Source organism: Corynebacterium sp. KPL1818, from assembly GCF_000478135.1.
GTDB lineage: Bacteria > Actinomycetota > Actinomycetes > Mycobacteriales > Mycobacteriaceae > Corynebacterium > Corynebacterium accolens.
Genome location: NZ_KI515758.1, coordinates 399,722 through 509,055, shown reverse-complemented (window position 1 = coordinate 509,055; position 109,334 = coordinate 399,722). Strand labels below are relative to the sequence as shown.

Annotated in this window: 119 protein-coding genes (2 of these 119 running past the window's edge); 26 read left to right on the top strand and 93 right to left on the bottom strand. The window is 59.2% G+C overall.

Translation table 11 applies throughout. The annotated features are described in order from the left end of the window. The 56 genes from HMPREF1261_RS02300 to HMPREF1261_RS02015 form a co-directional block, all read right to left on the bottom strand. Positions 1-1,365: the 5' portion of a hypothetical protein gene (locus HMPREF1261_RS02300; RefSeq protein WP_023029835.1), read on the bottom strand. The gene continues 1,239 nt to the left of window position 1, outside the view; 1,365 of the gene's 2,604 nt are visible here — the first part of the coding sequence; its start codon is at positions 1,363-1,365; its stop codon lies off the left edge, out of view. Beyond that, a complete protein-coding gene (locus tag HMPREF1261_RS02295) occupies positions 1,359-2,177 on the bottom strand; it encodes a hypothetical protein (protein WP_023029834.1) in 819 nt (272 codons plus the stop codon). The genes HMPREF1261_RS02300 and HMPREF1261_RS02295 overlap by 7 nt, the downstream gene beginning before the upstream one ends. 15 nt (positions 2,178-2,192) lie before the next feature. Continuing rightward, positions 2,193-8,957 carry a tape measure protein gene (locus HMPREF1261_RS02290; protein ID WP_023029833.1) on the bottom strand — a complete coding sequence of 2,255 codons (6,765 nt, stop codon included), beginning with the start codon at positions 8,955-8,957 and terminating at the stop codon, positions 2,193-2,195. A gap of 441 nt (positions 8,958-9,398) precedes the next feature. Beyond that, positions 9,399-9,809, bottom strand: a complete 411-nt coding sequence (locus HMPREF1261_RS02285) for a hypothetical protein (RefSeq protein ID WP_023029832.1) — start codon at positions 9,807-9,809, stop codon at positions 9,399-9,401. 162 nt (positions 9,810-9,971) lie between these two features. After that, positions 9,972-10,652, bottom strand: a complete 681-nt coding sequence (locus tag HMPREF1261_RS02280) for a phage tail tube protein (RefSeq protein ID WP_023029831.1) — start codon at positions 10,650-10,652, stop codon at positions 9,972-9,974. 12 nt (positions 10,653-10,664) lie between these two features. Then, positions 10,665-11,138 carry a minor capsid protein gene (locus HMPREF1261_RS02275; RefSeq protein WP_023029830.1) on the bottom strand — a complete coding sequence of 158 codons (474 nt, stop codon included), beginning with the start codon at positions 11,136-11,138 and terminating at the stop codon, positions 10,665-10,667. Between the two features lie 5 nt (positions 11,139-11,143). Next, the gene (locus HMPREF1261_RS02270; protein ID WP_023029829.1) at positions 11,144-11,494 is read right to left on the bottom strand and encodes a hypothetical protein; all 351 of its coding nucleotides are present in this window, start codon (positions 11,492-11,494) and stop codon (positions 11,144-11,146) included. Continuing rightward, positions 11,491-11,844, bottom strand: a complete 354-nt coding sequence (locus HMPREF1261_RS02265; RefSeq protein WP_232207971.1) for a hypothetical protein — start codon at positions 11,842-11,844, stop codon at positions 11,491-11,493. Before HMPREF1261_RS02265 ends, HMPREF1261_RS02270 begins: the two co-directional genes overlap by 4 nt. 2 nt (positions 11,845-11,846) lie before the next feature. Continuing rightward, entirely contained in the window at positions 11,847-12,284 is a 438-nt protein-coding gene (locus tag HMPREF1261_RS02260; RefSeq protein ID WP_232207970.1) for a hypothetical protein, read from the bottom strand. A gap of 240 nt (positions 12,285-12,524) precedes the next feature. Further along, positions 12,525-13,442: a phage capsid protein gene (locus HMPREF1261_RS02255; RefSeq protein WP_023029826.1), complete on the bottom strand. Its 918-nt coding sequence runs from the start codon at positions 13,440-13,442 to the stop codon at positions 12,525-12,527. 12 nt (positions 13,443-13,454) lie between these two features. Next, positions 13,455-14,186 carry a hypothetical protein gene (locus HMPREF1261_RS02250; protein WP_023029825.1) on the bottom strand — a complete coding sequence of 244 codons (732 nt, stop codon included), beginning with the start codon at positions 14,184-14,186 and terminating at the stop codon, positions 13,455-13,457. A gap of 94 nt (positions 14,187-14,280) precedes the next feature. After that, entirely contained in the window at positions 14,281-15,378 is a 1,098-nt protein-coding gene (locus HMPREF1261_RS02245; RefSeq protein WP_023029824.1) for a phage minor capsid protein, read from the bottom strand. After that, complete coding sequence (locus HMPREF1261_RS02240; protein ID WP_023029823.1) at positions 15,359-16,948, bottom strand: phage portal protein; 1,590 nt, start codon at positions 16,946-16,948, stop codon at positions 15,359-15,361. The genes HMPREF1261_RS02245 and HMPREF1261_RS02240 overlap by 20 nt, the downstream gene beginning before the upstream one ends. A gap of 481 nt (positions 16,949-17,429) precedes the next feature. Next, the gene (locus HMPREF1261_RS02235) at positions 17,430-18,713 is read right to left on the bottom strand and encodes a PBSX family phage terminase large subunit (RefSeq protein WP_023029822.1); all 1,284 of its coding nucleotides are present in this window, start codon (positions 18,711-18,713) and stop codon (positions 17,430-17,432) included. Then, positions 18,691-19,131 carry a hypothetical protein gene (locus HMPREF1261_RS02230; protein ID WP_023029821.1) on the bottom strand — a complete coding sequence of 147 codons (441 nt, stop codon included), beginning with the start codon at positions 19,129-19,131 and terminating at the stop codon, positions 18,691-18,693. The genes HMPREF1261_RS02235 and HMPREF1261_RS02230 overlap by 23 nt, the downstream gene beginning before the upstream one ends. A gap of 54 nt (positions 19,132-19,185) precedes the next feature. After that, positions 19,186-19,512 carry a hypothetical protein gene (locus tag HMPREF1261_RS02225; protein WP_023029820.1) on the bottom strand — a complete coding sequence of 109 codons (327 nt, stop codon included), beginning with the start codon at positions 19,510-19,512 and terminating at the stop codon, positions 19,186-19,188. A gap of 42 nt (positions 19,513-19,554) precedes the next feature. Continuing rightward, positions 19,555-20,511 carry a phosphoadenosine phosphosulfate reductase family protein gene (locus HMPREF1261_RS02220; protein WP_023029819.1) on the bottom strand — a complete coding sequence of 319 codons (957 nt, stop codon included), beginning with the start codon at positions 20,509-20,511 and terminating at the stop codon, positions 19,555-19,557. After that, positions 20,505-21,302 (bottom strand): DNA adenine methylase, encoded by a 798-nt coding sequence (locus tag HMPREF1261_RS02215; RefSeq protein WP_023029818.1) that lies wholly within the window; start codon positions 21,300-21,302, stop codon positions 20,505-20,507. The genes HMPREF1261_RS02220 and HMPREF1261_RS02215 overlap by 7 nt, the downstream gene beginning before the upstream one ends. Continuing rightward, on the bottom strand, positions 21,293-21,886 hold the full coding sequence (locus tag HMPREF1261_RS02210; RefSeq protein ID WP_023029817.1) for a CRISPR type aferr-associated protein csf3: 594 nt from the start codon (positions 21,884-21,886) through the stop codon (positions 21,293-21,295). Before HMPREF1261_RS02210 ends, HMPREF1261_RS02215 begins: the two co-directional genes overlap by 10 nt. Before the next feature lie 2 nt (positions 21,887-21,888). Further along, the gene (locus HMPREF1261_RS02205; RefSeq protein ID WP_023029816.1) at positions 21,889-22,746 is read right to left on the bottom strand and encodes a hypothetical protein; all 858 of its coding nucleotides are present in this window, start codon (positions 22,744-22,746) and stop codon (positions 21,889-21,891) included. Further along, positions 22,746-23,120 carry a hypothetical protein gene (locus tag HMPREF1261_RS02200; protein WP_023029815.1) on the bottom strand — a complete coding sequence of 125 codons (375 nt, stop codon included), beginning with the start codon at positions 23,118-23,120 and terminating at the stop codon, positions 22,746-22,748. Before HMPREF1261_RS02200 ends, HMPREF1261_RS02205 begins: the two co-directional genes overlap by 1 nt. Continuing rightward, on the bottom strand, positions 23,101-23,844 hold the full coding sequence (locus HMPREF1261_RS02195; protein WP_023029814.1) for a hypothetical protein: 744 nt from the start codon (positions 23,842-23,844) through the stop codon (positions 23,101-23,103). The genes HMPREF1261_RS02200 and HMPREF1261_RS02195 overlap by 20 nt, the downstream gene beginning before the upstream one ends. Then, the gene (locus tag HMPREF1261_RS02190) at positions 23,841-24,524 is read right to left on the bottom strand and encodes a type I-E CRISPR-associated protein Cas6/Cse3/CasE (RefSeq protein ID WP_023029813.1); all 684 of its coding nucleotides are present in this window, start codon (positions 24,522-24,524) and stop codon (positions 23,841-23,843) included. The genes HMPREF1261_RS02195 and HMPREF1261_RS02190 overlap by 4 nt, the downstream gene beginning before the upstream one ends. 28 nt (positions 24,525-24,552) lie before the next feature. Further along, on the bottom strand, positions 24,553-25,182 hold the full coding sequence (locus tag HMPREF1261_RS02185; protein WP_023029812.1) for a ParB N-terminal domain-containing protein: 630 nt from the start codon (positions 25,180-25,182) through the stop codon (positions 24,553-24,555). Between the two features lie 42 nt (positions 25,183-25,224). Further along, positions 25,225-26,742 carry a ParB N-terminal domain-containing protein gene (locus tag HMPREF1261_RS12940; protein ID WP_023029811.1) on the bottom strand — a complete coding sequence of 506 codons (1,518 nt, stop codon included), beginning with the start codon at positions 26,740-26,742 and terminating at the stop codon, positions 25,225-25,227. A gap of 32 nt (positions 26,743-26,774) precedes the next feature. Then, positions 26,775-27,206 carry a hypothetical protein gene (locus HMPREF1261_RS02170; RefSeq protein ID WP_023029810.1) on the bottom strand — a complete coding sequence of 144 codons (432 nt, stop codon included), beginning with the start codon at positions 27,204-27,206 and terminating at the stop codon, positions 26,775-26,777. A gap of 140 nt (positions 27,207-27,346) precedes the next feature. Then, positions 27,347-27,589: a hypothetical protein gene (locus HMPREF1261_RS02165; protein WP_023029809.1), complete on the bottom strand. Its 243-nt coding sequence runs from the start codon at positions 27,587-27,589 to the stop codon at positions 27,347-27,349. Beyond that, on the bottom strand, positions 27,586-27,849 hold the full coding sequence (locus HMPREF1261_RS02160) for a hypothetical protein (RefSeq protein ID WP_023029808.1): 264 nt from the start codon (positions 27,847-27,849) through the stop codon (positions 27,586-27,588). The genes HMPREF1261_RS02165 and HMPREF1261_RS02160 overlap by 4 nt, the downstream gene beginning before the upstream one ends. Positions 27,850-27,943: 94 nt before the next feature. Then, positions 27,944-28,123 carry a hypothetical protein gene (locus HMPREF1261_RS02155; RefSeq protein ID WP_023029807.1) on the bottom strand — a complete coding sequence of 60 codons (180 nt, stop codon included), beginning with the start codon at positions 28,121-28,123 and terminating at the stop codon, positions 27,944-27,946. Positions 28,124-28,153: 30 nt separating this feature from the next. After that, entirely contained in the window at positions 28,154-28,333 is a 180-nt protein-coding gene (locus HMPREF1261_RS02150) for a hypothetical protein (protein WP_023029806.1), read from the bottom strand. A gap of 93 nt (positions 28,334-28,426) precedes the next feature. Further along, positions 28,427-28,864: a dUTP diphosphatase gene (locus tag HMPREF1261_RS02145; protein ID WP_023029805.1), complete on the bottom strand. Its 438-nt coding sequence runs from the start codon at positions 28,862-28,864 to the stop codon at positions 28,427-28,429. Between the two features lie 35 nt (positions 28,865-28,899). Further along, positions 28,900-29,229 (bottom strand): WhiB family transcriptional regulator, encoded by a 330-nt coding sequence (locus HMPREF1261_RS13205; RefSeq protein ID WP_023029804.1) that lies wholly within the window; start codon positions 29,227-29,229, stop codon positions 28,900-28,902. A 243-nt stretch (positions 29,230-29,472) separates the two neighbouring features. Beyond that, on the bottom strand, positions 29,473-29,796 hold the full coding sequence (locus HMPREF1261_RS02135; protein ID WP_023029803.1) for a hypothetical protein: 324 nt from the start codon (positions 29,794-29,796) through the stop codon (positions 29,473-29,475). Between the two features lie 53 nt (positions 29,797-29,849). Further along, complete coding sequence (locus HMPREF1261_RS02130) at positions 29,850-30,032, bottom strand: hypothetical protein (RefSeq protein ID WP_023029802.1); 183 nt, start codon at positions 30,030-30,032, stop codon at positions 29,850-29,852. Between the two features lie 83 nt (positions 30,033-30,115). Beyond that, positions 30,116-30,592, bottom strand: a complete 477-nt coding sequence (locus HMPREF1261_RS02125; protein WP_023029801.1) for a hypothetical protein — start codon at positions 30,590-30,592, stop codon at positions 30,116-30,118. Between the two features lie 3 nt (positions 30,593-30,595). Further along, positions 30,596-31,156 carry a WhiB family transcriptional regulator gene (locus HMPREF1261_RS02120; protein ID WP_023029800.1) on the bottom strand — a complete coding sequence of 187 codons (561 nt, stop codon included), beginning with the start codon at positions 31,154-31,156 and terminating at the stop codon, positions 30,596-30,598. A 128-nt stretch (positions 31,157-31,284) separates the two neighbouring features. Beyond that, positions 31,285-31,464 (bottom strand): hypothetical protein, encoded by a 180-nt coding sequence (locus HMPREF1261_RS02115; RefSeq protein ID WP_023029799.1) that lies wholly within the window; start codon positions 31,462-31,464, stop codon positions 31,285-31,287. A 99-nt stretch (positions 31,465-31,563) separates the two neighbouring features. Next, a complete protein-coding gene (locus HMPREF1261_RS02110; protein WP_023029798.1) occupies positions 31,564-32,040 on the bottom strand; it encodes a single-stranded DNA-binding protein in 477 nt (158 codons plus the stop codon). Positions 32,041-32,114: 74 nt separating this feature from the next. Further along, positions 32,115-32,339, bottom strand: a complete 225-nt coding sequence (locus tag HMPREF1261_RS02105) for a hypothetical protein (RefSeq protein WP_232207968.1) — start codon at positions 32,337-32,339, stop codon at positions 32,115-32,117. Between the two features lie 50 nt (positions 32,340-32,389). Continuing rightward, positions 32,390-32,791, bottom strand: a complete 402-nt coding sequence (locus HMPREF1261_RS12935) for a hypothetical protein (RefSeq protein ID WP_023029796.1) — start codon at positions 32,789-32,791, stop codon at positions 32,390-32,392. Next, on the bottom strand, positions 32,788-32,922 hold the full coding sequence (locus HMPREF1261_RS13150; RefSeq protein WP_255342612.1) for a hypothetical protein: 135 nt from the start codon (positions 32,920-32,922) through the stop codon (positions 32,788-32,790). Before HMPREF1261_RS13150 ends, HMPREF1261_RS12935 begins: the two co-directional genes overlap by 4 nt. Before the next feature lie 95 nt (positions 32,923-33,017). Beyond that, positions 33,018-33,374, bottom strand: coding sequence for a hypothetical protein (locus tag HMPREF1261_RS02090; RefSeq protein ID WP_023029794.1), 357 nt, complete (start codon positions 33,372-33,374; stop codon positions 33,018-33,020). Continuing rightward, complete coding sequence (locus HMPREF1261_RS02085) at positions 33,367-33,648, bottom strand: hypothetical protein (protein WP_023029793.1); 282 nt, start codon at positions 33,646-33,648, stop codon at positions 33,367-33,369. Before HMPREF1261_RS02085 ends, HMPREF1261_RS02090 begins: the two co-directional genes overlap by 8 nt. 70 nt (positions 33,649-33,718) lie before the next feature. Continuing rightward, entirely contained in the window at positions 33,719-34,042 is a 324-nt protein-coding gene (locus tag HMPREF1261_RS02080; RefSeq protein WP_023029792.1) for a hypothetical protein, read from the bottom strand. After that, on the bottom strand, positions 34,042-34,431 hold the full coding sequence (locus tag HMPREF1261_RS02075; protein WP_023029399.1) for a hypothetical protein: 390 nt from the start codon (positions 34,429-34,431) through the stop codon (positions 34,042-34,044). Before HMPREF1261_RS02075 ends, HMPREF1261_RS02080 begins: the two co-directional genes overlap by 1 nt. Next, entirely contained in the window at positions 34,424-34,777 is a 354-nt protein-coding gene (locus HMPREF1261_RS02070; RefSeq protein ID WP_023029791.1) for a hypothetical protein, read from the bottom strand. Before HMPREF1261_RS02070 ends, HMPREF1261_RS02075 begins: the two co-directional genes overlap by 8 nt. 180 nt (positions 34,778-34,957) lie before the next feature. Further along, positions 34,958-35,344 (bottom strand): hypothetical protein, encoded by a 387-nt coding sequence (locus HMPREF1261_RS02065; RefSeq protein ID WP_023029790.1) that lies wholly within the window; start codon positions 35,342-35,344, stop codon positions 34,958-34,960. Between the two features lie 179 nt (positions 35,345-35,523). Further along, positions 35,524-35,778 (bottom strand): hypothetical protein, encoded by a 255-nt coding sequence (locus tag HMPREF1261_RS02060; protein ID WP_023029789.1) that lies wholly within the window; start codon positions 35,776-35,778, stop codon positions 35,524-35,526. Between the two features lie 96 nt (positions 35,779-35,874). Beyond that, positions 35,875-36,762 carry a DNA cytosine methyltransferase gene (locus tag HMPREF1261_RS12825; RefSeq protein WP_023029788.1) on the bottom strand — a complete coding sequence of 296 codons (888 nt, stop codon included), beginning with the start codon at positions 36,760-36,762 and terminating at the stop codon, positions 35,875-35,877. 11 nt (positions 36,763-36,773) lie between these two features. Beyond that, complete coding sequence (locus HMPREF1261_RS02050) at positions 36,774-37,058, bottom strand: hypothetical protein (protein WP_023029787.1); 285 nt, start codon at positions 37,056-37,058, stop codon at positions 36,774-36,776. A 132-nt stretch (positions 37,059-37,190) separates the two neighbouring features. Beyond that, complete coding sequence (locus tag HMPREF1261_RS02045; protein ID WP_023029786.1) at positions 37,191-37,454, bottom strand: hypothetical protein; 264 nt, start codon at positions 37,452-37,454, stop codon at positions 37,191-37,193. Between the two features lie 49 nt (positions 37,455-37,503). Continuing rightward, entirely contained in the window at positions 37,504-37,800 is a 297-nt protein-coding gene (locus tag HMPREF1261_RS02040) for a hypothetical protein (protein WP_023029785.1), read from the bottom strand. A 537-nt stretch (positions 37,801-38,337) separates the two neighbouring features. Further along, positions 38,338-39,234, bottom strand: coding sequence for a helix-turn-helix domain-containing protein (locus HMPREF1261_RS02030; RefSeq protein WP_023029783.1), 897 nt, complete (start codon positions 39,232-39,234; stop codon positions 38,338-38,340). Positions 39,235-39,722: 488 nt separating this feature from the next. Beyond that, complete coding sequence (locus tag HMPREF1261_RS02025) at positions 39,723-40,799, bottom strand: AAA family ATPase (protein WP_023029781.1); 1,077 nt, start codon at positions 40,797-40,799, stop codon at positions 39,723-39,725. Next, entirely contained in the window at positions 40,799-41,386 is a 588-nt protein-coding gene (locus tag HMPREF1261_RS02020) for a hypothetical protein (protein ID WP_051142507.1), read from the bottom strand. The genes HMPREF1261_RS02025 and HMPREF1261_RS02020 overlap by 1 nt, the downstream gene beginning before the upstream one ends. A 79-nt stretch (positions 41,387-41,465) precedes the next feature. Further along, on the bottom strand, positions 41,466-41,690 hold the full coding sequence (locus HMPREF1261_RS02015) for a helix-turn-helix domain-containing protein (RefSeq protein WP_023029779.1): 225 nt from the start codon (positions 41,688-41,690) through the stop codon (positions 41,466-41,468). 137 nt (positions 41,691-41,827) lie between these two features. On the opposite strand from HMPREF1261_RS02015, the gene HMPREF1261_RS02010 reads away from it, so the two are divergent. Next, complete coding sequence (locus HMPREF1261_RS02010; RefSeq protein WP_023029778.1) at positions 41,828-42,211, top strand: helix-turn-helix transcriptional regulator; 384 nt, start codon at positions 41,828-41,830, stop codon at positions 42,209-42,211. Here HMPREF1261_RS02010 and HMPREF1261_RS02005 read toward each other — a convergent pair. Next, positions 42,176-43,411, bottom strand: a complete 1,236-nt coding sequence (locus tag HMPREF1261_RS02005) for a tyrosine-type recombinase/integrase (protein ID WP_023029777.1) — start codon at positions 43,409-43,411, stop codon at positions 42,176-42,178. The genes HMPREF1261_RS02010 and HMPREF1261_RS02005 overlap by 36 nt on opposite strands. Before the next feature lie 165 nt (positions 43,412-43,576). Between HMPREF1261_RS02005 and HMPREF1261_RS02000 the strand changes: the two genes are divergently transcribed. Then, positions 43,577-44,014, top strand: a complete 438-nt coding sequence (locus HMPREF1261_RS02000) for a hypothetical protein (RefSeq protein ID WP_023029776.1) — start codon at positions 43,577-43,579, stop codon at positions 44,012-44,014. Between the two features lie 60 nt (positions 44,015-44,074). Next, positions 44,075-45,574, top strand: a complete 1,500-nt coding sequence (locus tag HMPREF1261_RS01995; protein ID WP_023029775.1) for an MFS transporter — start codon at positions 44,075-44,077, stop codon at positions 45,572-45,574. Between the two features lie 96 nt (positions 45,575-45,670). On the opposite strand, the gene gyrB is transcribed toward HMPREF1261_RS01995, so the two are convergent. From gyrB to dnaA, 5 genes are all read right to left on the bottom strand, one after another. Then, the gene (gene gyrB / locus HMPREF1261_RS01990) at positions 45,671-47,740 is read right to left on the bottom strand and encodes a DNA topoisomerase (ATP-hydrolyzing) subunit B (RefSeq protein WP_023029774.1); all 2,070 of its coding nucleotides are present in this window, start codon (positions 47,738-47,740) and stop codon (positions 45,671-45,673) included. A 168-nt stretch (positions 47,741-47,908) separates the two neighbouring features. Further along, complete coding sequence (locus HMPREF1261_RS01985) at positions 47,909-48,478, bottom strand: DciA family protein (RefSeq protein WP_023029773.1); 570 nt, start codon at positions 48,476-48,478, stop codon at positions 47,909-47,911. Continuing rightward, positions 48,475-49,665, bottom strand: a complete 1,191-nt coding sequence (gene recF, locus HMPREF1261_RS01980; RefSeq protein ID WP_023029772.1) for a DNA replication/repair protein RecF — start codon at positions 49,663-49,665, stop codon at positions 48,475-48,477. The genes HMPREF1261_RS01985 and recF overlap by 4 nt, the downstream gene beginning before the upstream one ends. Continuing rightward, the gene (gene dnaN, locus HMPREF1261_RS01975; RefSeq protein ID WP_023016404.1) at positions 49,665-50,846 is read right to left on the bottom strand and encodes a DNA polymerase III subunit beta; all 1,182 of its coding nucleotides are present in this window, start codon (positions 50,844-50,846) and stop codon (positions 49,665-49,667) included. The genes recF and dnaN overlap by 1 nt, the downstream gene beginning before the upstream one ends. Before the next feature lie 618 nt (positions 50,847-51,464). Beyond that, positions 51,465-53,165, bottom strand: a complete 1,701-nt coding sequence (gene dnaA / locus HMPREF1261_RS01970; RefSeq protein ID WP_023029771.1) for a chromosomal replication initiator protein DnaA — start codon at positions 53,163-53,165, stop codon at positions 51,465-51,467. Positions 53,166-53,545: 380 nt separating this feature from the next. Here dnaA and HMPREF1261_RS12660 point away from each other — a divergent pair, with 380 nt between their 5' ends. From HMPREF1261_RS12660 to HMPREF1261_RS01940, 8 genes are read left to right on the top strand one after another with little or no spacing between them, the layout of a single operon-like run. After that, positions 53,546-53,836, top strand: a complete 291-nt coding sequence (locus HMPREF1261_RS12660; protein ID WP_156907267.1) for a hypothetical protein — start codon at positions 53,546-53,548, stop codon at positions 53,834-53,836. A 1-nt stretch (position 53,837) separates the two neighbouring features. After that, a complete protein-coding gene (rpmH, locus tag HMPREF1261_RS01965) occupies positions 53,838-53,981 on the top strand; it encodes a 50S ribosomal protein L34 (protein ID WP_005275994.1) in 144 nt (47 codons plus the stop codon). A 3-nt stretch (positions 53,982-53,984) separates the two neighbouring features. After that, positions 53,985-54,365: a ribonuclease P protein component gene (gene rnpA / locus HMPREF1261_RS01960; protein WP_023029770.1), complete on the top strand. Its 381-nt coding sequence runs from the start codon at positions 53,985-53,987 to the stop codon at positions 54,363-54,365. Further along, complete coding sequence (gene yidD, locus HMPREF1261_RS12265; protein WP_172596733.1) at positions 54,353-54,634, top strand: membrane protein insertion efficiency factor YidD; 282 nt, start codon at positions 54,353-54,355, stop codon at positions 54,632-54,634. The genes rnpA and yidD overlap by 13 nt, the downstream gene beginning before the upstream one ends. Before the next feature lie 13 nt (positions 54,635-54,647). Beyond that, on the top strand, positions 54,648-55,631 hold the full coding sequence (gene yidC / locus HMPREF1261_RS01955; protein ID WP_023028030.1) for a membrane protein insertase YidC: 984 nt from the start codon (positions 54,648-54,650) through the stop codon (positions 55,629-55,631). 33 nt (positions 55,632-55,664) lie between these two features. Beyond that, positions 55,665-56,264: a 16S rRNA (guanine(527)-N(7))-methyltransferase RsmG gene (gene rsmG / locus HMPREF1261_RS01950; RefSeq protein WP_034657987.1), complete on the top strand. Its 600-nt coding sequence runs from the start codon at positions 55,665-55,667 to the stop codon at positions 56,262-56,264. Between the two features lie 10 nt (positions 56,265-56,274). Then, positions 56,275-57,123: a ParA family protein gene (locus HMPREF1261_RS01945; protein WP_005275982.1), complete on the top strand. Its 849-nt coding sequence runs from the start codon at positions 56,275-56,277 to the stop codon at positions 57,121-57,123. 6 nt (positions 57,124-57,129) lie between these two features. After that, positions 57,130-58,170, top strand: a complete 1,041-nt coding sequence (locus HMPREF1261_RS01940) for a ParB/RepB/Spo0J family partition protein (RefSeq protein ID WP_005275978.1) — start codon at positions 57,130-57,132, stop codon at positions 58,168-58,170. A gap of 75 nt (positions 58,171-58,245) precedes the next feature. Here HMPREF1261_RS01940 and HMPREF1261_RS01935 read toward each other — a convergent pair whose 3' ends face one another. The 11 genes from HMPREF1261_RS01935 to HMPREF1261_RS01885 form a co-directional block, all read right to left on the bottom strand. Then, positions 58,246-59,607: an MFS transporter gene (locus HMPREF1261_RS01935; RefSeq protein WP_023029768.1), complete on the bottom strand. Its 1,362-nt coding sequence runs from the start codon at positions 59,605-59,607 to the stop codon at positions 58,246-58,248. Between the two features lie 101 nt (positions 59,608-59,708). After that, the gene (locus tag HMPREF1261_RS01930) at positions 59,709-60,890 is read right to left on the bottom strand and encodes an N-acetylmuramoyl-L-alanine amidase (RefSeq protein WP_034657826.1); all 1,182 of its coding nucleotides are present in this window, start codon (positions 60,888-60,890) and stop codon (positions 59,709-59,711) included. A gap of 82 nt (positions 60,891-60,972) precedes the next feature. Next, a complete protein-coding gene (trxA, locus tag HMPREF1261_RS01925) occupies positions 60,973-61,296 on the bottom strand; it encodes a thioredoxin (RefSeq protein WP_023029766.1) in 324 nt (107 codons plus the stop codon). 7 nt (positions 61,297-61,303) lie between these two features. After that, positions 61,304-62,230 carry a thioredoxin-disulfide reductase gene (trxB, locus tag HMPREF1261_RS01920; protein WP_005275966.1) on the bottom strand — a complete coding sequence of 309 codons (927 nt, stop codon included), beginning with the start codon at positions 62,228-62,230 and terminating at the stop codon, positions 61,304-61,306. A 132-nt stretch (positions 62,231-62,362) separates the two neighbouring features. Beyond that, entirely contained in the window at positions 62,363-62,911 is a 549-nt protein-coding gene (locus HMPREF1261_RS01915; protein WP_005275963.1) for an RNA polymerase sigma factor, read from the bottom strand. Between the two features lie 94 nt (positions 62,912-63,005). Next, positions 63,006-65,525, bottom strand: a complete 2,520-nt coding sequence (pepN, locus tag HMPREF1261_RS01910) for an aminopeptidase N (RefSeq protein WP_023029765.1) — start codon at positions 65,523-65,525, stop codon at positions 63,006-63,008. A gap of 84 nt (positions 65,526-65,609) precedes the next feature. Further along, positions 65,610-66,071 (bottom strand): hypothetical protein, encoded by a 462-nt coding sequence (locus HMPREF1261_RS01905; RefSeq protein ID WP_023029764.1) that lies wholly within the window; start codon positions 66,069-66,071, stop codon positions 65,610-65,612. Positions 66,072-66,264: 193 nt separating this feature from the next. Then, entirely contained in the window at positions 66,265-66,798 is a 534-nt protein-coding gene (locus HMPREF1261_RS01900; RefSeq protein ID WP_023029763.1) for a YceI family protein, read from the bottom strand. A gap of 111 nt (positions 66,799-66,909) precedes the next feature. Further along, the gene (murJ, locus tag HMPREF1261_RS01895; RefSeq protein ID WP_023029762.1) at positions 66,910-70,347 is read right to left on the bottom strand and encodes a murein biosynthesis integral membrane protein MurJ; all 3,438 of its coding nucleotides are present in this window, start codon (positions 70,345-70,347) and stop codon (positions 66,910-66,912) included. A 20-nt stretch (positions 70,348-70,367) separates the two neighbouring features. After that, positions 70,368-72,599: a DUF6049 family protein gene (locus HMPREF1261_RS01890; RefSeq protein WP_023029761.1), complete on the bottom strand. Its 2,232-nt coding sequence runs from the start codon at positions 72,597-72,599 to the stop codon at positions 70,368-70,370. Further along, entirely contained in the window at positions 72,599-73,264 is a 666-nt protein-coding gene (locus tag HMPREF1261_RS01885; protein WP_023029760.1) for an NUDIX hydrolase, read from the bottom strand. The genes HMPREF1261_RS01890 and HMPREF1261_RS01885 overlap by 1 nt, the downstream gene beginning before the upstream one ends. A gap of 28 nt (positions 73,265-73,292) precedes the next feature. On the opposite strand from HMPREF1261_RS01885, the gene HMPREF1261_RS01880 reads away from it, so the two are divergent. Genes HMPREF1261_RS01880 through HMPREF1261_RS01865 form a run of 4 tightly spaced genes read left to right on the top strand, consistent with a single transcriptional unit; the run spans position 73,293 to position 76,429 of the window. Then, the gene (locus HMPREF1261_RS01880) at positions 73,293-74,729 is read left to right on the top strand and encodes a CCA tRNA nucleotidyltransferase (protein WP_023029759.1); all 1,437 of its coding nucleotides are present in this window, start codon (positions 73,293-73,295) and stop codon (positions 74,727-74,729) included. After that, on the top strand, positions 74,729-75,325 hold the full coding sequence (locus HMPREF1261_RS01875; protein WP_005275922.1) for a YqgE/AlgH family protein: 597 nt from the start codon (positions 74,729-74,731) through the stop codon (positions 75,323-75,325). The genes HMPREF1261_RS01880 and HMPREF1261_RS01875 overlap by 1 nt, the downstream gene beginning before the upstream one ends. Positions 75,326-75,364: 39 nt before the next feature. After that, on the top strand, positions 75,365-76,096 hold the full coding sequence (locus HMPREF1261_RS01870; protein WP_023029758.1) for an AzlC family ABC transporter permease: 732 nt from the start codon (positions 75,365-75,367) through the stop codon (positions 76,094-76,096). After that, positions 76,097-76,429 carry a branched-chain amino acid transporter permease gene (locus HMPREF1261_RS01865; protein WP_023028019.1) on the top strand — a complete coding sequence of 111 codons (333 nt, stop codon included), beginning with the start codon at positions 76,097-76,099 and terminating at the stop codon, positions 76,427-76,429. Between the two features lie 7 nt (positions 76,430-76,436). Here HMPREF1261_RS01865 and HMPREF1261_RS01860 read toward each other — a convergent pair whose 3' ends face one another. The 5 genes from HMPREF1261_RS01860 to HMPREF1261_RS01840 all read right to left on the bottom strand — a co-directional run bounded on the left by HMPREF1261_RS01860 (position 76,437) and on the right by HMPREF1261_RS01840 (position 79,345). Then, the gene (locus HMPREF1261_RS01860) at positions 76,437-76,748 is read right to left on the bottom strand and encodes a hypothetical protein (RefSeq protein ID WP_023029757.1); all 312 of its coding nucleotides are present in this window, start codon (positions 76,746-76,748) and stop codon (positions 76,437-76,439) included. Positions 76,749-76,754: 6 nt separating this feature from the next. Next, positions 76,755-77,729, bottom strand: coding sequence for a bile acid:sodium symporter family protein (locus tag HMPREF1261_RS01855; RefSeq protein ID WP_023029756.1), 975 nt, complete (start codon positions 77,727-77,729; stop codon positions 76,755-76,757). 131 nt (positions 77,730-77,860) lie between these two features. Beyond that, on the bottom strand, positions 77,861-78,226 hold the full coding sequence (locus HMPREF1261_RS01850; protein ID WP_023028016.1) for a Rieske 2Fe-2S domain-containing protein: 366 nt from the start codon (positions 78,224-78,226) through the stop codon (positions 77,861-77,863). Between the two features lie 119 nt (positions 78,227-78,345). After that, complete coding sequence (locus tag HMPREF1261_RS01845; protein ID WP_232207966.1) at positions 78,346-78,561, bottom strand: catechol 1,2-dioxygenase; 216 nt, start codon at positions 78,559-78,561, stop codon at positions 78,346-78,348. 307 nt (positions 78,562-78,868) lie between these two features. Continuing rightward, on the bottom strand, positions 78,869-79,345 hold the full coding sequence (locus tag HMPREF1261_RS01840) for an SdpI family protein (protein WP_034657984.1): 477 nt from the start codon (positions 79,343-79,345) through the stop codon (positions 78,869-78,871). 206 nt (positions 79,346-79,551) lie between these two features. Here HMPREF1261_RS01840 and HMPREF1261_RS01835 point away from each other — a divergent pair, with 206 nt between their 5' ends. Beyond that, positions 79,552-80,763: a dicarboxylate/amino acid:cation symporter gene (locus HMPREF1261_RS01835; RefSeq protein ID WP_023029753.1), complete on the top strand. Its 1,212-nt coding sequence runs from the start codon at positions 79,552-79,554 to the stop codon at positions 80,761-80,763. Positions 80,764-80,855: 92 nt separating this feature from the next. Here the strand turns inward: HMPREF1261_RS01835 and trpA are convergent, their stop codons facing one another. Genes trpA through HMPREF1261_RS01805 form a run of 6 tightly spaced genes read right to left on the bottom strand, consistent with a single transcriptional unit; the run spans position 80,856 to position 87,546 of the window. Further along, on the bottom strand, positions 80,856-81,698 hold the full coding sequence (gene trpA / locus HMPREF1261_RS01830; protein WP_023029752.1) for a tryptophan synthase subunit alpha: 843 nt from the start codon (positions 81,696-81,698) through the stop codon (positions 80,856-80,858). Between the two features lie 2 nt (positions 81,699-81,700). Next, positions 81,701-82,903, bottom strand: coding sequence for a tryptophan synthase subunit beta (gene trpB / locus HMPREF1261_RS01825; protein ID WP_023029751.1), 1,203 nt, complete (start codon positions 82,901-82,903; stop codon positions 81,701-81,703). A 2-nt stretch (positions 82,904-82,905) separates the two neighbouring features. Then, on the bottom strand, positions 82,906-84,333 hold the full coding sequence (gene trpCF, locus HMPREF1261_RS01820; RefSeq protein WP_023029750.1) for a bifunctional indole-3-glycerol-phosphate synthase TrpC/phosphoribosylanthranilate isomerase TrpF: 1,428 nt from the start codon (positions 84,331-84,333) through the stop codon (positions 82,906-82,908). A 23-nt stretch (positions 84,334-84,356) separates the two neighbouring features. Further along, positions 84,357-85,376 (bottom strand): anthranilate phosphoribosyltransferase, encoded by a 1,020-nt coding sequence (gene trpD / locus HMPREF1261_RS01815; protein WP_023029749.1) that lies wholly within the window; start codon positions 85,374-85,376, stop codon positions 84,357-84,359. Further along, the gene (locus HMPREF1261_RS01810; protein WP_023029748.1) at positions 85,376-86,023 is read right to left on the bottom strand and encodes an anthranilate synthase component II; all 648 of its coding nucleotides are present in this window, start codon (positions 86,021-86,023) and stop codon (positions 85,376-85,378) included. Before HMPREF1261_RS01810 ends, trpD begins: the two co-directional genes overlap by 1 nt. After that, on the bottom strand, positions 86,020-87,546 hold the full coding sequence (locus tag HMPREF1261_RS01805; protein ID WP_023029747.1) for an anthranilate synthase component 1: 1,527 nt from the start codon (positions 87,544-87,546) through the stop codon (positions 86,020-86,022). Before HMPREF1261_RS01805 ends, HMPREF1261_RS01810 begins: the two co-directional genes overlap by 4 nt. A gap of 360 nt (positions 87,547-87,906) precedes the next feature. On the opposite strand from HMPREF1261_RS01805, the gene HMPREF1261_RS01800 reads away from it, so the two are divergent. Next, complete coding sequence (locus HMPREF1261_RS01800; RefSeq protein WP_023029746.1) at positions 87,907-89,382, top strand: NAD-dependent succinate-semialdehyde dehydrogenase; 1,476 nt, start codon at positions 87,907-87,909, stop codon at positions 89,380-89,382. A gap of 214 nt (positions 89,383-89,596) precedes the next feature. Then, the gene (locus HMPREF1261_RS01795; protein ID WP_232207990.1) at positions 89,597-90,781 is read left to right on the top strand and encodes an MFS transporter; all 1,185 of its coding nucleotides are present in this window, start codon (positions 89,597-89,599) and stop codon (positions 90,779-90,781) included. Positions 90,782-90,807: 26 nt separating this feature from the next. On the opposite strand, the gene HMPREF1261_RS01790 is transcribed toward HMPREF1261_RS01795, so the two are convergent. From HMPREF1261_RS01790 to HMPREF1261_RS01780, 3 genes are all read right to left on the bottom strand, one after another. After that, positions 90,808-91,440: an MOSC domain-containing protein gene (locus HMPREF1261_RS01790; RefSeq protein WP_023029744.1), complete on the bottom strand. Its 633-nt coding sequence runs from the start codon at positions 91,438-91,440 to the stop codon at positions 90,808-90,810. Between the two features lies 1 nt (position 91,441). Next, positions 91,442-94,027, bottom strand: a complete 2,586-nt coding sequence (locus HMPREF1261_RS01785; protein ID WP_023029743.1) for a hypothetical protein — start codon at positions 94,025-94,027, stop codon at positions 91,442-91,444. Between the two features lie 112 nt (positions 94,028-94,139). Beyond that, positions 94,140-95,723 carry an alkaline phosphatase gene (locus HMPREF1261_RS01780; protein WP_023016376.1) on the bottom strand — a complete coding sequence of 528 codons (1,584 nt, stop codon included), beginning with the start codon at positions 95,721-95,723 and terminating at the stop codon, positions 94,140-94,142. A gap of 297 nt (positions 95,724-96,020) precedes the next feature. Here HMPREF1261_RS01780 and leuS point away from each other — a divergent pair, with 297 nt between their 5' ends. From leuS to HMPREF1261_RS01755, 5 genes are all read left to right on the top strand, one after another. Further along, positions 96,021-98,867: a leucine--tRNA ligase gene (leuS, locus tag HMPREF1261_RS01775; protein WP_023029742.1), complete on the top strand. Its 2,847-nt coding sequence runs from the start codon at positions 96,021-96,023 to the stop codon at positions 98,865-98,867. 3 nt (positions 98,868-98,870) lie between these two features. Continuing rightward, positions 98,871-99,605, top strand: a complete 735-nt coding sequence (locus tag HMPREF1261_RS01770; protein ID WP_023029741.1) for a metal-dependent transcriptional regulator — start codon at positions 98,871-98,873, stop codon at positions 99,603-99,605. A gap of 144 nt (positions 99,606-99,749) precedes the next feature. Then, entirely contained in the window at positions 99,750-100,223 is a 474-nt protein-coding gene (nrdI, locus tag HMPREF1261_RS01765) for a class Ib ribonucleoside-diphosphate reductase assembly flavoprotein NrdI (protein WP_023016373.1), read from the top strand. A gap of 39 nt (positions 100,224-100,262) precedes the next feature. Then, complete coding sequence (gene nrdF, locus HMPREF1261_RS01760) at positions 100,263-101,276, top strand: class 1b ribonucleoside-diphosphate reductase subunit beta (RefSeq protein ID WP_023016372.1); 1,014 nt, start codon at positions 100,263-100,265, stop codon at positions 101,274-101,276. Positions 101,277-101,310: 34 nt separating this feature from the next. Continuing rightward, positions 101,311-101,877, top strand: coding sequence for an NADPH-dependent FMN reductase (locus HMPREF1261_RS01755; RefSeq protein ID WP_023029740.1), 567 nt, complete (start codon positions 101,311-101,313; stop codon positions 101,875-101,877). Between the two features lie 28 nt (positions 101,878-101,905). Here the strand turns inward: HMPREF1261_RS01755 and HMPREF1261_RS01750 are convergent, their stop codons facing one another. Further along, a complete protein-coding gene (locus HMPREF1261_RS01750; RefSeq protein ID WP_232207965.1) occupies positions 101,906-102,544 on the bottom strand; it encodes a hypothetical protein in 639 nt (212 codons plus the stop codon). A 314-nt stretch (positions 102,545-102,858) separates the two neighbouring features. Between HMPREF1261_RS01750 and HMPREF1261_RS01745 the strand changes: the two genes are divergently transcribed. Continuing rightward, entirely contained in the window at positions 102,859-103,305 is a 447-nt protein-coding gene (locus tag HMPREF1261_RS01745; protein ID WP_034657824.1) for a MarR family winged helix-turn-helix transcriptional regulator, read from the top strand. Positions 103,306-103,388: 83 nt separating this feature from the next. Here the strand turns inward: HMPREF1261_RS01745 and HMPREF1261_RS01740 are convergent, their stop codons facing one another. From HMPREF1261_RS01740 to HMPREF1261_RS01725, 4 genes are read right to left on the bottom strand one after another with little or no spacing between them, the layout of a single operon-like run. Further along, positions 103,389-104,363 (bottom strand): MDR family oxidoreductase, encoded by a 975-nt coding sequence (locus HMPREF1261_RS01740; RefSeq protein WP_005275849.1) that lies wholly within the window; start codon positions 104,361-104,363, stop codon positions 103,389-103,391. A 35-nt stretch (positions 104,364-104,398) separates the two neighbouring features. After that, positions 104,399-105,382, bottom strand: coding sequence for an NAD(P)-binding domain-containing protein (locus HMPREF1261_RS01735; RefSeq protein WP_023029737.1), 984 nt, complete (start codon positions 105,380-105,382; stop codon positions 104,399-104,401). Then, the gene (locus tag HMPREF1261_RS01730; protein ID WP_023029736.1) at positions 105,382-105,999 is read right to left on the bottom strand and encodes a response regulator transcription factor; all 618 of its coding nucleotides are present in this window, start codon (positions 105,997-105,999) and stop codon (positions 105,382-105,384) included. The genes HMPREF1261_RS01735 and HMPREF1261_RS01730 overlap by 1 nt, the downstream gene beginning before the upstream one ends. Next, positions 105,992-107,089: a sensor histidine kinase gene (locus tag HMPREF1261_RS01725; protein WP_023029735.1), complete on the bottom strand. Its 1,098-nt coding sequence runs from the start codon at positions 107,087-107,089 to the stop codon at positions 105,992-105,994. The genes HMPREF1261_RS01730 and HMPREF1261_RS01725 overlap by 8 nt, the downstream gene beginning before the upstream one ends. A 153-nt stretch (positions 107,090-107,242) precedes the next feature. Between HMPREF1261_RS01725 and HMPREF1261_RS01720 the strand changes: the two genes are divergently transcribed. Further along, entirely contained in the window at positions 107,243-108,226 is a 984-nt protein-coding gene (locus HMPREF1261_RS01720) for an ABC transporter permease (RefSeq protein ID WP_023029734.1), read from the top strand. Further along, a complete protein-coding gene (locus HMPREF1261_RS01715) occupies positions 108,227-108,862 on the top strand; it encodes an ABC transporter ATP-binding protein (RefSeq protein WP_023029733.1) in 636 nt (211 codons plus the stop codon). Positions 108,863-108,909: 47 nt separating this feature from the next. Here HMPREF1261_RS01715 and HMPREF1261_RS01710 read toward each other — a convergent pair whose 3' ends face one another. Beyond that, positions 108,910-109,334, bottom strand: the final stretch of a protein-coding gene (locus HMPREF1261_RS01710; protein WP_023029732.1) for a bifunctional ADP-dependent NAD(P)H-hydrate dehydratase/NAD(P)H-hydrate epimerase. Its footprint extends 1,168 nt past the window's final position; 425 of the gene's 1,593 nt are visible here — the last part of the coding sequence; the start codon falls outside the window, past its right edge — the gene reads right to left on this strand; the stop codon is at positions 108,910-108,912.

The window sequence follows — 109,334 nt, the reverse complement described above, 5'->3', positions numbered from 1 at the left end:
CTCTAGGGCGGCGATAGTCTGCGCATCCAGCTGCCCACCACCGATGAGCATGGCCCCATCCGGCCCCGTCTCCGTCGTCGACCACTTTCTTAGCCCACCGCCGGGGGCGGATGAGAATACGACACCCCGCCGGTCACGGCCTTGATGCTGCCATACGAGCGTGCCAGGAACCTGCCGCTGCTGGTCTCCCTCGGCCCGGTAGTGGGCATTATCAGCCTCGAAAGCGACTGGGGTAGCTAGTACCCACTCCACGCCTTCTTTCCATGCGTAGGCCTCACCCTCGTTGATGTAGGCGTATGCGGCTGCGGTGGATTGGAGCTTCTCCCCCTCCGGGGTGCGTAGCAATCCTGCCTCGGCACACGCCTCCAGCTTGCCCACACGCCCATCCTCAAAAGTGCCCTTCCCCCAGTGGGTTACGAAGTGCGGGCGGTGAGCACGGGCACCCGGCCCGCCACGCACCTCCTCACGACTGGTGACGAATACTTCCGCCGGGTCGAGCTTGTCGTAATACCCGATAGGGCGCTCTACTAAGGTTTCAAACGGCAGCCAGCAAATACCCGACTTTGGTTCCCCTAATACGGCGCCATCCTGTAGTTGCCCCTCACCATGCCAGGAGTTATCCGGCATTGACGGGGATTCCATCTCTAGCTCCGCGCCGACGATACGCGGCCCCGCCGTAGCGTTAGGCCACATCCCCCGCGTCAATTGCTTCTGCGCCCAACGGCGCTCCATCACACCCGTGTAGAATTTCGCCACCCCACGGCCTGGGACTTCCTGCCCCGGTAGGAGCTTCCGCACCTCCACAAACGAATCCGACCCCGATAGTGGATTATCCAGCACGTCGGCTACGTAATCCTCGGTGCGCACCTCCACCTCAACCGGGTCACCCTCCGACTCCACCAGCACGTAGGTTGGGAGGCCGGTACGAACCGCCCCGCTCGACACCAGCCGATGTGTGAGCTCACCAATGTGAGTGTTCACCGTATCCGCCGAGGAGTCCGCCGCCGACGTCACCGTCGAGCGCGCCAACATGCGGTGGAAGTGCTTGTGCTCCGACCATAGATTCACCTGCGCGTACTGCGTACCATCGTCATTCTGCCCAGTCTCTACCGACTCCACATACCCATCCCAGTGAACACCGTTGATGGTGAATGTGATTGGTACGGGAATGTGCCGACAGCGGCGGAGTAAACCAAGCTGCGGGTGATCCGCCCCGAGCGTCACCCGCCCCGTATCCACAGTCCAGTCCGCCCGCGCCTGCAGGCTCACCTCCCGCCACGGGGCAAGCGGCCACCACCTCGACATAAACGGATCCCACACGCGGGAATCAATCTGCTCATGACGAGGGGTGTGCTTCACTACCATGCTCGACTAAACTCCGGTATCCACTCGATGGTCAGCTTAAAATCATCACCGGGGCGGGTCGCCTGCACCTCCACCTCCCCTACGTGATTCCGGTTCTCTACCGGCATCGGCCAGAATGGCACGACCATACTAAAGTCTGGTTTGCCAGATCGGTCGGTGACGTGACGGCGTTGGGGGTGCGAGTCAATGGCCCAGCCCTCGGCGGTATGAGGTAATTCTTGCCATTCATCGGCAGCGGTCAGGCGGAGCTTCACGCCCTCATGCTGGCCGGTGATGGTGAATTTCGGACACACATCCTGGTCGCCGTCGATGCGGAATGAGACCTTGCCGAACTCACTATTGGAGTCGAGTTCTATCCGGTCGGTGAACCGGCGGCTGGTGTTCCCTACTAGCTCCAGCTGCACCGCGACCTTAGCGAACCGCGCACCGCCGGGGGATTGAAACCACTTCACCCTTGAGACATCCGACGGTCGCACCCGTAGCCATCGGTAGCCATGTTCCGCCGAGGTGACCGAGAGGCCGAGGGGCTTCGACCCGTCACCCAAGCTTGTGAGGAACCGGTCGAGCGTACCGCGCACATCACGGGACTTCACCAGCACATCCAGCTTGATACTGTTCGTATCCGTCCGCATGCCCCGCCATACACCGGCGGCATCATCCCAAATATGGTTCTTCCCGAACCCGGACAGGCCCTCCGGCACATCCTCTAAGAAGATGCCCTCACGCCTCCGCCCCGGGCGGGATAGCGCCACCGGCTCACCATCCACACCCCACAAGGTGAGGCGAAATTTCTTATCCCATACGCGGCTCATAAATAAGCTCCTTATTTAACGTTGTTTAACCATGCTCGACAGCCCGGCCATGACCTTGTCCTCCAGCTGGGCATTGACCGTCACCGCACCTGTGAACTGCGTGTCGATATTGGTGGTGTCGCCACCGCCCATGCTTTCGAACACGCGGTTGGCCGCATCACGATAGGCGGCCTGGCGGCGGGCCTCCTCGCTCGCCATGCTGGAGCGCTGCGCCGCATTCAGCGCACCCGGCACCACATCCGAGCCACCAAGCTGCTTGGCGTAGAGGCCATCCGCGACAGTCTCCGGCAGGCCCTCAATAAGGCCACGCCCAGCCGCTGCCGCGTCCGCCGCCGTATCGGCCATACTGTCCACAATCGGGCGCATGAGGGCGTTAGCGTTCCACCCGTTCTCAACATTGAGTGACGACCATGCCCCAACGTCCTCGCGGCTAATCTCACCGAAGCCGCGCTCACGCTGCGAAAGCATCATGCCTTCCGAGGAATCAGCGCCCCAACCGGAACCGCCAATGGACATGAGCACCGACTTGTTGCCACGGTCGAGCTTGTCATTCACCCCTGCGAGCTGCTTATTCTCCTGCTGCAACTCATCCAGCTGGCGTTGTAGGGTATCGCGCATCTCCGCGAGCATGTCGGCCTGCGGGTTGGTTTCCTGCTTGAGGTCGAACTGCTTCCGCGCCCGCTCAATCTCGGCCTTCCGCTGCTGCCGGTCGAGTTCCGCCTTGGCCTTAGCCGTCATTAACTCCGCCGCCTCGGCACCGTACTTGTTCTCCATCTGTTTCTTGTACAGCGGGAGATTAAACGCGCCGGAGGTGGCGTCGAACATGTTGCCGACATCCTCCATCGTGCCGCCAGCCATGCCCACGGCACCGCCAGCCAAAGCACCCGCCACGAGACCACCGCGGGCGGCATCAACGCGACGCTTATCATCCGGGGAGAGCTTGTTGTACTCCTCCCGCGCCTGATCCTTGTAGGCCTTCTCCTGCGCACGGCCCTCGGCCACACTGGTACTACCCTCAACCAGCGCCTTGAAGCCAGCGATACCCAGCCCCATGGCGGCAGGGAGTGCAGCCCCGCCCGTGGCGGCGGCCATAGCACCAGCACCAGCAAGCTGTGCCAAACCACCAATAATTCCAGCCGCACCCTTAGCCTGCTTTTGCTTACCCTGCTGCTCCCGAGCCAAAGCGGAGGCGGACACGCCCAGCATATTCGCGGCTTCTGCTGCGGCGTTCGCCATCTCCTGCGTCGCCACCTTAAGACGCTCATTCTGGATGCGGGCCATCTCCTGCTGGTAATTCAGCTCAAAGGTGGCCTCCTCCATCTGGATGCGGCGCTTCCATTCATTCTGCGCCGCCTCGGCACGCGTCAGCTCCAGTTGCTTCTCTGCCACCGCCACGCTCGATGCGGAGAGCATCGCCAGCCGGTCAGTATCCAGCGCCCGCTGGGACACGTCGAGGATGCCCTTAGTGCGGATATCAGCAAGATTCACCTCAAGGTCTGCGTACTCCGCATTATGGTCATGCCGGGCCATGGCGAGGTCGAACTCGGCCTGCTGCTGCGCCAGCACCTCCGCATGGCGGGCATTAGCACCCTCCCGCTCCAGCTCACGTAATGCTTGGGCCGCATCCATCGCGGATTTCTGTGCGTTGATGTTATCCAGTTCGGACTGCTGGCGGGCGTCCGCAACCGCGTTTGCCCGATCCATGTTCTCGGCCATGAGGCCGAGGGTGTCCGCGACGGTGCCTAAACCGTCGGCGATGTGGTCAGTGAGGGAGGCGACGGCCTTAATCGGTGCCATCACCAGCGCAGTATTGTATTTAATCTGCGCTTGTTCCAGCTCACGGATGGCCTTCTCTTCCGCCTCGCGGGCTTCGGTTAGCTCCTGCTCGGCCTCCGCAATCTGCTGCGCCGCCTTAACCTCATTATCAGAACTCTTCTCCTTGAGTTCGCGGATCTTCTTCTCCGCCTTCTCAATATCCTCATTCTTCCGCTCCTGCGTGTAGGAACGGGAGATGTCCTTCTCCTTGGCCTTATCGAGGTTCTTGTAGGCCTCGGCGAGCTTATCCGTTGCTTCCTCGTCGGACTCTACGGCGCGCTTACGGAGGTCGGCGAGTTTCTCCTCCGCCTCCGTGATATCCATCGATGCGTTCTTACGGTCGGCCTGCGCCTCCCCCAGCTGGTTGAACGCATCAATAGTTTCATCATTGACGCGCAACCACACGTCCCAGTTCGGGGTTTTGACATCAAGCGCGGCGGCCACCTGGGCTTCAATACCGCCCTGCCCAATGGCATCCTCTAGCTGCTTCGCGACGGAGAGGATCTGCTGTGCCGCTGGCTCCCCCATCGTGTCACGGTAGGAGTTCTGCCCCACGAATGGATTGGCGAAGTTCAGGGCATTATCCACCTGCCACTTAGGGATGCCTGCCTGCTCGGCGAGGGCGTACGCCTGGTTCTTTTGAGCCGCCGGTACACCGCTACCGATGGTTGCGCCGGGTCGGTTGGATGCCAGGCCGGGCGCGTCGAACATGCTCCCCGCCGTTGGGGCGGAGATGTTGGAGTGGGAGGCGCGCTTAGCCCCACCACCACCGCCGGAGGCCCCGCCACCGAAGTCACCGATATCCAAATCGGTGCCGTTACCGTTGATGGTGACGCCACCGTCTCCCGTGGGGCCTGCCTCCTCATCACCGGAGTTAGGCAGGTACATGAAGTTTGTGAAGCCGCGCCCATCGAGTGGGCCTGCGGCACCACCAATGGTGAAGCCTTGGCCAGTGTTTCCGCCGGATTCAATGTAGGTGCCGTCAGGCAGCATGAGGGCGGTGTGACCGTTCGCACCTCCGCCATAGTCGTACCAGCCAACAACCAGCTCATTGCCGTTACCGCGCCCGTTCTCGAAGCCCTTTGCGGCAAGCCACGACCCCTCGGTGACGGTGGACATGCGGGAATCGAATGGGTTCAAGCCCAGCCACGTGTTTACGACGGCGGACACCGCGCCAGAACAGTCCATAGAGGATGGGGAGAATCCACCCATCACGTACGGCCCATTGTTGTAGGGCTGTAGCTGCTCAATCACGTCGGCGGACTTAGTGCGGCCACCGTCGGCGAGGGCGGGGAGTTCCGCCGCGAGGCCCGCCAGAATCATCCGCGGGTTGTTCGTATTGATGCCCTGCAGGGTGTGGTGATACCGGTCGGAGGAGTTATTATTGATGACCCACTCGCCAGCGTTGACGCGGGCCACCGCCTGCCCCATACCATTCACGCCGAGGAAGCCGTCTACCTGCTCGGTACCGGGGCCGCTTCGTGGGAGCTTGTAGCCGGAGTCCCGGCCAACGCTTCGCACCCCGGGGTATCCACCGGCGGCAAGCGCGGGGATCTCCCCACCCTCCGCAAAGGCGGGTACACCGACACGGCCGCCATGCTCATGGCCGAACCACTCGCCAATCTTCTTACCAACGAAGGTGATCTGTTTTACGGGATTAATGCTGTTCAGGAGGTTAATAACAGCATTACCCTTGCTGATGACGTCGGAGTTATCGCCCTTCATCTTCGAGTTGGTGCTGTGATTATCCACATCATTCAGCTGGCTGTGAGCATCGGCCACGCCCGCGTCGAGAAGGAGCTTATCCAAACCTGCGACCGGCGTTGGGGACTGCTGGTTCAGGTACTCCAAATCACCCCGGGCGATCTCACCATTGGCGAGGAGCTGGTCAATGAGTAGCTGCGCCGTCGGAGATGCTTCCTGAATATCCAGCTGGTCGACAATCGCCCGTGCTTCATCCGCCCCGAACTCCAGCGGGGTGGTATCCATGATGGTCTCAATCGTGATGGATTCATCATCAATCTCGGCCATCTTCGCGGTGATGGACTCCAAATCGCCCATAACCTTGTCATTAGGGGCGGTGATATCGTACTGGATTACTTCACCGGCATCATTCTTAATCTCTTCGTATTTAATGCCGAGTTCGTCCATCGCCTTGAGAACATCACCGTCCGGCGGGTCAACCCGAACCTTAGTGCCCTCCTCCAGCGGGTACAGCGCCGTCCAAATATTCCCCAGGGACTGCACCGCTTCACTAGCACCATCCAGCTCCACTAGCGTGCGGATAACCTCGGGGGCGAGGCCATAAGATTCAAGGACGTGGCTCCACTGCTCATCAAACTCGGCACCAGTCAGCCCCATCTGCTCACGCAGATTATCCAGCTGGGGTGACATCTGCTCCCAAATGCCACTAATGTCACCACCACTGGTGGCAACATTCATCAGCTGGTTCGACATATCGCCCAGCGTGTCCGAAAGGGCGCGGGCGTTCTGGTTCGTGTAGTCCAGCTTCTCCCCATTGAAAAGGGACTCGCCCAACCCGAACTCGGCCTTGGCGATACCCTCCATCTTCTGGCCCAACTCTTCAATGTGCTGGGCTGCCTCCATGTTGGCTTGGTCGGCGGTCTGCGCCATGAGGCCCATAGCCTGCATGGTCGATTTCAGGGCAGAAAGTTTATCCTCAGCGGAGGCGGATGAGTCCGCTAGGGTGCTGATACCAGCAGCGGCTTGCGCGGCAGCCGGGTCAAGGTCACGGGCGGCCTCCGCCGCCTCTAAGGCCTTTTCGCGGGCCTCCCGGAGCCTATCCGCAGCGACCCGGCCTGCTTCTTCGTTGTTATTCCAGAAACTCCCGCCGGTATTCTCCAGCTCACTAAGCATCTGCTGGTATTCGCTGCCACCCTCAGCGACGATACGGCCCAAATCATCCCACGCATGGCCATTATCCTCCAGCTTCCCCTTGATCATGTCGAAAGAGTCGCCCATCACCTGCAGTTCGTGATTGATCTGCATGGTATTCATGCCAGCTAATTCGTCAGGGGAAAGACCTAACTGGTTTTTATCCAGCTTGGCGAAGAACCCATCTAGGGATTGCCCGACGCGCTCAATATCAGCCACCGCGCCTTGGGCGACCTTCCCCAGATCCTCCATCTGTAGGTCATTCAAAGCGCCCTTAGTGCCAGCCAAACTAGCGTTGAGACGTAGGAGCGCCGAATCTGCTTCGCCGGTAGTCTCAGTAAACTTCGCCTGCGCATCACTAGCACGCTTCGAAGCGCCGACAATTTCAGTGACGGCAAAGGCGGCTGCGCCCATAGCAATCATCCACGGGCCGCCTAAAGCGTCTACCACACCACCGGCGGCGCTCTTAATGCCGGACATACCGGCCTTAACTACGCCGGTAGACCGAGCAAATTTCTTACCACTATTAGCCGCATTATTATAGGCGACACCCATGCCCGCCAAGGCGGAGTTCTGGCTAGTCGCCGCGAGCTGAGTAGCGGCAGTGAACGTGGAGATTTCCCGGCCCGTGGCACGGTAGTAGGTCTTGAGGTCTCGGACGCCCTTGCCAGTGTCCACAACGGCGGTTTTGAACGCCGTCATTTTTCCAGCGGCATTTTGCCCCATCGTGGTGTTAAGCGCCGCCTGCGCAACCTTCAACGCCACAATGGCCTTAGTCGCATCCTTAATCGGGTCAGGCAGGTTCATCACAGCTTCACCCATCGATACGATGGGCGACACGTCAATATCCTTAATCCACCGGGTCATGCCCTGGGCGGACACGCGGACTTTCTCTGCACCGGCCTTAATCGCAGGGGATAGCTTTTCGAACACGGCGGCGGCTGTGTTGTTTAGCTCCGCACCCATATTTTTCAGGGTGCCTGAGGTGGTCTCCGCCATCTCACCCATAACGCCGGAGAGGGACTGCACGGAACCCGCGGCGCCCTCCGAACCGTTAATGATGCCGTCCGTGAGGGCCTTAATTCCCTCCTCTGCTGGCACCGCGCCGGTGGAGACCATCTTCTGCATTTCCTCGGTGGTGACACCGAAGTGGTTTGCGAGGATAGCGAGGCCCTGAACACCACCATCGGCGAGGCGGTTTAGGGTCTCCATCGAGATTTTGCCGGAGGCGGCGGCCTGACCGAAGGCATCCGACATGTTGAGGAGGGCTTCCTCACCCTTGCCTGTGGCGGCGGCGGCCTCACCCAAGGCGGTGACGGTTTGATTAGCCTGCTCCGCTTCAATACCAAAGGCGACGAGGGTCTTACCCGCGTTAGCCCACGCGTCGAACGAATAGGTGGAGCGCATGTTCGACTCGACGAGCTTATCCATGTAGACGGAGGCCTCATCAGCCGACCCCATCATCACGCCCAGGGCCTTGGTCGTATCCTCAATGGAGGTGACCTTAGAGAAGCCGTTCTGCATGACCTGTGCGGCGCCCGCCACACCAGCAATACCGGCGGCAAAACCACCAAGCTTGCCGACATTATTTCGCAGCTTGGAGGAGAACGTATCCGTGGATGCCCCGGCGGAATCAAACTCACCGCCCACACGGGATACGGAGGCGGCAGTCTGGTCAAGGCTGGAGGAGGCCTCCTTAGCCGCCCCTGCGGCCCGCTCCAGAGGCGCGGAGTCCGCACGAGGCGACACGCGCTTATTTGCTACCTTATCCAGCTCGGAGGAAGCGGCGGCGGTGGAGGATTGAATCTTATCCACGCCCGACGTATCTGCCTGTGGGGCGACCTTCTTCTTCGAGGTCTTATCTAGCGCACTATCTGCCTTGCGTGTGGAGCGCTCCAGCTTCTCCACCCCGCCCGTATCAGACTTCGGGGCAATGGTCTTTCGGGATAGGCGTTCGAATGATTTGTCAGCCTGCCGGGCTTTCTGCTCAACCTGACTAATCTGGCGGTCGAAGTCGCCAGTGTCTACGGTGATTGTGAATCCGAGATCTCCGAGGTCAAGCGCAGCCATGCTAATGCTCCTTTTTTAGCGTTGGTGTTTTCCGCAGCCCCAACCCGCGAGCAAGCGCGGTGTCTTCGCTTAGGAGGCGTACTAACCGTATTCTGAACCAGCGCCACCTGCGGTCGGATAGAACGCCTGATCCAAAATCGATGCTAAAAAAGTGCTGGAAGTCCGTCTCTATATCATCCCACCTGGAGAGTAAAGACGGCCATGTGAGTAGGGATTCGTCCACATCGGGTTTAGGCTGGATTTGCTCCGCCCACCACTCGCGAACATACTCCCCAAATGTTTCTAGGATGTAGAGGTCTGGCGGGCCGCCGCCGGGATCGTTCTCCGAGTAGGCCCCCGCGTAGGGGTTGTACCAGAGGTCACTATCTTCGGCGTATGCCCACCCGTCGGGGTCGCGGCGTAGCCTATCCCACTGGTCACGCCAGCACCCCTCAGGATCATCTAGTCTTGCTGGGAGTCGTTCCTCTTCTGCTTGAGAATATCCACTGCTTTTCCCAGCTCGCCAGTCTCAAAATACGCCTTAGCCAGGTCATCACCCTGCACGTACTTGAAGTGCACGGCGGATACGAGGCGCTCCAGCTGGCTATAGGTGGCCCCAGCCTCCATGATTTGTTCGAGGATGCCGCCACTAATCTTCGCGGTCTTGGGGTTGAACTTGGAGCCGAGGAGCGGCGCTACGCGCTTCCACACGCCCATGCCGGAATCCTCATCTGCCTTGCGGGCGTTGTAGTAGTCACGGTGGAACTCTAGGACTTGCTCCGCCGTTGGGGTGACCTTGTAGTCCTCGCCCTTGAAGGTGAATGCGATGTCGTACTCGTCGAGCTGTTCGTCGAGTTGTCCGAAGTCGGTCATGCGGGTTGCCTCCCAAATGGTTGGTTGTCGTGTACGGGGATTAAGTCTGCCGCCTGGTGGACTGCGGTCAGGGGTATGAGTAAAGGCCCGCACAAGGATGGTGTTTCCTCGTGCGGGCCTTTGCCCTGTGACTACGAACCCCCAATGGGGCGTATTACGTGACTAGGCGGCCAGGGATTCGGAGTCGGTATCCCCCTCGGAACCGGCCTCTTCCTCACCGCGAGAATCATCAATGGAACCCGCGGACTCCTCTTCCTCATCACCGGTGGAGACGTTCGGCACGCCCTGCGGGTGAATAATCTTCAGGAGTTCCTCCACATCCACCGGCTCGGACGCCTTACGCTCCGAACCCTTCTTCACGGAGTGAATACGGGTCGGCTCACACGAGGACTTCAAGTCGGAGGTGAACGTACGGAGGTCGTTAGCGCCGCCAGAGCCGGAGGTGAAGCTGTTAGTAGCGGTGCCCTCCCAGCCCTCATCAATGTCGGTGCGCCATACACGGAAGTCAACCTTGCCGTCTGCGCCGAGTTCCTCGCCAGTAGCCTTGAGGAGCTGCTGATCCTCGGTGAGGAGGTCGAGGTCACCCTTGCGGGCGAACTGGCCCTCAACCGAGACGGTCAGGGAACGGGAGGTCTTTTCCTCGGATGTCCAGCCGTTGGAGTCAATGTCGGATGCATCAACGGTCTGGGTTTCGATGTTTGGGGAGAGGGAGGTGACGCCGCGAACAAACTTGTATTCTGCCGAGTCGGCACCTACGGGCTTGACTTGTAGTGCCCAGCCTCGGTTGAGCTGCTTATTCAGCTCGCACGAGTTGGGAGCAGTCGCGAACTTGGTGTTAGCCATTGCTGTGCGCTCCTAAGAGTCGGTCGGATTGGGTGCTGCCAGCGTGGCCGAGTAGGTGTCTACGGCGTGCCAGCGATCATTGCTGTCCAGTAGTGGTGGATCATTGATGATCCTCCTGCAGGATAGGAGTCGCGTGTGTGCGGTCAGGTCAATATCCGTGAGGTCGTGGAGGTGCTTGTAAGCCTCGGCGGCATCATCGAGCGGGGTGTTGTGGTCGCGGGGTGCGCCACGGAACGCGAGACTAAAGCGAAGGTTTGGGTTGGAGTCGGACACGCTCTCATCAATGATGATGTTGAAGATGGTGAGGGCGCGGTCTGGGTTATCCTCCAGCCGGTACGCAAACACCGCCGGTACACCATTCACCTCACGCTGGTTTACACCGGGTCGGGCGCATACCCCACAGTCAGCGAGGTACTCGGCGATGTCGTAGACCACGGTCTGCCGGTACGAGGCCCGCCGCGTATTGTCTTGATGAAACTCGGCCATTGGGTTTAGATTCCTCCCTTGATGTGGTTCCGGATTACCTGCGCAACCCTGTCCGCATTCTCATTCTTCGCTGTCTCCAAATATTTGGCTTGCCCGGCCCTCGGGTGATTCCAGCCGGTCTCCTCATGCTGACGGCGGATGTACGGCAGTCCCCCATACCGGACACCACCTGCCACCTCACTACCGGATGATTGGGCGGGTATTGTGCTGGCGGATTGGCGGAGGTTACCCGTCTCGCCCAGCGGGGTGAGTGGTACGGCTGCGGCCTCCACTACCTGCGCCGCCGAAGTAACACCGCGCTGCGCCCCGGCTTGAATCTGCTTCTTTACCGCGTCGCCTTTCCAGCGGAGAGTCATACGATCGTCACCTCCACGTGGTCGGGGGTGAGGCCTGTGCCGGAGTAGGCGCGGCGTGCGCTCACCACTTTGCGTTGGGGTTTCGCCCCGAAATCATCCGGCAGGGTGAGCACATCCCCCGGCTCGGGTAGCGGCCCGTCCACATCCCAGTTGATGGTACCGGCGGCTAATACCTCTTCCCCGTGCTGATTAAGGGCGCGGTGCGATTCCATGTTGATGGATGCTTTCACCGTCTCCCCCGGCTTGAATGTGGTGCCACGCATGGTGCGGATTTCCTCCCCCTGTAACTGAACCTCATGCCGGAACCAGAGGTCACGGAGCGTATCACTGGTTTTGCTGCGCCTGCTCATGCTTACACCGCCAGCCATGGTTTGCCGGAGAGGAGGCCCGCATCATCCAGAATCAACTGCGCCCCCAACGCCAGACCACCATTGAGGAGCAGCGACCGAGCCTCGGTGGCCTCTGAATAGTCCAGCGTAATGGAAGAGCCGTTGTTAGTGGAGGAGGATACGATAGCCTCCGCTGTAGCGCCGCCGGTCTCCAACTCGTCAAGGAGGTCAGCATCCACCCACGCTTGAATCTGCGCACTCGTCGCGTATTTAAACGCGTCCACCACGAACTGGTTAGTAGGCATCCCGGCCTCGTCCACCTCATAGATAGCGCCGCGTGTTGCCCGCCGCATGAGGATGGAAGCGTAATTAATGAGACGGTCGAGGCGGGCATCCTCCAGCTCCTCATAGAGGTCAGTGTCGGCATCGTTGAGGAGTTCTGTTCTGTCAATGTAGTTCATCTGTAGCCGCATAAGCGGGCCTCCCAAAAGATTATTGTCATCTAGATACAAGAAAAGCGAGGAGGGGGAAATAATCACCTATACGCGCCACGCCACTGTCTGGTGGCGTCACCTAACGGCACGTGATGATTATCTCTCCCTCCCCGCCAAACTCACAGAGGAAAGTCAGTGCACCGGCCCTACTGGACTCCAGCCAGCAGCACCCCTCACCCCTGCGGCGATAGCAGGCTCAAACAAGCCTTACATCTCGGCGTCGACGGCAGTACCACCGCCACCACCAAGGGTGCCTTCCTTCACGTCCGCATCGAGGGTGACAACACCCTTCGGGCGAACCACGGCAGCACCGGACACCATAAGGCCACGCACGATGTCGCCGAAACGATCCGGGTCACGGAATGCTTCCAGTGTGCGGAGCTGGGAGGCGTACGCCAGGGCGCCCTGAACACCAGCAATAATGGTTTCCTTACCCGCGGTGGTTGGCGCATTGACGGACTGGTAAATGTTCAAGCCCAGCTGCGGCAGGGTGGAGATGAGGCCGTTGCGGGCCACGATGTCGGTACCGGCGGCGTGAGCCTGGGTTACACGACGGTCAGCCAGAAGCGCGGAGCCAAAGTTCGGGCCGACAACAACCCAGCGTGGGGAGGTCGGTGCGGACACCTTATTCAGCTCCAGCGCCATGCGGCGGAGAGCGTCCCACGCGGTGATCTGGTTGTCGTTCGGGCGGTAGAAGTCGGCACCATCGAAGATGGGGACGGTGTTCAGCTTCTTGCCCGCACCCTCCTTGAGCTTCTTCGCAATGTCGGTGTCCACCTCGTTAGCCATTGCGGAGCCATGCTCACTAGTGGCGGCGTTACGGAAGTCACCTGCGGCCTGGATAGCGTCCACGTCGTTGACGCGGAAGCCGTAGTAGCGCTCGGTATCCATCACCAGCTTAACGTCGGTGGTTTCAACATCGTCGTACTCCAGGTCTTGAGTACGGTCGTGCTCCTTGATGTTGGCGGAGCCGATGGTGTTGATGTGGACGGTATCGCCGGAGTTCTGCAGCATGGCCTGGAAGCGAGTGTCGGCGATTTCCGGCTGCGCGTAGATGAGGGACTTCTGGTAGGGGACTTCCAGGCTTGGTGCCCAGAGCTTAGGAATGAAATTCTCAACGGACATTGATTATGTCTCCTAGTTCTTGTAGAGGTGTTCCAGCTTGCCCTGCTTAGTCAACTCGAAGATTTCCTCGGCGCTCATGTCGTCGAGGTCGTCAACGGTGTACTTTTTCGGGCCGCTGTTATCGGTCGGATTAGACGTGTTACCGGAGGATACGGGTGCCGCCTGGGCGCGTAGCTTCGGGTTAGCGTCTACCGTCTCCTGAACGAGTTTCTCCACCTGGGAGGTGTAGTTTTCGGCGGACGGGTCGAGGTTCGCAAGCGCGTTGGAACCTCGCAGGTACGGGATGATGAGGGCAGGGTCACCCTTAGCCTTGGAGACCGCCGCATTCAGTGCGGTGGTCTCACGGAGCTGCCGGTTCTCCTGCTCTTGGGCTTCCAATTTCTCCTTGTAGGAGTTGATGACTTCCTCCGGGGTTGCTTCCTCCTCAACGCCGGAGAGTTTTGCCAGGAAGCCGCGCATTTCCTCAAACTTGGAGTTGAGTTCAGAGTACTTGCTGGATAGTTCCGCGTTCTTCTTCTCCTCATCACGGAGGCTGGTGCGGCGTGCAGCGGCCTCATTACGCAGCTTGCGGAGTTCCTTTTCCACATCGAAGTCGCCCTGGTCAGACTTACTGCCCTGGGTGTCGTTTTCTTCGGCGTGTGGGGTGGTGTCCTCGGCCTGCACCTCCTGGGTGTTGGTCGTGTCCTCCCCCGTGGTGTCCGCCTGCTGGTCTGAGGTCGTGTTGGTTGCCTGTTCATCGGCCATTGTGATGAGTCCTCCCGTAACTGTGCTTGTGAGTTCGTCGTGGACGGCTCCTGTCCGCTCCACGATTGGGAGTATGCCCCGGGTGTGTGTGCGGTCAGTTCGTGCGGAGTTGCTCGCGGTGGTAGAAGCGTGAGAGGAACGAGTACGAATTAACGTGTTCGCGCTGCGCCGCCTGCCAGTCCTTTACCTTCCGCTTAGCGAGGGCCGCTTCACTAGGGGTGAGGGCGACGGCTTCACGCTTCCTCCACCGGCGGATGGTGCGCTCAATCTGCCGTTGCCGTTGTGTAGCCTCGTATTGGCGTTTATTCTCCTCCGGTGTGGTCTCTGGCGCTTCGGGGGTTTTATCGCCCGGGATGTACGCCACATCACGATGCTTACAGTTAACGTGGTGATATCCGGCGGCGATAGCGTCACGGAGGGTTGCCTTAACCGTCACAGTGACGTTACGACCCGTGCCTGGGTCTACCATCACACGAGGCCCCGCCGGGCCACTAATCGCCAGCAGCTCATTCTGAAACGGGAAACACTGCGGAGCCGACGCCGGGTGCCATGAAGCACGCACCAACTCCACCCCCGTCTCCTCATAGCCTCGCAAGTGCCCCTTCTGCCGAACATTGTTCCGCATCGTCCGCACCGCCATATCCGCGTACACGTCGATACTCCACCGGCGGCCTCCCCTATCTACAAACCCGGTTATTCCCTTATCGGCAAACCGGTTGAGTGCTACCTGTAGGGCGCGGGGATGATCCATCCCCTCCACCGTGGCGGCCTTGACGGTAGCCATCATGACTTGCCGGTACACGTCCCTAATCTCGCGGGCCACCATCACGTGCTGTGAGCGGAGCGCCGCCGCCGTCTCCGACGAGATACCACGCCACACGTCAGGCCGAACGCCCCCCGCCTGTAGCTCCGCACCGACTTCCTCATACACGGCACGTATCGCCGCATCATACTCATCGGCGGCAACCCGCCCGGCCTGCGACTCAACCAAACCCCCGACACGGTTCAGCTGCTTCGCAACCGTATCCAAAAGGATATTCAGCTGGCGTTGCCGCGCCTGCGGGGTATCCGCCTCCAACGCTTTACTAATCGCATCACGCAAAGCGAGGAGTAGCACCAGCTCAACATCCTCATACATGCCGACGAGGCGGCGCGCCCCAGCATCCCCATCATTAGGCGTCGTCACCAGCATCACCCGTGCTAAATGGTGCGTCGCCCGCCTCCAAGGTTAGGGGGTCGAATGCGTTCCGCGCTCGTTCGTCAGCGCGGATAGCTGCTACTTCATCTTCCACCTGGTCGGGCGTCCACTCCGGGTGCTGCTTTCGCACCGCGGTGGCGAGGGACATAATGCCCGCCGAGTAGGAGGAGGCGGCGGCGTTAATCAGCTCATTATCATTCACCTCAACCTGGTCAGGTAGGGCCACCAGCACGGGTTGGGTTGGCGGTGCGTAACCGTTGAGGTCGGCATCCAGCTGTAGGTATGCGGTGAGCATGGCGGAGAGGTGCGCCCGCTCCATACGCGACTTGGTAGCGGCGGTGGCCCGCGTCCGCTTCGTGCGTGCTTTCGTCTCCGTCGCCGTCATATCCCCCGATGCTTGCGGATCCATATCCACCGTGAACGGGGACAATCCCAGGGCGGATACGGCCTTGCGGATATCCGAGTCAATCAGGGTGAGGTACTGCTCCACACGCATATCGAACTGGACTTGCTCGAAGATGGGCTTGTCCTCCGCAGTGACATTGGGCCTGGTCTTGAATACGTCGCGCATGAAGTCGAAGAACTCGCCCCGGCCCGGCCCTTCGGTGTCGAGGAGGTTTTCATCCACGAAGAGTCGCCCGCGTGCGGCCTCCACCTCATGCTGTAATTGTGACCAGTTGTGGTCAATATCCTCAAAGATTTGTGCGCCGCGTGACACGTCCGACGCGGAGTAATACCGGAGGAGTGGATGGTTCCGCCACCGGCGTTGCGGATGGTAGTTCGGCATCATGTGCGCCGTTGGGGCATCCGCCCCCGTCTTGAGGATAGTGCCGTCGGTAAGACCAATATCCATAAGATGCTTCGTAGCTTCATGCGCCTCGAAGTCCACGGGGCGGCCAACGTTATCCTCCGTACCCTCGTAGAGCTGGTACTCAATCTGCCCCGGGGTGTGCTCCTGGAAGAGACGGAACACCGTATCATCCTTACCCTCCGTAAAGGTGTCCCAGAAGAGGATGGAGGACTGACGCCCATTCTCGAACTGGCATATCGCATTATCAGCATCAATCCATTCAATCCACGGGTGCGGCTGCACTTTCTGGTTCCATACGACACGGCCGAATACCCACCCGAGGGAGCCAGCGCTGTACACCGCATTCCACCATTGGGCGGCGAACTCGTCGGAGGTTACGAGCCGGTCGAGTGCTTCCTTAGCCCGCGTATTGCCTTCATCCTCCGCCGCGAGTTCAGCCTGCGGTGGCTTGCCCGCCATGTAATCAGCGAGGGCGGTGGTTAGCTCCTCCGCCACCGGCAGGTGGTGCGTGATGAGGTGCGACTTGCCTTTATCGCTTGTGGGCCTGCCGAGGAAAGCGCGGGAGGTTTTACCGACGATGCCGCCGTTGAATTGGCTGCGGTGCTGGTATGGCTGCGGCCCGTACTGGCGGGAACGCCGCTGGTTAATGACTTCGAGTTGGCCGTTGAGGATGGCGTCATCGCGGCGGATGGAATCTAGGGCGGGTTCGTAGTCTTTTGGCGGCCAGGGGCTCTTCGGTTCGGGCATGCTCATGCGGGTTTCTGTCTCCCAAAATTAGGTTGATTTCAGGGCGTGCGCTGGGGTTTCTTTTGGGCATTATCCGCCGATGAGGGTTGCGGTCGGAACCCCCGGGTTAGGCGCGGGCCAACCAACCCCTACCGCAGCTGCCATCCTCCGCCCCAGATGCAGGAAACGACGGAATACCCATTTTTGTGCGCCACGGGGCCTTAACCGACCCGGGCATACAGCACTCACACCACTGAACAGTAACCCCACGGCGGGGTGAGGTAGTGGGCTTCTTCGGGGCATCTCAATCAGGCGACAACCCACTCCCCTACTCACCCAAGTCTCACCCCTAACCAACAAGGGGCCACTATGGGGATAGTGTGAACGCCGCATCTACTCCGGCCGGTAGCCAGGGATAATCACCCCCGAGGCGCGGGTATAGGCAGCTTGCGGCCACAACACAACCACGTTAAAAGACCAACGGCAGGTTCTATTGGTGGCCCGCGATTCACATCATCGCACCCGTGGGGTTGCGGTCATTCCGCATGCTTCCCACGTGGCGGAGCCAGAAATGTCGGGAAGAGAACACGGCATACCGGGCGGCGTCCACATGGTCGTCATTTTCTTTAACGGGCGCATCCTTACCGCCCTCCGTAGCTCGCGGATCCCACCGGTAGGCCGGTATCTCCTCAATCAGGCGGGGGCATTCCTCCGCCACTGTAAGCACCCCGTTAGTGAGCAAAGAGTCCACGGTGCGGATGCCATCCACGACCTTATTTTTCGCGGCGGCGACCGTATGGCGACGGCGCTGGAGTTCCTCTTTGAATGAGGCGGCGGCGGGGTCGAGGTAGATGGCCCTCGGCTGGTTCGGCAGGCGGCTCAACCATTCCTCCAAACTGTCGGCCAGTTCCATGTCGGTGAGGCGCGTACGCCCACCGAGGCCGTTGGTTTGGGGTGACCATTCATGCGTGAGCTGTAACCCCTCATCGGTCATCGAGAGGGCGTAGCCCGCGGTGGGGTGGTTCGTGCCGTAGTCCACCCCCACAGCCAAGACCGTGCCCTCCTGCCGTGGGGTGACCATCGTATCCGGATTCCACGCCTCAAACACGGCACCCTCGGCGGAGACCCACTCACCTTGAATCATGCGGCGGTAGAAGAGGCCACTGTAGGAGGCGCGCATACGCTGCCGGTATTCACTCGTCAGGCCCGGGTTATCCTCCATCGTGAAGAGCTGCGCATAAGTATCCGTCTCCCCGGGCTTATCAATGAAGTCGCGTTTGAGGTAGTGCGCCGGGGTGGCCGGGTTGGTAGTGGCGAACACGCGTGGAGGTTTCGGATTACCGGTGGCGCGCATACGCGACCAAATCATCTCCCACACATTCTGCGGGCATAAGGTGAGCTCGTCGTAGAAGAGGAGCTGGAACGTGCCACCACGGATGCGGCCCTCCGCACCCTTATCATTCACACCGATAACGAGGACTTCCCGCCCGAATATCTTCGCGGTCGGGTTACGCCGCGTGTAATGGATGTACGGCGCTGCGGTAGCAAACACCGGCTCCGTCATCAGGGGGAGGAAGATGTTCTGGTACACCGTGTCGAGGGTTTTCCCAGCGATGACGATAGCGCCGGAGGTACCCGCTTCTTTAATCTCCCCCAGCATGAGCATGAGCCACGCGAGGGTTTTGCCAGACGATACGCTCCCGTACCACACGTTGAGGGAGTGGGTGGACTTCCCGATAGCTTCAATCTGCTTTCGGGAGAGTCGGAAGTTATGCGAGGTCTTCGTCGTCACAGTCTGCGACCTCCGCCTCCGCTGCAATGGTCTGCCTAATGTTGGTGATCATGGAAGAGAATTCTTCACCTCCGGTGACCTCCACATCAAGTTTGATGGCGCCCTCCACACCCCACAAGGCGGCGAGCTTCGTGTTCACGTCGATGATGAGGCGGGCGGCCTTAATGTCCCCGTCGAGTGCCTTCTTCCAGTAGGCGGCGTGGAGGCGGTTGTACCGGCGGTCGAGCTTAGCAAATACGGTTCGGGCCGCATCTGGCTTCGCCTCATCCATTGCCTTGTCGTAGTCAAGGCGGGCCTGGGTCTTGCTGATGCCGAGCTGTTTGCCGATGACTTCAAAGGTGGCTCCGCCGTCGTGGAGGGTGACGACTTTGGCGGCTCGTTCGGCGCGTTCTTTTGTCATTCCTCTGCGTGGTGGCATGTGCGGGAGTCTCCTTTTTTGTGCGGGTTGGGCAGTGGTATTGGGGGAAGCTGTTTAGGTTGCGCTCTTGTCGCCTTGCCAGATGCGTTGTAGTCCACCGTGGCGGGGTTTGTGTGCGGCTTGGTGGTAGCCGATTGGTCGTATCACTCCTCGTTTCCGCCAGGCGATTAGGAGGCCTCCCCAGGCGTTGTTGTGCTTGGGTGTGAGGCCGTCGGGAATGTGTTGGCGGATGGTGTCGGTGGTGAAGGGTTTGCCGGTTGCTGCGAGGTGTTTGATGGCTTTGTCGGCGTGGTGTGCCCAGTCCCCTCTTATGTGGGCTTCTTTCATGTAGGGGGCTTGGATTAGCTCTAGTTCTTCGGGGTTGTGTTGTTGCAGCGTCATGGTGGTGATTCTGCCGGTTGGGGTGGTGCGGTCAGATGCTGCTTATGAGTGGGTATTTAGGTTGATCCATTTTGGTTCGGGCGGCCATGAGACTGTGCGGTGCCAGCGTTGGCGTCCGGCGTAGGTTTTCCCGACTGCCAGGGCTTGTCTGTGTAGTGATTCCAGAGCCTGCTGTGCGTCTGAAATGGGTATTTCTGCCTGGGCTGCTATGACCGAAGCGGATAGCGCATCATGACGATTCCCCGGGAGCTCCTGCATTAGCGTGTCGCGTAGCCGTGAGCTACGGATAACATCCCCGAAGTAGGATTCCTCCCAGTCAGCGCGGCCCTTGTCTGCACCTGTGACCCCGCCGAGTGCGTGGACTCTCAGCCACCGTCGGTCAAGTGTGCCGCCATGCGACATGGCGTAGGCGGGGTGCACGGGAAGATTATGGCCTGCGAGGTAGGCGAAAATATCCGTTGCGGCCCACGTGCCAATAGGGCGGGCTGTGCGCTCTGTAGCATCACCGAATCGGTGCTGTACTAGTGTGCGGATGCGTGACTCTTCTGCCCTAATGCCGGTGATGTGGCGGGGGCCGAATCGCTTTTCAATGAGTCTCCACCCGATATCAGCGTCGTGTTTTGTGCGCTTCACTGTGGTGGTGTCCCACCAGCGGTTTGGTTGCGGTGGGAGCACTAGTTCGTGGTATTCGAGGTGCGGGTGCCGTTCTCGCATCATGTCACGCACCTGGGCGGTGCCGGGTAGTTCGTAGCCGTCGCTGACGAGGGAGACGATGGGGATATTCACACCTGCCCGCCCTGCGAGGTCTACTAGGACGGTGGAGTCTTTTCCCCAGGAGGTGGAGAGGTAGCAGTCGCCTGTGTCTGCGAATCTGCGGATCGCCTCAATGGCGTGTTCTGCTTTGGCTTCTGCCGCTGGGTATAGGCGGTGGTCGTAGCGCTCCAGGCTTTCCCACGCTTGGAGATCTTGTGGGGTGTGGCGGTCACTGCTGATTAGCATGGTTTCACCCACACAATCTCTGTCCGGGGGCTGCTGTTGGGGCCCATGCCGCGGGCTTGGGCGGCGAATTCGTGCCGCTCCCACCCGTCTAGTGCTTCGTCGTAGAGGCGTGACGCGTACCCGCTGATTACCACTTTGGCCTTGATGCTGGTGATGGTGGCTAGGAGTTCTTCGTGGTCTTCGGTGGTCATGTCGTAGGGGTATGAGGAGCCGGAGCGGGTGGATGGCAGGTAGGGCGGGTCGAGGTAGAGGAGGACGTTTTTGCCGCGCCCGTACATGGTGATTGCTTCCAGTGCGGGGCGGGAGTCAATGCTGACACTGTGGAGGCGTTGCGCTACGGGGAGGATGCGATCTGTGAATCGGTCTAGTTGGCGTGGAAGGTTAATCCCTTTGGGTTGGTAGTTGATGTAGCGTGCCCACATTCCGCCGTGTTCGGTGGTGCGGCTTACTCCTTGGGTGAGGATGGTGAGGGTGCGGCGTGCCTGTTCGATGGGGTCGTCTGTGTCTGGGAGGTCGCGTAGAGCTCCGTAGTATTCGATTGGTGAGTGTGGGGTGAGTGCGAGTTTGTCTGCGAGTTCTTGGGGGTGGTCGCGGATGATGCGCCACAGGTTGATGAGGTTTCGGTCACTGTCGTTGATCGTTTCAGCGACGGAGCGGGGTTTGGCAAGTAGGACTGAGAGGGAGCCTGCGTAGGGTTCTACGTAGTGGGTGTGGTCTGGTAGTAGGTTGACGATTTTGGGGGCGAGTCGTGATTTTGACCCTAGGTATGGGAAAGGTGGTTTTATGCGCATGGTGTTCTTTCGGTGGGGTGCCAGTAGGGTGCGCGGGTGCGCATCATGGTGCCGTGGGGGTTAGGTAGGGGGCGGTCTTGCCAGCCGTCTTCGGGGCCTGCGGTGATGTGCCAGCGGGTAATGTGGCCGTGGCCGTTGCGGTGCCGCGCCCCTAGGTGGGTGATGTGTGCGAGGAGTTGGCGGACGCGGGCCTCGTCTTCGACGTCGGCATTCCATTGGATGGTGTGGTGCCATGTGGCGGCGAGAATGACGTTGCGGGCTTTCATGGGGCCTAGGCCGGAGTGGTGCTCTTTGGCCTGGGTGTATGCGGCCATTGCCCCGGTGGGTGGGCGGCGGCGTATCTCCACACTGGTGTGGTGTACGGGATCGGTGTACGGGCGGGAGGTGCACCAGCCCCAGTAATCGCCGCGTTGCCAGGTGGCTAGTCCTAGGTCGAAGTCGTGGATATGGCTATCCGTGATGGTAGGAATGGTGTCTCCGTCGGCTTCGGCTTGCTGCCAAGCGGCCCAGGCCAGTGGCCCGTCGAGCATTCCCACCTCGCCTATTACTGGGGTGTCGAGGTGTGCGGTGATGGTGGCGTGCATGACTACTCCCCCAGCTCATTAAGGAGGTCGATGATGTCCTGCTTGTGGTCGGTGAGGTGCTGTGTCCATTCCTCTAGCTGGTCGGTGCGGTCACTCTGGTCGCGGAGTGTTCCGGCCCCGTAGCCTTGTGCGGTTTTTGCGCCGATGGTGACCTGGCCGTGTGGTGCCCAGAGTGCGAGAGCGGCATCAAGAATGGCGTGATGCATGGCGGTGGCTGCTGGGGTGAGGGAGATAGTGCCGTGTAGGCATGAGCCTGCTGCCAGTGTTTGGGTGTCCCAAATCATTTGCGCAGTGTCTACGTTATCCACTACCTCCAGGTAGCGGCCTGCTGGGCTGGTGGCTTGGTCGTGTCGGGTGCCGAATTCTTCGGTGCGGTATGCGGCGGCACGACGCGCACCTCGCAGGTGCTTGGGGAGTCGCCAGTCGTTTTCCTGGCAGACAAGGATGAGGTCACTGGCACGGAGGGTGCCGGTGATGATGTCCGACTTGGCGGCGTAGCCGAGCATGGACAACGCCGGGTAATGCTCTTCGACTCGGCGCATCATGTCGAGGTCGGTCTTGGCTCCGGTGGAGGATACGGCCCCGCCAGTCCACAGGAGATCGACGGTGCCCTTGCTCAGGGTGCCCGGCTCAATGTCGAGAGTGTGGGCGGTGTGCCATGCGAGGGCGTCACGTAGTGCATGACGAATACTGGCGGCGGAGAGGAATGGGACGCGGGAGACAGTGCCGTCTGGCTGTACCACGTCCTGGGTGCGCAGCAGGGAAGTGTTTCCTGCGGTGCCTGCACCGTGGTGGAACGGTGCGGTCAGGTCAATGGTCAGGTTGATGGTGGTCTGTGGGGTAGGGGTGATGGTGGTCATTAGAACGGAATCTCCTCAGTGGTCTTGGTGGTTTTGCGGGTCTTGTTCTCGACGGCTGCGAGAGCGACGATGTAGACGATGTTCTTGTCGACATGCGCGGACCAGGCTGGGTAGTCCTGGTCGATTACCTCAGCGGCCTTCTTGACGGTCTTGGCTACGGCGGTGCGCAGCGTCTCAATCTGGAGTTTGTGGGCTGCGGTGGTGATGGCCTGCCCCGCATTGTCACTACCGGCGGCGGCGGTTTGGATGGCGGTGGTGGCGCGCCCGCCCCAGAAATCAATACGGCTGGGGCCGTCGTCGGCGAGGGAGTCGCGGAGCGCAAAAATCAGGTCAATGGTGGCCTGGTCAAGCTGTTCAGGGGTTGGGGTAGTCATTCTCTTCCTCCATGATTGGTTTAGTGATGCACCACAGGGCCAGCTGGGTGATGGGTGCAGTGCGGTATGGGTCGAGCTGTAGGGAGTGGTGTCTCCACGCCTCCAGCTGCTCTGCGGTTTTGATGTAGGCAGGTGTGCCAGCAGTGATTGCATCGGCGGGGACTCCGAGGCGGCGTAGCGCCAGGACATGCCCGAAGACGTGCCGCCACTGGTCGGGCGTGGCAGTGATTGTGGTGTCTTCCATGCGTATCGTCCACTCCCCCGAGCCCATGTTGGTGCGTGCATAGGGCAGGACGTGCTTTTGGCCGGATACGGCGATGCACACCACCCACTCCCCTGCTGGTGGGTTCATGAGCGTGTCGATGACGGGCCGGGTGTTGCCCCGATTCGTCTGACACAGGCCGGGCACGTGCAGTGGTGCTTTCTCAGCACTGTCTGGCAAGGCTTCGCTTGGTGCGCATATCCATGTCCACATGCGGGGTGATTCTTTGCCCTTGCCTGAGCAGCACCACAGTGCTGGTGCCCCTACCCTGCCACTATGTGCATTCCAGAGGGACTGGTCGGTGAAGTTCTCCCCCAGGGCGCGTTTCGCGTCCGCTGTGGTATCTTCGCACTCTCCGGTGACGGAACATACGGCTGGCTGCTCTTTGAGTAGCTTGCCCTTCGCCCCGGTCACACGCGGTTTTCCTGCGGTTTCCCAAATGAGTTTTTGTGCACTAGTCATGCTGCCTCCTGCACGATGAGTAGGCCACATCCGTAGGCTTTCCCAGCTCCCACACCAGCGCGCTGAATGTCTGCGAGTGTGTCGCAGCAGGCTACGGTGCCGGTGCCGGTGAATATCACGCGCCGGTGGTAGATAGTCATCTCATGCCGCTGACCCCTAGCTACGGGCATCAGCGTGGCATCCACCTCATGGATATTGATTGCGGAATCCAGCTTTCGGTGCGCCCACGGCACCCAGTCCTCCTCACCGAGTGGGGTGCGCTTACCGCGCCTCCCCTTGCCCCGGCTCACACATACAGTGGGATTAGCGATCAGCGCCCACTGGACAGGCACACCAGTAATCGGGGTGATGGCCTCCACACTGTGGGTGCGGGTGATGACTCCGGGCATCACATCCGGCCAGTGGACAGGCTCATCGTGTTGTATGACGAGGGTGCGCCGGTCTGGTAGTGACCAGAGGAAATTCCCCTTAATGTCGTGCTTGAGTGTGCGGTGCAGTGCCTGCGAATCGTGAGCAAGCCTCTTGGTATTCCTGCTTAAAACGCAGGTAGTTAGTGTGGTCATTTGCTGCTTCCGATGCCTTTTCTCCGCGTTGGGTTGTGTGCGGCGGCCGATGCGGTTCCAGTTGATGGGGTCGATGGTGTCGCCGTACTCGGCATAATTCGGGGCGGTTGTGGTCATGGTATTACCTCCCAAGTGGTTGTGCGTTTCACCCTTCGAGTGCCCCGTGGTCTAGTAGGTGTTCTAGGGCTTCCTCCGCGGAGTCGAATGCCATGCTGTGCGCCAGCCATTGCTGCGCTAGGTGTGGCGGGAGTTGGAGGCGAACGGTAATGAAGTCCGCGTAGGGGGTATCCTGCGCTTCTTCTTCCGGTAGCTCTTCCACCGTGTTTAGGCCATCGAGGAGGGCATCTAGGTCTGCTTGCTCATACCCGGTGGCGTCGAGGTCTGGGAGCCAGTCGAGGAGGTCTACCAGGGCCTCGTTGTTGTAGTCCGCCTGATCGCTGGTTTTATTGTCTACGAGGACGATTTCAGCGGCCTGTGTCTCATCCACGTCGATGATGTAGCACGGAACCATCGTGTAAGGCTGGTCTTGAGCTGCGTCAGCGGCCTGCTTATTGAGTTCCCGCATAGCAGCAAGGGTGTGGTTCCCCGCGAGGACGGCCCATTCTTCCCCGGTTTGGGAGCCGGTGTTTACGAGTAGGGGTTTGAATAGGCCGTGCTGGTGGAGACTCTTTTTGATTGCGGGAATGTTGCCCTTGCGCGGGTTACGGGCGTAGTTGTGTAGCTGCTCAATCGGGAGGTGTTCGAGGGTGCCTTGGGGTGGTTGTGTGTCGCTCATACGGCTTAGTGTGCAGCGGCAGCCCAAGCGGTCAGTTGGCCGCTAGTTCTCGTTATCCATACTATCTAGCTCCGCCACCTTTATGGCATCTAAGCGCTTGGCTGCCGTTTTTCTGTCGCCTTTGACGAATACGAGGATGTCTTGGTGGACACGGGCAAGGGAGCGTCCTCCCTCGAACATTTTCTTAGCCCGAATAGCTCCCGTGCCGACGTTGTTGACTAGCACGGCGTCGTTGGCGAGGTGCCATCCGTCTGGCATCGCGTTCATCATGCACGCCTTCATGTCTCGGAGGTCACCCCTTTTATCACGAGCGGAGCCTACGACGAACGCTGCGAACCGGTTAGGGCGTAGGCACCGGTCTACTTCCTGCAGGGTGACGGCCATAGCGGCGTTGAAGTCCTCTGTGGACAGATTGGAGATGTCGGCTTCGTCGTCGGAATATTGTTCTAGGTCGTAGTAGGGAGGGCATCCGATTATGAAGTCGAATGATTCAGCCTGGTTATCTTGCATTGTTTTGGCGGAATCTCCATCAATCCATACTGGTTTGTCTACTCCGTGTGGCAGGTGTCCACGCTCTTTTATTCTGTCTGCTTGCTTTCGGTTCTCCACGCACTGCTCTGCGCGTAGCTCGTGCCCCTGATAATGACGGTTCAGCATGGCTCCCACGATTCCTCTTACGCTTCCGCCTGCCCACGGGTCGAGGGTATGGTCTCCGGGGTTACTGAACCAAAGATAAAGAACTTCACATAAGGCGGGGTCGAACACGCTGGTTCCCCTGCCTTCATTATACGGTTTTAATTGATCTTCATATTTTTCGAGTATTTCCTTATTAGTTAATTCACTATTAAGTGCCAATGCTTTGTTTTTAATTTCGTACCAGTTAATGAAATTACCTGACGGCGGAGCGTAAATTAATTGCCCAGCCCGCCCCTCCTGCGCAGCTACGCCTAATTTCAGCCATGACTTCTTGCGCTCTCGCCACTCACCTCGACGAGTATCAATAACCGTCGTGGGAACAACCAAAAATCGTTCCGCCAGAGTCAACGCGGCAGCCTCCGCGACCTCATCCAGAGAGTAATCCTCCTCATCACTCGCTAAATCTGCGCCACTACCATCAAGCTGCGTAAGCTCCTCCAAATCGTCGGCATCGTATCCTGTGCCGTCGAGGTCGCCATCCATCATGCTCAGGAGTTCCAGCAACTCATCATTATCGTATGAGCCAAGGTCGGCGGTGCGGTTATCGGCCAGGACGATGCGGGCGGCGCGCTCCGCATCCACATCAACCATCCATACCTCGACCTCCTGCCAGCGAGGATCGTCGGGGTTTTCTTCCGCTAGTTCCCGGATCGCTTTCACGGTGTGGTTACCGGCGAGAATCTCGTTTGGTTTATCGGTGTAGGTGCCCTTATTGACGATTACGGGGCGGAAGATACCGTTAGCGACGATGCTTCCTTTGATAGCTTGTACGTCGCCTCGGCGTGGGTTTTTGGCGTAATGGTTGAGCTGGAGGAGGGGGACGGTTTGGTGCTCCCCGATGTTGGCTGTGTTTTTGGCTGTCATGATGCGGCAGCGTAGGGCTTGTGTGGTGGCGGTCAGGCTGTGGTTGTGGTGGTGAGTGCTCCGGCCTTGTGGAGGTATTTGGCGAGGATGATGGAGGCCACTTCACTCACCGGCTGGCCCTCCCTCGCGGCGAGCCATTTGAGGTGCCGGAGTAGCGGCACTGGGCAGCGGAGGCCCCTATCCACGCCGCCGTCCCGCTTACCGGAGGCGAGGCGTAACTCCTCATTGCTGGTGGAGGTTCCGGCATACACGCCCCAGGCGAGGGCCTCGACAATGAGGGCGTTGGGGTAGATGCCGCGCTTCTCCGCCAAGGCCTGCGCGTCGGTGAGGAGGGTGGGGTGGAGCCATAGTGTGGTGGCGGTGACCTCACGGATAGCCGGATCATTACGGAGGCGGTTGTAGGCGTGGTGTTTCTTGTAAAGGTTCTCCAGCTCCGCCTTGGTGGCCTCTGCTGGTTTATGCATGTACCCGCCTTGTCCCCTGTAGGTGGCGGGTGATGATGTCGGTGACGAGTTGGGATTGGGTGATGCCACGCTCCTTAGCGAGGTCAATGATAGCCGTGGCGGCTGCTGCTGGGAGGCGCCAGGTGCGCTGGATAGAGACTTTACTGCTGGCGGGTGTTTGTCCCGTAAAGACTGGTGGGGGGTGGGTTTACGAGGCCTTGGAGGATGATGTCGGTGAATACGGCGGTGGCGGAGGTCTCGAAAAGTTCGGCCCGTTCGATTATGCGGCGTTCGAGGTGGCGGGGTGTGTGGTAGCAGACGAGGCGGGGTTTGAGGTCGGGGTCGGTGCGGAGTTCGAGGAGTGTGCGGTGCTTATCGAGGAGGGTGGCGGGGTTGGCGCTCATGCTGCTTCCTCCTCATTGTTTTCGGTGGCGATGTGGAGGAGGGTGGCGACGCATTGGCCGATGTCTGCTGGTTCGTTGAGTGCGTAGTAGTACTGGTTGTAGTGGGTATCAGCGCCCCAGGCTTCGCCGGTGGTGGCGTCGAGCTTGAAGTAGGTGTCCGGCCCGGTGTAGATGATTGGGCCGGTGCTTGTGGGGGCGGTGCGGAGGCCTGCGAAGGCCGCGAGGTTGGCTATGGATTGGGTGATGAGGGTATGCCTCATGGCGGGGTTTCCTTTCTGTGCTTGGGCCATTGCAGTGGCCGTGGTGCCCGTGGGGAGGCTTGAACTCCCCCGCCTGCCAGTCGGGCTGCTTCGTTTACTTGGCGGTTACGGTGATTGGGGTGTAGCCGGGATAATCCTCCGTGGTGGCTTTGCCTTCGGTGTGGAGCTTGCCCCATTCGAGTGCTTTCGCATGCTTGGAGGCGTGTTCTTCGCAGAAGTTGTAGTCGGTGAGGGTGGTGGCTTCTTTGGTGCAGTGGCTGTTCTGGCATTTCATGGTGTGGGTTTCCTTTGGTGTTGTGGTGGTTTAGAGGGCTGCGATTGCGGCGTTCATGGCTTCGTTTTGAAGTTCTGCGATTTGGCGGGCTGCGCGGTCTGCGCGTGCTTGGTGGTAGTTGTATTCTTCGCGGCTGGTGACATTGTTGCGCTCGGTGATGATGGTGTTGTATTCATTCTTCTTGTTGGTGATTTCCTGCTTGTAGTTCATGGTATTTCCTTTCGGTGTGGGGTTGCAGCCCCTTGCTCTCTTGCTTACATGATCTACTATACCCCACTATTTACGGATTGTAAAATCATAGGGTTATTGCAGGCCATTACCCGAAGAGCCAAACCCATTATCAGCCCGCGCCGACACCTCCAACGACTCCACACGCTCCAACTCGACCTGCGGCAGCTCCTCCACCACTAATTGCAGTACAAACTCCCCCGCATGAAACCACACCGGATCCCGCGACTCATTATGCAAGCTCGCCTTAATCGTCCCCGTGTAGCCCGCATCAATAATCCCCGTGCCATTCGATAGGCACACGTGCCGCTTCACCCCGACGGAGGAACGCACAAATAGCTTCCCCACGTATCCGGCGGGGATATTTACCCGCACCCCAGTATCGGCCACAGTATGTCCACCCATCGGCACTCGGGTGCGCTCAATGACGGCGAGGTCAAACCCGGCATCATCGGGGTGAGCGCGGCGCGGCTCCCGCGCCCCATCCTCCAGCATGAATGGAATCGTCAGCATCAAAAATATCCTTCCTATCGTAAAAATTGTTTACATTAGGCCCGTGCGAGCGCCGGGGCAGCCCGCCGGTATAACTCCCGCTCCCGCTCCTCCCTACCGGGTGGGCAGTCCTTGGGTGGGCACGGGAACCATAGCCCCGCTCGGACGAGGCCAATATTATTATTTTCCAGCACATCGGCGGCGCATTCAGCGAGCACCGGGCACCCCTCGCATAGCTCCTCCGCTATGCGGCTTTTCTCATCCCGGCGGATACTCCGGTCGCGATCCAGGTCGTACCGGTTGGGGTCATCATTCCGGCATTTGGCGCGGTTCCACCAGTTCTCTGGCTCGGTGCTGGTTTCAGGCTCAAACGGGGTGTTGCTCATAATGGGGTCTTATTCTGCGGCCTTGCGACGGTGCTTGCGGATGAGGTCAGCGGCGTGACGTGGCTGGGACATGTTCTTCGGGTTGTGCTTTGACTTGCTCATAGTGGTATCTCCTGCGGATGATTATGGGGTCTGGTGGGGTGCGGTTGGTGCGCGTGATTATGGGTTGGTGTTGCAGCTTGGTGTCTTAGAATTAGCTGTTTGCCAGTAGTGAGGAATGCGCGCCCCTCCCCCGCCGGTGGGTTACCCGGCTACGCTTTCCCATTCCTCTGGTGTGAGGTCGCCGGGGCCAAGGATTGGCTTGTCGTGGAGTTCGTAGTACTCCTCGAAGCTCGCACACAGCGGCTCGCACTCCGGCTTGATATACCAGTCTTTAGTCACGTGTGGGAGGCCCTGGCGGTCTGCCCACGAGGCTTCGACGAGTAGGGCGATTCCTTTTTTGGTGAGGTTATTTTTTACGCGAGTGTCAGCGATGAGTATAAGGTCTCCATCGTCGTTACGTTCGTTATTGATGGAGGCCCAGCCGAGTGCCATTTTTTGGGCGTGAGTGAGGGTGGCGGTTTTCATTCTCGGGGTTTCCTTTTCTGACTAATTTTTCGCTTGCAGGCGAGGGGTGGGGGTTATAGGGAGTTGTTGGCGACTACGTCCCAGAAGTCTTTGGTGTCGTCGATGTGGAAGCCGGTGGAGGTGGCGGTGATGAGTTCGTCTGCGATGGCGTCGATGTTGTGTTCGTTGGCCCATTCGCCGAGTGGTTCGATGATTTCGTACTGGATGGCGTCGTTCTTGGTGGTGTAGGTGGTCATTGTTTTGGCCTTTCTTTGTGCTCTCTTGCTTACATTTATCACTATACCCCACCGTTTACATTTTGTAAAATCACGTGTGTTCGTTAGGTAAAATAAGGTCCCGGCGGTGCCTCCGCTACCCATAAATCAACCCACAATTTCCCCTGCTTACCCCGCTCTGGAGGCCACAAAATGGGCTCCGGCTTCCCCATAAAATACGGAGTATCATCTTCCACGATCCCCAGCCCGGGAATACGCTTCGAGCCTCCCGCCAAAGCGTCCATAAGCGGCTTACTAGAGGCCGTCACATTATCCGTATCCCGCCGTCGCCTATCTGGCACGCGGTAATTCATCTGCACCAGCAGGTACCGCTTCCCCTCCGGCATCCGCAGCCCCCGCCCCAGTAGGTGCAGGGTCTCCTGAATCTCCCGCTTCGCAGCCGCACGCCCATACACCGCACCCCGCGAGGCGGGCGACGCATCATTCATCGATAGTGGAGGCTTAGACCACGGCAGCTCAATACGCTTCCAAAAAGTCAGATCCTCGGGGTACGTCATCACCATCGGCGGGTACTCAAGCATGGCCTATACCCCCGCCTCGAACAGCGGCATTTGCACCGCGAGGACAGTATTCCGCTTCGGCGGGGCACTATGCCGCTTCCGGTCGATATGCTTCCGCAAGCCCCGGTGAGCGCTGCCTACATTATTCTCCCGCTTCCATGCGGTATACGCCGACCGGCACTCGGTACAGAAGCCCCTCGCATAGTGCTTCACGTACCCCTCTGGAGTGATGGCGCGGTGCCACTTCACCATCGGCTGATGACAGTTTCTGCAGCGATCTGGAGCCTGGGCACGCTGCTCCCGTACCGCCGTCGGTACCTCCTCCCGCTCCGCTATCTGGGAGAGTCGCATCATCGTCTCAAAATCGCCGTAGCACACCACCCCGGCCTGGATTACATCGGAGGCGGGTGCGGTGCCGGAGTCATTGAGGCCACTGCCGGAGGTGAGGGCATTTTGTGCGCATTCCCGTCGTATCGGGCATTGCTCGCACATTGTGATGGCGGCGCGGACAGCGGCGGGGTTCGCGGCGTTAGGGTTGATGAATGCGGTGTTTTTAGTCTTGTGGCAGGCGGCCTGGGTGGGCACGTGAGGCTCCTAAAAAAGGGGTGGTTGTGGTTGTCCCTGCCTATTTTTGTTGCCTCGATCCTATGTACCAATAAAGTCCGCACATATGTACCAGTGCGGACTTTATCGAACAGTGTGGGGGTGCCCTCCTACCCCACCCACGCGAGGTTCGACTGCAGCGCCTCAATCAACTGGCCCGCTTCCTCACGATTCAAATCAAACTGCGACCCACCAGCATCAAGGGTGACCACAGAGTACTCATCCCCCGGCGTATCGTCCGAGAAATTAGACACGGTCAACGTCCCCATCGGGGTGCTAATGCGCTCCATTCACGTCTCCTACTCGTCGAAAATTAGTGACCACAAGAATAGAACACCCTAGCGACATGCGCTGGGTGTTCCACCCCCACGGTTTTGGTTTACCGCTGCTTAGAACGGAGGTTCGGAACCCCCACCGCCGAAACCACCGGTCTCGGAACGCGGCTGCGAGTTCCACGGGTCACCCTGCGTACCACCGGAAGCGCCGTTCGAGGCGTACCCCCCACCATTATTCTGCGCGGAGACACGGTTAACCTGCGCCTCCTGCCCAATCATGGATACGCCCACCTGCTGCGCCATCATGGTGAATACGGTTTGCTCCCCCTGGTCGGAATTCCACACCTCCGGCTTGAGGTCGCCGGTGACGATAACCCGGTCGCCTTTACTGAATGTGGAGCACGCGTGCTCTGCTTGCCTACCAAATACGGTGGCAGAGACCCATACGGTCGGCCCGTCAAAATATTCGCCGTTGCGGTCGCGTTGGCGTTCACTCCATGCGACGCTTAGGCGGGTCATTGGTTTGCCCTGTTGGGTGTGCTTAAGTTCTGGGGCTTTACCCAGATTCCCGGTGATGGTTGTGTTTGCCATGCTTATTATCCTTTCTGACTGTGCTCGGCGGTCAGGCTGCCGGTTGCTGATGGGGTTGCAGCCCCAGGGTGGTGTTACCGGTCTCCCGCGAGGATACGGGTCACTAGTGGCCGTGAGATTCCCGTCCGCTCCGCCAAAATACTGGCTGGCACCCCAGCGGCTTTTGCCCTCCGGAACGCCGCCGTGCGGCGCTTCTTCGCTCCCTCTATCTGGCTGTGTAGGGTGAGGATTTCCTCGTGGGTGGCGACGGCTTCGTCCTCAAATTTCTTTTTTCTTTCCTGCAGTTCCTGCTCGCTCATGCTCATGCTAACTATCTTTCCACAGCTCCCTCCTGCTACCTCCGGTCCGCTCATAATTCCTCCCATTCGCCGATCCAGCGGCGGATGTCGTGGCTACTGCGTGGTTCATGGTCGGGGTCGGCTACGGCGTCGCCGGTGATGACGTTTTGTTCTCGGTCATACTTAGCGTTTTCGTTCGGGATTATTTTCACTTTGGCGGTTTGCCATTCCCCTGCTGGTGGTGTGCCGTCTGCTTGCCAGGCGCGGGGCAGGTCGGGGCGTGGGGTGAGGTTTTCGGGGATGGTGAGGCGTCCTAGTTGTCCTTCATGGATTAGCTCACAGAATCCCTGGTGTTTGAGACTGTCGTCTACGTAGATTGCGAGGTTGGTGCGCTCGTCGGGGTCAGGGAAGTCACACCACATTCCTCGGCACTGTGCTCTTTCCTGTGGGGTCATGTCTGCGAAGGTGGTCATGCTTTGCTCCATTCTGTGACGTGGCGGTACATGCGGGTGCCGGGGGCTACGTCGAAATAGTGTGGGTCTTGTGCGTCGCCGTTCCAGCTTCCCCGCGGGTGCGGTTCGGTGGTGAGGGTTTCGGTGTCCATGTCAGCGATGGTTTGTATGGCACGGAGGGCGGGGAGTTGTGGCACATAGCCTGCGTATCGGAATTCTTCGAGCCAGCACTCCGCTTCTCCGGGTGTCATCGGGGGCATTGGTTCTCCTCCGCGTAGTTTGCTGCTGCCAGCAATGCGAGGCCAATTTGATGTGCGTTTGCTATTTCGTGGCCTGCCTGGTGTTCGTAGGTGACGATCATTTCTCCTGGCACTAGCTCAATGTCGCATCCGGGTGCGCTCCAGCAGATTCGTTTGTCTCCGCCTTCTTCGTCTTCTTCTATGATGTTGGACGGCTCTGGAAGGTCGGGGGTGAGCAGGCCCATATCGTCGAGGGTGTCAGCGATGTCGTCGCCTAGGCTTTGTGGGGAGTGGGAAGACTTATTGAATAGAGATACGAGGATCTTGTCTGCGATGACCTGCGCGGCGCGGCGGCGGTTATTCATTCATTTTCCTTTCGATGAAGTTCAGATATTCTTCCCATTCGGGTTGTTCGCGGGTGAGCTGGGCTTTTTCTTCCTGCGTTGCTTCCTCGCGTAGGTGGAGGTCCATGTGGACATCTTGGGCGAGCTGCATCTGGGCGGTGAAGTGAAGTTCATCCCAGTGCTCCATCACCCACCTGGTTGTGTGACGGAGGAAATAGGACCGTCTTTCGCGGCAGTGGCGTAGGGCGCTGACGATGATGTGCTGGTCATGTGGCAGCAATATGGGGTCGGTCATTGTTTTTCCTGGTGTTGTAGGCTGGTGGTGTACACCGCGTCCGCTCAAACTTGTGATGACGCGGTTTTCCTTATTCCTCGTCTTGCTCGTAGGCGGTGATTGCTTCCCGAGTGAATTTCACGGCTAATTCCGGGGTGACTCTGCTGACACGCAATACGTGGTCTCGCTTGGCATCATCATTGAGGTCGTAGACATTTACACTGATGGTGTCTTGCGAGCCTTCGAATGATGAGCCGACTATCGTGTAGGGGCCTTGGTAGTCGTGCAGTTGATAGTCGTGCACGATGCAATCTATGCCACCGTGGCTTTCCCAGAAATCGTTAACTTGCACGTGGCATCCCAGAAGCTCAAAGAACTTTTCAACGGTTGAAATAGCGGTTTCTTTCGGGGTCATTATTTCTCCTCTTGGAGTACGTAGCGTCGGCCGGTGGGTGCGAGCCATTTCGGTGGTAGGTGCTTTATAAGCCACTCATTGCCGCAGTATTGGGCGACGGTGATTAGACCATTTTCTGGGTCTTTATCTAGCATGACGTTTTTCGACTGCGCTGGGCCTGCGGCTTCTGCGAACTTATGTTCACTTTCAACCCAATCAATATCGTGCATTGTTCGGCCTTGCGGCATAGATTTTTCGAGCATTTTCCGGTAGTTAGTCATGACTTCTTCGCGATTATTCACGAGGTTATTCAGGGCCATTTTCATATGATGGTTTAACTCTTCGGAGGTCATGCCAGTCCTGTTTTGGATGTCCTGCATTAGCTTTTTAGCGAAGCTATTTTTAGTCATTGTCAATTTCCTTTAGTGTGTAGCGGCGACCAGTCGGGGTGAGATACTCGGTGTATGCTACAAGCGTTCCGCATTCTGGCTCGCCGGGAACGATAAATTCGATGTAGCCTTCTTTGCCTTTTCGGAGCATTATGACGCGGCCAAACTGGTCGCTCGTGGCTTCTGCGAGGTAGTGCTTCTCGTCGTCCCACTCGATGTCGGCCATGGTCGGAGGGGTGGTGTGGGCGAGGATGAAGTTAGCTGCGGCCTGAATTTCGGGCGAGCTGACTTCACAGGACTTGTTCCACTCCGCCCATTGGCGGGCGAGCTGCGCGTCGATGATTTCTTGGCGAGTGGGGTCGGGCATTAGGGGTCTCCGTTTCGTGTCGATTATTACGGGTTGGGCGGTAGACCCAGTACGGGTCTGGTGCGCACGGAATATCGGGCGGGTAGTGCAGGGCGCGTTCTACGCTGCGTAGCCACCTCCACCCGTGCTGCTGTGTTCGGACGGGGTGCCAGGCGAACCAGCGCTGCCACGGGCCAGTGCTCATTCCTGCACCTCCTCTAAATCAATTCGGTAACGCCTACCGGTGACGTATAGAGTGTCGCCCATAGTGAGGAAGTGGTCAGTACAGATTGGGCTGGCTACGGTGAATACACCGTCATCGTCTCGGTCTAGGATGTAGTACGGCAGACCGTCCTCACTCTGCACCTGTAGGGCGTGAATACCATGCCCTCCAGCGACTTTTGTATCCAGATCTTTCTGAGAATACGAGCTAAGCGGCCGTAGGGGGAGGGCTTTTAGAATCTCGTTCTTCCACATCAAGAACTTTTCTGTGTCGCCACAGAAGTCGGCTGCACTCAAGGCTGCATTCGTTAGCTCCTCTAATGCGTTGTGTGCATCGGTGAGTTCTTTATGGGTTGGTTTAATCATTGGTATTTATCCTTTCTTGCCAATGACGGTTACAGAAAGATGTAAGAGAATAGCTTCCCAGCGATAAACCCGAGTAGGGCAACTACCAAAAGTTTTAAAAGAAACGGGAGGGAAATCATCGTTCTTATCCTCTCTGTGTATGAGGGTGGCACCCCGCCAGCACAGCGGGGGCCGGGTGTTTAGATTCCGTCTTTCCACATGTCGTAGGCTGCGTCGCAGTTCCCGACCGGCTCGTCGGTGTCAAGGACTTCGATGTCGAGGATTTCGCCCATATCAGCGAGTGCCGCTTCGAAAGTTTCCGGGTCTTGGGCTTCGTAGTAGCCGCAGTGAATCGCGTATCGGAGGTCATCATCGTCTGGGCTGATGGTGACGATGTGGGTGCTGGCGGGCTGGTTGTGGTTGTGGAAGATGGTTACTTCGCATACGGCGTTCATGGTGTTTCCTTTCTGTGAAGGGGTTGCAGCCCCTTTTCCTTGGTACGTTTATTACTATACCCCACTATTTACGATTTGTAAAATCATGTGTGTGGATTAGGTTAATTCGCACATCATCCCACGGATTGCCGTCGCCGCACACTGCGGCAGCACCCCGTTACCGAGTGCCTTAATCTGCTGATTTCGAGTCAATCCTGGTACCTCGGTCACCCACCCCGCGGGCAGACCCATGAGCCATTCAATGAATTCGGGATTGGTGGCTGCGCGTGATTCCGGGAAACGTGGGTGCAGCTGCCGGTCGGGGTGGTCGATGACGATGGGCGGCGGTTCGCGGCCGGTGAGCATGGCCCAGGTGAGGATGGCGGGCGCGGTATCTCCCCATCGCAGTTTCATCTCGTGGTTGATGTTGGCGGCGCGACTAAGCCCGGCCAGTGTGCTGTGCAGGTCGTTATCCCAGGTGATTTGCGGCGCTGGTCTGCGGGTGAGTCTGCCCGCTTGTGGTCGGAAGCCGTCGGGGTTGGTAGCCAGGATGAAAAGGCGTTCGCGGTGGTGCGGCGCTCCAACGTCGGACGCTCGTAGAGTTGTCCACTGCGCATCCCACCCGATTTCGGCAAGGTCTTTGAGGACAGTGTCAAGGCCGAGTGTGAGATGTCCGAGCACGTTCTCAAACACTGCGAGTCGAGGTCGAAGAGACTTAATTGCGGCGTAGACATGGGGCCAGAGGTGGCGTTCATCATTGGTTCCTTTCCTGTGCCCTGCCTGCGAAAAGGGCTGGCACGGGTAACCCGCGGTAAGAATATCGATTGGCTGGCTATCTCGTACCTCCTCCCAGTCCACGCGGGTTACATCCCCCAGGTTGGGCACCTGCGGGTAGTGATGTGCGAGGATACGGGCTGGGGCCGGGTCAATCTCCGCAAACCACGCGGGCTGCGCATCCAACACCTGCCGCACGCCCATCTCTAGGCCGCTGTAGCCTGCGAACATGCTGCCGATCCTCACTTGGATTCACACCACCAATCCGTCTCCGGGGCCTTCGTCGCGGCGTTGTAGTGGCTTGACTCTCGGTACACAGTGCCGGGGCCGCAATGCTCACTATTGTCATCCTGCGAGTCGATTAGGTGGAACATCGTGACGAAGCAGCCCACCAAAGAAACGATTCCTATCGCAAGAGCTAAGAAGCCGCCTATCCACTCGCCATCGCTCAGCGCATCGAATGCCTCTAGACAAATGAATACGCTCATCGAGAGCCATGCCATAAATGCTATGACTGCGACAGCCATGAGTACGTACTCCACGATCAACCCCCTGCGATGATGGTCAGCACCCATAGGGGGGCGTACACGGGGTGATTAGGGTCGGCCACACCACCGTCAGGGGTGTATGCGTAGGCAGCGAGTAGGTCAATCATCTGATTAAGCAACGTTCTTCCCCTCCTCCGCGGTGTACGGGTTCAGGTCAGTAACCTCGGCCAATTCGGCCTGTTGGCCATCCTCCCCCTGGTCGAGGAGCCAGCGGCCACCCTCCACGATGAGGAGGAGCACGCCACCCCCGGCGATAATCCCCACGGCGGGATTGAGGGCGATCCATGCCTGCGCCCCAATGAGTGAAGGGAGGCCGATGAGGAAGATTCCGGCGATGAGGTAGAAGAAGATAGCGTCGAAATGTTCGAGCTTCATGGTGTTTCCTTTCCAAGATGTCCACTTGCAGGTGGATTGAATTATGTGGTTATACGCGGTGTGGTCGGTGGTTCTTATTCAGCACGGTGCGGAAGTCTTCAGCAACTTTCGCCACGTCATCCAGCTCGTTGATGTACTCCCCTAGGGCGAGTGGGTGGGCGAACTCGTGCATGGGGTTGATCTTCACACTGACTTCCCATTCGAGATTGCAGATGTCCCAGTGTGGGTTGATTTCTGCGGGTGCCGTCCCGTTGCTTTCGTATTCGACGTTGGCGTCTTGCCCCTGCACTTCCATGCGGTATGCGGTGGCATCGTCGATGTAGGTAGTGGCTTGGGTGAGTCCCATAATGGTTTCCTTTCTAGGGTTGCAGCCCCTCTTGTGCGGTACATAAATCATTATACAACACTATTTACCAATTGTAAAATCAGGCCCCGCGACGGGCACGTAAACGCTCCGCAATACCCCGAATATCCTCCACGCTAGGCTGTGACGATGGAGACTCCACAGCACGCGGCCTATAACCCCGCTCACGCCCAAACGTCCCGGCCGCTAGCTGCTTATCACGCTCCACACGCCGCGCCTCCCGATGCTCGTCCAGCATCGCCTTACGCTCCGGCACATGCTCCCAACGATCCACAACCATCTTCGCAGCCCGCTTTATCTCACGCGGGGTCACCATACGCTCCCCCACCAGCTCAGTAGCCCAGAGCTTCACAGCCTCCGGCCACACCTCACGCGGGAACCGCATCCCGGCCATCACACTGGCCCAGGCATTCACAACCTCCATCGATGGGGACGGGAACCGATCCGGCGCGAGGCGCTTTCCGTATTGCAGAACATAGGCCGCGAGTTCCTGCGCATCATCATGCGACTGATTTGTGTTTACCACGGCAGCTCACCCCTCGACTCCCAGTTATGCGATGGGTAATCCAACCCACGCGACGGTTCCTGCGCCTGCTGGCGGCGCGATTCGTTGAGTAGGTCTACAAAGTCCATCGACCCCGACGATGATGTGCCCCGCTGGGGCTGACGCTGGGAGGCGTTTCTAATCCAGTTCCTCCAAGTCGCATTCCAGTCTTTCTTACGAGCGCGACTATCAGGTAGCGCCACCCAGTAGTCCGTGAACTTGCGATGCTCAAACTCCAGATTCACCGCCGGGCATTCCTCACGCATCTGGGCGATCACCTTTTCGTCCGGCATCCACCCATCGGGTAGGCGAGTAGCAGTAGATCGTTTTTTCTTCTTAGGCGGCTGAGCCTTTTCTTTCTCAACCTCCGGTTGAGTAAAAAGATCTTTGGGTTCACTCTTTGGGTTCTCTTTGGGTTTGTGTAAACACGTCTTTACCCCGTTGGTTAACACGTCTTTACCCCGTGGTTTTAATACGTCTTTACCCCGTGAATCTGACGGGGTAACCACGTCTTTACCCCATGATAGGGCCTCGTCTACATGATTGTCAGGCTCGATCTTCTCTGTAGGCTTCACCATCTCCAGATTTAGCGTCCATACCGTCGGCCTCCTATCGGCCCTGATATGAGCAACCCAATGGGGATTACCTCGAGCAATCAGGCCTGCCGATTCAAGGTCGCTAATCGCCTTATGAACCGTTTGCACCGATACCCCAATGTCGCTAGAGATCGTCTTAATTGACGGCCAGCACACGCCCGTATCGTCGTTATACCTATCGGCTAGGGCCACAAGCACCAGGCGGTTACGGCATTGAGACGCATTCCGTTTGATAGGAGCCTTGGACATAGCCCACTGCATCGCCTGCAAACTCATGCCCTCACCTCCGTACGTACTGTCGATCCGTCCTCGCCAAGGAGAACCCACACCCCACGCACGCACATCGGCACCTGCGATGGGTCAGGGTGATGGGAATGCACAGTCAGCCCCCGCTCACGCCCCACACGCGGCGACGAATGCGTAATATGGTCATGGCACGCATGACACAAGGCAGCACCGTTGCTCACACGGTCATTCCCCCGCTGCCTCCGCTGCCTGTGATGCCACTCCTCCGGCGCTCCGGTACAGCCCGGCAGACCGGCCTCACAGCGGCCACGTGCCCTATCCATCACTGTCTGGTACACCTCCGGCGGCATGGCCCCGCCACGGCGGGGACGTCGCTTCATCGGGGTACGTTTCAGCGTAGAACGCTTCATAAAAATCATTTCCTTTCTGATAAAAATCGGTGCTTGCAGGCACCAATTGGCAACATAGCTCATAAATGTAGCCCCGCCCGCAGTGCGAGCAGGGCCCAGCAAAATCCGCTATGCCGCCTCCGTCTTCGAGTCCACAACCTCACCATCAAGAACGGTTCGCACGTTCTCCTCGGCCTGGACTTTCTGCAGCCGCTGGATGGTTTCCCGCGCCATCTGCACGAGCTGCCCATCACCCGACTGTTGGTAATAGTTGAGCGCCGCGTTGAGCTTGTCTAGGTCACGGTTCTTCTCCGCATCCATCAGGCCCTGCGCTTGGGTAGATACGTAACTTTTTCGCCGCTCCTCTGCAGCTTCACGCTCGGCACGCTCCGCCTCCTCGCGCTGCTTCTCCTCATCGAACTCACCGTCCGGGCGGGTTTCGACGTAGGTGGTTGGGGCGGCGTCGGCTCCGATTCCCATTGAGGTGAGGAGCTTCTCCACGCTGAAGTCGTTGAATTGCATTTCCCCGCCTACCGGCAGTTGCAGCTCCGGTACGGTGGTGGCGATCTTCGTCAATGTCCACTGGCGAGGTGCTCGGGCCTGTAGCACCACTTGGCAGTTGTAGGGCATGTTCTTCTCCGCCTGGATCTTCCACTGCTTATCGCGAGTCGGATTGCCCTTATCGTCCATCGCGGTGACGAGTTCGAGGCGGGAGGTCATGAGGACGGGGCCGGGAAAGTGGCGGCACTGCTGGAGGATGCCGTTCCAGACTTCTTTAATCTGGTTCCACAAGTCCATTGAGAGGCGGACGCCTTCCTCTGGGATTTGCTTTCCTTTGCGGCGGGCACGGCGGTTTGCTTCCTGCTGCCCGTTATCTTGCAATAGCTGCCAGATTTGGGTCATGGAATCGATGATGAGGAGGTTGAATTTACCCTCCGCTGGCTCCTGCACCGCCGCCCACTGTAGGGCCTCACGGATATTCCGCACGGTGCCGTCATGCTCAATAATCTCAAAATCAGCGCCAGGCACAGCACCATAGGCGTCGGCTTGCGATTCCCCCACCTCTATGAAGAAAGCTCGGTCTACCTGCTCCATTGCGGTGGCTTCCACCGCCGCCCAGGTCTTGCCGGTACCCTCCTGCCCCGATAGGAGTACGAGGGGGAACGATGCCCGGCCGCTTGGTTTACGGGTCTTAAATTCACGCATTAGTTGGTTTCCTTTCCGTCAGTGATGGCCGCGAGGGAGTCGGAGGCGGCGGTAATCATGTGCTCAATCGATGCTTTGGCGACCTTGTCGGAGCCTTTGCGGATAGTCATCCGGGGCGTGGAAGCGTCGGTAATCTCCCATCCCGCTGGCAATTCGCCGGTAATTTGCCACTTCTCTAGCACCTTGTCTGCGAGGTGCTTTTCATCCGCTTTGGAGACTCCCGAATCGAGGAGGTCAGGACGGATTTCAAAAAGGAGATCAATAATTTCTTGGTGGCGGGGGTCGCCCTCCGGCGGGAGCGCGTCGATGATTTCTGCCCCGTCCTCGTCGGCCATTGCGAGGAGGGTGGCACGGTCGCTGCAGACCGCTTTCTTGTTCGGCTGGCTCATGGAGGCGGTGCCGAGTTTTACTCCCTGCTCGTTGGTGACGGTGCGTTTATCGCCAGGCTGTAATTCTTTCTCCAGCTGCTTCTTTTCCGCCTTATGCACCTCGTAGAGTTTGCCGAGGATGGCGGCTTGGAGGATGACGCGCTGTGCGAGGTCATATTTCGCGTTCGCGTGCTCTGGGGTGTTATCATTGGGTTGCATCAGGTTTTCAGTTTCCTTTCTGACTGGTGCGAATCCCCCACATTTATGGTGTTGCAGCACCGTGGGGGTTTTCCTAGTTTTACGCTGCATCCGCCAACGTTTGCTCCACATTGATGAATGTGTCGAGGTCGTGGCGGGTGAATAGGACTTTGCGTCCGGGGCGGGATGCTTTGATGAGTCGGTTTTCATGGTCGGCGCGGTTCATGTAGCTGTAGATGGTGGTACGGCTTACGCCGCCGAGGTACTGCTGTGCCTCTTTGAGGTCGAGCAGTCCTTCGGGGTGGCCTTTGATGTAGATAGCCATGTGGTGTTTCCTTTTTTGACTAGCGGTTCGCCTTGCAGGGCGTGGGCTGTATCTCTCCGCCCTGTACTAAATAGTACTATACGGTACTGGCTAATGTAAAATCCGGTACAAAAGCGCCTGATTGATACGCTAAAAGCATGACAACCCACGACCAATGGCTACCCGGCCAACTCCTCCAGCAAGCCCGCGAACACAGCGGCCTATCCAAAGCAGAAGCCGCCCGCCGCTCCGGCCTATCCGAATCATGGTGGCGACGGCTCGAGACCGGAATAAACATAAGAAACGGCCAGCGTATCCCCATCACCGCCACCCCAGAAGCCCTCGCAAAAGCAGCGCAAGGCGTCGGCCTCCCCGTCAATAAAATCTTCGACGCCGCCGACATCACCACAACCCCCACCCCAGAGGACTGCCACGCCGAAATCGTAGCCGAAGCGCAACGCCTCCCACCTCACCTACAACGAGAGGCCCTCGCATTCATCCGAGGCCTAAGCATCGCCTCCCGGCAAACCGAGGAAAGCTGAATAATCCGCCAGCGCCCGCTGCGTCTGACCAGCATTAACATGCACATAGCTAAACGTCGTATCCACATTAGAATGCCCGAGGATAGCGGCGATAACCTCCGGCCCCACCCCGCATTCACGGAGGAGGGAAGCGGCAGTATGCCGCGCCGTATGCAAGTCAACAATCGGCAGCCCCGCATCACGAAGCGCCACTTTCCACCGCTTAAGCACATGCTCCGGACGTATCGGTCGACCCATCTTCGATAGCCATACGAGATTCCATTCATTCCCCGGGGTCGTATCGATATGATGGCGTAGCACATCATCGAGTGGAGCTGGCACCGGCACGATCCGCCGCGAGGTCAACGTCTTAGGCCGCGCCAAAATCATCGACCCGCTTAGCTCCTTCCACTCATACCCCGGCGGCACCTCATGCTCATGCAGAGGACATTTATCACCCCGCACCCCATCGGAACATTCGCAATCACGGCCATGCCTCCACGGCACGCTAGATAATGCCCACGAGAGATCAATCTGCGCCATACCCTGTACGAGGGAAACACGGTCGCGGGTGAGTCCCAGCAACTCCCCCTTGCGCGGGCCAAGGAAAATATACGACGCCCATAGTGATGCTAGTGGGTCGCCAGCGTGGGAGGAATGCAGGATAAGGTGCCGCGCCTGGTCAACCGTCAACGCGGTACGAGGGCGGGATGCTGCACGTGGCCTATCCGCCCGCGATGTGGGGTTAATCTCAATAAGGCCACGGCGGACGGCGTCGCTCATCGCCGCCGAGAATGTCGAATGGATTACCTGCACCATCCGGTCGGAGCACCCGGCATCACGGGCTGCTTGATGAAGTTCACGGACTTCATCGGCCCCGAGTTCCGCTAGGCGGTACTTGCCGAGGGTGGGGATGATGTGCTTCCGGCATTGGCTTTTGAAGTTTCGGAGGGAGTTGGGTGAGTATTTTTCGGCGGCGGTTGAGTCGAGCCATTGGCGGATGAATGTTTCGACGGTGATTTTCTCCGGCGTGGTCGCTTTTTTCTGTAGCTGGAGGTATAGCTCATTCCGGCGGCGGATGCATTCTGCCTTGGTTTTCGCGGAGGTGGTTTTTCGTACCTGTCGGCCTTTTCCATCCCAGCCGATGGTGATGGCGGCGCGCCAGGTGCCGTTTTTGGTCTGGTATATGGAGCCGAGGGTGAGGTCTTTTACTGATCGCATGGTGATGTGATGTGTTGTGTAGCTGTACTGATAGCTGTCGGGGTGTACTCTGTCGCACCCTATAGTACAGTTTGCGGCCTGCGGATCGCACACTATACGGGCGATCAGTACCCTGTACTGGTACAAGGCTCATGCCCTCTATAAAATCGCGTAAAGTATGGCACCATGTCTCACCTTTCTACCTTGATGCATGGATCCACCCGCACCGAGTTCATCGCCGAATGCGGGGCTCTCGTTGAAAAAGTCGCCTCCGCCCAATCCGGCATTTCTGGCATGGCCATTAAAGGCGGATTGGCCGCCGCCAAAAAAGCCGATGCCAACGTCGTCCCCAAGGCGCTGGAACGGATCTTGCCGGATGTCCTCGATGCCCTGGATCCGCGGTGGCAGGACTTTGCGGAAAGCGGGAAGGATGATTTCGGCGCCTTCCTTGAACCGCGGCAAGAAAAGGTCAGCGATGAAATTATGAATATCGCAGATAAGCACGTAGAAAAGGTGAACTCCGCCGCACTGCGCAAACCCTATAATTCCCTGCGCGGCAAGGCCACCAAGATCTTAAGCCCGGAAGTTCCTGCATTCGGCCGCGTCGTGCAAAAGCACATGTAAATAAATAGTTTCCACCGGTTTTCCTGCGGTTGAAGGTTTTCTGGACTGCGGAGTATAAGTGTGGAAGTGAATTATTCCCCGCATCATAAATCGTCGGCATCAGAAGCAAACCGCACCGATTACCCCGCCGGCCAAGACCCCGCCCGCTGGCGGGTTCTTATTATTGTGCTGGTCACGGTGTTCATGTCACTCATTAGCGTGTCCATCGTGAACGTGGCGCTGCCGTCGATTCAGTCTGGGCTTGGTGCCACGGATTCAGATGTGCAATGGGTGCTGTCTGGTTATGCGCTTACCTTCGGCGTGGTCCTCGTCGCCGCCGGGCGCGCCGGCGATCTCGTGGGACGCGGGGGCATCTTCCTCCTCGGCATCGCCGTCTACACCATCAGCGCCGCCGTCGCGGGTTTCGCGCCGAATGCGCATTCTCTGAATATCGCGCGTTTTGTGCAGGGTGTTGGCGCCGGATTGCTGAACCCTCAGGGAGTGGGAATGATTCAGCAATACTTCCGCGGGGAAGAGCGCGGCCGCGCCTTTGGATACTTTGGTGCCACCGTGGGAATCGCCGTGGCCATCGGCCCGGTCTTAGGCGGCTTCCTCATTAAGATCGGCGGCCCTGACCACGGGTGGCGGCTGACCATGTTGGTCAATGCCCCGATCGGCCTGCTGGCCATCATCCTGGGCCTCATGTGGTTCCCACGCCCGCTGTTTTCCCGCGTCCGCGATGCCGCGGGCAATAAGCTGGGCATCTTCAAGGCGCTGGCCACCCTGGATCCCATCGGCGCGCTCATCCTCGGTGCCGCGGTCTGGTGTATCCTCTTTCCCTTCATGGACTCCACGGGGTCCCCGGCCGTGTGGTGGCTGCTTCTGGCAGGTGCCGTGCTTATTGGCGTGTGGGTGCTGTGGGAGCGCCACCACAAGGCCACCGGCCACCCGCCGATGGTGGATCTCAATATCTTTGCCACCTCGAGCTTCCGCAATGGCACCATCATCGCCACGTTGTGGTTTATGGGCATTACCAGCATCTGGGTGCTCGTTGCGTTGTACTTCCAAAATGGCCTGGGCTACTCCGCCCTGGCAGCCGGCTCGGTGGGCATTCCATCCGCGCTTCTCAACTCCATTACCGCTACCATCGCGGGCCGCAAGATTTCGCGCTACGGGCGCATAGTGGTCATCATCGGCATGCTGACCACTATCTTCGGTCTCATCGCCACGGTCGTCTTTATTTGGGGCACCACGCACTGGGGAATAAGCGAATGGTGGCTCATCCTTTCCTTGGCATTTATCGGGCTTGGCCAGGGTGCTGTGGTCTCCCCTAACCAAACCCTGACCTTGGCGCAGGTCCCAGATAACTACGCCGGTTCCTCCGGCGCGGTCCTGCAAACCGGCCAGCGCATCGGCACCGCCATTGGCTTGGCCATCATTACCGCCATCGTCTTTGCCATGCTCCAAAGCACCTCCGGAGATTGGCCCGTATCGATCATGACCGGCTTTGGCGTCATCATCGCCGTCTGCCTAGTGTCCTTGAGCTTTGGGTTTGCTGATCAGCGCTCTTCCAGCAGCTAAATTTCCTCACCCCATAGTTAGAGCCCACCGTGGAATTATTCACGGTGGGCTCTAGCTTTTCCCTAGCCACTGCGCGCACAGGGCTAGGCCAGCGATTTAAATATCCAGGAAGCGGACATCCTTCGCGCGGCGGGTAATGAAGGAGCGGCGGGCGGCCACGTCATCACCCATGAGGATGGAGAACAGCTCATCGGCGCGCTGTGCGTCTTCCAGGTCCACGCGGCGCAACAGGCGCGTGGAGGGATCCAGGGTGGTCTCCCAGAGCTCGGAGGCGTTCATCTCGCCCAAGCCCTTGTAGCGCTGGATGCCGTCATCCTTGTTGATCTTGCGGTTTTGCTCCAGGCCTTCCGCCAGCAGCTTATCGCGCTCGTCATCAGAGAAGGCGTAGCCAGGCGTGCCCTTGGACCACTTCAGCTTGTAGAGCGGCGGGTTAGCCAAGTACACGTGGCCATCCTCAACCAACTGCGGCATAAAGCGGAAGAGCAGGGTCAACAGCAGCGTGGCGATGTGCTGGCCGTCCACGTCGGCATCGGCCATCAGCACGATCTTGTCGTACCGCAGCTTCTTGATATCGAATTCCTCGTGGATGCCAGTGCCCAGTGCGGTGATGATGGCCTGGACCTCGGCGTTTTTTAAGACCTTATCCATGCGGGCCTTTTCCACGTTCAAGATCTTGCCGCGCAAGGGCAAGATGGCCTGGAACATGGAGTCACGGCCGGCCTTCGCGGAACCACCCGCGGAGTCACCCTCCACGATATAAAGCTCCGAACTCCTCGGATCCTTGGAACGGCAATCCGCGAGCTTGCCGGGCAGTCCGCCCAGATCAGTGGCGGACTTGCGGCGCACCATCTCGCGCGCCTTGCGCGCTGCCATGCGGGCATGCGCCGAGGAGACGGCCTTATTGATAATGGCCTTTGCCTCTGCCGGGTTGGCATCAAACCAGTCATTGACGTACTCGTTAACCGAGCGCTGCACAAAGCCCTTGATCTCGGAGTTGCCCAGCTTGGTCTTGGTCTGGCCCTCGAACTGCGGATCGCCCACCTTGACCGAAATGACGGCGGCCAAACCTTCGCGGCAGTCATCGCCAGAAAGGTTGCGGTCCTTGTCCTTGATGAGCTTGTGCTCCTTGGCATAGCGGTTCATCAAGGAGGTCAAAGCTGCGCGGAAGCCCTCTTCGTGCGTGCCGCCCTCGTGGGTATTGATGGTATTGGCAAAGGTGTGCACGGACTGCTTGTAGCCCTGATTCCACTGCAAGGCCACCTCAACCTCGTGGTCCTCGCCCTTTGCCTCGAAGGACACGATGGTGGGGTGAATGGCGCTCTTGGACTTATTGAGGAATTTTACGTAGTCCGTCAGGCCCTCCGGGTAGTGGAAGGTGATCTTCTTGCGGCGCTTCTTATCGGCCTTGGTGACGTTCTTGGAGTCGGCTTCCTCGTTGAAGGTATCGCCGGCATCGGGGACATCATCAAAGGAGGTCTCATCCGCGCTCGCCTCACCGGATTCCGCATCCGCGATTTCCTCGAGCTCGATCTGCTCTTCGGTGACGCGTTCATCAATAAGCTCGATGGTCAAGCCCTTATTCAGGAAGGCCATCTCCTGCAGGCGACGCGCAATGGTGTCGTAATCGAACTCGGTGGTTTCAAAGATCTCCGGATCCGCCCAGAAGCGAATCTTGGTACCGGTACCGCGGGCGTTGCCGCCTTCCACTAGGTCATCCGGGATGGCGTTCTGGAAGTTTTGGTACCAGTGCTTGCCCTCACGCTTGATCTCCGCCTCCACGCGGGTGGACAGGGCGTTGACCACGGAAATGCCGACGCCGTGCAAGCCGCCGGAAACGGCATAGGAATCGGAGTCGAATTTACCGCCGGCGTGCAGCTGCGTCATAACCACCTGGACGGTCGGCGCACCGGAGGCGTGCATCTCCACCGGGATACCGCGGCCATTATCGATGACCTCGACGCCGCCGTCTTCCAAAAGCTTGACGGTGACCTTGTCCGCGAAGCCTGCCATGGCCTCATCGACGGAGTTATCGACGATCTCCCAGATAAGGTGGTGCAAACCGCGCGATCCGGTAGAACCGATGTACATACCGGGGCGCTTGCGGACGGCCTCTAGACCTTCCAGGATCGTAATTGATCCAGCATCATATGCGTGTTCTTCAGCCACGGATTCGTGCTCTCCTTTTGGCTATAGCTAATTCTAAGACTTTCACTATTCTACACGCATACCCCCTACTGAATGACACCCCACACCGGCCAGAGGTAGCTATGTGGCGCTCTCTGTGGTTATTTATCTTTTAAACGGCAGAGCTAACCTGCACCTATCAGCCACTTATCAGCCGTAGGTATCTTGCGATCCCTGCGGTTTCACCCACTGCCGACCCTCGTAATTGCGCTGCTGCCGCGGGCCATGGATCCGCAGTTCAGCGATGACATCGGGGCCGAGCCGGTCCGCAATTTTGCGCAGGATTTCCCGCTGCAGGTAGCGCAGTTCCGTGGCCCAAGTGGAGTTATCGCAGGAAATGTAGACGATCTTGTCCTTGATTCTTTGCGGCTGCGTATGGGCGGCAATGCGCTCGCCCACCAGGCTTTCCCAATTCCCCATCACCCAGCCGTGCGCTAATTCATGCTCCCAGCCGCGGTGGGAAATCTCCTTTTTAATCTGTGCGCCCAGGCTCGGCACATCAATCTTTCGCCGCGGCCTCCTGCCATCGGCGCCGGTAGGCCTGCCCACCTGGTAGCCGCGATAGTTCTGCTGTTGGGCATCCGCCAAGGAGGGCACCGGCATCTTCGGCACTGGGCGCGTAAGCTTTGGCGGACTCTTCGAGGTAGAGCGCACCAACCGGAAGTATTGGGTAACGGGATCCGTGCGCTGCGTGCCGGTGTCCCCTTCTTCCTCACTCATGCTTCTTCCTCGCTAGCCTCTCCTGCTGTTGCTTCCGTGTGCAGGGTGGAAATGCGCCCCTGGTCCGTATCTTCCACTCCTACCCGGTAACGCACGATGGGCTCCAGGTTATCCGGTAAATCCTCATCCACCGCGGCGGTGATAAGCACCTGTTCTGCCGTGGCGGCGAGGTGAACCAGCTGGGTGCGGCGCTTGGCATCAAGCTCGGCAAAGACATCATCCAAGATGAGGACCGGATCGGATCCCCCTTCTTCGCGCAGGAGCTCAAACTCCGCCAAGCGCAGGGCGATGGCATAAGACCAGGTTTCGCCGTGGCTGGCAAAACCCTTGGCCGGCTGATCCCCCAGGTGGAGCACGAGATCATCGCGGTGCGGGCCCACCAGAGAGATGCCGCGCTCGATCTCGCGCTGCCGGGCAGAGGCCAGCTCGGTCAGCATGACGGCCTCCAGCACCTCGCGGTCAGAGGTATCAATGGTGGATTTATACTCCACGTGCGCAGGCCTCGACTCCGGTGCGAGGCCGGCATAGGCGGCGGGAATGTGGTCCAAGAGGGCATCGACAAGCGCAAGGCGCGCCGCAATAACCTGTGCGCCTAAGCGTGCGAGCTGGGCATCCCACGTATCCAGCGTGGACAGCGCCGAGGCGCCGTCGCTATCGCCATAGCCGCGCCGCAAGCTTGCCGATGCCGACTTCAACAACGCATTGCGCTGCTTTAATACCTTGTCATAATCCGCCTTAACCCCAGCTAGGCGCGGGGTGCGCGAGGCGATGATGCTATCGAGATACGCGCGGCGCCCCGCGGGCTCACCGCGCACCAAAGCCAAATCCTCAGGAGAAAACAGTACCGTTTTCACCACGCCGAGCAACTCGCGCGGGCTGCGCAGCCTCGTGCGGTTAATCTGCGCCTGGTTGGCGGCGTGGGGTTTTATCAGCAGGTGGGTGGTTAATTCGCGCCCCTGATTGACGGCAGTAAGGGACACCCGCGCGCTCTGCGCGCCCTGGCGCACCAGCGGCGAATCATGGGAGACGCGGTGGGAAGACAGGTGGGCGGTATAGCCCACGGCTTCCACGATATTGGTCTTGCCAAAGCCATTGCGGCCCACAAACAGAGTAATCCCTGGGCCCAGCTCAAGCTTTAGTTCGGGCCATGAGCGAAAATCCCGAACATCGAGATCCCGTATAAACATTAACCTGGCAGGCGAACCGGCATTAAGAGGTAGGTGAAGTTGGTCTGCGGCGTGGGGAAATTGCCATCCTCATCCGCTTCCGGCAGTTCCTCTGGCTCCGGGATCATGATGGCGGGGCGGGAAGGCTCCGTAAACCCGAAGACCACGCGATCGGTGTTGATGACCGCCAGGCCGTCCTTCAAATAGCCCGGGTTGAAGGCGATGAGGAATTCATCGCGGCCATGGAACGCGCACGGCAGCGTCTCGGTGGCATTACCGGCATCGGCGCCGGCGGACAGGGTGACCTGGCCATCGGCAAATTCCATGCGGATCTGCGCATTGCGGTCCGTCAGCAGGGAAACGCGGCGAATGGCCTCTTGCAGCGGCGCTACCTCAACGGAGGCAATATTCGTGTGCGACTTCGGAAGCAGGGGCTGGACGTTTGGGAAATCCGCATCCAGCATGCGCGTAGTGGTTTCTCGGTTATCCGCGTGCAGGCCAAATAGGCCATCGGCGCCGATATTATCGCCGGAACCCACCGCGATCTCGATGGGAATATTCAAATGCGGATCCAGGCTGCGGCCGGTATCTTGCAAGGTCTTTGCCGGGACCAGGAGCTTAGCCTCAACGTCCTCAGCAGCCGGCTCCCATTCGAGGGTGCGCATGGCCAAACGGAAGCGGTCCGTTGCCGTCATCTCAATATCCTTGCCGTGGATATCCATGTGCACGCCAGTGAGCATGGGCAAGGTGTCATCCTTGCCGGCTGCGGATGCCACCTGCTGGATGGCCTCTGCGAAGAGCTGCGGTTGGATCGTGCCGGTGACCTCAGGCAGGACTGGCAATTGCGGGTAATCATCGAGCGGGATGAGCGGTAGCTCGAAGCGGGAGGACCCACAAGTAACCAAAGCCTTGGAATCTACCTGGGAGATCTCAACTTCCTTATTGGGCAAGGTAGCCACGATATCGGAAAGCAATTTACCGGCAACGGCGATCTGGCCGGGCTCATCCACCATGCCGGCGATGCGCACCTTGGTAGAAACCTCGTAATCAAAGCCGGTGAACTCTAAGCCGTTGTCATCAGCGGTGATGAGCATCGCGCGCAGCACTGGCTGGGTGACCTTGGAAGGCAGGCTGCGGGCAACCCACGCTACGGCGTTGGCAAGGTCATCTTTGGCAACGCGAAATGACACGGCTTCATCCATGGTGCGAAGAGCTCCTCTTTGGCGGGGTAGGAATGTGTAACTTTCAAAAGCTGGCTTCCAACTTACCGCATCCGGTGAACCTTGTAGTTTTCCCTCCGCCCGTCCGAGCCAGCGCCGCGTGCTCGGCGTCGGGCACAATTCCACACATCCCCTTTCTACTTACAAGATCAGAGAAATAATTTAGTAGTAGTAATAAGCGCTGTGGGATCTGTGATCAACGGGGTAAATGACAAGTTCAGCGCGGCGATCCGGGGTGTGCCAATTCTTGTGATCTTGCTGTGATCAACCGGCCCGGAATGTGGATAAATTGGCGGGTCATCGTTTTATCCACAGCCTGCACTAGTTTTCCACGGATCTGCACACAGCGCTGATCACAGGGGCGTCTGTGCTGGATAGGGCCTGTGGAATTTAAAACTGTGAGCAAAATCTACAAATTACATCCGTGAAATTACACAGGTGTGGATAACTCTGTGGATAGCTGTTCATACGGTCTTTACAGGGACATAACCGCAGGTAGGCGGCGGTGAAAGGTGGGGGCATCGGCAAGCGCGGCGCCTGCTTACAAAAATGGCGCCTTCCTGTTATTTAAGGAAGACGCCACCGAGTGGTTCGTTTGATCTAGGCGCGACCGCGATTCTTGATGCGCTGGGTCAGGGACTGGATCTCGTCGTAGGTATTGCGCTTTTCAGTCATCTCTTTGCGGATCTTGCGATCGGCGTAGATCACCGTGGTGTGGTCCTTGCCGCCGAATTGCTCGCCAATCTTGGGCAGCGATAGCTCGGTCAATTCGCGGCAGAGGTACATCGCCAGCTGGCGGGCGTGGGCCACCGCGCGCTTCTTGCCAGCACCGCGCAGAGTTTCTACATCAATATCGAAGTATTCCGCGGTGACCTCCATGATGGAGGCCGCGGTAATTTGCCTGTCAGCAGAATCCGGCGCGAGATCGCGCAACGCAATTTCTGCCATTTCCACGTTGATCGGCTCATTGACCAGGGAGGAGTACGCGGATACGCGAATGAGCGCGCCCTCGAGCTCGCGGATGGAAGACTCGAAGCGCGAGGCGATGAGCTCCAGGACGGAGCGATCCACCTCAGTGCCATCGGCGGCGGCCTTCTTCATCAAAATGGCGATGCGGGTTTCCAGGTCAGGCGGTTGAATATCTGTAATCAGCCCGCCCTCAAAGCGCGTGCGCAGGCGATCCTCCAGCGTGGTGAGCTGTTTTGGCGGCCGGTCCGAGGACAAAATGATCTGTTTATTGGCCTGGTGCAGCGCATTGAAGGTGTGGAAGAACTCCTCCTGCGTGGATTCCTTGCCCTCTAAGAACTGGATGTCATCCACCATCAAAATATCGAGGTTGCGGTAGCGCCGCTTGAAGGATTCCTGGCGGTCATCGCGCAAGGAATTAATATAGTCATTCGTAAATTCTTCCGAGGACACGTATTTCACGCGCAGCCCCGGGTGTAGCACCTGTGCGTAGTTGCCGGCGGCATGCAAAAGGTGCGTTTTGCCCAGTCCAGAACCGCCCCAGATAAATAGCGGGTTATAGGCGCGGGCGGGATTTTCCGCCACCGCTACTGCCGCGCCATTGGCAAAACGATTCGAAGAACCGATGACGAAGCTTTCAAAAGTGTGCTTCGGGTTTAGCGAGGTTTCGCGGTTGGGATCGTGCGCCGGGGCCTCCCGCGGAATGCGCGCGGCATTCGCAGATCCGCCAAATTCTGGTTGCTGGCGGTTATAGTCCTGCTGGCTGGTGTAGTGCTCCGCCAATTCATCCAGGCTTGCCGGGGCATGGCTGGAGCGCCAATTAGGCGGGGTCTGACCTGCGGTGGAGTTGTTATTTCCGCGGGCTGCCGCCGCATCCGTTTGCTGGGGGCGAGAGACGTAACTGTGCGCGGAGGAAGAATCGGTCTGCGCCGGTGGCATGTGCTGTGCCGGCGGGTTGGGTTGGGAGGAAGGGGCCTGCGTGCTTGCCGATGCCCCTCTCGGTGCCGCCTGCGAATTCGACGGGTCAGCCGGCGGTTGTGGCTCTTGCGGGGTAGCCAGGGTAACGGCGAAGGAACACGGGCGACCGAGGTGGCGGGTAAGGGCCTTGGAAATATATCCGCCGAGCTCATTTTCTACGACTTCTTTGGCGTTGACATTTTCCGCTGCGACCAGCGTGTAGCCTTCCACCATCATGATCGGGCGAACCAGCTGCAGGTAGAGCCGTTGCGTATGCGAAAAGCTCGGGACCTCAGAGTTGGGCTGTTCGGATTGCGCGAGCAGATCATCGACGATCGCGCGCCACACAGCTTCTAGGTTCGCTTGTGGTTCAGTCACAACGGGCTACCTTCAATAATTCTCTCGGGGACGGGTGGACAGTAAATAACAAATTCCACGGTGGATTCCACCGCGGTTTTCACAGTGGTTTTTATCGAGTCACCTCGATCTCCACAGAGTTATCCACAGGTGTGGAAGAAATAGTTATTCACAGCTTAGTGCATGGCTGTGGATAACTTGTGATAGCCCACTTTATGGTGTTGTACTGCGGAAACAGTAAAACTCTCAAGTGGTTATTTAGAGTTATCCACAACGGTTCGCTTGCTGTGGAATTCGATTCCTTAGTTCTACCGCCGCGAAGGCGGGTGTGTCTAACGGAGGATTTATACTTAAAATGCAAAATGCTATGGAGGGTTGCGGCGCGAAGGATTAGCCGCAGCATGAGCGCGAAAACTGGCCCTCTAGCTGCAGGAAAAAACACTTATGTAATTTCGGGTGTAACCGGGTGTCGATTTGTTTCCAGCGGTTTAAATCACGTAATCTGGCATGGTCTATTGCAACAGAGAGTTGCGTATGAACAGGACGGCGTCACTTCGCATTGGCTGGGCTACCAAGGCTCGCCGAGCATTTGGATAACAGTGACGCGTCAGGTTCATGGAATCCATTCATCAGTGGATGTGCTGCCGTTTTCAGGCGGCAGTATGTCCACGTACAACTTCAAGGAGAATTGACGTGGCAAAGGGTAAGCGCACGTTCCAGCCGAACAACCGTCGCCGTGCACGTAAGCACGGTTTCCGCACTCGCATGAGCACCCGCTCCGGTCGTGCAATTGTGGCCGCTCGCCGCAAGAAGGGCCGCGCAAAGCTGTCCGCATAAGTCATGCTGCCAGCCCACCACAAGCTCACATCGCCGCCGCAATTTCGGCGGACGATGAAGGGCAGTCGCCGGCAGGGCACTCGCACCGTCGTCGTGCATGCGCGCGACACCATGAGTGCGAATTCCATTGGCACCATGGGCAATCCGGCCGAGGTCGCGGCCACTGGGCCGCGATTCGGCCTCATTGTTTCTAAAGCCGTCGGGAATGCAGTGGTACGCCACCGCACCTCCCGGCGGCTTCGCCATGTGTGCATGACGCTCATCCCCAAGCTCCCAGCGGGCGTGGATGTCGTGATTCGTGCGCTACCTGCAAGCGCGACCGCCACCAGTGAGCAATTAGAAAAAGATATTACTAAGGCGCTGCGCAAGCAATGGGATATTTAAATACCCGTGGGGAAGAAATTCCTGCAGCCTCCGGACTGGCCGCGCCGCTGGTTAAAGCGGTTCGTTTCTACCAAAAACATGTCTCGGGCCTTAAGATGGTATCAACCTGTCGGTTCGAACCGACATGCAGTGCTTATGCCTTAGAGGCGTTGTCCCGTCACGGCGCGCTTAAAGGTACGGCGATGGCAATGGCTAGGGTGTGCAAATGTGGGCCCTGGCATCCGGGCGGATTCGATCCAGTCCCGGTACCGGTCACCAACAACAACTGAGGATTAAACACTCGTGCTTAATTTCATTTACTGGCCAATTTCGGCCGTTTTATGGTTCTGGCACTGGCTGCTATCCCTCGTAATGGATCCCGCATGGGGCATTACGTGGATTTTGGCCATCGTGCTGCTGACCTGGACGCTGAAGGCGCTCATGGTCAAGCCCACCGTGAGCCAGATTCGATCTTCGCGCAAGATGCAGGAAATCCAGCCCAAGGTGCAGGAAATCCGCGCGAAGTACGGCAAGGATCAGGCTCGCGCCGCGCAGGAAATGCAGAAGGTCTATAAGGACGCTGGCGTCCGCCCGATGGCCGGCTGCCTTCCGGTCTTGGTGCAGATTCCAATGTTCATTGGTCTTTTCCACGTGCTGCGCTCGTTCGACCGCACGGTGTCTGTAGCCGGCGGCTTTGGACACCCCAGCGGCGAGCCGATGTCCATTGAGGACAATGCCAATACCGCGAACTACATCTTTAAGCCGGAGCTCGTCCAGCAATTCTTGGACGCCAAGATCTTCGGCGTTCCGCTGGTGACGAACCTGCGCCTGAACTCGCCCTTGGTGGAAGGTGTTACCACCACCACCCAGGCGGCGTTCATCATCGTGCCGATGATTGCCGTGATTGTCGTGCTGATGCACTTCAACGCGCGCATGAGCCTGAACCGCCAGGAAAAGCGCCGCGCCCAGGGCAAGACTTCTGCCCCGCAGGGTCAGAATGCGGAAATGATGCAGCAGCAGATGGCCATGATGTCCAAGATGATGCTGTGGGTCATGCCCGCAATGCTGATCTTCTCCGGCTTCATCTGGCCCATCGGTTTGCTGTTCTACATGCTGTCCAACACCGTGTGGACCTTCTTCCAGACCCGCATCATCTACGGCAAGATGGACCGCGAAGAAGAAGAGGAAGAGGCCGCTAAGATTGAGGCCAAGCGCACTACCGCTCCAAAGCCAGGCGCTCGCAAGAAAGACAACCGCACCAAGAAACAGCGGAAGAACGACAACTAAACAGCTACTGAGGAGATTCTCATAGTGTCCGAGATGGACCCGTCTGCAGTATTTGGCTCTCGCCTGCCGCTCGCGCAGGAATACCACGATTCGCTCGCTACAGACGGGTCCACTCGTGGTTTTATCGGCCCGCGCGAGGTACCGCGGCTGTGGGAGCGCCACATCTTAAACTGCGCCGTCATTGAACAAGTAATTCCAGAAGGCGCCACGGTTATCGATGTCGGCTCTGGTGCCGGGCTGCCCGGCATCCCGCTTGCCATCGCCCGCCCCGATCTGCACATCACGCTCATTGAGCCGCTGTTAAAGCGCTATAACTACCTCAACGAGGTGACCGAAAAGCTGGGGTTAGATAACGTCACCGTCCTGCGCGGGCGCGCCGAAGAAGGCCCCATTAAAAAGGCCGTAGCCGGCGCGGACGTGGTGACCTCCCGCGCGGTAGCTCCCCTGGGAAAGCTGGCAAAGTGGTCTCTTCCCCTAGTGCGCAAAGGCGGGGAGATGGTCGCGCTGAAAGGTTCTTCTGTACACGAAGAGCTGGAGCGCGATGCCGCGGATATTAAGAAGGCCGGCGGCGGAAAGGCCGAGGTCACGACTGTTCACGGAACCACGATTATCCGTGTCCCGCGCGTGAACTAAAGTAGACGGCATGACTAATCCGCGCCTTATCACCATTGCTAACCAGAAAGGCGGCGTAGGTAAAACCACCTCCGCCGCTAACTTGGCCGCAGCCCTTGCTACTGAAGGCAAGAAGGTATTGGTCATTGACCTTGACCCCCAGGGAAACGCATCGACCGCCATGGGCGCGGAACATAGCTCAGGAACCGATTCCAGCTATGAATTGCTCTTGGGCGATTGCACTGCGGAAAAGGCCATGCAGGCTTCCCCGCATAATTCCAACCTTTATTGCATCCCCGCGACTATCGATCTTGCCGGCGCGGAAATTGAGATGGTATCTCTCGTGCGCCGCGAGTTTCGGCTTTACGATGCCCTCCATAAAGGGTTCTTAGAAGAGCACGGCTTTGAATACGTCTTTATTGATTGCCCGCCATCTTTGGGCTTGCTGACGATCAACGCCATGACGTGTGCGGAGGAAGTCATCATTCCTATCCAGTGCGAGTACTACGCACTGGAGGGCGTGGGCCAGTTATTGGGCAATATCACGATGATTCGCGAGCATCTCAATGAAGATCTGCATATCTCTGCGGTGCTCCTTACCATGTATGATGCACGTACGCGTTTGGCCGAGGATGTGGCCGATAACGTTCGTGAGCAATTTGGCGCCGTTGTCATGGGCAACGTCATCCCGCGTTCAGTGCGCGTCTCAGAGGCGCCTGGTTATGGGACCACGGTGATTGATTACGCCCCTTCATCCACCGGTGCACGGGCGTACCTCGCGGCGGCTCGCGAGCTGAACAGGCGCGGTGATTATCGCCCGCATCCCACCACGGGAGCGATTGGCGTGAGCCCCGAAATTTATGCGGAGTTGGAAGGATAGGATTTCATGGCAGAACAAAAGCAAGGTGGCCTAGGCAAAGGCTTGGCCGCTCTCATCCCGTCCGGCCCCGATGCACCCACCCGCAAGCCACGGCTGGGTGATTCCGCCGCAGATATTATCCTGGGAAATTCCACGGGCAATAGCGAGCGCAAGGCACGCGGTGAGAAGCGCGTGAAGGGCGCTCCCACCATTCAACAAGGCTCTGGGTCCAAGTCCTCCAAGAAGCGGCAAGCTACGCCGGCAGCAATCGGTGCGACCTATCGCGAGATTTCCGTGGGGGAAATCGTCCCCAACCCCAAGCAGCCGCGAACCGTTTTTGATGAGGATGAGCTCAGCGAGCTGGTTCACTCCATCCGCGAGTTCGGCCTCCTACAGCCGGTCGTCGTCCGCCCCTCCGAGGAGGGCGGATTTGAGCTCATCATGGGTGAGCGCCGTTGGCGCGCCTCCTCCAAGGCTGGCCTGGCCACCATCCCCGCCATCGTGCGCGATACCAAAGATGACAATCTGCTGCGCGATGCCCTGCTGGAAAACATCCACCGCGTCCAGCTCAACCCTTTGGAAGAGGCACACGCCTATCAGCAGCTTTTGGAAGAGTTCGGCGTTACCCAGAACGAACTAGCGGACCGCATTGGCCGCTCCCGCCCGCAGGTGACCAACATGCTTCGCCTGCTGCGGTTGCCAGTGGATGTGCAAAAGCGAGTCGCCGCAGGCACCCTCTCGGCTGGTCACGCCCGCGCTATCTTGGGCCTCGATGACAAGGAAGCGATGGACTACATCGCGGACCGGGTTATTTCGGAGGGCTTGTCCGTGCGCGCGACCGAGGAAGCCGTGACGCTATATAAGCGCGACGGGAAGCCTGCGGAGAATAAGAAGAAGTCTCAGGTACCGCAACCGCAATTTTTCACCGACTCGGCCGAGCGCCTCTCAGATCGCTTCGATACTAAGGTGACCGTGACCATGGGCAAGCGCAAGGGCAAGATGGTCGTAGAATTCGGCGACCAGGAAGATTTCGAGCGCATCATGGCGCTGATGGAGCGGGATAAATAACTGGCTCCTGTGGCAGGTTCCCCAGGTGCCTGCCACTTCCGCAAGGTGAGTGCCCTCCTCTTTAGAGCGAGGGCACTATTTCTTAGAAAAGATGAAGTGGCCCTTGGCTTGTTCTTCCTCGTATTCGGCGCCAAGCGGAATGCCCTTGCGCTCGCGCAGGAGTAGGGCCGCAATAAATCCGACGATGCTTGCGGATACGAGGTAGACGGAAACCGCGAAGGTCGTGCCTGTTGCTTCTACCAATGCTGCGGCGATCATCGGGGCGAAGGCGCCGCCGAGGACGGAACCGATGGCATAGGTAATCGATACGCCCGAGGCACGGATGGATGCAGGGAAAAGCTCGGTATACATGGCAGATTGCGCACCGTAGGTTAATCCGAGGCCTACCGTCAGGAAAATGAGGGCGGCATACAGCAATCCTAGGGACGCCGTATTTACCAGCGGGAAAAGGGCCGCTGCGCCGATTGCTTGAATGACAAATCCGATGAGATACGTCGCGCGGCGCCCGATGTAGTCCGATAACCAGCCGGCGAAAAGGGTAAAGATAAGCCACGTGAAGGCGGATAGGGTGACGGCATTGAGGACATCGCCACGCGCGAGCGAGACCGGGCCCTCAGGGTTGGTGGCGTAATTTTGGATATAGCCACCGGTGGTCATATAGCCCACGGTGCCATTGCCGGCAAAGACTAGGGCCGCGACGAGGACAAGCGGGAAATACCGTTTGAAAAGGATCCCAATGGGGTTTGCCGCCTCGCGTTTCTTATTATCTGAGATCTCCTGAAAAACCGGTGATTCATCTACGCCGACGCGGACGGCGTAACCGATGATCACGAGGACAAAGGAAAGCAAGAACGGCACGCGCCAACCCCACTCAAGGAAGGCATCCCCTGGCGCGATGATGTTCATGATGGACAGCACGCCAGAGGACATCAGCAGGCCGATGGGGACTCCGATCTGTGGTCCAGCGCCGAAGAGGCCGCGCTTATCGTTGGGAGCGTGCTCAACTGCAAGCAGTACCGCTGACCCCCACTCTCCCCCGGCAGAAATGCCTTGAATGATGCGGAGGAAAATCAACAGGATGGGAGCCCATACTCCCGCCGTATCGTAGGTGGGCAGAAGGCCAATCAGTGTGGTGGCCCCGCCCATGGCAAAAAGGGTGACCATGAGAACGAGGCGGCGGCCAAGGCGGTCACCAAAATGGCCCGCTAGGAATGCGCCAAGCGGGCGAAAGAGGAAGGACAGGCCCACGGAGGCGAAGGACACGATGCTGGCTACCCCGCCTTCTAAGGGGCCGAACATCACTTGGTTGAATACCAAGCCGGCAACCGCGGCATAGAGAAAGTAGTCGTACCATTCAATCGCGGTTCCGATTGTGGTGGCAGCTACCACGCGGCGAGTTTCTTTTCTGGAAATTGGGGCGGAGGTTGAGCTGCCCATAATGGGAATCCATTCACTGTGTAGTAGTCAATAACTGGACTGATATTACACGGTGGCTACGCCACAAAAGAATGCCTGCGCCCCAAACCTAGTGAGGAGGGCTAAGCCTGCTCCGCCTGGAGAAGTTCGGAGAATTTGTAGGTGCCGGTAATGGCGGTGTCTTGCTCCATGAGGTACATGCGCTTGACGGCGATGACGATTGCTTCTGCAATATCATCACGGCGCTTAGGGTTGGTCAGGATTTTGACGTCCTCAGGGTTGGTGAGATAACCCAAAAAGATTTGTACCACCGGCATTTGCGTCAGGCGCAAGAGATCCCAGGTGCGGCCGTGGTTAGAACAGTCCTGTAGATCGGTGCGGGCCACAATTTCACGCTGGATGAAGCCGGATAGGGTTTCACCAATGAGTGAAGAGTTTCCGGATTCGGAACCAAAGTAGAACGTGGCTACGCCGTGGGCCTTCTCGTTGGGATAAGAATCGCACGCCAAAGAGATGACCATATCGGCATCAAAGGCATTGGCCAGCTCGGCACGGGATTGCACGTCCGCATCATCGGTGCGGGGGCGCGAAATAATGGTTTCCATGCCGGCGGCGATCATGCGGCCTTCGATGCGTTGGGTGAGATCCCAAAGGATTTCTTGCTCAGAGATATCACCAAAACGGCCCTTGACGGTGAAGCCGGAGTCCCGGCCGCTCAGCGCAGGGTCAATGACCACGCGCTTGCCAGCCAGCTTTGGTCCGGCATTGCGCACGCGCTCGCGCTCCAAAATATTGTGCGCCGAACCGCCGGTGATGCGGCGGCCGAGCAAGCTGAGCGCGCGAATGGTCGCGGGGCCACACACGCCGTCTTCCTGCAGCCCGCAATTGTGCTGGTATTCGGTGAGCGCGGCGTGGGTAGTGCGGCCAAAATGACCATCGACGCGGTCTTGATAAAACCCAAGCTCTTGCAGTTGCTGCTGCAATTGCGAAATGTCATCGCCCACCAAGGCATTGGTGGGCTCGTAGCTCAATACACGGCTACCCAGGGTATAAGAGGCTTGGCGTAACTCGCGCAGGGTGAGATCGTCGATCTCTCCCGTTGGGAGGATGCCGCGCGACTGCTGAAATGCCTTGAGCACTTCAGCGAGATCGGTATCAAAGGTCTTATCAGTCTCGGAGTACTTCTGCTTTTTCCAGGCAGACAGTTCCCCCGTGAAATCTGATAAGAGGCCAAGGCGAGCCAAGGTGGCGCGAGCTTCAGCTACGCGCACACTTGAATCACCAACCCGAAGAACGCGATTCACGCCTTTCACCCCTTCCACGGCCTAGGACTTTGGGCCGCATGGCAGATTTCCTACTCGTTAACTTTAGTAACAAGATTAACAGCTATAACTGCTTTTTCACTTGCGCCACGATGTCATCTTTAGAACGCAGGCCAACGAACTCATCGACCTTCTCGCCATTGTTGAAAATCAATACATTTGGGATGGACATGATTTGGAACATGGCGCCAAGGTTTCGTTCTTCATCGACGTTGACCTGGGCGATGGTGACTTCACCGTCGAGCTCATCTGCGACCTCTTCTAAGATCGGAGACAGCTTCTTGCATGGCCCGCACCATTCCGCCCAGAAGTCTACGACGACGGGTTTATCCGACTCGATGACATCAGAACGGAATGTTTCAGTGGTTACCTTTTTGACGTTACTCATACTGGATCTAACGGTTTGCAGCCAAGAATTGTTCCGCATCCATGGCAGCGCGGCAGCCAGATCCTGCGGCGGTGATGGCCTGCTGATAGTGATCATCTACCAAGTCACCGCAAGCGAAAACGCCAGGCAGGGAGGTCTTAGTGGAGGGCTGATCCACCTCAACGTAGCCGTTATCGTTCAGCTTTACCTGGCCGTTGAGGAAGGACGAGCGCGGATCGTGGCCAATGGCAACGAACATGGCGGTGACATCCAAGGTGGAGGTTTCCCCAGTCTCAACGTCCTTGAGCTCTAGGCCGCCGACCTTGCCGTCATCTTCAAGCACGCGCTCGACAACCTTATTGGTTTCCCACTTAATCTGCTCGTTCTCCTGGGCGCGGTCCAACATGATCTTGGACGCGCGGAAGTTTTCGGAGCGGTTGACAATGGTGACAGACTCCGCGAACTTGGTCAGGAAGGTAGCTTCCTCCATGGCGGAATCGCCGCCGCCGATGACGGCGATATTGTGGCCCTTGAAGAAGAAGCCATCGCACGTAGCGCAGGTGGAAACACCGCGGCCGGATAGCTCTTCCTCGCCGGGAATGCCAAGGTGGCGCGGTGCGGCGCCGGTGGCGAGGATTACCGTGCGGGCTTCAAATACCTCATCGCCCACGTGGAGCTTTTTAATATCGCCCTCCAACTCAACGGAGTCGACGACTTCCATGCGCAGATCCGCGCCAAAGCGGATTGACTGTGCGCGCATTTCTTCCATGAGCTCTGGGCCCATGATGCCCTTTTGGAAGCCCGGGTAGTTCTCTACCTCGGTGGTGTTCATTAATTCGCCACCGTATTCAAATCCCTCAAATACAATGGGGCTGAGTTCAGCACGAGCGGCATAAAGCGCGGCGGTATAACCGGCAGGTCCGGAACCTACGATGGCAACATCGTGGACGGTCATTGCTAACTCCCTAAAATCACAGTGTCATTTTGCGTAACGTCAAGAGTCTACCCGCCAGATTGCGAATCGTTCATATTGCAAAGGCTAGCGGCTGCGAAATTGATGCAAGAATGATGCGATATCGAGATGTAGTTAACCGATGGCTTCGCGCAAGACCTCCCGCGCGCGTGCGCGGCGAGATTTAACGGTGCCGGGCTTTACGCCTTGGGCGGTGGCAACTTCGTTGACGCGGAACCCGGCGACATCGGTAAGCATGAGGGCTTCGCGCTGGTCTTGCCTTAAAAGCTCCATGGCCTCGCGGACGACGAGCTGCTCGGCAAGGTTTTCAGATGGGTTATGCGCCAGCAGTGGATTGCGATCATCGGCAAAATCATCGCTATCGAGCGAGGCGTTTTCCCTATTAGCCCGGTGATTTAAATAGTCGTAGCCGGTGTTTTTCACCAGGCGGTGCAGCCACGTGCTTAAGGCCGATTCCCGCCGGTAGTTATGGAGATTGCAGCTGGCGCGCAGGAAGGCTTCTTGCACGACATCCTGCGCGTCGTACTCATTCCTTGTATAACGCCGCGCCACGGTGGTCAGCCGCTTGCGGTGGCGTTCCACGATGGCGGAAAAGGCTTTATTATCCCCCTCGATAAAAGCATCAACTAATTCTTCGTCGCTGTGGTCAGGACTTAATGGCATCTGTAGATTCCCCCCGGATCAACAAGTGTTAAAGCAATTGTGACCCGAGGAGAACTCCGGCGCGAGCCGGCGGCGGTACAGTCTATTGACCCGCCTACTGCTGGGCGCGCACGCGCAGGGTGCGGCGCAGGTGGTCGCGGCACTCCAGAAGCACGCGGCGCAGCGCACCCGGCAGATCCTTGTGCAGGAGATCCGTGGTGGCGGACTCCGCCATGGAAGATTCCGGGTAGAGGCCGCGGATCAGCCGGTTGGCTATCTCAATCGGGTGGTTATCCCAAATATCTTCAACGCGGCGGAAGAACTCCTCGGCGAATTCTTCTTGCAGCTCCGCCGAGCGCGGGGCATTAAAGCCGGCCAGCAGGGCATCGACCTCCGCATTGGAGTACTCCTCTGGCGTTAGCGCGCTATCGAAGGCGGCCCGCTTGGTCTCCGGCGTGGGGAAGGCGTGGCTAGCGCCCAAGAATTCGGCGGCGCCGGTCAGCGTATTATCGCGCTGCTTTTCTGCCTCCAGCTCATCCAGTTTGACGGCGTCGCGGGCGGCAAGGGCGCGCAGGATGGACCAGCGGATCTGCGGATCGAGGCGCAGGCCCTCCACCGCGCCGGCGAGCAGGTCACGCAGGCGATCGGTGCCGGAGTCCTTAGGCGTTGCGGCCAGTGCGGCAATGGCGGTGCGGGCCAGAATGAGCTGCGCATCCGAGCCCGGATCCGTGTCACCGAGCTGTTCCCACAGCGCATCGGCAAAATCGGCGCGCACCTGCTCGCGGCGATCTTCGGCCACATAGTGTTGGATGGCAAAGTGCGCATTGCCGTAAGCGGTGGTCAGCAGCGTGGCATTGGTCTCTGCGGGCGCGTGCTTGGCGACGACCCCCACGTACTCCTCCGCATTCCACTCCCCGTCCCTGGTGAGGTTCCACAACGAGGTCCAGATGACCGCGCGGCTGAGCCCATCCTGGACCTCGGAGAGGTGATCGCTAATGGTGGCAAGCGAAACGTCGTCGAAGCGGACCTTGGTGTAGGTGTGGTCGGCATCGTTAAGCAGCAGCAATGCCGGGGCCTTCTCCCCCGCCGCCTCATCCACGATGGTGCGGTGGCCGCCGGCGGGAAGGTCGATGTCGAACTCGCGGTACTTGTGCAAGGAGGCATCAAAAAGCGCCACGCTCAGGCGGTGCGGGCGGGTCGTATCCTCGGCCTCGGCGCTCACCGCGAGCTCGGTGATCTTCTCGCCCTCCGTGTGCAGCTCCGGGGTAAGTGTATCCGGACCCCAGGTGCGCAGCCACGCCTTTGACCAAGAATCGAGGTCGCGGTCAGTGTGCTTTTTCAGGGCCGTGAGCAGGTCATCGAAGGTGGCCGCGGAAAACGCATGCTCCTGGAAGTAATCCCGCGCCCCCGCATAAAAGTTATCGCGGCCCACGTAGTGCACGAGCTGCTTGAGCACCGCCGCGCCCTTGGCATAGGTAATGCCATCGAAATTCTGGCGCGCGGCATCCACGTCTGGGATCTCGGCCTTGATGGGGTGCGTGGTGGGAAGCTGATCTTGCAGGTAGGCCCAGTTTTTGCGCTGGCCGGCGAAGTTGACCCAGGCCTCTTCGTAGGCGGTGGCGTGCACGGAGGCATCGGCGCCCATGAACTCGGCAAAGGACTCCTTGAGCCAGAGATCGTCCCACCACTGCGGGGTGACAAGATCGCCGAACCACATGTGGGACATCTCGTGCAAAATGGTATTTGCGCGAGAGGCCTTCTGGCTGCGCGTGGCCTTGGAGCGGAAGATATAGCTTTCCGTAAAGGTCACCAGGCCCGGGTTTTCCATCGCACCGAGGTTATATTCGGGCACGAAGATGGAATCGTACTTGCCCCAAGGGTAAGCAAAGCCGAAGTTCTCGTGGAAATAATCCATGCCCTGCGCGGTAAGCTCCAGGATTTCCTCGTCCAAGTACTCAAACATGGAGGCGCGGGCAAAGGCGCGCAGCTGCGCGGAGTGCTCGCCATCCGGCGAGGTCCAGGTGCGCTCCTGATACTTATAAGGCCCCGCGGCAAAAGAGGTGAGGTACGTCGAGAGCGGCGGGGTGGGCGCGAAGCGAACCGTAGCATTGTCCCCGTGCTCCTCGCGCTCGGTCTCCGGCTGGTTGGAGAGGATCTGCCAGTCCTTCGGAGCGGTCATGGTGACGTGGAACGGCGCCTTGAGGTCGGGTTGCTCAAAGCAGGGGAAGATGCGGCGGGCATCGGAAGGCTCGAGGTGTGAGTACAGATAGGTCGCGTCATCGGCCTGGTCGTGCATGCGGTGCAAACCCTGGCCCGTGCGCGAGTAGCGCGAGGCGCCAGTGACTTCTATGGTTAGCTCCTCCCCTACCGGTAGCCCGTGGAGGCGGATAAGGCTGCCATCAAAATCGATGTCCTGCGCCTGACCGTTAACCGTTACCTGCTCTACCGATTCTCCCAGGTAGTCCAGGAAAAGCTCGGGCTCGATGGTGGTGAGCTCGATGCGGCTCGTCGCGCCGAACGTGGGGCTTTCCTTCACCTGAGATAAGTCTAGGTGCAGGTGGTATGCCCGCAGGTCTACTGCTGCAGCGCGCTCTTGGAGTAGCTCGTGCTGGGTTTTATCGCGTTGTGTCGTCATAGTTAGAAACTATAGTTACCGCAGTCGGAGATTTAACGAGAAATTGTATTTGAAATCGATAAATGGAGTGTTGTGCTGCCGGGCTCAGCTCTCACTTTCCCGAGATTTGATAATCGCGATAGCGGCGACAATAAGGTATACGATCAATGCGCCAGCCGTGGCATAGCCAAACGATGCCATTGCGGAACTTGAAAGGCTCTCTCGGGCTGCAAAGCCCACAGCTGACACAATCCCCGCGGCTACCCCGATGGAACTTATGACAAGTGGAATCGTCGCCTTATAGTGCTGAATCTGCCACGCGGTGACCGCCGTTCCCAAAAGCAGGCCAATAATCGCAAATGCATTGTCTTGCATGTACATAGCCCACAGGGACGAAGAGACCGCCAATATCCCCAGCGTTGCGTAGGTGAGGCCCCGTGAAGTAGTGGCCTTTTTCATGGTGTTCTCCTTGCGTCTCGTCCCGGCAATCAAGATCTGCCCGATCATTCGCGTAGGCGCAGATTCATCCATTAAATCCACGTACCTAAGGGAGGTGTACACCATCATTATTGCATCCTAGGAGCAAAGGAAGGGTGAGTTTGCTCTGGTATGGGCCCGTGCCACCCTAGCGCGGGCGCAAGCTTGAAAGTCTTGGGCAGGGAATATGACTAAAGCCCGCAGCCGAGTGGGTACGCGGCGCGGGCTTTAGCTGTTGGTAACCAGGGGGCTGTGAGAGCCCAAGGTTTTCAAAGAAGTGCGATTACTGCTTGATGGCAGAAACCTCGAGCTCGATCTTGATGTCTTCAGAAACGAGGACGCCGCCGGTCTTGAGCGGAGCGTTGAAGTCGATGCCGAAGTCCTTGCGGTTGATCTTGGTCTGTGCCTCGAAGCCCAGGCGGAAGTTGCCGAATGGGTCCTCAGCGGTAGCGACCTCTTCAACCTTGAGGTCGACAGACTTGGTGGTGCCCTTGATGGTGAGGTCACCGGTGACGATGCCGTTGCCGTCCTCATCAACGTTGACGTTGGTGGTGGTGAAGGAAAGCTCTGGGTACTCCTCCACGTTGAAGAAGTCTTCGTTCTTTACGTGGCCGTCGCGGTCCTCGTTGCCGGTGGAGATGGAAGCAGCCTTGATGGTGGCCTCTGCGGTGGAGTCAGCGATGTTCTCGGCGACGTTGATGCTGCCTTCGAACTCACCGAAGTTGCCGCGCACCTTGGTAACCATGGCGTGCTTGGTAACGAATCCGATGACGGTGTGCTCTTTGTCGATGGTGTAGGTACCAGCTGCGAGGGACATGATTGTTTCTCCTAACGTTGTTGTTGATGTAACATCAACTACGATACCCGATTGGGCGTTTTAGTCAAGCCTTGAAGTAAAAATTCTTTTTCCAATCCGCTGACCTCGGTATTAAGGATGGCCTACAAGCTGGACCTCCCCCAGTGTAACCTCTTTTGACTTAGGCAGTTCCGTGATGACTATGAGCGCGGCATCGAATTGTTGGGGCGTTTCTTTGAGCTCCAGCTCCTCGTTTAAGTGCTTGAACTTTCCTTCCGCCAATTTGGGAAGAGAGCTCAGCTGCGGGTTCTTCGGATCGAAATCGTCCTTATTGACGCCATAGATTTCGTAGTGCGCGCCATTGGACCTGGTGTGGGTCACGGTCATGACAGAAAGGTGGGCCGGGTTATCCAGGGTGACCAAGACACCGGAACCGGATTCCTTCGTGGACCAGGTGGTAATCGTCTTGCCATCGATAAGCTGCTCATTATCCTCGCCGTCTGGCACCGTGATGGCGGATGATTCCTTGAGGTGCACCGGCGGGGTATCCGGGATCATCGTGGAGCCCTGCACGGTTTCGGTAACCGAACTGGTCTTTTCTACATCGCTGAGCAGGGACATCACCCACGTCGTCAGCGCCGCCATGCCTACGACGAAGATGGTGGCGAAAATGCCGATGACCACGACGCCAGAGCCCGAATAACCGCGGCCGCCAAAGCCGGGTTCTTGCTTCGGATCCTCTTCCTGCGTGGGCTCATCTTCAACGACCACGGGGAGGGCCTCCGTCTTTTCTTCCTGCTCTTCTGGGGCGAATTCGCGCAGGCGCTTGGCGATGCCCGCCGAGGTCAGCCCCTCCGCCTCCTGCAACTCTTCCAGCTTCTCTTCGCGGGTCTCTGCATCCGCGGCATCAAAGGCCAGCCGTGCCTCTTCGAGGCGCTCTGCGGCCTCATCGGCGGTGAGGTTGGCGTCATCGGAAATATCGCGCAGCTTCTTCGGCGATGGTTCGGTGGATTCGACCAGCATGCTTAGCGCGGAGCTGAGGGCCTCGCGGTCGCTTTCTGCAGACGTCCCATCCAGCACCGCGGGGAAGGCAACCTTGACGATGCCGGAGGTGGATACGCGGAAGCGGTCGCGGTGCTCCACGCCGAGGATGAGGCCGGCGTCGTGGGCCGTGGCGGCATCGGCAAACAGCGGCGCGGTAGCGCGGGCAACGGAGTTGGGGTCGAGGTTATCTGCCTCTGCCACCTGCTTGAGGGAGGTGCCCTCAAACCAATCCGCCACCACCAGGCAGCCGGTGCGGTAGGACAAAATCTCGATATTATCCGCCATGGTCTCCAGGTTGAGCTCGGCCAAACGCCGCGTATTGCGGGAGATTTCGGCGGAGCGGCGGGCAGAGACTGTGGGCGTCGATGGCGCGATGGGCGCTTGGGTATTGGTATCGACGAACGTTAACGCCACGAGGCGGCCGGTGGCTTGTTCGCGGGCCTGCCAGAACCGGGCGCCGGATACAGCGCCGTGATCCTGCAGGAGGCGGAAGCGACCGTCCGATACGGGGGCGCCGGGGACCAAGCGCGGGCCGCGGACGATACCGGCGGACATCGGTGGCGGCACCAAGGTGGCATTGAAGGAATCCTGCGTATAGACCGGCTGGATTTCCTGCAGGTCTGGTTCCTCGACCTCGATGGCCTTGGAACTGTCCACCGTGATGAACCGGGACATTCCCGGGATGCGCTGGAGGGCGCGCGCCAGGTTCTGCACCTCGGGCAGGGAGGACTTGGACAGAACCAGCCCAGTGATAATCACAAAGACGATGCCCAGCACGACGACCTTGACCAGCGAGACGATCGAAGGCAGCTGCTCCGGCAAGAACAATTGCACGAGCCAGTACAGCGCCCAGGACACAATCAGGCCTACCGCACCGGCACCGGAGGACCAGAGGACCGTCTGGGTCACGGCCTTGCCGCCCAGGCTGCCCAGCTTGCGCTTGAGCAGGAAACCGCCGATGACCGCACCGGAGACAAAGCCAAAGCCGTTGGCGGTACCGAGGAGGATGACCACCCGGTCTGGGTTGCTGGTCATCAGCGGTGCCAGCAAGGTCAGCACGATCTTGGTCAGCGTGATGCCGGCAATGATGAAGGTGGGCGTCCACGCCTCTTCCCTGGCATAGAAAACGCGCAGGTGCAGCAGCACCAACGCATATGGGATCAAGGTAAAGGCGGAAAAACTGATGGTGAGGCCGAGCTGCTCTGCGCTATCTGCGCCGTAGGCGCCGTACTGGAATAGCGCGCGGGCGATGGGCACGCCGAAGCCCGTCATGAAAATGACGATGGGGATAAGCGCGATGAAGGTCAGCTTGGTGCCCAAGGTGAGGTCGCGCACCACGGCATCGACATCGCCATCGGCGGCATTGCGCGAAAGCCGCGGCATGATGGCGGTCAACAAGGTCACGCCGATAACGCCGTACGGCACCTGCAGCATCAGCCACGCGTTCTGATAGACCAGCGGCGCACCGGCATCCGCATACGCTGCCACGCGGGAGGTGACCACATAACCCAGCTGGGAGATGGCCACGTAGGTAATAATGGCCAGCGCCATGCCACCGAATTGCTTGATGCGGGCATCGAGGCCCCACTTCGGGCGCAGGTTGATGCCGGCCTTTTTCAGGTACGGCACAAGGATCAAACACTGCACGATCACCGCCGTGGTGGTGCCCAGGCCCAGCAACATGATGTGTGGATCCGCCACCGGTGTAGGATCGTGCGGGTCGAGGCGGCCTGGCAAAAAGCGATACGCCAGCAGGACGCTGATGGAAATGATGTTATTGACCACCGGCGCCCAGGCACCAGGGCCAAAGATATTCTTGGTATTTAAGACCGCCTGGAAGAGGGCGAAAAGGCCGTAGAACAGGATCTGCGGCAAAAGCAAGAAGGCCAATGATGTTGCCTGCACGGCATTGGCCTTGGAATCTTCAGGCAGCATCATCCTCGTTAAGAATGGCGCGAAGATAACGGAGAGGATGGTAACGATGCCCAGGATGGAAAACGCCAGGGTAAAAAGTCTTCGGACGAAGGTTTCGCCGCGGTCCGAGTCCTCCTTTTCCGCGCGCACCAAGACCGGAACCACCAGTGAGGTCAGCACCGCGCCCAGCACGATTTCGGTGACCAGGTTGGGAATCTGGTTGGCACTACTGAAGGCCGTACCCACCGTGGCACCAAGGGTGGCGCCGATCAGCATCTGCCGCAGGAAGCCGGTGATGCGCGAGAGCAGCGTGGCGATGGCCATCGTTCCCGTCGCCCGGATGACGTCCTGATTGGAGGCCTCGATCTCCGCATTGCGGCCAGTCAGCGCGGACTTATCTTCCTCAGGGGGCACAGTGGTGTTCTGCACTGAGGGCGTGGGCCGCTTTTCTGGTACCGGTGCGGGTGGAGAGGCGCGCACGATGCGGCCGCGCGCGCCGGCGGTAACCGGGACACGGTTTTCTTCCGCATTGGGGGCGGTATCCGTGGGGTCTACCGCGCCTGCAGGTGCCTTCTCCGCGTGGTGGGCCTGGCGGCCATCTTTTTCGGTCATAGAGGATACAACTTCAACTTTTACTTTTCAGCCTTGTGATTTTTGCGTCGGTGACGGCCAAGCCGAAAGAGCGTAGCCAAAACCAGCGCGAGAGCGCCGGCTATGCCGGCAGCGTATAAGGTTACGATACCGGCACGCGTCTGCACCGAGATAGTGATGGGCTGCGAAATGGTCTGATTTTTAGGAGTAGCCAGCCACAGCCCAATGTCCGTGCGATCCGCGTCCTTCGGCATATCAGCGGTCATGGATACAGTAATAGAGCCCTTAGCGGGAATACGGACGCTTTTGGGCGTGTTGAGCCGCGCGCCATCGGGGGCATCGTATTGCAGCTTCGCCTCCACCGGCAATGGCAGGCCATTTTCGGCCACGATGAGCAGCGGCGATGACTCAGACACGCGGGTATAAACATTGCCCGGCGGGATGAGGGAGACGGAATCGCGCAGATCCCGCAGCGTATTAGAGTGCATCTCCATGGTGCGGGAAAAGGACTGGCGCGCTGCGGCGTGGGTGCTCAAGCTATCGCGATTATGAAGCGATAAGGAATTGAGGAGATCGCGGCGCAGTGGCAGCACGAATTCAGAGCGCGTCATGGTGATATCAGGGTCATCCACCACGATATTCATCAGCTCATCGGTATAGCGCGCCTGTTGCTCAACGCGGGCCAATTCGGGTTCCGAAAAGACGGCCGGATCGATAAAGGGGCTGCCGGTGGGAGCGTTCGGATCGCCCTGCTGCAATTCCACGGTGCTGATCCCGCGGGGGCGGGAGTGGCCGGAGTCGAGCAGTTCTTCCGCGGCGTCGAGTGCATGCTCGGCCGCGCTTGGGTCTAAGTAGTTGGGAAGCTTGGCCACGGTATCTTCCCCACCCGCGAGGCTGAGGGCCGCCCCGCCCGTGATGGCGCGAGACAGAGCAGAATCTTTGGCGTAGTCATAGCGCAGCTCCGGGTTGGAATAGCCAACCGTCTGCGGCTTGGAGCCGGTTTGGGATAGCAGGGCGCCAAGGGAGGCATCGAAAGTCGCGGCCTCGCCGGACCAGTTCGAATTATCCGCAACCAGGGATGGCACCGGCAATTTTTGGTCAATATAACCGGAACCTACCGCCAGGATATTGCTGGCCGGTGCCTTGCCCAGGATGCGCTCAATGGTTTGATTGCCGCGCTGCAAACCCTCAAAGAGAAGGGCGGGATTATTGGCCCGTGCCACAGCAGAGGCATTCGCATTGGCCCAGGGCATGGCGATGAAACAATCCAGTTCGCGCAGGCGCTCCAGCCACCGCTCGGCATCATTTTTTGCCTCGCCCGGCTCTCCCTTGTCATCGTCATTGCCCCGCGACCAGGAATCGCGCAGGCGCTTGGGGCGATCGCCTTGCGCGGGGCGGGTGGAATTGACCGTATAGCCTTGCGACATGCGGTTGACGGTATCGAGCAGCGCGGGGTCGATGGCCACGCAGCCCGCTCCCTGCAGGTCATGATCCTCGTAGGTAGAAATCAACCTATCGAGGCGGCCGCCTTTGCGTAGCTCGTGGCCTAAATTATCGGAGGACAAGATGAGCTCTTCTCCCCCAAGCCCGCCGGGGACGATGTCCAGGTTCGCGCTGATGGGATAAACCACCGTGAGATCGTGCGGTTGGGAATCCTCGGCATCGTCGTGTTCTTCTTCTGGTGCCGCTTCTTCTGGTGCCGCGGCCGCAGCGGGATCTGTGGGGCCCTCTTCGGAGAACTGGGCCACGAAGCGCTCTTCTGCCAGGCTCACCGCATCGCCCTCGAGAGTGCCGGTCAGGGTAAAAAGCAGCGGATAGGCGCCCGGTTCATTGATGGCCAAGGTGCGCTCGGCATCCAATCCACTGGGTACGGTAAAGCTTAATTCCCGGGTTTCACCTGGTTGCAGCGGCGCGGTGGTCATGCCCGGGCCGTAATAGGGAAAATCACCGGTGGCCATTTCCGTCCGCGCTTCTGCCGCATTAGCCACGCTATCGCCGCGCCGGCTAGTTATCTGCAGATCTTCTAAGGGCTGATCGGTGGGGTTGTGCACGCGGAAGCGCAGCCGCAGGTCATTGCCTACGGTAAAGGGCTGGGCATCGATAAGGTCCAGATCGGCGCGCTCCGGGCCGCGCGCGCCCAGCCAAGCCTGGATATCCATCTGCTTGTCCGGAGCAGAGTCCATTTGGGCCGCCGCGTTTGGTAGGAACAATCCCCAACCGGCGAGTACCGCGCAGCCGCCAGCCGCGGCGAGTGATTTCAGGCGCTGGTGCATTAGCGTGGGGTCGCTTTCCCTGCGTCGGCTTCCTTTCGTGCAAGATCGGGGAGGAGATCGTGCGCGATGCGCGCGAGCTTGCGTTCGTCCGCGTACGCCAAGTGCTCGATCAGTTCAGAAACGGGGATCCAGGACACCTCGGTCACCTCTGGATCCTCATCGTTCATGATGCCGTCCACAAAACGCAGGAGGTGGTGGTGCACCGTCTTGTGAATGCGCACGCCATCAGAGACGAACCAATAATCGATCACCCCGAGGTCAGCGAAAACCTCGCCGGAAATGCCGGTTTCTTCCCATACCTCGCGCTCCGCGGTGACCTCCTTGGCCTCGCCATTTTCCACATGCCCCTTGGGCATGGACCACAATAAACGCCCGCGGCGGTCTAGGCGCCCGATAAGAGCCACGTAGACGCGGGACAGGTCCGCTTTACCGCTGCCGTCGACGCACTCGGCCAGCCCGGAGATTACGAGCCCGCCCGCCGAGGTTTCATCGCGGGTCTCCATGACGGTGGAGGTGCCGTGATTATTGCCACCGCGTTGCTGCCTGCGCTGCTGGTTAGTGCGGCGCGTGCGGTTATCCGGCCGCCGCCGGCGCCGGCGCCGGTTACGGCTACGGCCGCCTCCTTTGGAGGGGCCTTGCGCGGAGCCTTGTTCTTGGTTAGTCATCCCTGCCAATCGTAGTAGACTCTCACCCGTGAATTTTCAGGACACTCAGTTAATCGGCGTTCTTGCGCGCGCGGAGTCTACCGTGAACTCGCTCAGTGGCTTATTGAGCGGGCTGGTAGACAAATTCAGCGCGCGCGGGCATGCCCTCTACCTCGTGGGCGGCTCGGTGCGCGATGCGCTCCTCGGCCGCTTGGGCAATGATCTGGACTTCACCACCCCAGCGCGCCCGGAGGTGGTCAAGGAAATCCTGGATGAGTGGGCCGAAACGGTATGGGATACCGGCATTGCCTATGGCACCGTGTCCGCCGTGTACAAGGGCCAGCAGATTGAAATCACCACCTTCCGCTCCGATTCCTATGATGGGCAGTCCCGCAACCCCGAGGTCATCTACGGCGATAGCCTGGAGGGCGATCTGGTGCGGCGCGATTTCAAGGTCAACGCCATGGCCATTGAGCTGCTTGCCGATGCCACCTTTGAGTTCCACGATCCCCTCGGCGGCCTCCACGATGTGGCCAATAAGGTGCTCGATACTCCGGATAAACCGGAAATCTCCTTCCACGATGATCCGCTGCGGATGCTGCGCGCCGCGCGCTTTGCATCCCAATTGGAGTTTCACGTGGCAGACCGCGTGGTAGCCGCTATGCGCGATATGGCGGCAGAGATTCAGCGCATCACGGTAGAGCGCGTCCAAGTGGAGTTGGATAAGCTCATGTGCGGCAAAGCGCCGTGGGATGGCATCGACCTGCTGGTCAATACCGGGATTGCGGATTACATCTTCCCGGAGATCCCTGCCCTGCGCATGACCACGGACGAGCACGCCCAGCACAAGGATGTCTATGCGCACTCGCTGAAGGTGCTGCGCCAGGCCATGGATCAAGAAGAAGACGGCCCGGACCTGGTTTTGCGGTGGGCGGCGTTGCTGCATGACATCGGCAAGCCCGATACCTTCGATAACACCGACGGTAAGGTCTCCTTCCACCACCACGAGGTGGTGGGCGCCAAGCTGACGCGCAAGCGCCTGCGGAAGCTGAAATATCCCAAGGCCACGACGGAAGACATTGGCCAGCTGGTCTACCTGCACATGCGGTTCCACGGTTTTGGGGAAAATCAATGGACCGATTCTGCCGTGCGGCGCTACGTCAACGATGCCGGTGACCTCCTCCCCCGCCTGCACAAGCTGGTGCGCGCCGATTGCACTACCCGCAATGCCAAGAAGGCGCGGCGTTTGCAGCGCACCTATGACCAATTGGAGGAGCGAATCGAGGAGATTGGCCGCAAGGAAGACCTCGCGCGGGTGCGCCCGGACCTCGATGGTAATGAGATCATGGAAATCCTCGGCCTCTCCCCTGGCCCCGAAGTGGGACAGGCGTGGTCCTATTTGAAGGAAATGCGCCTGGAGTACGGCCCCCTCGAGCGGGAAGAAGCTATTGCGAAGTTGCGCCAGTGGTGGGAGTCTAAACAGTGATGTTTGCCGATAGATTATTTAATGCCCTCGAGCGCAACGATCCCGCCCCTGGGCAATTACTCGTGTCCGCACCGGGGATGTTGTCCCCGGAATTCGCCCGCTCCGTTATCTTATTGGTCGAGCACAATGACATGATGACCTTTGGCGTGGACCTGACCAAGCGCTCAGAAGTGGCCATTTTTAACGTGCTTCCAGAATGGATGCCCGTCGTTGCTAAACCGCAGGCGCTGTATATCGGTGGTCCGCTCAACCAACAATCCGTCGTGGGCCTGGCGCAGACCAAGCAAGGCGTGGACCCAGATAAAGAAGAACAACTCAACCGCCTCGCACCGCGCCTAGCGCACGTGGATTTGCGCTCCAACCCGGAAGATATCGAGCCGCTGGTTACCGGCATGCGCATGTTCGCCGGCTACGCCGAGTGGGGTCCTGGGCAGCTCGAGGAAGAAATCGAGGCCGGCGAATGGTTCGTAGCACCCGCCCTAGCACAGGATGTCGTGGCCCCAGGCCCGGCCGATCTTTGGGCCGATGTCATGAAACGCCAGCCAATGCCCCTGCCGCTGTATTCCACCTATCCCGTGAATGTGGATGATAATTAATTCCTAGTGGCCGGTATGTGATCGGTTACACTGACCCGTATGCGCGAGGAAATCCACAAGGGCATTAAGGACACGTGGGCGGCGGCGCTCGGGTTAATTCCATTGGGCTTGGCTTTTGGCCTCCTGATGGTGCAATCCGGTTTTAGCTGGTGGTGGACGCCCATATTTTCCATCATTATCTACGCCGGCTCTATGGAGTTTCTCGCCATTTCCATGGTTACCGGCGGTGTCTCCGCGCTGTCCTCGCTCCTTACCGGGTTTATGGTGAATTTCCGCCATATCTTCTATGGGCTAACATTCCCCCGTAAACGGATTAATTCCCCCGTGGGCAAGGCGTATTCCACCTATGCCCTCACGGATGAAACGTATGCCATCGTCTCGGCGCTCCCGCGCGAGGAGCGGCTTACCGGCACCCGCATTTTGAGCATACAAACCTTTTGCCAAATTCTGTGGGTAGGCGGCGGCATCGTTGGCGCGCTCGCCGGCCAGGTAATCCCCTCTTCCGTTGAGGGAATGGAATTCGCCCTCGTCGCCCTATTCGTTGTCTTGGCGATGGACTCCTTCCGCAATAATCAGGATCTTTCCCTGCCGCTATCCGCCGCGGCCTTGGGCATCCTCGCCGCATTCATTACCCCGGGGCAGCTGTTGATGGTCTCTCTGAGCGCCTATTTCTTGTTGCTCATCATTCGCTACCTATCGCCACGAGCGGATAACGCGCTTACCTGGCGGCTGCAGCCCCTTCCCTCCATGACCGTGAAGGAGGATAACTAAATGCCGGACGGAGTCAGTTTAGGCGCGATTGCTGCAGTGCTCATCCCTGTAGGCATCGTGACCGTCTTATTGCGGGAGCTTCCCTTCTCCGCAAAGAAGTGGATGAAGGATAGCGAGTTCTTTTCGCTGCTGGGCTTGATGATGCCCGTAGGCGTCATGACCATCTTGGTGGTCTATGCCGTTGCCGGACAGGCGGATGGCACCGGCGGCCTGTGGCCGGTGCTCCTGGGCGTATTGGTTACCGCCGGGCTGCACAAGTGGAAGCGGGATTCCGGATTATCCATCTTCGGTGGTACCGCGTTCTACATGATCCTGGTGAACCTGGTGCTGTAGGCCGCGGCTAGCTAAGCCCAAACTTGGTGGTGGCTTCCGTCCACAGCGCTTCAAATTGTTCTTGGTCCATGTACTGGGCGCTAATATCCGGGAACTCATCGTAAGTATCGGGGTGCGGAACCACTTCTTGCGGCGTGTCCACGTTTCCCGTGGAACTATTCGGGGTCGCTACCCCGACCACGGAATCCGCGGGATCCAAAGCGATCATGCGGTGCATGCGGCAGCGTTGGGCGTCGTGTTCTTCTAATTCTGCGAGGTGGACCGCTGAACCCACTCCTGGGACGGAAAGCTCGGTGCGCACATAAAGGTAATTAGCCATGGGCACCTAGTGTAGTTGTTCCTCGTCCTCCTGCGCGTACCGGGAGGCCAACACAGAACAGATCATCAGCTGCACCTGGTGGTAAATCATGAGCGGGAGGATCAATAGCCCAAGCGATGTCGACCCTGAGGCAAAGATAACCGAGGCCATGGGAAGGCCAGTGGCCAAGGACTTCTTGGATCCGCAGAATTGTATAGCGATGATATCGGCGCGTGAGAATCCTAGTTTTCCAGAGATAAACCGCGTCAGCCACAACATGAAGATGACGAAGGCTGCGGCGAAAACCACGAGGAACACGATCTCCCAGACAGAGATGGAGGACCAAATTCCATCGACCACGCCCTTAGAAAAGGCCGAATAGACCACCATGGCAATGGAGCCGCGGTCCACCACCTTTGTAGCCTTGCTCTGAGCGAAGTCCGCAATCCAGCGCCGGGTTAATTGGCCCAATATGAATGGAGCGAGAAGCAAGAGGGAGATTTCCCCAAAGACCGAGGTATCGATATGAAGGCCGGAACCAGTACCCATGAGCAACATGACCAGGACGGGCGTGATGAAGACGCCGGCCAAGTTGGAGGTTGAGGCGGAGACGATTGCTCCGGATACGCTTCCCTTTGCAATGGAGGTGAACGCCACCGAGGACTGCACGGTAGACGGGACTAGCGTGAGGAATAGGATCCCCATGTACATATCGTCCGTAATGAATCCGGTCAGGGGCCGCAGGGCCAGGCCTATGAGGGGATAAATCACGAAGGTGAACGCGAGAATGGTGAGGTGGAGCCGCCAGTGCTTAAGGCCATTCAAGGCCTCTTGGGTGGATAAACGCGCGCCGTAGAGGAAGAACAAGAGCGCGATGGCCACATTCGTCAGGTTTCCAAAGACGTCAGCGAAGGTGCCGCGGGCCGGTGCAATGATCGCGATTGCTACGGCAATAAGGATGAGGACGATGAGCGGATCCGGCTTTTTGAGTCTGTGCAGCATGACCCAAAGTGTAAACCGTCGTGCGTGGTTCCACGAAAGGTAGTGGGGATATTTTTCGCCCCCGTGCTCTTCTTAAGCCGCATGGTTTCACGTGAAACCATGGGTATAGAGAGTGACGTGCCGGCGTGTATCTATGCGGTGGAGACCTTTGAGCCTTCTTGGCTTACTTCGTACTCTTTGAGCGGGTCTCGGCCTGGGCCTTCGATGACTGAGCCATCCTGCAGGTTGTAGGACGTATGATGCGCTGGGCAGGTGGCAGTCATGCCGTCGATCTCCGTGATGGGATTTTGTTGGTGCGGGCAGGTTTGGGAGTAGGCCTTAAACTCCCCTTCTTTCGGCTGTGTGAAGATAACTCCGTCAACGATGATTCCGGAGCCTACTGGAATGTCCGTTGCCGCGATTTCCGCGGACGGTTCTGAGCCACAGGCCGCGAGGTATGCACCTGCGAAAGTCGTAGCGGATCCGAGCAAGAACATGCGACGCGAACAGATAGTCATAGCCTCTACTCTATCCTGAATGGTTCACGGCCGGAACATGATTTTGGCAACGGTTAGCCACGTGTGTTCGAGTATCTAAAGCGACATGGCTCGGTGAAGGTTTCACGTGAAACATACAATTAGGCAAGGTTGCCGTTCCAGGTGGCGACGGAACCAGACTCGGTGGGCGTGAGTTCATAAGTGCCGGAATCTAAACCTAATTCATTAACGATGGGGTGTGGCCCCTCCCCTCCTGTGGCTTGTGACTCGGGATCGAGCCGGTGGGAATCGGCGACATAAGAACCGATGCTAAAAGTGGAAACGGCGATTGCGGCGAGGGCTGTGGTTTTCTTCATACCTCCCATTGTCTACCCTTCCCCGCTCTAGGTGTAGTGGCGGAGCCGAGCTCTGCGGAACCTCTATGCGAGTTCTAGGATTTCCCACAGGAATCCCCGTAGGTTGTGGTACGCAACTATAGATGGAGTCCAACATAGGTAGGTTTCGTTAAATACCCCCTACTTAATTTAGCTGTGACGAAAAGTGTGCGACACCGTGGTTGGAGTAATAACGTCACAGTGTCATAAAAATCTCCCTGCTCCGTACCTGTGTGACGCGATTGCCGGACAGGAATGGGAGGGAGAAAGAAACTCGAAAACTAGTTATTTAATTATCAGAGTGGCGGGCGGCTTGGCGGAGGGCACCCAGATCAACCTCGGGTTGAGCGGCGGAGTCTGTGGCCGCCTCTTCCCCACCGCAGCCGCCGGAGCCACAGTTGCAGCTATCGCCACAACCGTCCTCATCGGCATGCGCTTGCTCATAAAGAAATGCCGCGCGGGAGCCAAGGTTTGAGCCGACGGAAAGCGCGAGGATGGCGATTACGAAAGTCGTGACCGGAATAAGCCACATCCAACCTTCGGCACGAAAAGCTACGACGCCGCCGAAAAGCAGCGAAACTCCGCCAAGGGCCCAGAAGGGCCCCGCAACGGCGTGAGCATTATCCCACGCTTCACGTGACTTTCGGATCTCTTGTAAGCGCAAGCCGATGTATTTATTGCCGGGCAACCGCTTGGTGGCGGCGAGTGCGCCCACCGCGATAAGGAATACGGCAAGGATTAAAAATATGATTCCCACTGCGACCATATCCACAGTCTAATCCTGCAGGGCGAGATTGGAAATTAAGCTACGGGGTTGGTGTCTTAAATATAAGGTGCCTCGGGTAATATTCATTTTGGATCGACCGATAGATATTCGTTCGATTTTGCACCCGCACCACGCTGTCTCTCCTTCCGTTGGACCGCACCCAAGTGAGTCCCCGGACTGGGAACACCTAACCTGATTGTGATTGCATGAACCTCAAGAAAAAAGCGGACTCTCTCCTTTTCCGCATCGTTCTCGCCATCGTGCTTGGCATTGTCTTTAGCCTCTTTGCCCCGGAGTGGTTTGGTCGAGCATTTGCGACCTTCAACGGGCTCTTTGGAAACTTCCTCAACTTCTTCATTCCTGTGCTGATTTTCGCCCTTGTCGCCCCGGCGATCGCCGGTCTCGGCAAGGGCGCAGGAAAATGGTTGGGGGTTACGGCGGGCATTGCCTACGGTTCCACCATTCTCTCGGGCTTGATTGCCTATGGCCTGGCAAAGTGGCTTTACCCCTCGATGTTGGCGGGCCAGACCCTAGTGACTAACGTGTCGGACGTGGATGAGGGCTCGCTATCCCCTTATTTCGAGGTGGAGATGGCACCACCGTTTGAAGTGATGACGGCGCTCCTGCTTTCTTTCTGCATTGGCGTCGCCATGACGACGGTCAAGTCCGATACGCTCTATACCGTCACCAAGGAACTGGAAAATGTGGTGGTTAAGGTCATTTGGGGATTCGTTATTCCCATCTTGCCGTTCTACATCTTCGGCATGTTCCTTGGCCTGGGTATGAAGGGCAATATTGGCGATGTCCTTTCTGCCTTCGCGAAGGTCCTGATCCTGGCCGTGGTCATGACGCTGGTGTACCTCGTACTCCAGTATGTGGTCGCCGGGGCCATTGCAGGTAAGAATCCGTTTAAGGCGCTGCGGAATATGCTGCCGGCATACTTCACTGCATTGGGTACGTCTTCTTCTGCTGCGACCATCCCGGTGTCCTTGGAATCCAGCTTGCGAAACGGCATCTCGAAGCCGGTCGCGAGCTTTGTGATCCCGCTGTGCGCGACGATTCACCTGTCCGGGTCCATGATGAAGCTGACGCTCTATGCCTTCGCCATCGTCTTCATGGCGAATATGGATATCAGCACTGGCACCGGTCTTGGCTTTATCTTCTTGCTGGGAATCATGATGATCGCCGCTCCAGGTGTCCCGGGTGGTGCCGTTATGGTGGCCGTTGGCCTCTTGGCGGACATGATGGGCTTCGATGACGGAATGGTCGCGCTGATGATCGCCGCTTATATTGCGATTGACTCCGTCGGCACCGCAGCGAACGTGACCGGCGATGGTGCCATTGCGATGGTCGTCGATAAATTCGCCCGCGACAAGGTCGATACCCTGAACGACGAAGAGGCGGAGACCGTAGCCTAGTTTCCCGTGAAGCATTTGCGCCCCCTGGCTTCCCCACCCAACAAGTATGGGAGGAAGCCAGGGGGCTTTTTGGCGCTACCGTCCGGTAGGCTCTATCCCTTGGTCGCTTCCTTCATCGCCGAGATGAAATCGGTCAGCTCTGCGTGCAACGCATCCGCGTCATCGATCGTCCCGACGGCACCGGTTTCACGTGAAACATGGCGGTCGATGATCTTGGTGATCGCGGATCCAGTAATGGCGCCCGCGGCATTTGCGGCGATGGCATCGGCAACGTGCTGCGGTGAGGAGATACCGAAACCGAGTAAGACCGGAGGTCCATCGAAGCGCTGAATGCTGGCGACCACCTCGTCCAGGCCGGTGGTCTCGGATTCCTTTTCGGTTCCTGTCACACCATCGCGGGAAATGGCGTAAATGTATCCCTGTGAGTGCTCGGCAACGCCGGCGAGCGTGCGTTCCGCGGCGCGCGCAGGGGCGATGAAGATGGGGTCGATCCTGGCTTCTTTTGCCGCGGCGATGAATGGGGCGCCTTCGCGCACGGGGACATCGGGAAGCAAAATGCTATCGGCACCCGCTTCCGCGAACTCCGCATAAAACCGCTCCACCCCGCGGGCGAAGGCAACGTTGCCGTAGATCAACATGCCGATGGGCAAATCGGGGAACTCGGAACGAATCGTCCGGACCTGATCCAAAGCGCTATCCAGGCTCGCTCCCCCATCGAGGGCGCGGATGTGCGAGGCTTGGATGGTAGGACCATCCGCCACCGGGTCCGAGAAGGGGACGCCGAGCTCGAGGGCGTCCGCCCCGGCGGCGACTGCGGTCTGGATGATCTCCAGGCTGGCCTCAGGGGTCGGATCGCCCAGCATGATGAAGGGGACAAACGCGCCCTCATTCTTCTCACGCAACGCGGCAAAAAGTTTATCGTAACGGCTGCCCATGATTAGTTCTCCTTGAGTTGCAGTTCGGGGTGGGATTCCAGGGTGTGGCGGACATGGTCGATGTCCTTATCGCCGCGGCCGGAAAGTGAGACGAGGATGGTGATGTCCTCGTCCTTGCGCTTGAGGGCATACGCCAGCGCGTGGGAGGACTCGAGGGCGGGAATGATGCCCTCCTTCTTGGACAAGAGCTGGAATGCCTCTAGGGCCTCGGCGTCCGTGATTCCTACGTATTTCGCTCGGCCGGTTGCGTGAAGGTGCGCGTGCTGCGGCCCCACGCCGGGGTAGTCCAAGCCGGCGGAGATGGAATAGGATTCTTCCACCTGGCCATCAGAATTGCGCATGAGGTAACTGCGTGCGCCGTGGAGGATGCCCACCGTGCCATTGTTAATGGTGGCCCCGTGCTCCCCGGAATCCAGGCCAGCACCGCCTGGCTCGGCACCTACCAATTCCACTCCTTCTTCATCGATGAAGTCCGCGAACATGCCAATGGCGTTGGAGCCGCCGCCCACGCAGGCGACGACGAGATCGGGCAGGCCGCCCGTCTTCTCGACCAGCTGCGCCTTGGCTTCGGTAGAGATGACGCGGTGGAATTCGCGCACGATGGTGGGAAATGGGTGCGGGCCCGCCGCGGTGCCGAGCAGGTAATGCGATTCATGGAAGGTAGCGGTCCAATCGCGCAGGGCCTCGTTGACGGCATCCTTCAGGGTTCCGGATCCGGTATCAACGGGAATGACCTTCGCGCCCATGAGTTCCATGCGGAAGACGTTGGGTTGCTGGCGCTGGACATCCTTGGCGCCCATGTAGACCACACACTCGAGATCGAGCAGTGCACACGCTAATGCCGTTGCCGTGCCGTGCTGGCCCGCGCCGGTCTCGGCGATGATTCGCTTCTTGCCCATGCGCTTAGCCAGGAGGGCCTGGCCGAGCACCTGGTTCGTCTTATGGGCCCCGCCGTGGACGAGGTCCTCGCGCTTCAAAAAGATCCGTGCCTTCCCGCCGAGTTTCTTTACCTCGGTAACGGGGGTCGGGCGGCCCAAGTAATCGCGCAGCAATCCGGCGAGTTCTTCGCGGAAGTTGGGATCATTCTGGGCATCGACAAACGCCTGCTCCAATTGATCCAATGCGGGGATGAGGGATTCCGGCACGTATTGGCCGCCGAATTCCCCGAAGTATGCGGGAAGGAGTGTTTCACGTGAAACGGGCATGGTTAATCTTTCTTTTCTGGTTGGTTGAGTAATCGGATGGTGCGGAAGTATTGCGAAATCAGGGCGGCGTCTTTGCGCCCAGGGCGCGTTTCTAATCCTGAATTGAGATCGAGCCCAGCGGTACCCACGCGGAGCGCGCCTTCCAGGTTATCTAGATTGAGACCCCCGGCCAGGAGGCTGTGGGCTTTGATGTCTTCCGGGATCGCCGCCCAATCAAAGCTTTGGCCGGTGCCTCCCCTACCCGAGTCGAGCACGAGGCGGTCCACGCTCGCGGCGAGTTCCGGCGCCATCTCTACCCACTGGGGGTTGGTCATGTCGATGGCCCGCCAGACAAACTCCGCGTCGGTGTCCGCGAGGAGCGCGCGGGCGCGCTCGATCAGCGCGAGCTCTCCGTCTAAGTTGCCCTGGAACGGGGCATGCAACTGGATTCCGGATAGACCACGGGTTGCCGCTATCTCCCGCAACTCGGCGGGGTCGTCGCTCCGGGTCACGGCTACGTAGTCCAAGCCGTGCTCGGCGGCGATGATTTTCTCGGCGGTTTCACGTGAAACATTGCGCGGGGAATCCGGAGCGAAGATGAGCCCTCCGTAGCGGGCACCGGCGGCTCGGGCGGCTTGGGCCGTGGAGGAGGCGGTGAGCCCGCACACCTTATTCGCGCCGAAGAGCAGATCCCGGGCGGCGCGGTCGATGTCCTCGTGGGAGGTCAGCTGGGAGCCGACGAGGAAGGCATTGGCGTGGGCGCCCAAGCGCCGGATGGTGTGGTTATCGCGGATACCGGATTCGGAGACGACGACCTTATCGTCAGGCACGTACCCGGCGAGTTGCTCGGTGCGGGAGAGGTCGATGCTCAAGTCATGGAGGTTGCGGTTATTAATGCCGATGATCTCCACCCCGAATGACAGCGCGCGGTCCACCTCCTCCTTGGTGATGGCTTCAGTGAGGACGTCGAGGCCTAACTTGTCAGCCAAAGCCTTCAGCTGTGCAAAGGTCTCATCATCCACGATGGACATCATGAGCAAAATTGCATCCGCGCCGTAATAGCGCGCGGCATAGACCTGAATGGGATCGACGATGAAGTCCTTGCACAAGACCGGCAGGTGCGTGGACTGCGCCACGGTCTGGAGGTGATCGTAATCCCCGCCGAACCGCTCTGGCTCGCACAGCACGGAAATGGCATCCGCGTAGCGGGAATAGACGCACGCAATATCGCCGGGGCGGTAATCCTCGCGAATCATTCCGAGGGACGGCGACGCGGATTTGCACTCCATGATGAAACGATTGGTGCCATTGAGCGCGGTAAAAAGCGAACGGCGGGATGGCTCAAGCTTGTCCACATCTACGTGGGCGATGCGCTCGCGAATGCCGGCAAGGTGGGTGCGGCGCTTCGCCACAATGCCCTCGAGCACCGTCGGCAGTTTCTGTTCTGTCATTTCTTTTCCCTCGTGTGGCCTTCTTAGTATTCCGCTTGCTCGTGGGTGCGCAGCCAGCGGTCCACTTCCCCGCTATCGATGAGCTTCTTGGCGTGGGCGACGCCCTCTGCAATCGAGGCCGTGGTGCCATCCAGATAAAACATCGCTCCAGCCGATGCCGCGACCGCATCATAGTGCGCCGGCTTGCCCGAACCATTGAAGATGGCGCGCACGTGCTCGGCATTATCCTGCCCGTCCCCACCGGCGAGCTCACTGAGCTCATGCTTGGCGATGCCCAACTCCTCTGGCGTCAGCTCATAGTGCGAAATCTCGCCATCTTTCACCTCCCAAACCTGCGTGGTGCCGTGGGTAGCGATCTCATCGGTACCGGCGCCGTGGACGACGAGCGCCCGCCCGCGCCCCAGCTCCCGGAAGACCTCCGCGATCATGGGGCCCTGGGAGGGATTGGCGATGCCCATGATCTGTAGCTCGGGGCGGCCTGGGGAGAGCAAGGGGCCCAAGGTATTGAAGATGGTGGAGACCCCGAGCGCCTTGCGCACCGGTTGCACGTGGGCCACCGCTGGGTTGTAGGCCGGAGCGAAGAGGAAGGTGAAATTGGAGGCCTCGAATTGGCGGACGGCGCGGTCCACGTCGAGGTCCAGCGGAATATTTAGTGCTTCGAGCACATCGGCGGAACCGGACTTGGAGGAAACGGACCGGTTGCCGTGCTTAACCATCCTTACTCCCCCAGCGGCGGCAACCAAGGAGGCGGCGGTCGTGATATTGATGGTATTCGCGCCATCGCCACCGGTTCCTGCGGAGTCCATGAGGCCCTCACCAGTAATGGGAAAGGGGTGGCCAACTTTCAAGAACGCCTTGGCGGCCCCTGTGATATCCGCGAGGGTTTCACCGCGGGTGCGGATATGGGTCAGCAGCGCGGAGATCTGAATATCGTCATAATCGCCCACGGCGACCGGGGTAAAGACCTCGGTGGCCTCCTCCACGGTGGGCGCGGGATTATCCAAGAAGGCTTGCAGTGTTTTCAGCGGGTTTTGGTTCGTCATTAGTGTTTTAGCTCCATAGTGGGATGAGTGGATAGTCGGTGGATGCAGCGGTCCAGCATGTCTGGGCCGCGAGGCGAGAGAATCGACTCCGGGTGAAATTGCATCCCCAGCGCCATGCCATCGTTTGTTTCGGCCGCCATCGCGATGGTGCCGATATCCGCTTCCGTCTCCGCGAGTACCCGCATGCCGGCTGGCACGTGGGTGCACCCCAAGGAGTGGTACCGGGCCACCGGGACCTGGGTGCCGGGGACGCCGGGTTGGGCGGGATCGGCATCGGTGGCTAGGCCGGCGAAGACTGGGTGGGCGGTGCCGGCATCGGTAAGCGTCATGGGCATGGACTTGCCGTGCACCGGACCGCACGGCCCTACCTCGCCACCGTGGTATTCCAGTAGCGCCTGGAAGCCCAAGCAGACGCCGAGGATGGGAATGGTGCCTAAGGTGGCATCGATAAGCTCCATCATGCAGCCAGCATCGCGCGGGTGGCCGGGGCCCGGGGAAAGGACAATAATATCGGGCTCGGCCGCCAGCACCTCCGCGACGGAGACGCTGTTGCGGTAGACGGTGGTGCGATAACCGGCGAGGGCATCGACGAGGTTATAGACAAAGGAATCGTGGTTATCGAGCAAGACCACGTGCGGTGAATTCATCGCTGTACCTCCAGGGTGGCGTTGTGCGCGAGGGCAATGGCGTGGAGAACGGCATAGGCCTTGTGCAGGGTTTCATCGGCTTCGGATTGGGGGACGGAATCGTGCACCACCCCGGCACCGGCTTGGACGGCGGCCGTACCGCGGTGCACGAAGGCGGAGCGAATGACAATGCAGGTATCCATGGCGCCGTCGCCGCGCAGGTACCCCACCGCGCCGCCGTAGGAGCCACGGCGTTTGTGTTCAGCCTGGCGGATGAGCTCGCTGGCGCGCAGCTTGGGCGCGCCGGTCAACGTTCCCATGTTCATGCAGGCGCGGTAGGCATCGAGGGCATCGAAGTCCACGTGCAACGTGGCGGTCACCCGGGAGACCAGGTGCATGACTCGGGAATAGCGATCCACTTGCAGCAGGTCCGCCACCCGCCGGGTGCCGGGCTCTGCCACGCGGGCGAGATCATTGCGCGCAAGATCCACCAGCATGGTGTGCTCGGCTAGCTCCTTGGTATCCGTGCGCATTTCTAGCTCGTTGCGGATATCCAACTCATCGTTAATGGTGCCGTCCGGGTTGAGCCCGCGGGGCCTAGTTCCGGCAATGGGATAGAGCTCAACCTGCCGAGTCGCGGGGTCAAATTTCAAATTGGACTCCGGTGATGCGCCGAAAAGCTCATAATCTTCTCCCCGGAGATAGAACATATACGGCGAAGGATTGGTCTCTCGGAGCTGGCGGTAGGCCGCGAATGCATCGGGGCAGTCCACCGTGAAGGTGCGGGCGGGGACGACCTGGTAAATATCGCCAGAGTCAATATTTCCCTTGAGCCGCGTTACCTGCTCACAAAAAGCGGCATCGTCAATATCCGCGGTCGCCGCCAGGGTCCCTGCGGTTTGGCCTGGCGCCGGATCCTCTATGGCGGTGATGGGCGTGGCGGCAAGCGCATCGAGCCTGTCTTCCAAGCGGGTTTGGTCGATATCCCAGCCCTCTACGTGCGCCGTGTGCGTTAGGTGATCCACCGCGAGGACGGTCTGGGCGACGAGAAATTCATAATCGGGAAATGTATTAGGCCCCTCGCCTACCTCGGGCAGGTTTTCAAAGGTGGCCAAATAGTCATAGGCAAAGCCCCCCGCGACGAACGGCAACAAGGGCGAGGAATAAGAATCATCGCGCTGCAGCGCGCGGAGGATATCGGCCGTCGATTCATCCAGGAGCCGTTGCCGTTCATCGGACTCGTTGGAGGGCGAGAACTCAAAAACAATTTCCGTGGTTTCACGTGAAACAATCCGATCGGCGAAGCGCGATTGCAGCATGGTGATAAGCCGCTCCCCCGCCGGGCTGAGTGCGAGCACGCGAACCCACTGGCCGGTGCACGTCACCTTCGCTGCGGCATTAAGCACGGCGAGGCACGTGAGGTTCTTCTTGGTTTCAATATCCGCGCTTTCCAATAATAAGGAATCGCTCGGTCGTGCCAAGCTATGAAATAGCGCTGAGGCATCCCGGCAATAGGCAATATCGCGGGTGGCGGTGTATGTCATTGCAGTGCCCTTTCGGGAGTAACTGAGGAACAGAGTGCGAGGGACCCGGAGTATCCGCGAGCAAAGGCACTGAAAACGCCGAAAGGCCCGCAGAATGCGAGCCTAAAAATGGGTTGCGAAGAAAGGCCCGCGAGTTACGCGCGCCACCACCAACGAGTAGTCATTTTCTTCATGCGCACTAGCCTAGCCTAAATTTCTATAGGGCGGAAGAAACAAATGAAAAATATTCAAACCGGTTCTTATGCGTCTTTTATGTGTCGCCCGAAAGCGACCTAAGGAGCTCGACTTTGAACCACGTCGATCCAAGCCGAAATCGGAGTAGTGTGGTGTAAGTCTATATTTCCAAGAAAGGTGATGGTTATGAGCATCAATATCGAAGAGGTAATTGCAAAGGTTCCTACCCAATTGCTCATCGGTGGTGAGTGGCGCGACTCCACCTCCGGGGAGACCTTCGACGTGGAAAACCCGGCCACGGGCGAGAAGCTCGCGACGCTTGCTTCCGCAAACTCAGAGGATGCCACTGCCGCCCTGGATGCCGCCTGCGCCGTACAGGATGAGTGGGCCCGCACCACGCCGCGCGAGCGCGCAGAGATCTTGCGCCGGGCTTTCGAGCTCGTGCAGGAGCGCGCGGATGACTTCGCCGCGCTGATGACCCTTGAGATGGGCAAGCCCATCGCGGAGTCCAAGGGCGAGGTCACCTACGGCGGGGAGTTCCTCCGTTGGTTTAGCGAGGAAGCGGTGCGCGATTATGGCCGCACCGCACCCGTTCCCGAAGGTACGTTGCGGATGATCACCCGCCGCAAGCCGGTGGGCCCCTGCCTGTTGATTACCCCGTGGAACTTCCCGCTGGCGATGGCCACGCGCAAGGTCGCCCCGGCGGTCGCGGCGGGCTGCACGATGGTGCTCAAGCCGGCGAAGCTTACTCCCCTCACCGCGCAATACTTCGCGCAGACCATGCTTGATGCGGGCCTGCCCAAGGGTGTGCTCAACGTCGTATCCGGCAAGTCCGCCTCTGCTATTTCGGAGCCGCTGCTTGCCGATGCCCGCCTGCGCAAGCTTTCCTTCACCGGTTCCACCCCAGTGGGCAGGACCCTGCTGAAGGGCGCGGCCGATAACGTTTTGCGCACCTCCATGGAGCTCGGCGGAAACGCGCCGTTCATCGTCTTCGAAGATGCGGACATCGATCAGGCGGTTAAGGGCGCGATGGGCGCCAAGATGCGCAATATCGGTGAGGCCTGCACGGCGGCCAACCGCTTCTTGGTCCACGAATCCGTGGCTGAAGAGTTCTCCGAAAAGCTCGTCGCGGAGTTTAAGAAGCTCAAGCTGGGCAACGGCATGGACGAGGGCGTGACCTGTGGCCCGCTCATCGAGTCTAAGGCCCTCGATAGCGTGTCCGGCCTCGTGGACGATGCCGCCGAGAAGGGTGCCACCATCCTCACCGGCGGCAAGCGCGCCGGTGGCGGCGGCTACTTCTACGAGCCGACCGTCATTAGCAATGTTTCACGTGAAACACGCGTTTCTCAGGAAGAGATCTTCGGTCCTGTTGCCCCGATTATCACCTTCAGCACCGAGGAAGAGGCGCTCGAGATCGCCAACGACACCGAGTACGGCTTGGCGTCCTATGTCTTTACCGAAGATTCCGATCGCCTCTGGCGCGTGGCCGATGGCTTGGAGTTCGGCCTGATGGGCTTCAACGCCGGCGTTATTTCGAACGCCGCCGCCCCATTCGGTGGCGTCAAGCAGTCCGGTTTGGGCCGCGAGGGCGGCGCGGAAGGCATTGCGGAATACACCACCGTGCAGTACTTGGGCATCCGCGACCCTTATGCGAATGCCTAATACCGCCCAGCAATCACAGTTTAAAACGCTTTTATAGCCGCGTTTGATTAAACAATTAAGTGCCTGCGGCGTATACTCACTCCCCGCATAATTGTGATTGCTTTCCTTCTCCCCGCACGCGGCCCTTCTGGGGCCGTGCGCGGTTGGGAGGATTTTTATTTTTTATTTGGAGTGAGTCTTGTCAATAACGAATTCAGCGGCAGCTCAGCCGCCATTGATTACACCCACGTTCCTTTTGGCGTGGGTGGCTAATTTTGGCCAGTTTCTTGTCTTTTACCTAACTGTGACGACCATGGCCCTCTATGCCGTCGAGAGCTTCGGGGCATCCGATACCGTCAGTGGTTTTGCCTCTAGCGCCTTTGTTTTGGGTGCGACGTTCATGCGCATCGTCTCCGGCTGGTTGGTGGACCGCGTGGGGCAAAAGCGTGCCGCCCTGACCTCGCTGGCCTTCGTCAGCATCGTGACGGTGGGCTATTTCGTGGCGCATAACGTGGCTGTCCTGATCCTGGTGCGCCTGCTTCACGGCGCGGGCTATGCGCTCACCTCTACGGCGCTCATGGCCGTCGCCCAGTCCGTCATCCCCCAGCAGCGCCGCGCGGAAGGCACCGGCTACTTCGCCCTCGGCACGACCCTGGCCACCGCTTTCGGCCCCGCGGTGGGCTTGTTCTTGGCCAATAATATTGGCTATAACACCCTCTTTGCGGTCGCCCTGGGGTCCAATATCGTTTCCCTCGTACTGGCGCTCGTGCTGCGCTACCCGGCGGAACTCGATGAGGAAAAGCCGGCCTTCAAGCTGCGCAACGCGGTGCACCCCAACGTGTTGCCGATCGGCTTTTTCATGCTCCTGGTGGGCATCGCCTACTCCGGCGTGGTCACCTATCTCAACGCCTATGCGCGCGAAGAGGATCTGGCCACCGGCGCCGGCCTCTTTTTCATCGGCTACGCCGTAGTCATGCTCATCATGCGCTTCTTCTTGGGCCGGATCCAGGACCACAAGGGCGATAACTCGGTCATGTACCTGGGCCTGGTCTCTTTCGCCATCGCCCTTATCATCATGGGCTTTCCCAGCAATGACGTCATGCTCGTGCTTGCGGGTGCTTTTACGGGCATGGGATACGGCACGCTAAGCCCCGCCTGCCAGGCCATCTCGATGCGCTCTGTATCGGCCGCACAGATAGGCGCGGGCATCTCCACGATGTTCCTCTTGATGGACTTCGGCATCGGCCTCGCCCCCTTCGGGCTTGGCCCCATCGTGAGTGCCACTGGCTTCAATACGATGTACCTCACCCTCGCCGGCCTCATCGTCGTCGCGGCGGTGTACTACTACATGGTGCACGGCCGTTACCCCAAGGCGAAGGCGCCCGTCGTCAGCGCCGCAGAGGGCGCGCAGCCGGCCTAAAGCGGCACAGATTTTTGGCTCCGGGTTTATACCCGGAGCTTTTTTGCGTGCTGGGGCGGCAAGCACTCGGCATCGACCACGCGCCGGGCCATCGCCCGGTCCCCCATCTTGGCCGCAAACGCCATGCGCATGGTGATATCGTGCGCGGGAGCGGGGCCGCAGGTGATGGCATCCCCAGCAGAAATGCGCCCGGGCGAAATGACGCGAAAGTACACGCCGCAATCGCCGCGCGCGGTCCACCGCTTGAGCCAGCCCTTTTCCTGGACCCAGCCGGAAAAGGTTGCGCATGGCTGGCGGGGTACGGAGACCTCGAGCGTAGTCGTGCCGATGTGGAGGCGTTGATTGATAAGCAGCGCGGAGAGATCAATGCCGCGCGTGGTGAGGTTCTCCCCAAAAGACCCCGAAGCCAGCGTGCGGCCCAGCGAATCCTCCCAATAATCCAATTCCTCGCGGGCATAGGCATAAACGGCCTTGTCACTTCCACCGTGATGATCGCTATCGCCAATAGAATCGCCGCGCACGCCAGAACCATCGCCGTAATTGGGGCCGGGAGCGGAGATATCGATGAAGTCTTGCGGGCGCTTGTCGATGCCCGAAAACTCATGCCTCCCGCTCGGATCCGGCCCGCGTACGGCCACGTTGGTGGAAATAACCTGCATATCAGTCACTGTAGTCGCGGGTCAGAGCCTCCGCAGTGAGAATATCCCGGTAAAACAGCTCTGGGGCCAGCGAAACCGCCTCCGCGAGCTGCGGGAGGGCGTTATCCAGCGCGGAGGCCACGGCCGCATCCGTCAGCTTCCCATTGGCCACCCCACGTGCGGCAATGGCAAAGACATAGGAAATAAACGGCATCCAAGCAGAGCCGCCAAGATCCGTGTTTCCTTCCCCAAAGGCGTCCAAGGCGAGCAGGGTGTGCAATACCGACTTATCAACGCCCAATTGCTGCAGCGTCACCCGCAATTGCAGCGCGGTTGTGCGCAGGTTGGACATGGTCCCCAGGCGGGTCAGCGCCAGGTCGTTGTCGAAGCACTCGCGCAGCGCGGCGATGCGGTGGGCGTCATCGCACAGCTGCGCGCTGTCCGTTGCAGGCGTTGGGGCCTCGCCGGTGGCGCTCATGAGCAGCATGGGGCGGGTGACATCGTCTACGCCCGTGGTGGCCGTCCGCCACAGCGAGGGGGATCCGAAGTGTTCGACGTGGGCTTGGTTGGCATCGGCAAGCGCGGCGAGCACGGAAGACGGATCCGCAGCCTCTTGCCCTTCGCGGCTAAAGGAACGGGTAATCAGGCCCGTGCGCACCAACGCGCGCATGCGCTGGCCGCGCTCGAAGTCCACCTGCATGAGCGCATCGAGGCTGGCGCGCGGATCGGCCTCGATGTCCTTGATAACGCCCTCGAAGGTCTCCTTGGCCTTGGGGGCAAGGCGGCGCAGGGCGGCATAGGTCTCCCACGTGCCGGCGGTATTCTCACTCTCGCCGTCGTGGAAGATGATGAGCGAGCTCGCCGGCGGGTACTGCGGGGCGGCGAGATCGCTGGCCGGTTCATCCTCGCGGAAGTCCACGATGAGATCGCCAGCCTCGTGCAATTCCTCCGGCAGCTCGAAGCCCTCCTCTACCGGCTCCAAGGGCAGCGGCTCGCTGGCGGGGTTGCCAAGCGGCCACGCCCACGCCAAGAGCTCCACTTCCTCTTCGTGGGTTTGCTCGGGCATCAAGATGCCGTCTTCGATGGTGGCGCGGGCCACCAGCGGCGCCTTGCGCACCGTGGCGATGGCGGCATAGATAAGATCACTTGCCGCGGTTGCCTCGTATTCCATCACGCGGCGGTCCATGCTGCGCTTAAGGTGCGCCGCGCGCTCCTTATCCGGCAGGCCCTCTAGGTACTCCTCATAGGTCAGCGTGGACCACAGGAGGTAGAGCTCCAGCGAGGACTTCTTGGTCAGCGCGGCCTTGAGGGCGCGATTCGGCACGGAGAGGGCCGTCGTCGCTTCCGTAGAGCCATTGGCGGTCACGAGATCCCGGATCTTCTGGTTCTTATCAATGACCACGAATTTCGCCAGCGGCAGCGGCTCCGGCGAGTGCACCGTAAACAGCGCATCCGCATCCAGCTGATCCGCCAGGATGACCTGCTTATCCATATAATCCACGGGCTCGGCCGCGGTGCGCTTCACGCGCGTGCGGATGGTCGCCGGAATGACCTCAAAGGTTAGCTCATAGCCGGCTTCGCTGCTGATGGTCTCCTCGCGCACCGATTCGTCTTCGCCAAATACGCGCTGGCCCTTTTCCATGTGAATGGGCTTATCGGGGGACGAGGCCAAGGCATAGCTAAACGGTGACAGGTTACCCAGGGCGTCGATGAAGCGGAAGTTGGTGCCGCGGGGCCCCTCGTTCTTGGAGCGCATGTGGAGGGTTTCGGCAAAGTTGAGATAGTGGACATCGACAAGCTCTTCGCCCTTAAACAGGCTAAAGCGGTACCGGCCCACCCAGGGGTCTTCGAAGACATCACCGGGCAGAACCTCATGGATCCCCTCCGGCAGCTCATCTTCTAAGATTTCTTCCTCTTCCCCACCGATGGGGACATAGGTTAGCTGCAGGTGCAGTGGGGTATTGACCAGGAGGCGCGGGGATTTCGTGTACACCAGCTCGCCGTCCAGCCCGCGCGCGTTGGGTAGGGACTTGACCGCCATATCCCAGGAAAAATCCGCGCTCTCCGCAACGGTGATGGTGGCCTTGTCCTGGCGCGGCACAGCGATGGAGAAGGAATCTTGTGCCGCTACCTCAAAGATGGACCAGCCTTCCCATGCGCCATGCGGGCGCGGCTGGCTATCCGGGGCAGGCGTTAGCTGCGTACCGTTCGGCGCGATGAAGGTATATGCGCCCTGCGGGATGGGTTGAGTGCTATCGACGGGGCGGTGCGCGGAATCGAGCAGCAGGCCGCCATTGGCAATACCCGCAAACTCCAGGGTCTGCTCCGCAAACGTTACGGCAAGGTGGGTAAAGGGCTGCGGCATGGAAACCCACAAGCCAGGTTCCTCACCGGCGACGTAATAAAACTTGCGGGTGACCTCCGTGCCGTCCAGCAACTGCGTGGTCACGGTCCATTGCGGGTCTTCTGGTTCATAGGCCGCGCTTACGGCTGGCAGGTAAAGCTCTAAAGTATCGGTATCCGGCGCGAGGCGAAGATGCGGGACCCCCTGAAATACCGCCGCGTCTAGAAAAGATGATAGCTGGCTACGAAACTTCTCCTGGCTCATTTACACCAGCCTAGATCATTTTTGAAAAGATGTGGATTCTGCAGGCAGAGGCCAAAAAAGGCTTTCACCACCGTCGGTGATGAAAGCCTTTGCGCGCGATTATTCGCCTGGATTAGTGGAAGAAGTTCCGCCACGCATTTGGGTTGATGGTGATGATGCCCAGCTTTTGCGCCAAGAAGGCAATGGCCCCGATGGCCAGCGAGGCGATACCGGCACCGGCGATGCCGGCGAAGAGCCCGCTCTTAGAGGAACCGTCACCGCCATTGTCATTGTTGCCGGGCTGATCGGATGCAGAATCGTCTGCTTGGTCGTTGCCGCCCTGGTCATCGTGCTTTACCCACCATTCATTCAAGGTGAGCTTGGCCAAGGTGGTGTTATCGATGTAGTCACCGCGCACGGGGTCGGTGTGGGTAGCCTTCGCGCGAAGGGCCTCGGAGCCAGCGCCCTTGAAGAAGAAGGGGACCACCTGGTTGGTGTGCTGCGTGGAGTACCACTGGTGGCCAGAGGGCAGGGTGTTGCCACCGCCACCATTCATGGAGTTGAACTTGCCCTCAGAGCGCTCATTGGCGCCGGAGAGGTATCCCGTCTCGTGGTCAGCGGTAACGACCAACAGGGTCTCGTCCCAGGAGGAGTTTTCTTCTACCCAGTCGATGGCGGCATCGACGGACTTATTGAAGTCCTGTACCTCTTCGATATCGCGGGCGGATTCGTTGCCGTGGCCGCTCCAGTCGATGGCACCGCCTTCAATCATGACGTGGAAGCCCTCGTCATTTTGGCCCAGCGCGTTGAGGGCGCCGGTGGTCATGGTGGGAAGATCCACGACATCGTTAAACGGAATGTCATAAGGCACTGTGGACTCGCCGGAGCGCCCCTGCTGCAAGGTAGAGGCTACAGGCGCCAGGCCGAAGTACTTCTCCCCCGCCGCGACATCGCCTTGGGCCAAGGCCTCAAATTGCTCTTTGGTTTCGGCGTAGTTCCAGTCGGACTCGCCGGAAGACAGCTTGTTGTAGACCTCTTCAGACAGGTACTTGTACTTGGCCTCATCCTTCTTCTTATTGTCATCGTCGTAGAACGGGTGGCCGGCACCCATGATGACATCGAGATCAGAGTTGAACATTTCATCCGCAATCTCCAGGTAATTATTGCGGGAAATGTTGTGTGCCGCCCAGGAAGCCGGGGTGGCGTGGCTAAACGGCACGGAGGAGACCACACCAGCGGATTTTCCGGCCTTCTTGGCGCGCTCGGAGGTGTTTTCCTGCTCGTGGCCGTAATCGTTCACGCCCAGCTTGCCGTTATCGGTCTTCACACCGGTGGACATGGCGGTGCCCGCGGCAGAGGAATCGGTGTATCCCTTATCCACGTACTCATGGCTAGCCCACGCCTTTTGTGGGTCATAGGAAGAGTTATTTGGGTAAGTGGTCATGGACAGGCGGTTGAAGTCTTCGAAGCGCTGCACGGATTCGCCGTCGAGTTCTTCTGGTCCTTCGGCGCTAAATGCGCCATCGACCAAGTACTTGGATTGGCCGGTTTCGTAGAGGTTATTAAATGCCACGTGGCCGTAGCCCATGCCATCACCAATCATGTAGATGATGTTCTTTGGGCCCTGGGATTCGGCGGCGGTGGCTGGGGCAATTGCGCCAGCGGTAGCCACGGTTGCGGCTACGGCAGCGGCGCCAATGCGGAGAGAAGTGCGCATGAATTGTCCTTTGTGGAAGTGAGAGACGAAGAGATGGCGGCCTTGCGAGCAAGAGAGAAACGACCCAGACATGGCTGGGCGCAAAGCCTTGAGTTGAAGATAAAAACGCGATTTAACCACGAAAGGAACTGCGCGTTAATAGCTCCTAAACACTGCCGGAGCATTCCGTGGCGGGCCTTAGTCCTTGCCCCAGGCCCCCTCCGCCACCGCCGGAGTGCCAGCCCGGTGCCGGATTAGTGAAGCAAAACCCACCTCTGCCTACCCCGCGCCGGGCTGGGGCTATTACACTGTGTGTTTATGACTAAACCGAGCGATTCCACGTCGTACCGCTACACCCCTGAGCTGGCGAACCAGATCGAAAAGACTTGGCAGCAGTATTGGAAGGACCATGAGACCTTTAACGCGCCGAACCCGGTCGGTTCGCTAGCCACGGGTGCGGGCGAGCTGCCCAAGGAAAAGCTCAACGTGCAGGACATGTTCCCCTACCCTTCCGGTGCGGGCCTGCACGTGGGGCACCCGTTTGGTTATATCGCCACCGATACCTATGCCCGCTATAACCGCATGCTGGGCAAGAATGTGCTGCACACCATGGGCTACGATGCCTTCGGTTTGCCGGCCGAGCAGTACGCCATCCAGACCGGTACGCACCCGCGGACCACCACGATGGCCAATATCGACAACATGCGCCGCCAGCTGGGCATGTTGGGCTTGGGCCACGATCCGCGCCGCTCGGTGGAATCCACGGATCCAGAGTTCTTTAAGTGGACCCAGTGGATCTTCTTGCAGATTTATAATTCCTGGTTCGATGAAGAGCAGCAAAAGGCCCGCCCCATTGCTGAGCTCATCAAGGAATTGGAGGCCAATAAGCGTACCACCAAGGACGGGCGCTACTACGAGGACTTGTCCGCGCAGGAAAAGGCCCAGGCCGTCGATGAGTTCCGCTTGGTGTACCTGTCCAACTCCACGGTGAACTGGTGCCCGGGCCTGGGTACCGTCTTGGCCAACGAGGAGGTCACCGCGGAGGGCAAGTCTGAGCGCGGCAACTTCCCGGTCTTCCGCAAGAACCTGTCCCAGTGGATGATGCGCATTACCGCGTATTCGGATCGCCTGCTCGATGATCTGGAGCTGCTGGATTGGCCGGAGAAGGTCAAGTCCATGCAGCGCAACTGGATCGGTCGCTCCCGCGGTGCGGAGGTAACCTTCCCTGCGGAAGGCTACGGCATCGACGTGTTTACCACGCGCCCAGATACGCTCTTTGGCGCGGAATACGTGGTCTTGGCACCGGAGCATGAGCTTGTCGATGCCCTCTTGTCCCCCATTCCTTACGACGATGACGTGAATGAGCGCTGGACCTACGGCAACGATGACCCGAAGGAAGCTGTCGAGTCCTACCGCGCGGATATCGCAGCGAAGTCGGACCTGGAGCGCCAGGAAAACAAGGAAAAGACCGGCGTATTCTTGGGCACCTATGCCACCAACCCGGTCTCCGGCAAGCGCATCCCGATCTTCATCGCGGACTACGTGCTGACCGGTTACGGTACCGGCGCCATCATGGCGGTACCCGCGCACGATACGCGCGACTATGAGTTTGCCCAGGCCTTTGGCCTGCCGATTACGGAGGTCGTCTCCGGCGGCAATATCGAGGAAGAAGCCTGGACCGAGGACGGTGCGTTGGTAAACTCCGCCAACGATAAGGGCCTGGACCTCAATGGCCTGAATAAGGTGGAGGCCATCGCCCAGGCCATCGAATGGCTGGAAAAGGACGGCTCCGGCCGCGGCAAGATTCAGTACAAGTTGCGCGACTGGCTCTTCGCTCGCCAGCGCTACTGGGGCGAGCCCTTCCCCATCGTCTATGGCAAGGACGGCATGGCCCACCCGCTGCCAGAGTCGATGCTGCCGGTGGAGCTGCCCGAGGTGGAAGACTACAAGCCGGCCTCCTTCGATCCTGAAGATAAGGACTCGGAGCCACAACCGCCGCTGGCCAAGGTCCGCGACTGGGTAGAGGTAGAGCTGGACCTAGGCGATGGCCCGCAGACCTATTACCGCGATACCAACGTTATGCCCCAGTGGGCGGGTTCTTCCTGGTACCAGCTGCGCTATATCGATCCCCGCAATAGCGAGGCCTTCTGCGATATCGAAAACGAGCGCTACTGGACCGGCCCGCGCCCAGACGAGCACGGTGAAAACGATCCGGGTGGTGTGGATCTGTACGTCGGCGGCGTCGAGCACGCCGTGCTGCACTTGCTCTACGCCCGCTTCTGGCACAAGGTGCTCTTTGACCTGGGCTTTGTCAGCTCGCAGGAGCCGTATCGCCGCCTGTACAACCAGGGCTATATTCAGGCCTACGCCTATACCGATTCCCGCGGCGTATATGTCCCTGCGGCCGAGGTAGAGGAAAAGGACGGCAAGTTCTACTACAACGGCGAAGAGGTCAACCAGGAATACGGCAAGATGGGCAAGTCCCTGAAAAACGCCGTGGCCCCGGACGATATCTGCCGCGACTTCGGCGCCGATACCCTGCGCGTGTATGAGATGTCCATGGGTCCGCTGGATACCTCCCGCCCGTGGGCGACCAAGGACGTCGTCGGTTCGCAGCGCTTCCTGCAGCGCCTGTGGCGCCTGGCCATCAATGAGGACACCGGTGAAGTGGCAACTACCGATGCCGAGCTCACCCAGGATGACCTGAAGCAGCTGCACCGCACCATCGCGGGCGTGCGCGATGATTATGAGAACCTGCGCCTGAACACGGTCGTGGCTAAGCTCATCGAGTACGTCAACTACCTGACCAAGACCTACCGCACCGAGGCACCGCGCGCGGCGGTGGAGCCCATCGCCCAGCTGGTCTCCCCCATCGCCCCGCACATTGCGGAGGAACTGTGGCAGCGCTTTGGCCACGATGAGACCATCACCTACGAGCCACTCCCCTCTTTTGAGGAGAAATACCTGGTAGATGATGAGATCCAGGTGCCAGTGCAGATCAACGGCAAGGTTAAATCCCGCATCAACGTTGCGGCCGATGCTGACCAAGACGCCGTATTCGAGGCTGCTTTTGCCGATGCCAAGGTGGCTGACCTTACCTCCGGCAAGAACGTGGTGAAGAAGATCTACGTTCCCGGCCGGATGGTGAACCTGGTGGTTAAATAACCAATGAGCGTGGACGTCTCGGGCCTTTCGCCATCCAATCAGGACTACCTCAAGGCCCTGTTTAAGCTGGGCGAATGGCACGATGAGCCCGTGACGGTCAAGATGCTCGCCCAGCACATAGGCGTACGGCTGTCCAGCGCGTCGGATGCGGTGCGGCGCCTAGAGAAAAAGGGCTTGGTCACCCATACGCCCTATGGCGCCATCGGGCTGAGCACCGAGGGGCGTGCCTTTGCCCTCGCCATGGTGCGGCGGCACCGCCTTATTGAAACTTTCCTGGTGGAATCCCTGCACTACCGCTGGGACCAGGTCCACGCGGAGGCTGAACAATTGGAGCACTGCGTCTCCGATTTCTTTCTGGAGCGCATAGACGCTGAACTGGGGTTCCCGCGCCGCGATCCGCATGGAGACCCCATTCCCAGCGCCGCGGGTGACTACCCCGCAGACTACGCTGCGCCCCCCGCGTCCGAGCCAGGAGATCTGCGCAAACTCAGCGATTTAGAGCCCGGCGAGGGCGGTGTAGTCGACCGCATCAGTGATGCGGATGCCGATCTGCTGCGCTTTTTCAGCGAGAATAACCTGACCATCGGCGCTGCCGTGAGCGTGCGCGAAAGCCAGCCCTATTCCGGCGGGATGGCCGTGCGCGTAGAGGGTAACCAAAACGAGAATGCCCAGAATGAACATTCCGCGGCGTTTTCTTTGAGCTCCCATGCAGCCCGCGCCGTGTGGGTGCGCATGTAACTTTCCTGCCCCTCTCCCCTTCTTTTCTGAAAGAAGGGGAGTATTTGCGCATGTCAACGGTGGTTAGTTGCGGCGTAGTTAAAAGTACGTTAGATCTGTAGTTGAAGCAGAAAGTGCGCTTCGGCGCAGCCACTAAGGAGCGAGATGACTACAGCCTCGACGCCACCCTGCGGCACTAAGACCGCCGCTAATCTTGTGTATTTTTCCTCGGTCAGTGAAAATACCCACCGTTTTGTCCACAAGCTGGGCTTTCCAGCGGCACGCATTCCTTTGCGGCCGAAGCGTGAAGGAATGCTCTATGTCACCGAGCCCTTTGTGCTCATCGTCCCGACCTACGGCGGCGGCAATATCAAGGCGGCGATTCCGGTGCAGGTGCGCCAATTCCTCAACGTTCCGGAAAATCGCGCACTCCTGCGCGGCGTCATCACCTCTGGAAATACCAATTTTGGTGAGGCGTATTGCTGCGCCGGGCCACAGATAGCCCGAAAGTGCGGCGTGCCTGAGCTCTACCGTTTTGAGCTGCTCGGTACCGACCGCGATGTTGCCCGCGTACGGGAGGGGTTGCAGGACTTCTTTGCGCACCACCTCTACCCCACCGCCCACGCGTCCATTGCCTGACGGCTAGGGCCTCGAAGACAAAGAAAAGAGAAAGTACCGATGAAATATCAAGAGCTCATTGAGCGATCCCAAACCCCGCCGCATTTTCGCCACGATGCCTCCACCCCGTTGCGCCCAGTGAACTGGAATCGCATCTGGGATGATAAGGATTTAGAGGTGTGGAACCGCCTGACCTCGAATTTCTGGTTGCCGGAGAAGGTCCCGCTTTCCAATGACCGCAACGATTGGTCGCGCATGGATCCAGCCGAGCGCGATCTCACCATTCGCGTCTTTACCGGCCTGACGCTACTGGATACCGTGCAGGCCACCGTGGGCGAAATCAGCCAGATTCAAGATGCCCGGACGGAACATGAGGAGGCCGTTTATACCAATATAGCCTTCATGCAGGCCGTGCATGCGCGGAGCTATTCCTCCATCTTTTCCACCCTGGCCAGCACCGAAGAGATCGAAAAATCCTATGCGTGGGCCGTGGATAACCCAGTGCTGCAGCAGCGCGCGACCAGTGTGATGGTGCATTACTACGGCGACGACCCACTAAAGCGCAAGGTTGCCTCTACCCTCTTGTCCTCGTTGCTGCTGTACGCCGGCTTCTATCTACCACTGCATTTTAGCGTGCACGGGAAGCTGACCAATACCGCTGACATGATCAGGCTCATCCTGCGGGATAAGGCGGTCCACGGCTACTACTCCGGATACAAGTTCCAGCGGGGGCTCGACCACGCCACGGACGCTCGCCGCGAAGAAATGCGCGAATTCACCTTTGACCTCGTGCGCAAGCTCTATGACCTGGAGATGCGCTATTCCGGCGAGCTCTATGAACCATACGGGCTTATGGATGATGTCGCTACATTCGTGCGTTACAACGCTAATAAAGCCCTGATGAATCTGGGCTATCCCAACCTCTTCCCGTACGAGGAATGCCAGGTCAACCCGAAAATCCTCGCGGCACTCACGCCAGGATCAGATGAAAACCACGACTTCTTTTCGGGGTCGGGGTCCTCTTATATCATCGGCAAAGCCGTAGAGACCTCCGATGCCGACTGGGATTTCTAAAACTTACAAGTCTCCACACGAAAGGACACACATCATGAAACTTCTTGTACTCGTTGGCAGCCTGCGGCGGGAAAGCATTGCGAAGAAGATCGCCAACCATGCCATTGAACTCGTTCCCGAGCACGTAGAGTGCCAGCGCTATGACCTGCGTGACCTCCCGCTCTATGATTTCGACTATGACGATCCTGGCGTGGAGGATAAACCCACGCCGGGACAATACACCGATTTCCGCAACGCGATTAAGGATGCGGATGCCATTTTGTTCGTGACCAGCGAGAATAACCGGACGATCCCGGCGTGCTTAAAAAATGCCATCGATATTGGGTCCAAGCCCAATTCCGATGTCGCCTGGAAGAATAAGCCAGCTGGCATCATCAGCCACTCCGTCGGCCGCATGGGTGGCTATTCTTCCCACAAGAATGTGCGCCTAGCCTTGTCCTACTTCGACATGCCGATGCCCGGTCAGCCCGAGGTATTCTTGGGCAATTCTCCCCAGCTCATCGGCGAGGATGGAAAGATCGAGCCGCCCAGCACCATCGATTTCGTGCGGGACTACCTCGATCGCCTTTTAGCGCTGGTACCTGCAGCTCCGCAACACTAGGAGCTGCCTCTACCTAGCAGCGAGGCGGTTAATCCCAGTATTCCGTGGCGCAGAGCGCGATGCCGTGCGCTCGGATCCCCTGGCCCGCCTCAACTGGGGCATCAACGATGAGCGGGAGCCCATCGATTTCGCATACCCAGAACTCCCCTCCCCCAAACTCATTGGTCTTTTTCTCGACATTGTTTACGGTGCCCGCTAGCTCTACCTGCGGGTTGAGCAGGCTGGGCTTGTAGTTTTGATAAAACCGTTCCGTGGCTGGGGATCGCAGCGAAAACTCCGCCGGTTCCGTTAATTCATAGTCCAGCGCAACGACTGCGGGCCGCACGCGGCCGCGCAGTTTTTCGCCGCCCACGGGGTTGCCGGTGGGAAGCGTGAAGGGGGCATCGCTAAGCACTGCCCACCGGAAATCTTCCATTTCTAAGATGCCAATAAATGGCATGGCGCGATATAGCGTTGCCTCAACGTCTTCCCCGCCTCGGAACGACGGCAATACGGTCCACTCCCCCTCGTACTCCATCGCCGTGACGGCGATGCCAGAGGGATCCGCATAGTAGAGCACTTGATCAAAAGCAGGCGCATCCCACAGGGTCCGGTCTGCGGGAAGCTCCGCGATGAGTTCCTCCGTGTCCAGGAAGTCGAATCCGCAGGCGCTAAAAAGTTTATCCATGCCCGCCATCATAGACAGGCGTCTGCTCTACAGGAGTCGCGGGCGGTCTGAAAATAGGCCAGTTTTTATTTAATAAAAACTAAATGTGGTGACAATCAACCGAATATTAACACCAATAAATAGGTTATAAAAAGCAAAGTACATGCTGTTAAACCGGCAAAAGTATGGCGCGGGCGAATTATTGATACGCTTAATCCAAGCCGTTTAATAATGTTGGGGGTTGATGGATCAACTGCGGAAATCGATACACAGTTGAGTAATCAACTGCGCAGGGTATAATGCCATTTAAGTCAAAGGTTAAAGGGAGAGGTGCCGTGCGCGCAGAGGAAAGTGCGGCGTGGGCGGATTTTGTAGCGATGCAGCGTGCGCTGCATAAGGAGTTGTCCAACGCGCTGCAGGTAACAGCGAATGTGAGCGAGGCGGACTATGCGGTGTTGGCCGTCCTGCAGCGCCGCCGTGGGCAGAGCACCCGGCCGCATGAGTTGGCTGCGGAACTGGGGTGGGAAAAGTCGCGGCTGCACCGACAACTGGTCCGGATGGAGGGGCGCAAGTTGGTCAAGAGGCGGCACGCGGAGGAGTTAGGACCCCGAGCTATTGAAGTCACAGTGACGAAATTCGGCGAGGAAGCATTCGCTACAGCACTGGAGAGCCATACCGCGAAGGTGGATGATCAGGTGGTCTCCGTCTTGACGGGAGAGGAATTGCGGCAGTTGGGTTCCATCTCAAGAAAAATCGTGCGCGGCTTAACGGGCGATACCTAGAATGCGGGGAGCCAATCGCACAAGGCAGGCACCCCGTCACTGACGGGGTGCCTTCCTAGTTTTGAGGCCTAAAGACTCGGACGTTAGGAAATCTTCAACACCGTGCGGCCATGGTGGCTGCCGTTGATGAGCGATTGTGCTTCCTCCACCGCATCTTCCAGCGGGAGGGTATTGGTCAGGGACTCCAGGATGGACAGGTCCAGGGTGCGGGCGAGGAGCTGCCAAGCATTCTGGCGGTAGTGCAGCGGGGCATCGACGGAGTTCACGCCGGCTAGGTGCACGTTGCGCAGGATGAAGGGCATGACCGTGGCGGGCAGGTCGGGGCCGCTGGCCATACCGGTAGCGGCAACGGTGCCGCCCCACTTGGTGCGGGCCAGGACATTGGCCAGCTCCTGAGAACCGGAGGTGTCTACGGCGCCGGCGTAGATGGCCTTTTGCAGGGGCTTGCCCGGCTCGGTGAATTCGGAGCGGTCAATGATCTCGTGCGCGCCGAGCTCGTGGAGGTAGTTGGCGTAATCGTCGGGGCGGCCGGTCATGGCGTGGACCTCATAGCCGGCATTGCGCAGGAGGTTGACGGCGATGGAACCGACGCCGCCGGTGGCACCGGTGACGAGGACGGGGCCCTCGGGAAGCCCACGCAGCGAGTTAACGCACAGCGCCGCGGTGTAGCCGGCGGTACCGACGGCAGCGGCCTGTTCCGCGGTGAAATCTGCTGGCAGGGCAACGGTGGCGCGAGAATTGACGCGCTGCTTTGGGGTGTAGCCGCCGTGGCGGAATTCACCAAGGCCATCGCCGAAGGAGGCAACGAGGGTGCCCACCGGCAGGCGCTGCACGTTGGACTCGGATACGGTACCGACCACGTCGATGCCGGGCACCAGTGGATTGGTGCGGACGACGCCGGGATCGCCGGTAATCGCCATCGCGTCCTTGTAGTTCAGCGAGGAATAAGAGACGTCAACGGTCAGGTCACCCTCGCCCAGGAATTCCCCTTCCTCAAAGGAGGTGGTGACGGATTTATCTTCGTTACGGGTAACAAGTAGCGTGCTCATGCTCACCATGATACGTGAATTGTGATGCAACCATTTTTGGGCAGCTAAAGGTCGGGGGAGCAGAGCTTGGCGATGTCCCCCGCGGTCTGCTTGGCAAAGGGGCTCACCCCGGTAATGGTTGCAGAACCGGGGCCCGTCCAGGTTCCGTAGCCGACGAGGAAGAGGCCCTCGGCGGTGGGGGTGCGGCCATCGAGAAGCGCGCGGAAAGGCCCCAGCGCCGGGCGGAACCCGGTGCACCAGATGAGGTGGTCTGCCTCCACCTCATCGAGGCTGGAGAACATGGGGGAGGCCTTAAGCAGGCCCTCATCGCGGGCACGTTTGACGGGAGGAACAACGACGATATCGCCCAAGTTGGTATCCGCGCCGGGATCGGGCTCGCCGCGCATCATGGCATTAAGGCGGGCGCGGTTGCGCTGAAAGAGCACCCGGCCATCGACGTCATCGGGCATCCACCGCGGCGGCTTCGCCGTGAACCACGTGGTGTCTACGCCGGAGAGCACGAGCTCTGCGGCTATTTGGGCCCCGGAGTTGCCGGCCCCAACAACGGCGACGGACTCGCCGCGGAAAGGATCGGGCCCGGGGTAGACCGCCGAGTGCCATTGCCGCCCGGCAAAGGAACCGGGGTAGTAGGGGATAAACGGCGAGGACCACGTGCCGGTAGCCGCCACCACGGTGCGCGCGGTGAGGTGCTCATCATCGGTGGTGACATGAAAGCGCTCGCCATCGTGGGTGACCTCCTGGACCCGCACAGGCCGGCGTACGGGCAGGTCATAGCGCTGCTCGTAGCGGGCGAAGTAATCGATGACGTGGCTGGCGGGCGGAAATCCATCGTGGTGGGGCATCGGCAAGCCGGGCAGGTTGGAAGACGCGCTATTGCTAAAGAGCGTGAGCGATGGCCACGCGTGGCGCCAGGCCGCGCCGGGGGAGGGCTCGGCATCGAGGATCTGGAAGTCGAGCCCCTTCTTGCGCAGGTAATAGCTGGTGGCCAGGCCGGCTTGCCCGCCGCCGATAACGATGCAATCGAGCATTAAATGAGCTTTCTTTCGCGGGCTACGGTCACCGCGGCCGTGCGGGTGTCCACGCCCAGCTTCTGATAGATGTGAATGAGGTGCGTCTTCACGGTGGCCTCAGAAATGAAGAGCTGATTGGCCAGTTCCTTATTGGAGGAGCCGGTCGCAAGGGCGCGGAGGATCTCCAGCTCGCGCGTGGAGAGGGACTGCTCGGGCTGGCCCACGCGCTGCGCCAGGAGGTTGACCACCTCTGGGGCCAGGGTGCGCTGGCGCGCGGCGGTGTTTAACACGGCTTGGTGCAGCTCTTGCTCGGGCGAGTCCTTAAGCAGATACCCCATTGCGCCGGCCTCGACCGCGGCCAAGATATCGGCTTGGGTGTCATAAGTGGTCAAGATGAGCACGGGCGGGCCACCTGCTTCGGTGACCTTCTTGGTGGCGGTGATGCCATCGACACCTGGCATTTGGATATCGCAGACGACGACGTCGACTTCGGGGGCATCATCGGTAAAGAGCTTGTCCACGTCCGCGCCGTCGTTGCCTTCCAAGACCACTTGGACTTCGGCAAAGGTATTGAGGATCGCACGCAGCCCAGCGCGGACGACGGGGTGGTCATCAATAAGCATGACGTTAACCATGGCGCTGCTCCTTGAGGGGGATTCTAATGGCAAGGGCCGTGCCATCGCCGGATTCGAGGCTCAGGGAGCCACCGACGGCCTCCACGCGCTGGGACAACCCTTGCAAGCCAAAGCCGTTGTCGCCGCCGTGGCGGAAAGGCTCCATTACACCGTGCCCATTATCCACGACGTCCAGGGTGACTGCATCCTCAAAAAGGCCGAGCGTGACCACGGCGCGCGAGGCGTGCGCATGCTTAATCACATTATTAAGGCCTTCCTGCGCGGCACGCACGACCACTTGCTTGATATCGGTGGGCACGACTTTGCTACCGGAAACGACAAGTTCAAAGGTGGTATCCCCGCCCAAAGCCTCCGTTCGCCGGCGCATCTGCGACAGGATGGAATCCAACTGAGTCTCCAGGCGCTCATCGGGACCGGCGAGCTCGCGGACGAAGCGACGGGCCTCGGCCAGGTTCTCGCCGGCGGTGTCCTCGATGACAGCGAGCTGTTGATTCTTGGTCGCTAGGTCATCGGCATTCCGGGCGGCGCGCGAGAGCAGCAGGATGGAACTCAACCCTTGGGCCACGGTGTCATGGATATCCCGGGACAGGCGCTCGCGCTCTTCTAGGCGCCCGGCCTGGTGCTCGCTGGCGGCCAGCTCGGCCTGGGTTTCTTGCAGCTGCTTGGCGATGTCCCTGTGGTGCGCCGCCTCCGCCTGCAACCGGCGCTGGATATAAAACACGCCCGCGGCAAAGGTCGTGCCGATAAGCGGGCCGATGGCCGCGGCGATGGACCAGCCATCCGGATGCAGCCACGCCGGAATGAAGGCGGCCGCCGCCCATAGCGCCGTGATGGAGATAAGCCCTGGCCACTTGGGCAAGGCACGCAGGAAAACGAAGATAAGCGGGAACTCGAGCCACATGAAATCCTGCGCGTGGACCATGAGCCCCAACCAGAGCAGGCACAGCCCGGTGAGCCAGAGCCAGGTGGGAATCCAGTGCGCGGCCGCGTACACCGCGGCTAGGCCGATGGCCAAAAGGATGGCGCGGGCGTCCAAGCGGTCATCGATATAGGCGCGGGCCACGCCGAAAAGCAGCAGGAACGTGAACATGGCGTGTAAGCCCCAGAGCCATAATTTCTGTCCAGAAAACACAATTTCCTACAGTATCTGCCGGAGGGTGGATGAGGGATCAACCAGTTGGTTGACTGGAGGTTCAACTAGGCCGCCGATTACTTCTGAACTGCGCAAAGGGACTATAGAAGTATGTTCTTAGCCATTCGTGAAATCACCGCAGCGCGCGGCCGCTTCGGGCTCATCGGCGGCACCGTAGCGCTTATCACCCTTCTTTTGGTTATGCTCTCCGGCCTGACGGAGGGCCTATCCAAGCAAAATACCTCGGCGCTTGAGACCGTGGCGCAGGAGCACCCCTACGTCAGTTTTTCTACCGAAGAGCCCGCCTATAACGAGTCCGAGATCTATGACAAGGATCTCTCCGGCGATGCGATTGCCTTGGGCACCACGCAAACTAAATTGGAGGGCGAGGGCGCGGTAGGTGTGATGGGCCTGCCGGCCGGTACGACTATCCCCAATACCAACGCCACCATTCCGGAAGATGGCGCCGTCCTGTCTGACACGATTGAGGCCTCCGGCACCGTGAATATCGGTGGGGTAGACCTCTCCGTAGAGGGCACCGTTGCCGAAACGCAGTTCTCCCACTCGCCGGTGGTATGGGTATCTACAGAGACCTGGCAGAAGGTAAGCCACGCCCCAGAGGACGTAGTCGGTACGGTTGCCCTGCATTCCAAAGAGGTCCCCGGTTCGGTCGAGATGTCTGATTCCTTCTCCGGCCTGCCCGCGTATCAGTCAGAACGCGGTTCGCTGTTGACCATGCAGGGCTTCCTCTACGGCATCTCCGCGCTGGTCACCGTGGCCTTCCTGACGGTATGGACCCTGCAGCGCACCCGCGATCTCTCCATCCTGCGCGCCCTGGGCGCCTCGGTGCGCTACCTGCTGCGCGATGCCCTGGCCCAAGCCGCGCTGATTTTGGCCGCCGGCACCATCCTCGGCGCTTTCGTCGGCTGGCTGCTTGGCCTGCTGGCCTCCGGCACCGTCCCCTTCGACGTATCCGTGCGCACCATCATCGTTCCCGCGGTCGGCATCTGGATCCTGGGCATGGCCGGTGCCCTGGTCTCTACCCGCCGCGTAGCCAAAGCCAACCCCCTCGATGCATTGGGAGGAAATGCCTAAATGTCCACCATCCTTGATATTCGCAACGCCACCGTCACCTTCCAGGACGGTACGACGACTACTACGGCGCTTGATGATGCCACCTTTAGCGCCGACTCCGATACCCTCACCGCAATCGTGGGCGAGTCCGGTTCCGGTAAGTCCACCCTGTTGTCCGTGGCAGCTGGGCTTATCACCCCAGATTCCGGCACCGTGAGTGTGGAGGGTACGAACTCCCTCGTTTTCCAGCAGTCGAACTTGCTATCTTCGCTCAAGGTGCGCGATCAGCTGTTGATCATGGATCACATGGCAGGTCGCAAACTGCGTAAGGATCGGGCCGATGAACTGCTCGAATTCGTGGGTCTTAAAGGACTTGGGGACCGGCGCATTGGTCAGCTCTCTGGGGGCCAAGCCCAGCGCGTGAATATCGCGCGCGCCCTGATGGATGAGCCGAACCTGTTGCTGGCAGACGAGCCTACCTCCGCCCTCGACTCTCATCTTTCGGAAGAAGTAATCCGCTTGCTGCGCGATACTACCCAAGAGATGCATACGGCTACCGTGCTCGTGACGCACGACCGTTCCTTGCTGAAATTCGCGGATTATGTGGTGGAGGTCAAAGACGGGCGCGTGAGCCAAAAGGATGATGCCTCCGAGTAGGCGTCATCGATTAAAACCGCCGCTTGACGCGCTTGGGCTAGCGCGCGTTAGCGATGCATGGCGAGCAGACGCGCGATGGATTGTGGCATCGCCGCGGCAATCTGCGACGCGGAGCAAATACCAAAGCCATCTGGGGTATGTGCCGCGATGGCCGCAGCGTGCTGATGGAGGGCCGCGGCGTGGAGGATCTCCATGATGATGTACTCAGCATCCGCTTTATCGTGGTCGATCTGCGCAATGGTGGCGCCAAGAATACCGGATAACACATCACCCGAGCCGGGGGTAGCGGCATAGGAGTGGCCGGCATTCATTCCGTAGACCGCCTGGCCCGGTGCTGTCACCGTGGTAATTCGGCCCTTATGCAATACAAAACAGTCCAATTCTTGCGCCAGCTCGTTAAGTCGCGGACCCAAGCCCTCGCGTAGATCGAGTTCATTGCCCACGGCGGCCTCGTAAAGGCGGCGAAATTCCC

What these genes read in the sequence shown, in the direction of transcription:
- HMPREF1261_RS02275 (WP_023029830.1), bottom strand. Translation starts at nt 11,138, where the DNA reads ATGGCCGAGTTTCATCAAGACAATACGCGGCGGGCCTCGTACCGGCAG.
- HMPREF1261_RS12660 (WP_156907267.1), top strand. Translation starts at nt 53,546, where the DNA reads ATGAGCGCGAAAACTGGCCCTCTAGCTGCAGGAAAAAACACTTATGTA.
- HMPREF1261_RS01900 (WP_023029763.1), bottom strand. Translation starts at nt 66,798, where the DNA reads ATGTCCCTCGCAGCTGGTACCTACACCATCGACAAAGAGCACACCGTC.
- HMPREF1261_RS01730 (WP_023029736.1), bottom strand. Translation starts at nt 105,999, where the DNA reads ATGGTTAACGTCATGCTTATTGATGACCACCCCGTCGTCCGCGCTGGG.
- HMPREF1261_RS02085 (WP_023029793.1), bottom strand. Translation starts at nt 33,648, where the DNA reads ATGACCGACCCCATATTGCTGCCACATGACCAGCACATCATCGTCAGC.
- recF (WP_023029772.1), bottom strand. Translation starts at nt 49,665, where the DNA reads ATGTTTATACGGGATCTCGATGTTCGGGATTTTCGCTCATGGCCCGAA.
- HMPREF1261_RS01945 (WP_005275982.1), top strand. Translation starts at nt 56,275, where the DNA reads ATGACTAATCCGCGCCTTATCACCATTGCTAACCAGAAAGGCGGCGTA.
- HMPREF1261_RS02000 (WP_023029776.1), top strand. Translation starts at nt 43,577, where the DNA reads ATGTCTCACCTTTCTACCTTGATGCATGGATCCACCCGCACCGAGTTC.
- HMPREF1261_RS02195 (WP_023029814.1), bottom strand. Translation starts at nt 23,844, where the DNA reads ATGACTAGTGCACAAAAACTCATTTGGGAAACCGCAGGAAAACCGCGT.
- HMPREF1261_RS01805 (WP_023029747.1), bottom strand. Translation starts at nt 87,546, where the DNA reads ATGACATACACCGCCACCCGCGATATTGCCTATTGCCGGGATGCCTCA.
- HMPREF1261_RS02010 (WP_023029778.1), top strand. Translation starts at nt 41,828, where the DNA reads ATGACAACCCACGACCAATGGCTACCCGGCCAACTCCTCCAGCAAGCC.
- HMPREF1261_RS02155 (WP_023029807.1), bottom strand. Translation starts at nt 28,123, where the DNA reads ATGAAATGCCAGAACAGCCACTGCACCAAAGAAGCCACCACCCTCACC.
- HMPREF1261_RS01855 (WP_023029756.1), bottom strand. Translation starts at nt 77,729, where the DNA reads ATGCTGCACAGACTCAAAAAGCCGGATCCGCTCATCGTCCTCATCCTT.
- HMPREF1261_RS01785 (WP_023029743.1), bottom strand. Translation starts at nt 94,027, where the DNA reads ATGAGCCAGGAGAAGTTTCGTAGCCAGCTATCATCTTTTCTAGACGCG.
- HMPREF1261_RS02075 (WP_023029399.1), bottom strand. Translation starts at nt 34,431, where the DNA reads ATGACTAAAAATAGCTTCGCTAAAAAGCTAATGCAGGACATCCAAAAC.
- HMPREF1261_RS02080 (WP_023029792.1), bottom strand. Translation starts at nt 34,042, where the DNA reads ATGACCCCGAAAGAAACCGCTATTTCAACCGTTGAAAAGTTCTTTGAG.
- HMPREF1261_RS02115 (WP_023029799.1), bottom strand. Translation starts at nt 31,464, where the DNA reads ATGGAGCGCATTAGCACCCCGATGGGGACGTTGACCGTGTCTAATTTC.
- HMPREF1261_RS13205 (WP_023029804.1), bottom strand. Translation starts at nt 29,229, where the DNA reads ATGAGCAACACCCCGTTTGAGCCTGAAACCAGCACCGAGCCAGAGAAC.
- HMPREF1261_RS02050 (WP_023029787.1), bottom strand. Translation starts at nt 37,058, where the DNA reads ATGGCTGTCGCAGTCATAGCATTTATGGCATGGCTCTCGATGAGCGTA.
- HMPREF1261_RS02145 (WP_023029805.1), bottom strand. Translation starts at nt 28,864, where the DNA reads ATGCTGACGATTCCATTCATGCTGGAGGATGGGGCGCGGGAGCCGCGC.
- HMPREF1261_RS02110 (WP_023029798.1), bottom strand. Translation starts at nt 32,040, where the DNA reads ATGGCAAACACAACCATCACCGGGAATCTGGGTAAAGCCCCAGAACTT.
- HMPREF1261_RS01840 (WP_034657984.1), bottom strand. Translation starts at nt 79,345, where the DNA reads ATGGTCGCAGTGGGAATCATATTTTTAATCCTTGCCGTATTCCTTATC.
- pepN (WP_023029765.1), bottom strand. Translation starts at nt 65,525, where the DNA reads ATGACGACACAACGCGATAAAACCCAGCACGAGCTACTCCAAGAGCGC.
- HMPREF1261_RS02225 (WP_023029820.1), bottom strand. Translation starts at nt 19,512, where the DNA reads ATGACGCTGCAACAACACAACCCCGAAGAACTAGAGCTAATCCAAGCC.
- HMPREF1261_RS01750 (WP_232207965.1), bottom strand. Translation starts at nt 102,544, where the DNA reads ATGGATAAACTTTTTAGCGCCTGCGGATTCGACTTCCTGGACACGGAG.
- nrdF (WP_023016372.1), top strand. Translation starts at nt 100,263, where the DNA reads ATGAAATATCAAGAGCTCATTGAGCGATCCCAAACCCCGCCGCATTTT.
- HMPREF1261_RS02215 (WP_023029818.1), bottom strand. Translation starts at nt 21,302, where the DNA reads ATGCGCATAAAACCACCTTTCCCATACCTAGGGTCAAAATCACGACTC.
- HMPREF1261_RS01790 (WP_023029744.1), bottom strand. Translation starts at nt 91,440, where the DNA reads ATGCAGGTTATTTCCACCAACGTGGCCGTACGCGGGCCGGATCCGAGC.
- HMPREF1261_RS02200 (WP_023029815.1), bottom strand. Translation starts at nt 23,120, where the DNA reads ATGACTACCCCAACCCCTGAACAGCTTGACCAGGCCACCATTGACCTG.
- murJ (WP_023029762.1), bottom strand. Translation starts at nt 70,347, where the DNA reads ATGACCGAAAAAGATGGCCGCCAGGCCCACCACGCGGAGAAGGCACCT.
- HMPREF1261_RS12825 (WP_023029788.1), bottom strand. Translation starts at nt 36,762, where the DNA reads ATGTTCGCAGGCTACAGCGGCCTAGAGATGGGCGTGCGGCAGGTGTTG.
- HMPREF1261_RS01835 (WP_023029753.1), top strand. Translation starts at nt 79,552, where the DNA reads ATGAACCTCAAGAAAAAAGCGGACTCTCTCCTTTTCCGCATCGTTCTC.
- HMPREF1261_RS02045 (WP_023029786.1), bottom strand. Translation starts at nt 37,454, where the DNA reads ATGAAGCTCGAACATTTCGACGCTATCTTCTTCTACCTCATCGCCGGA.
- HMPREF1261_RS02020 (WP_051142507.1), bottom strand. Translation starts at nt 41,386, where the DNA reads ATGCAACCCAATGATAACACCCCAGAGCACGCGAACGCGAAATATGAC.
- HMPREF1261_RS02150 (WP_023029806.1), bottom strand. Translation starts at nt 28,333, where the DNA reads ATGAACTACAAGCAGGAAATCACCAACAAGAAGAATGAATACAACACC.
- HMPREF1261_RS02105 (WP_232207968.1), bottom strand. Translation starts at nt 32,339, where the DNA reads ATGAGCGAGCAGGAACTGCAGGAAAGAAAAAAGAAATTTGAGGACGAA.
- leuS (WP_023029742.1), top strand. Translation starts at nt 96,021, where the DNA reads ATGACTAAACCGAGCGATTCCACGTCGTACCGCTACACCCCTGAGCTG.
- HMPREF1261_RS02250 (WP_023029825.1), bottom strand. Translation starts at nt 14,186, where the DNA reads ATGGCCGATGAACAGGCAACCAACACGACCTCAGACCAGCAGGCGGAC.
- trpB (WP_023029751.1), bottom strand. Translation starts at nt 82,903, where the DNA reads ATGCCCGTTTCACGTGAAACACTCCTTCCCGCATACTTCGGGGAATTC.
- HMPREF1261_RS02255 (WP_023029826.1), bottom strand. Translation starts at nt 13,442, where the DNA reads ATGTCCGTTGAGAATTTCATTCCTAAGCTCTGGGCACCAAGCCTGGAA.
- HMPREF1261_RS01725 (WP_023029735.1), bottom strand. Translation starts at nt 107,089, where the DNA reads ATGTTCACGTTCCTGCTGCTTTTCGGCGTGGCCCGCGCCTATATCGAT.
- HMPREF1261_RS02290 (WP_023029833.1), bottom strand. Translation starts at nt 8,957, where the DNA reads ATGGCTGCGCTTGACCTCGGAGATCTCGGATTCACAATCACCGTAGAC.
- HMPREF1261_RS01885 (WP_023029760.1), bottom strand. Translation starts at nt 73,264, where the DNA reads ATGACTAACCAAGAACAAGGCTCCGCGCAAGGCCCCTCCAAAGGAGGC.
- HMPREF1261_RS02170 (WP_023029810.1), bottom strand. Translation starts at nt 27,206, where the DNA reads ATGCATAAACCAGCAGAGGCCACCAAGGCGGAGCTGGAGAACCTTTAC.
- HMPREF1261_RS13150 (WP_255342612.1), bottom strand. Translation starts at nt 32,922, where the DNA reads ATGGACACCGAAACCCTCACCACCGAACCGCACCCGCGGGGAAGCTGG.
- HMPREF1261_RS02205 (WP_023029816.1), bottom strand. Translation starts at nt 22,746, where the DNA reads ATGACCACCATCACCCCTACCCCACAGACCACCATCAACCTGACCATT.
- HMPREF1261_RS02285 (WP_023029832.1), bottom strand. Translation starts at nt 9,809, where the DNA reads ATGACCGACTTCGGACAACTCGACGAACAGCTCGACGAGTACGACATC.
- trpD (WP_023029749.1), bottom strand. Translation starts at nt 85,376, where the DNA reads ATGACGAACCAAAACCCGCTGAAAACACTGCAAGCCTTCTTGGATAAT.
- HMPREF1261_RS01800 (WP_023029746.1), top strand. Translation starts at nt 87,907, where the DNA reads ATGAGCATCAATATCGAAGAGGTAATTGCAAAGGTTCCTACCCAATTG.
- rnpA (WP_023029770.1), top strand. Translation starts at nt 53,985, where the DNA reads ATGCTGCCAGCCCACCACAAGCTCACATCGCCGCCGCAATTTCGGCGG.
- HMPREF1261_RS02030 (WP_023029783.1), bottom strand. Translation starts at nt 39,234, where the DNA reads ATGAGTTTGCAGGCGATGCAGTGGGCTATGTCCAAGGCTCCTATCAAA.
- HMPREF1261_RS02005 (WP_023029777.1), bottom strand. Translation starts at nt 43,411, where the DNA reads ATGCGATCAGTAAAAGACCTCACCCTCGGCTCCATATACCAGACCAAA.
- HMPREF1261_RS01850 (WP_023028016.1), bottom strand. Translation starts at nt 78,226, where the DNA reads ATGACTATCTGTTCGCGTCGCATGTTCTTGCTCGGATCCGCTACGACT.
- HMPREF1261_RS02185 (WP_023029812.1), bottom strand. Translation starts at nt 25,182, where the DNA reads ATGAGCGACACACAACCACCCCAAGGCACCCTCGAACACCTCCCGATT.
- HMPREF1261_RS02090 (WP_023029794.1), bottom strand. Translation starts at nt 33,374, where the DNA reads ATGAATAACCGCCGCCGCGCCGCGCAGGTCATCGCAGACAAGATCCTC.
- HMPREF1261_RS01845 (WP_232207966.1), bottom strand. Translation starts at nt 78,561, where the DNA reads ATGAAGAAAACCACAGCCCTCGCCGCAATCGCCGTTTCCACTTTTAGC.
- HMPREF1261_RS02040 (WP_023029785.1), bottom strand. Translation starts at nt 37,800, where the DNA reads ATGGGACTCACCCAAGCCACTACCTACATCGACGATGCCACCGCATAC.
- HMPREF1261_RS02295 (WP_023029834.1), bottom strand. Translation starts at nt 2,177, where the DNA reads ATGAGCCGCGTATGGGATAAGAAATTTCGCCTCACCTTGTGGGGTGTG.
- HMPREF1261_RS02245 (WP_023029824.1), bottom strand. Translation starts at nt 15,378, where the DNA reads ATGCTGGTGACGACGCCTAATGATGGGGATGCTGGGGCGCGCCGCCTC.
- HMPREF1261_RS02280 (WP_023029831.1), bottom strand. Translation starts at nt 10,652, where the DNA reads ATGGCTAACACCAAGTTCGCGACTGCTCCCAACTCGTGCGAGCTGAAT.
- trxA (WP_023029766.1), bottom strand. Translation starts at nt 61,296, where the DNA reads ATGAGTAACGTCAAAAAGGTAACCACTGAAACATTCCGTTCTGATGTC.
- HMPREF1261_RS01865 (WP_023028019.1), top strand. Translation starts at nt 76,097, where the DNA reads ATGCCGGACGGAGTCAGTTTAGGCGCGATTGCTGCAGTGCTCATCCCT.
- rsmG (WP_034657987.1), top strand. Translation starts at nt 55,665, where the DNA reads ATGGACCCGTCTGCAGTATTTGGCTCTCGCCTGCCGCTCGCGCAGGAA.
- HMPREF1261_RS02240 (WP_023029823.1), bottom strand. Translation starts at nt 16,948, where the DNA reads ATGAGCATGCCCGAACCGAAGAGCCCCTGGCCGCCAAAAGACTACGAA.
- HMPREF1261_RS01720 (WP_023029734.1), top strand. Translation starts at nt 107,243, where the DNA reads ATGTTCTTAGCCATTCGTGAAATCACCGCAGCGCGCGGCCGCTTCGGG.
- HMPREF1261_RS01905 (WP_023029764.1), bottom strand. Translation starts at nt 66,071, where the DNA reads ATGATGGTGTACACCTCCCTTAGGTACGTGGATTTAATGGATGAATCT.
- HMPREF1261_RS02230 (WP_023029821.1), bottom strand. Translation starts at nt 19,131, where the DNA reads ATGCCACCACGCAGAGGAATGACAAAAGAACGCGCCGAACGAGCCGCC.
- HMPREF1261_RS01780 (WP_023016376.1), bottom strand. Translation starts at nt 95,723, where the DNA reads ATGCGCACTTCTCTCCGCATTGGCGCCGCTGCCGTAGCCGCAACCGTG.
- HMPREF1261_RS02135 (WP_023029803.1), bottom strand. Translation starts at nt 29,796, where the DNA reads ATGAAAACCGCCACCCTCACTCACGCCCAAAAAATGGCACTCGGCTGG.
- HMPREF1261_RS01935 (WP_023029768.1), bottom strand. Translation starts at nt 59,607, where the DNA reads ATGGGCAGCTCAACCTCCGCCCCAATTTCCAGAAAAGAAACTCGCCGC.
- HMPREF1261_RS01755 (WP_023029740.1), top strand. Translation starts at nt 101,311, where the DNA reads ATGAAACTTCTTGTACTCGTTGGCAGCCTGCGGCGGGAAAGCATTGCG.
- HMPREF1261_RS12940 (WP_023029811.1), bottom strand. Translation starts at nt 26,742, where the DNA reads ATGACAGCCAAAAACACAGCCAACATCGGGGAGCACCAAACCGTCCCC.
- HMPREF1261_RS02265 (WP_232207971.1), bottom strand. Translation starts at nt 11,844, where the DNA reads ATGAGCAGGCGCAGCAAAACCAGTGATACGCTCCGTGACCTCTGGTTC.
- HMPREF1261_RS01915 (WP_005275963.1), bottom strand. Translation starts at nt 62,911, where the DNA reads ATGCCATTAAGTCCTGACCACAGCGACGAAGAATTAGTTGATGCTTTT.
- dnaN (WP_023016404.1), bottom strand. Translation starts at nt 50,846, where the DNA reads ATGGATGAAGCCGTGTCATTTCGCGTTGCCAAAGATGACCTTGCCAAC.
- HMPREF1261_RS02160 (WP_023029808.1), bottom strand. Translation starts at nt 27,849, where the DNA reads ATGAGGCATACCCTCATCACCCAATCCATAGCCAACCTCGCGGCCTTC.
- HMPREF1261_RS02060 (WP_023029789.1), bottom strand. Translation starts at nt 35,778, where the DNA reads ATGAACGCCGTATGCGAAGTAACCATCTTCCACAACCACAACCAGCCC.
- HMPREF1261_RS01810 (WP_023029748.1), bottom strand. Translation starts at nt 86,023, where the DNA reads ATGAATTCACCGCACGTGGTCTTGCTCGATAACCACGATTCCTTTGTC.
- HMPREF1261_RS02025 (WP_023029781.1), bottom strand. Translation starts at nt 40,799, where the DNA reads ATGCGTGAATTTAAGACCCGTAAACCAAGCGGCCGGGCATCGTTCCCC.
- HMPREF1261_RS01870 (WP_023029758.1), top strand. Translation starts at nt 75,365, where the DNA reads ATGCGCGAGGAAATCCACAAGGGCATTAAGGACACGTGGGCGGCGGCG.
- HMPREF1261_RS02015 (WP_023029779.1), bottom strand. Translation starts at nt 41,690, where the DNA reads ATGGCTATCTACATCAAAGGCCACCCCGAAGGACTGCTCGACCTCAAA.
- trxB (WP_005275966.1), bottom strand. Translation starts at nt 62,230, where the DNA reads ATGACCGTCCACGATGTTGCCATCGTAGGTTCCGGACCTGCCGGTTAT.
- yidD (WP_172596733.1), top strand. Translation starts at nt 54,353, where the DNA reads ATGGGATATTTAAATACCCGTGGGGAAGAAATTCCTGCAGCCTCCGGA.
- HMPREF1261_RS02210 (WP_023029817.1), bottom strand. Translation starts at nt 21,886, where the DNA reads ATGCACGCCACCATCACCGCACACCTCGACACCCCAGTAATAGGCGAG.
- HMPREF1261_RS02125 (WP_023029801.1), bottom strand. Translation starts at nt 30,592, where the DNA reads ATGCTTGAGTACCCGCCGATGGTGATGACGTACCCCGAGGATCTGACT.
- HMPREF1261_RS12935 (WP_023029796.1), bottom strand. Translation starts at nt 32,791, where the DNA reads ATGACCACCTTCGCAGACATGACCCCACAGGAAAGAGCACAGTGCCGA.
- HMPREF1261_RS02270 (WP_023029829.1), bottom strand. Translation starts at nt 11,494, where the DNA reads ATGACTCTCCGCTGGAAAGGCGACGCGGTAAAGAAGCAGATTCAAGCC.
- HMPREF1261_RS01770 (WP_023029741.1), top strand. Translation starts at nt 98,871, where the DNA reads ATGAGCGTGGACGTCTCGGGCCTTTCGCCATCCAATCAGGACTACCTC.
- HMPREF1261_RS01985 (WP_023029773.1), bottom strand. Translation starts at nt 48,478, where the DNA reads ATGAGTGAGGAAGAAGGGGACACCGGCACGCAGCGCACGGATCCCGTT.
- HMPREF1261_RS01715 (WP_023029733.1), top strand. Translation starts at nt 108,227, where the DNA reads ATGTCCACCATCCTTGATATTCGCAACGCCACCGTCACCTTCCAGGAC.
- HMPREF1261_RS01860 (WP_023029757.1), bottom strand. Translation starts at nt 76,748, where the DNA reads ATGGCTAATTACCTTTATGTGCGCACCGAGCTTTCCGTCCCAGGAGTG.
- HMPREF1261_RS02190 (WP_023029813.1), bottom strand. Translation starts at nt 24,524, where the DNA reads ATGACCACAACCGCCCCGAATTATGCCGAGTACGGCGACACCATCGAC.
- trpCF (WP_023029750.1), bottom strand. Translation starts at nt 84,333, where the DNA reads ATGACAGAACAGAAACTGCCGACGGTGCTCGAGGGCATTGTGGCGAAG.
- HMPREF1261_RS01940 (WP_005275978.1), top strand. Translation starts at nt 57,130, where the DNA reads ATGGCAGAACAAAAGCAAGGTGGCCTAGGCAAAGGCTTGGCCGCTCTC.
- trpA (WP_023029752.1), bottom strand. Translation starts at nt 81,698, where the DNA reads ATGGGCAGCCGTTACGATAAACTTTTTGCCGCGTTGCGTGAGAAGAAT.
- HMPREF1261_RS01735 (WP_023029737.1), bottom strand. Translation starts at nt 105,382, where the DNA reads ATGCTCGATTGCATCGTTATCGGCGGCGGGCAAGCCGGCCTGGCCACC.
- nrdI (WP_023016373.1), top strand. Translation starts at nt 99,750, where the DNA reads ATGACTACAGCCTCGACGCCACCCTGCGGCACTAAGACCGCCGCTAAT.
- HMPREF1261_RS02065 (WP_023029790.1), bottom strand. Translation starts at nt 35,344, where the DNA reads ATGATTAAACCAACCCATAAAGAACTCACCGATGCACACAACGCATTA.
- HMPREF1261_RS01890 (WP_023029761.1), bottom strand. Translation starts at nt 72,599, where the DNA reads ATGCACCAGCGCCTGAAATCACTCGCCGCGGCTGGCGGCTGCGCGGTA.
- HMPREF1261_RS02220 (WP_023029819.1), bottom strand. Translation starts at nt 20,511, where the DNA reads ATGCTAATCAGCAGTGACCGCCACACCCCACAAGATCTCCAAGCGTGG.
- HMPREF1261_RS01740 (WP_005275849.1), bottom strand. Translation starts at nt 104,363, where the DNA reads ATGGTGAGCATGAGCACGCTACTTGTTACCCGTAACGAAGATAAATCC.
- HMPREF1261_RS02165 (WP_023029809.1), bottom strand. Translation starts at nt 27,589, where the DNA reads ATGAGCGCCAACCCCGCCACCCTCCTCGATAAGCACCGCACACTCCTC.
- HMPREF1261_RS02070 (WP_023029791.1), bottom strand. Translation starts at nt 34,777, where the DNA reads ATGCCCGACCCCACTCGCCAAGAAATCATCGACGCGCAGCTCGCCCGC.
- HMPREF1261_RS02130 (WP_023029802.1), bottom strand. Translation starts at nt 30,032, where the DNA reads ATGACCACCTACACCACCAAGAACGACGCCATCCAGTACGAAATCATC.
- HMPREF1261_RS01875 (WP_005275922.1), top strand. Translation starts at nt 74,729, where the DNA reads ATGTTTGCCGATAGATTATTTAATGCCCTCGAGCGCAACGATCCCGCC.
- HMPREF1261_RS02260 (WP_232207970.1), bottom strand. Translation starts at nt 12,284, where the DNA reads ATGAACTACATTGACAGAACAGAACTCCTCAACGATGCCGACACTGAC.